Annotated in this window: 106 protein-coding genes, 1 pseudogene and 1 riboswitch (2 of these 108 only partly in view); of the genes and pseudogenes, 64 read left to right on the top strand and 43 right to left on the bottom strand. The window is 64.3% G+C overall.

Going from position 1 to position 112,947, the window contains the following annotated elements:
* The 3 genes in view from minC to minE are tightly spaced (at most 44 nt apart) and all read left to right on the top strand, a layout consistent with a single transcriptional unit that may run on beyond the window.
* Positions 1-251: the end of a septum site-determining protein MinC gene (gene minC / locus ACEN9T_RS25860; RefSeq protein ID WP_413707497.1), read on the top strand. The gene continues 529 nt to the left of window position 1, outside the view; only the last 251 of its 780 coding nucleotides appear in the window; its start codon lies off the left edge, out of view; its stop codon occupies positions 249-251.
* A gap of 44 nt (positions 252-295) precedes the next feature.
* On the top strand, positions 296-1,117 hold the full coding sequence (gene minD / locus ACEN9T_RS25855; RefSeq protein WP_012436754.1) for a septum site-determining protein MinD: 822 nt from the start codon (positions 296-298) through the stop codon (positions 1,115-1,117).
* A 14-nt stretch (positions 1,118-1,131) separates the two neighbouring features.
* Complete coding sequence (gene minE / locus ACEN9T_RS25850; RefSeq protein ID WP_024977189.1) at positions 1,132-1,386, top strand: cell division topological specificity factor MinE; 255 nt, start codon at positions 1,132-1,134, stop codon at positions 1,384-1,386.
* Positions 1,387-1,393: 7 nt separating this feature from the next.
* On the opposite strand, the gene ACEN9T_RS25845 is transcribed toward minE, so the two are convergent.
* Positions 1,394-2,626: a citrate synthase family protein gene (locus ACEN9T_RS25845; protein ID WP_413707496.1), complete on the bottom strand. Its 1,233-nt coding sequence runs from the start codon at positions 2,624-2,626 to the stop codon at positions 1,394-1,396.
* Positions 2,627-2,733: 107 nt separating this feature from the next.
* On the opposite strand from ACEN9T_RS25845, the gene ACEN9T_RS25840 reads away from it, so the two are divergent.
* Together ACEN9T_RS25840 and ACEN9T_RS25835 are read left to right on the top strand one after the other, a co-directional pair.
* Positions 2,734-4,167, top strand: coding sequence for a CoA transferase (locus ACEN9T_RS25840; protein ID WP_413707495.1), 1,434 nt, complete (start codon positions 2,734-2,736; stop codon positions 4,165-4,167).
* 60 nt (positions 4,168-4,227) lie between these two features.
* Entirely contained in the window at positions 4,228-5,085 is an 858-nt protein-coding gene (locus tag ACEN9T_RS25835; protein WP_413707494.1) for a 23S rRNA (adenine(2030)-N(6))-methyltransferase RlmJ, read from the top strand.
* Between the two features lie 27 nt (positions 5,086-5,112).
* Here the strand turns inward: ACEN9T_RS25835 and ACEN9T_RS25830 are convergent, their stop codons facing one another.
* Positions 5,113-6,339, bottom strand: coding sequence for an AVRPPHE avirulence protein (locus tag ACEN9T_RS25830; protein WP_413707493.1), 1,227 nt, complete (start codon positions 6,337-6,339; stop codon positions 5,113-5,115).
* 228 nt (positions 6,340-6,567) lie between these two features.
* Between ACEN9T_RS25830 and ppk2 the strand changes: the two genes are divergently transcribed.
* Positions 6,568-7,470: a polyphosphate kinase 2 gene (gene ppk2 / locus ACEN9T_RS25825; RefSeq protein WP_092976867.1), complete on the top strand. Its 903-nt coding sequence runs from the start codon at positions 6,568-6,570 to the stop codon at positions 7,468-7,470.
* 105 nt (positions 7,471-7,575) lie between these two features.
* On the opposite strand, the gene ACEN9T_RS25820 is transcribed toward ppk2, so the two are convergent.
* A complete protein-coding gene (locus ACEN9T_RS25820; RefSeq protein WP_413707492.1) occupies positions 7,576-7,863 on the bottom strand; it encodes an acylphosphatase in 288 nt (95 codons plus the stop codon).
* A gap of 280 nt (positions 7,864-8,143) precedes the next feature.
* On the opposite strand from ACEN9T_RS25820, the gene ACEN9T_RS25815 reads away from it, so the two are divergent.
* The 3 genes from ACEN9T_RS25815 (at position 8,144) to ACEN9T_RS25805 (ending at position 12,585) form a co-directional block, all read left to right on the top strand.
* Positions 8,144-9,928, top strand: a complete 1,785-nt coding sequence (locus ACEN9T_RS25815) for an ABC transporter permease (protein ID WP_092976861.1) — start codon at positions 8,144-8,146, stop codon at positions 9,926-9,928.
* Positions 9,929-10,079: 151 nt separating this feature from the next.
* Complete coding sequence (locus tag ACEN9T_RS25810) at positions 10,080-11,453, top strand: nitrate/sulfonate/bicarbonate ABC transporter ATP-binding protein (protein ID WP_092976858.1); 1,374 nt, start codon at positions 10,080-10,082, stop codon at positions 11,451-11,453.
* A gap of 193 nt (positions 11,454-11,646) precedes the next feature.
* Complete coding sequence (locus ACEN9T_RS25805; RefSeq protein ID WP_413707491.1) at positions 11,647-12,585, top strand: mannuronate-specific alginate lyase; 939 nt, start codon at positions 11,647-11,649, stop codon at positions 12,583-12,585.
* A 75-nt stretch (positions 12,586-12,660) separates the two neighbouring features.
* Here ACEN9T_RS25805 and ACEN9T_RS25800 read toward each other — a convergent pair whose 3' ends face one another.
* Positions 12,661-16,137 (bottom strand): autotransporter outer membrane beta-barrel domain-containing protein, encoded by a 3,477-nt coding sequence (locus ACEN9T_RS25800; RefSeq protein WP_413707490.1) that lies wholly within the window; start codon positions 16,135-16,137, stop codon positions 12,661-12,663.
* Between the two features lie 535 nt (positions 16,138-16,672).
* Here ACEN9T_RS25800 and ACEN9T_RS25795 point away from each other — a divergent pair.
* The 5 genes from ACEN9T_RS25795 (at position 16,673) to ACEN9T_RS25775 (ending at position 21,443) form a co-directional block, all read left to right on the top strand.
* Positions 16,673-17,683 carry a dienelactone hydrolase family protein gene (locus ACEN9T_RS25795; protein WP_413707489.1) on the top strand — a complete coding sequence of 337 codons (1,011 nt, stop codon included), beginning with the start codon at positions 16,673-16,675 and terminating at the stop codon, positions 17,681-17,683.
* 54 nt (positions 17,684-17,737) lie between these two features.
* Positions 17,738-18,700 (top strand): chromate resistance protein ChrB domain-containing protein, encoded by a 963-nt coding sequence (locus ACEN9T_RS25790; RefSeq protein WP_413708512.1) that lies wholly within the window; start codon positions 17,738-17,740, stop codon positions 18,698-18,700.
* Positions 18,701-18,726: 26 nt separating this feature from the next.
* Positions 18,727-19,899, top strand: coding sequence for a chromate transporter (locus ACEN9T_RS25785; protein WP_092976846.1), 1,173 nt, complete (start codon positions 18,727-18,729; stop codon positions 19,897-19,899).
* A gap of 178 nt (positions 19,900-20,077) precedes the next feature.
* A complete protein-coding gene (locus ACEN9T_RS25780; RefSeq protein ID WP_413707488.1) occupies positions 20,078-21,253 on the top strand; it encodes a DUF4382 domain-containing protein in 1,176 nt (391 codons plus the stop codon).
* A 40-nt stretch (positions 21,254-21,293) separates the two neighbouring features.
* Positions 21,294-21,443 (top strand): hypothetical protein, encoded by a 150-nt coding sequence (locus ACEN9T_RS25775; protein WP_037031851.1) that lies wholly within the window; start codon positions 21,294-21,296, stop codon positions 21,441-21,443.
* 74 nt (positions 21,444-21,517) lie between these two features.
* Here the strand turns inward: ACEN9T_RS25775 and ACEN9T_RS25770 are convergent, their stop codons facing one another.
* From ACEN9T_RS25770 to ACEN9T_RS25755, 4 genes are all read right to left on the bottom strand, one after another.
* Complete coding sequence (locus ACEN9T_RS25770) at positions 21,518-21,760, bottom strand: hypothetical protein (protein WP_024977175.1); 243 nt, start codon at positions 21,758-21,760, stop codon at positions 21,518-21,520.
* Between the two features lie 145 nt (positions 21,761-21,905).
* The gene (locus tag ACEN9T_RS25765; protein WP_413707487.1) at positions 21,906-22,211 is read right to left on the bottom strand and encodes a panthothenate synthetase; all 306 of its coding nucleotides are present in this window, start codon (positions 22,209-22,211) and stop codon (positions 21,906-21,908) included.
* A 175-nt stretch (positions 22,212-22,386) separates the two neighbouring features.
* Positions 22,387-23,211 carry a hypothetical protein gene (locus tag ACEN9T_RS25760; protein ID WP_413707486.1) on the bottom strand — a complete coding sequence of 275 codons (825 nt, stop codon included), beginning with the start codon at positions 23,209-23,211 and terminating at the stop codon, positions 22,387-22,389.
* Positions 23,212-23,238: 27 nt separating this feature from the next.
* Positions 23,239-24,231, bottom strand: a complete 993-nt coding sequence (locus tag ACEN9T_RS25755; RefSeq protein ID WP_413707485.1) for a lysozyme inhibitor LprI family protein — start codon at positions 24,229-24,231, stop codon at positions 23,239-23,241.
* Positions 24,232-24,401: 170 nt separating this feature from the next.
* Here ACEN9T_RS25755 and ACEN9T_RS25750 point away from each other — a divergent pair, with 170 nt between their 5' ends.
* The 8 genes from ACEN9T_RS25750 to ACEN9T_RS25715 all read left to right on the top strand — a co-directional run bounded on the left by ACEN9T_RS25750 (position 24,402) and on the right by ACEN9T_RS25715 (position 29,984).
* Positions 24,402-24,860, top strand: a complete 459-nt coding sequence (locus ACEN9T_RS25750; protein WP_413707484.1) for a lysozyme inhibitor LprI family protein — start codon at positions 24,402-24,404, stop codon at positions 24,858-24,860.
* A 465-nt stretch (positions 24,861-25,325) separates the two neighbouring features.
* Complete coding sequence (locus tag ACEN9T_RS25745; protein ID WP_045205251.1) at positions 25,326-25,649, top strand: ArsR/SmtB family transcription factor; 324 nt, start codon at positions 25,326-25,328, stop codon at positions 25,647-25,649.
* 12 nt (positions 25,650-25,661) lie between these two features.
* A complete protein-coding gene (locus ACEN9T_RS25740; RefSeq protein WP_092976830.1) occupies positions 25,662-26,150 on the top strand; it encodes an ArsI/CadI family heavy metal resistance metalloenzyme in 489 nt (162 codons plus the stop codon).
* Positions 26,151-26,165: 15 nt separating this feature from the next.
* Complete coding sequence (locus ACEN9T_RS25735) at positions 26,166-26,660, top strand: arsenate reductase ArsC (protein WP_413707483.1); 495 nt, start codon at positions 26,166-26,168, stop codon at positions 26,658-26,660.
* A gap of 15 nt (positions 26,661-26,675) precedes the next feature.
* Positions 26,676-27,749, top strand: coding sequence for an ACR3 family arsenite efflux transporter (gene arsB, locus ACEN9T_RS25730; protein ID WP_413707482.1), 1,074 nt, complete (start codon positions 26,676-26,678; stop codon positions 27,747-27,749).
* Positions 27,750-28,062: 313 nt separating this feature from the next.
* The gene (locus tag ACEN9T_RS25725) at positions 28,063-28,971 is read left to right on the top strand and encodes an alpha/beta fold hydrolase (protein WP_413707481.1); all 909 of its coding nucleotides are present in this window, start codon (positions 28,063-28,065) and stop codon (positions 28,969-28,971) included.
* Between the two features lie 126 nt (positions 28,972-29,097).
* Positions 29,098-29,361, top strand: a complete 264-nt coding sequence (locus tag ACEN9T_RS25720) for a hypothetical protein (RefSeq protein WP_354533750.1) — start codon at positions 29,098-29,100, stop codon at positions 29,359-29,361.
* Between the two features lie 38 nt (positions 29,362-29,399).
* Positions 29,400-29,984 carry a hypothetical protein gene (locus ACEN9T_RS25715; protein WP_413707480.1) on the top strand — a complete coding sequence of 195 codons (585 nt, stop codon included), beginning with the start codon at positions 29,400-29,402 and terminating at the stop codon, positions 29,982-29,984.
* Between the two features lie 446 nt (positions 29,985-30,430).
* Here the strand turns inward: ACEN9T_RS25715 and ACEN9T_RS25710 are convergent, their stop codons facing one another.
* A complete protein-coding gene (locus tag ACEN9T_RS25710; protein WP_413707479.1) occupies positions 30,431-30,805 on the bottom strand; it encodes a hypothetical protein in 375 nt (124 codons plus the stop codon).
* 718 nt (positions 30,806-31,523) lie between these two features.
* On the opposite strand from ACEN9T_RS25710, the gene ACEN9T_RS25705 reads away from it, so the two are divergent.
* The 3 genes from ACEN9T_RS25705 (at position 31,524) to ACEN9T_RS25695 (ending at position 33,375) form a co-directional block, all read left to right on the top strand.
* The gene (locus ACEN9T_RS25705) at positions 31,524-32,033 is read left to right on the top strand and encodes a hypothetical protein (protein ID WP_413707478.1); all 510 of its coding nucleotides are present in this window, start codon (positions 31,524-31,526) and stop codon (positions 32,031-32,033) included.
* A gap of 488 nt (positions 32,034-32,521) precedes the next feature.
* Positions 32,522-33,052: a hypothetical protein gene (locus ACEN9T_RS25700; RefSeq protein ID WP_413707477.1), complete on the top strand. Its 531-nt coding sequence runs from the start codon at positions 32,522-32,524 to the stop codon at positions 33,050-33,052.
* 47 nt (positions 33,053-33,099) lie between these two features.
* Positions 33,100-33,375 (top strand): hypothetical protein, encoded by a 276-nt coding sequence (locus ACEN9T_RS25695; protein WP_413707476.1) that lies wholly within the window; start codon positions 33,100-33,102, stop codon positions 33,373-33,375.
* Between the two features lie 150 nt (positions 33,376-33,525).
* Here the strand turns inward: ACEN9T_RS25695 and ACEN9T_RS25690 are convergent, their stop codons facing one another.
* Entirely contained in the window at positions 33,526-35,901 is a 2,376-nt protein-coding gene (locus ACEN9T_RS25690) for a hypothetical protein (RefSeq protein WP_413707475.1), read from the bottom strand.
* 361 nt (positions 35,902-36,262) lie between these two features.
* Here ACEN9T_RS25690 and ACEN9T_RS25685 point away from each other — a divergent pair, with 361 nt between their 5' ends.
* The 10 genes from ACEN9T_RS25685 to ACEN9T_RS25640 all read left to right on the top strand — a co-directional run bounded on the left by ACEN9T_RS25685 (position 36,263) and on the right by ACEN9T_RS25640 (position 49,444).
* Positions 36,263-37,060, top strand: coding sequence for a TorF family putative porin (locus ACEN9T_RS25685; protein WP_413707474.1), 798 nt, complete (start codon positions 36,263-36,265; stop codon positions 37,058-37,060).
* A 31-nt stretch (positions 37,061-37,091) separates the two neighbouring features.
* Complete coding sequence (locus ACEN9T_RS25680; protein ID WP_004628489.1) at positions 37,092-37,217, top strand: hypothetical protein; 126 nt, start codon at positions 37,092-37,094, stop codon at positions 37,215-37,217.
* On the top strand, positions 37,214-37,303 hold the full coding sequence (gene kdpF / locus ACEN9T_RS25675; RefSeq protein WP_004628487.1) for a K(+)-transporting ATPase subunit F: 90 nt from the start codon (positions 37,214-37,216) through the stop codon (positions 37,301-37,303). The genes ACEN9T_RS25680 and kdpF overlap by 4 nt, the downstream gene beginning before the upstream one ends.
* Before the next feature lie 19 nt (positions 37,304-37,322).
* Positions 37,323-39,095, top strand: a complete 1,773-nt coding sequence (kdpA, locus tag ACEN9T_RS25670) for a potassium-transporting ATPase subunit KdpA (protein WP_413707473.1) — start codon at positions 37,323-37,325, stop codon at positions 39,093-39,095.
* 40 nt (positions 39,096-39,135) lie between these two features.
* On the top strand, positions 39,136-41,352 hold the full coding sequence (gene kdpB / locus ACEN9T_RS25665) for a potassium-transporting ATPase subunit KdpB (protein WP_413707472.1): 2,217 nt from the start codon (positions 39,136-39,138) through the stop codon (positions 41,350-41,352).
* A 15-nt stretch (positions 41,353-41,367) separates the two neighbouring features.
* Complete coding sequence (kdpC, locus tag ACEN9T_RS25660) at positions 41,368-41,991, top strand: potassium-transporting ATPase subunit KdpC (RefSeq protein ID WP_413707471.1); 624 nt, start codon at positions 41,368-41,370, stop codon at positions 41,989-41,991.
* A gap of 639 nt (positions 41,992-42,630) precedes the next feature.
* A complete protein-coding gene (locus ACEN9T_RS25655) occupies positions 42,631-45,447 on the top strand; it encodes a DUF4118 domain-containing protein (RefSeq protein ID WP_413707470.1) in 2,817 nt (938 codons plus the stop codon).
* A gap of 132 nt (positions 45,448-45,579) precedes the next feature.
* Positions 45,580-46,386 carry a MetQ/NlpA family ABC transporter substrate-binding protein gene (locus ACEN9T_RS25650; protein ID WP_413707469.1) on the top strand — a complete coding sequence of 269 codons (807 nt, stop codon included), beginning with the start codon at positions 45,580-45,582 and terminating at the stop codon, positions 46,384-46,386.
* A gap of 943 nt (positions 46,387-47,329) precedes the next feature.
* Positions 47,330-48,544, top strand: coding sequence for an EAL domain-containing protein (locus ACEN9T_RS25645; protein ID WP_413708511.1), 1,215 nt, complete (start codon positions 47,330-47,332; stop codon positions 48,542-48,544).
* 252 nt (positions 48,545-48,796) lie between these two features.
* Positions 48,797-49,444, top strand: a complete 648-nt coding sequence (locus tag ACEN9T_RS25640) for a response regulator (protein WP_413707468.1) — start codon at positions 48,797-48,799, stop codon at positions 49,442-49,444.
* A 10-nt stretch (positions 49,445-49,454) separates the two neighbouring features.
* Here ACEN9T_RS25640 and ACEN9T_RS25635 read toward each other — a convergent pair whose 3' ends face one another.
* Positions 49,455-50,225, bottom strand: a complete 771-nt coding sequence (locus tag ACEN9T_RS25635; protein ID WP_413707467.1) for an aquaporin — start codon at positions 50,223-50,225, stop codon at positions 49,455-49,457.
* 140 nt (positions 50,226-50,365) lie between these two features.
* Entirely contained in the window at positions 50,366-51,832 is a 1,467-nt protein-coding gene (locus ACEN9T_RS25630; protein ID WP_413707466.1) for an MFS transporter, read from the bottom strand.
* A 125-nt stretch (positions 51,833-51,957) separates the two neighbouring features.
* Here ACEN9T_RS25630 and ACEN9T_RS25625 point away from each other — a divergent pair, with 125 nt between their 5' ends.
* Positions 51,958-52,797, top strand: coding sequence for a helix-turn-helix transcriptional regulator (locus ACEN9T_RS25625; protein WP_092973831.1), 840 nt, complete (start codon positions 51,958-51,960; stop codon positions 52,795-52,797).
* Positions 52,798-52,801: 4 nt separating this feature from the next.
* Here ACEN9T_RS25625 and ACEN9T_RS25620 read toward each other — a convergent pair whose 3' ends face one another.
* Both ACEN9T_RS25620 and ACEN9T_RS25615 read right to left on the bottom strand, forming a co-directional pair.
* Positions 52,802-53,401 carry a hydrolase gene (locus ACEN9T_RS25620; protein WP_413707465.1) on the bottom strand — a complete coding sequence of 200 codons (600 nt, stop codon included), beginning with the start codon at positions 53,399-53,401 and terminating at the stop codon, positions 52,802-52,804.
* Positions 53,402-53,424: 23 nt separating this feature from the next.
* Positions 53,425-53,859: a PaaI family thioesterase gene (locus ACEN9T_RS25615; protein ID WP_413707464.1), complete on the bottom strand. Its 435-nt coding sequence runs from the start codon at positions 53,857-53,859 to the stop codon at positions 53,425-53,427.
* Positions 53,860-54,150: 291 nt separating this feature from the next.
* Between ACEN9T_RS25615 and ACEN9T_RS25610 the strand changes: the two genes are divergently transcribed.
* Positions 54,151-55,278, top strand: a complete 1,128-nt coding sequence (locus ACEN9T_RS25610; protein WP_413707463.1) for a porin — start codon at positions 54,151-54,153, stop codon at positions 55,276-55,278.
* Positions 55,279-55,296: 18 nt separating this feature from the next.
* Here the strand turns inward: ACEN9T_RS25610 and ACEN9T_RS25605 are convergent, their stop codons facing one another.
* The gene (locus ACEN9T_RS25605; protein ID WP_413707462.1) at positions 55,297-56,346 is read right to left on the bottom strand and encodes an ABC transporter substrate-binding protein; all 1,050 of its coding nucleotides are present in this window, start codon (positions 56,344-56,346) and stop codon (positions 55,297-55,299) included.
* Between the two features lie 147 nt (positions 56,347-56,493).
* On the opposite strand from ACEN9T_RS25605, the gene ACEN9T_RS25600 reads away from it, so the two are divergent.
* Together ACEN9T_RS25600 and ACEN9T_RS25595 are read left to right on the top strand one after the other, a co-directional pair.
* The gene (locus ACEN9T_RS25600; protein ID WP_024977145.1) at positions 56,494-57,174 is read left to right on the top strand and encodes a response regulator; all 681 of its coding nucleotides are present in this window, start codon (positions 56,494-56,496) and stop codon (positions 57,172-57,174) included.
* Entirely contained in the window at positions 57,152-58,603 is a 1,452-nt protein-coding gene (locus ACEN9T_RS25595; protein ID WP_413707461.1) for a sensor histidine kinase, read from the top strand. The genes ACEN9T_RS25600 and ACEN9T_RS25595 overlap by 23 nt, the downstream gene beginning before the upstream one ends.
* A 30-nt stretch (positions 58,604-58,633) precedes the next feature.
* Here the strand turns inward: ACEN9T_RS25595 and ACEN9T_RS25590 are convergent, their stop codons facing one another.
* The 5 genes from ACEN9T_RS25590 to ACEN9T_RS25570 all read right to left on the bottom strand — a co-directional run bounded on the left by ACEN9T_RS25590 (position 58,634) and on the right by ACEN9T_RS25570 (position 63,097).
* Positions 58,634-60,295, bottom strand: a complete 1,662-nt coding sequence (locus ACEN9T_RS25590) for an S-layer protein (protein ID WP_413707460.1) — start codon at positions 60,293-60,295, stop codon at positions 58,634-58,636.
* 275 nt (positions 60,296-60,570) lie between these two features.
* On the bottom strand, positions 60,571-61,110 hold the full coding sequence (locus tag ACEN9T_RS25585) for a DUF4142 domain-containing protein (RefSeq protein ID WP_413707459.1): 540 nt from the start codon (positions 61,108-61,110) through the stop codon (positions 60,571-60,573).
* A 26-nt stretch (positions 61,111-61,136) separates the two neighbouring features.
* Positions 61,137-61,517 (bottom strand): DUF2795 domain-containing protein, encoded by a 381-nt coding sequence (locus tag ACEN9T_RS25580; RefSeq protein WP_413707458.1) that lies wholly within the window; start codon positions 61,515-61,517, stop codon positions 61,137-61,139.
* A gap of 451 nt (positions 61,518-61,968) precedes the next feature.
* A complete protein-coding gene (locus ACEN9T_RS25575; RefSeq protein ID WP_413707457.1) occupies positions 61,969-62,496 on the bottom strand; it encodes a BRO family protein in 528 nt (175 codons plus the stop codon).
* 121 nt (positions 62,497-62,617) lie between these two features.
* Positions 62,618-63,097, bottom strand: a complete 480-nt coding sequence (locus tag ACEN9T_RS25570; protein WP_092973856.1) for an RrF2 family transcriptional regulator — start codon at positions 63,095-63,097, stop codon at positions 62,618-62,620.
* Positions 63,098-63,327: 230 nt separating this feature from the next.
* Here ACEN9T_RS25570 and ACEN9T_RS25565 point away from each other — a divergent pair, with 230 nt between their 5' ends.
* The 5 genes from ACEN9T_RS25565 to ACEN9T_RS25545 all read left to right on the top strand — a co-directional run bounded on the left by ACEN9T_RS25565 (position 63,328) and on the right by ACEN9T_RS25545 (position 68,296).
* On the top strand, positions 63,328-64,533 hold the full coding sequence (locus tag ACEN9T_RS25565) for a globin domain-containing protein (protein ID WP_413707456.1): 1,206 nt from the start codon (positions 63,328-63,330) through the stop codon (positions 64,531-64,533).
* Between the two features lie 20 nt (positions 64,534-64,553).
* A complete protein-coding gene (locus tag ACEN9T_RS25560) occupies positions 64,554-65,768 on the top strand; it encodes an NnrS family protein (RefSeq protein WP_092973862.1) in 1,215 nt (404 codons plus the stop codon).
* A 74-nt stretch (positions 65,769-65,842) separates the two neighbouring features.
* Complete coding sequence (locus tag ACEN9T_RS25555; protein WP_413707455.1) at positions 65,843-67,300, top strand: PLP-dependent aminotransferase family protein; 1,458 nt, start codon at positions 65,843-65,845, stop codon at positions 67,298-67,300.
* Positions 67,301-67,378: 78 nt separating this feature from the next.
* Positions 67,379-67,816 (top strand): carboxymuconolactone decarboxylase family protein, encoded by a 438-nt coding sequence (locus ACEN9T_RS25550; RefSeq protein ID WP_027678753.1) that lies wholly within the window; start codon positions 67,379-67,381, stop codon positions 67,814-67,816.
* 48 nt (positions 67,817-67,864) lie between these two features.
* Complete coding sequence (locus ACEN9T_RS25545; RefSeq protein WP_045205217.1) at positions 67,865-68,296, top strand: hypothetical protein; 432 nt, start codon at positions 67,865-67,867, stop codon at positions 68,294-68,296.
* 4 nt (positions 68,297-68,300) lie between these two features.
* Here the strand turns inward: ACEN9T_RS25545 and ACEN9T_RS25540 are convergent, their stop codons facing one another.
* Entirely contained in the window at positions 68,301-69,602 is a 1,302-nt protein-coding gene (locus tag ACEN9T_RS25540) for an MFS transporter (protein ID WP_092973871.1), read from the bottom strand.
* Between the two features lie 172 nt (positions 69,603-69,774).
* Complete coding sequence (locus ACEN9T_RS25535; RefSeq protein WP_413707454.1) at positions 69,775-70,659, bottom strand: LysR family transcriptional regulator; 885 nt, start codon at positions 70,657-70,659, stop codon at positions 69,775-69,777.
* A 114-nt stretch (positions 70,660-70,773) separates the two neighbouring features.
* Here ACEN9T_RS25535 and argC point away from each other — a divergent pair, with 114 nt between their 5' ends.
* Entirely contained in the window at positions 70,774-71,706 is a 933-nt protein-coding gene (argC, locus tag ACEN9T_RS25530) for an N-acetyl-gamma-glutamyl-phosphate reductase (protein WP_413707453.1), read from the top strand.
* A gap of 165 nt (positions 71,707-71,871) precedes the next feature.
* Positions 71,872-72,708 carry a bifunctional allantoicase/(S)-ureidoglycine aminohydrolase gene (locus tag ACEN9T_RS25525; protein WP_413707452.1) on the top strand — a complete coding sequence of 279 codons (837 nt, stop codon included), beginning with the start codon at positions 71,872-71,874 and terminating at the stop codon, positions 72,706-72,708.
* Positions 72,709-72,793: 85 nt separating this feature from the next.
* On the opposite strand, the gene tam is transcribed toward ACEN9T_RS25525, so the two are convergent.
* Entirely contained in the window at positions 72,794-73,573 is a 780-nt protein-coding gene (gene tam, locus ACEN9T_RS25520; RefSeq protein WP_413707451.1) for a trans-aconitate 2-methyltransferase, read from the bottom strand.
* A 102-nt stretch (positions 73,574-73,675) separates the two neighbouring features.
* Between tam and ACEN9T_RS25515 the strand changes: the two genes are divergently transcribed.
* Positions 73,676-74,572, top strand: coding sequence for a LysR family transcriptional regulator (locus tag ACEN9T_RS25515; protein ID WP_413707450.1), 897 nt, complete (start codon positions 73,676-73,678; stop codon positions 74,570-74,572).
* Positions 74,573-74,633: 61 nt separating this feature from the next.
* Here the strand turns inward: ACEN9T_RS25515 and ACEN9T_RS25510 are convergent, their stop codons facing one another.
* Entirely contained in the window at positions 74,634-74,942 is a 309-nt protein-coding gene (locus ACEN9T_RS25510; protein WP_092974473.1) for a hypothetical protein, read from the bottom strand.
* A gap of 211 nt (positions 74,943-75,153) precedes the next feature.
* On the bottom strand, positions 75,154-76,275 hold the full coding sequence (locus tag ACEN9T_RS25505; protein ID WP_413707449.1) for a nickel/cobalt efflux protein RcnA: 1,122 nt from the start codon (positions 76,273-76,275) through the stop codon (positions 75,154-75,156).
* Between the two features lie 98 nt (positions 76,276-76,373).
* Here ACEN9T_RS25505 and ACEN9T_RS25500 point away from each other — a divergent pair, with 98 nt between their 5' ends.
* Together ACEN9T_RS25500 and ACEN9T_RS25495 are read left to right on the top strand one after the other, a co-directional pair.
* A complete protein-coding gene (locus ACEN9T_RS25500; RefSeq protein ID WP_092973887.1) occupies positions 76,374-76,646 on the top strand; it encodes a metal/formaldehyde-sensitive transcriptional repressor in 273 nt (90 codons plus the stop codon).
* 350 nt (positions 76,647-76,996) lie between these two features.
* Positions 76,997-77,860 (top strand): annotated as a pseudogene (locus tag ACEN9T_RS25495) (DMT family transporter).
* A 192-nt stretch (positions 77,861-78,052) separates the two neighbouring features.
* Here the strand turns inward: ACEN9T_RS25495 and ACEN9T_RS25490 are convergent.
* The 6 genes from ACEN9T_RS25490 to ACEN9T_RS25465 form a co-directional block, all read right to left on the bottom strand.
* Positions 78,053-78,841 carry a hypothetical protein gene (locus ACEN9T_RS25490; protein ID WP_092973893.1) on the bottom strand — a complete coding sequence of 263 codons (789 nt, stop codon included), beginning with the start codon at positions 78,839-78,841 and terminating at the stop codon, positions 78,053-78,055.
* A gap of 88 nt (positions 78,842-78,929) precedes the next feature.
* Positions 78,930-79,319, bottom strand: a complete 390-nt coding sequence (locus tag ACEN9T_RS25485) for a hypothetical protein (RefSeq protein ID WP_413707448.1) — start codon at positions 79,317-79,319, stop codon at positions 78,930-78,932.
* Between the two features lie 75 nt (positions 79,320-79,394).
* Positions 79,395-80,714: an NAD(P)/FAD-dependent oxidoreductase gene (locus tag ACEN9T_RS25480; protein ID WP_092973898.1), complete on the bottom strand. Its 1,320-nt coding sequence runs from the start codon at positions 80,712-80,714 to the stop codon at positions 79,395-79,397.
* Positions 80,711-81,472, bottom strand: a complete 762-nt coding sequence (locus ACEN9T_RS25475; protein ID WP_027678739.1) for an amino acid ABC transporter ATP-binding protein — start codon at positions 81,470-81,472, stop codon at positions 80,711-80,713. The genes ACEN9T_RS25480 and ACEN9T_RS25475 overlap by 4 nt, the downstream gene beginning before the upstream one ends.
* Positions 81,473-81,474: 2 nt before the next feature.
* Complete coding sequence (gene ehuD / locus ACEN9T_RS25470) at positions 81,475-82,146, bottom strand: ectoine/hydroxyectoine ABC transporter permease subunit EhuD (RefSeq protein ID WP_027678738.1); 672 nt, start codon at positions 82,144-82,146, stop codon at positions 81,475-81,477.
* 20 nt (positions 82,147-82,166) lie between these two features.
* The gene (locus tag ACEN9T_RS25465) at positions 82,167-82,931 is read right to left on the bottom strand and encodes an ABC transporter substrate-binding protein (RefSeq protein WP_413707447.1); all 765 of its coding nucleotides are present in this window, start codon (positions 82,929-82,931) and stop codon (positions 82,167-82,169) included.
* Between the two features lie 195 nt (positions 82,932-83,126).
* On the opposite strand from ACEN9T_RS25465, the gene ACEN9T_RS25460 reads away from it, so the two are divergent.
* Positions 83,127-83,924: an IclR family transcriptional regulator gene (locus ACEN9T_RS25460; protein WP_413707446.1), complete on the top strand. Its 798-nt coding sequence runs from the start codon at positions 83,127-83,129 to the stop codon at positions 83,922-83,924.
* Between the two features lie 42 nt (positions 83,925-83,966).
* Here ACEN9T_RS25460 and ACEN9T_RS25455 read toward each other — a convergent pair whose 3' ends face one another.
* A complete protein-coding gene (locus ACEN9T_RS25455; RefSeq protein WP_413707445.1) occupies positions 83,967-84,401 on the bottom strand; it encodes a universal stress protein in 435 nt (144 codons plus the stop codon).
* 184 nt (positions 84,402-84,585) lie between these two features.
* Between ACEN9T_RS25455 and ACEN9T_RS25450 the strand changes: the two genes are divergently transcribed.
* From ACEN9T_RS25450 to ACEN9T_RS25435, 4 genes are all read left to right on the top strand, one after another.
* A complete protein-coding gene (locus tag ACEN9T_RS25450; RefSeq protein ID WP_027678734.1) occupies positions 84,586-85,029 on the top strand; it encodes an acyl-CoA thioesterase in 444 nt (147 codons plus the stop codon).
* 110 nt (positions 85,030-85,139) lie between these two features.
* On the top strand, positions 85,140-85,361 hold the full coding sequence (locus ACEN9T_RS25445; RefSeq protein ID WP_027678733.1) for a hypothetical protein: 222 nt from the start codon (positions 85,140-85,142) through the stop codon (positions 85,359-85,361).
* Between the two features lie 454 nt (positions 85,362-85,815).
* A complete protein-coding gene (locus tag ACEN9T_RS25440) occupies positions 85,816-86,100 on the top strand; it encodes a hypothetical protein (protein ID WP_015856032.1) in 285 nt (94 codons plus the stop codon).
* Positions 86,101-86,217: 117 nt separating this feature from the next.
* A complete protein-coding gene (locus ACEN9T_RS25435) occupies positions 86,218-86,874 on the top strand; it encodes a VOC family protein (RefSeq protein WP_413707444.1) in 657 nt (218 codons plus the stop codon).
* 14 nt (positions 86,875-86,888) lie between these two features.
* Here the strand turns inward: ACEN9T_RS25435 and ACEN9T_RS25430 are convergent, their stop codons facing one another.
* Positions 86,889-87,773, bottom strand: coding sequence for a LysR family transcriptional regulator (locus ACEN9T_RS25430; protein ID WP_413707443.1), 885 nt, complete (start codon positions 87,771-87,773; stop codon positions 86,889-86,891).
* A 105-nt stretch (positions 87,774-87,878) separates the two neighbouring features.
* Between ACEN9T_RS25430 and ACEN9T_RS25425 the strand changes: the two genes are divergently transcribed.
* On the top strand, positions 87,879-88,487 hold the full coding sequence (locus ACEN9T_RS25425; RefSeq protein ID WP_413707442.1) for a LysE family translocator: 609 nt from the start codon (positions 87,879-87,881) through the stop codon (positions 88,485-88,487).
* Positions 88,488-88,513: 26 nt separating this feature from the next.
* On the opposite strand, the gene ACEN9T_RS25420 is transcribed toward ACEN9T_RS25425, so the two are convergent.
* A complete protein-coding gene (locus ACEN9T_RS25420) occupies positions 88,514-89,938 on the bottom strand; it encodes a coniferyl aldehyde dehydrogenase (RefSeq protein WP_413707441.1) in 1,425 nt (474 codons plus the stop codon).
* A 351-nt stretch (positions 89,939-90,289) separates the two neighbouring features.
* Here ACEN9T_RS25420 and ACEN9T_RS25415 point away from each other — a divergent pair, with 351 nt between their 5' ends.
* On the top strand, positions 90,290-92,020 hold the full coding sequence (locus ACEN9T_RS25415) for a GMC family oxidoreductase (protein WP_413707440.1): 1,731 nt from the start codon (positions 90,290-90,292) through the stop codon (positions 92,018-92,020).
* A gap of 303 nt (positions 92,021-92,323) precedes the next feature.
* Here the strand turns inward: ACEN9T_RS25415 and ACEN9T_RS25410 are convergent, their stop codons facing one another.
* From ACEN9T_RS25410 to ACEN9T_RS25375, 8 genes are all read right to left on the bottom strand, one after another.
* Positions 92,324-93,232, bottom strand: a complete 909-nt coding sequence (locus ACEN9T_RS25410; protein WP_413707439.1) for a transporter substrate-binding domain-containing protein — start codon at positions 93,230-93,232, stop codon at positions 92,324-92,326.
* 257 nt (positions 93,233-93,489) lie between these two features.
* Positions 93,490-94,377, bottom strand: a complete 888-nt coding sequence (locus tag ACEN9T_RS25405; protein WP_092973911.1) for an amino acid ABC transporter substrate-binding protein — start codon at positions 94,375-94,377, stop codon at positions 93,490-93,492.
* A 124-nt stretch (positions 94,378-94,501) separates the two neighbouring features.
* Positions 94,502-96,163 carry an acyl-CoA dehydrogenase family protein gene (locus ACEN9T_RS25400; RefSeq protein ID WP_092973914.1) on the bottom strand — a complete coding sequence of 554 codons (1,662 nt, stop codon included), beginning with the start codon at positions 96,161-96,163 and terminating at the stop codon, positions 94,502-94,504.
* 80 nt (positions 96,164-96,243) lie between these two features.
* Positions 96,244-96,753 (bottom strand): N-acetyltransferase family protein, encoded by a 510-nt coding sequence (locus ACEN9T_RS25395; RefSeq protein WP_413707438.1) that lies wholly within the window; start codon positions 96,751-96,753, stop codon positions 96,244-96,246.
* A gap of 5 nt (positions 96,754-96,758) precedes the next feature.
* On the bottom strand, positions 96,759-97,061 hold the full coding sequence (locus tag ACEN9T_RS25390) for a DUF6916 family protein (protein WP_092973919.1): 303 nt from the start codon (positions 97,059-97,061) through the stop codon (positions 96,759-96,761).
* Positions 97,062-97,138: 77 nt separating this feature from the next.
* A complete protein-coding gene (locus tag ACEN9T_RS25385) occupies positions 97,139-97,660 on the bottom strand; it encodes a phage tail protein (RefSeq protein ID WP_413707437.1) in 522 nt (173 codons plus the stop codon).
* A gap of 17 nt (positions 97,661-97,677) precedes the next feature.
* On the bottom strand, positions 97,678-98,214 hold the full coding sequence (locus ACEN9T_RS25380) for a phage tail protein (RefSeq protein ID WP_092973926.1): 537 nt from the start codon (positions 98,212-98,214) through the stop codon (positions 97,678-97,680).
* A 10-nt stretch (positions 98,215-98,224) separates the two neighbouring features.
* Positions 98,225-98,773, bottom strand: a complete 549-nt coding sequence (locus tag ACEN9T_RS25375; RefSeq protein WP_092973929.1) for a phage tail protein — start codon at positions 98,771-98,773, stop codon at positions 98,225-98,227.
* A 502-nt stretch (positions 98,774-99,275) separates the two neighbouring features.
* Between ACEN9T_RS25375 and ACEN9T_RS25370 the strand changes: the two genes are divergently transcribed.
* Positions 99,276-104,309 (top strand): putative Ig domain-containing protein, encoded by a 5,034-nt coding sequence (locus ACEN9T_RS25370; protein ID WP_413707436.1) that lies wholly within the window; start codon positions 99,276-99,278, stop codon positions 104,307-104,309.
* Positions 104,310-104,383: 74 nt separating this feature from the next.
* On the opposite strand, the gene ACEN9T_RS25365 is transcribed toward ACEN9T_RS25370, so the two are convergent.
* Positions 104,384-105,544, bottom strand: a complete 1,161-nt coding sequence (locus ACEN9T_RS25365) for an NAD(P)H-dependent flavin oxidoreductase (RefSeq protein ID WP_092973935.1) — start codon at positions 105,542-105,544, stop codon at positions 104,384-104,386.
* A gap of 215 nt (positions 105,545-105,759) precedes the next feature.
* Positions 105,760-105,861, top strand: a riboswitch (TPP riboswitch).
* Positions 105,862-105,960: 99 nt separating this feature from the next.
* Between ACEN9T_RS25365 and thiC the strand changes: the two genes are divergently transcribed.
* From thiC to ACEN9T_RS25330, 7 genes are all read left to right on the top strand, one after another.
* The gene (gene thiC, locus ACEN9T_RS25360) at positions 105,961-107,868 is read left to right on the top strand and encodes a phosphomethylpyrimidine synthase ThiC (RefSeq protein ID WP_092973938.1); all 1,908 of its coding nucleotides are present in this window, start codon (positions 105,961-105,963) and stop codon (positions 107,866-107,868) included.
* Between the two features lie 12 nt (positions 107,869-107,880).
* Positions 107,881-109,026: an FAD-dependent oxidoreductase gene (locus ACEN9T_RS25355; protein ID WP_413707435.1), complete on the top strand. Its 1,146-nt coding sequence runs from the start codon at positions 107,881-107,883 to the stop codon at positions 109,024-109,026.
* Entirely contained in the window at positions 109,023-109,238 is a 216-nt protein-coding gene (gene thiS / locus ACEN9T_RS25350) for a sulfur carrier protein ThiS (protein WP_413707434.1), read from the top strand. Before ACEN9T_RS25355 ends, thiS begins: the two co-directional genes overlap by 4 nt.
* Positions 109,239-109,247: 9 nt before the next feature.
* Positions 109,248-110,075 (top strand): thiazole synthase, encoded by an 828-nt coding sequence (locus ACEN9T_RS25345; RefSeq protein WP_413707433.1) that lies wholly within the window; start codon positions 109,248-109,250, stop codon positions 110,073-110,075.
* On the top strand, positions 110,072-111,226 hold the full coding sequence (locus ACEN9T_RS25340; protein WP_413707432.1) for a thiamine phosphate synthase: 1,155 nt from the start codon (positions 110,072-110,074) through the stop codon (positions 111,224-111,226). The genes ACEN9T_RS25345 and ACEN9T_RS25340 overlap by 4 nt, the downstream gene beginning before the upstream one ends.
* A gap of 125 nt (positions 111,227-111,351) precedes the next feature.
* Positions 111,352-111,831 carry a VOC family protein gene (locus tag ACEN9T_RS25335; protein WP_092973949.1) on the top strand — a complete coding sequence of 160 codons (480 nt, stop codon included), beginning with the start codon at positions 111,352-111,354 and terminating at the stop codon, positions 111,829-111,831.
* Between the two features lie 222 nt (positions 111,832-112,053).
* Positions 112,054-112,947, top strand: partial view of a DUF3274 domain-containing protein gene (locus ACEN9T_RS25330; RefSeq protein WP_413707431.1) — the 5' portion only. It continues 1,500 nt past the right edge of the window; 894 of the gene's 2,394 nt are visible here — the first part of the coding sequence; it begins with the start codon at positions 112,054-112,056; the stop codon falls past the right edge of the window.

Below are 112,947 nucleotides of genomic sequence, written 5' to 3'. Positions count from 1 at the left end.
GCGACGGCGCCGAGGTGATCGCCGAGGGCAACATTTACGTTTATGCCTCGCTGCGCGGTCGCGCGCTGGCGGGCGTGAAGGGCAACCTGGACGCGCGCATCTTCTGCACGTGCCTGGAGCCTCAACTAATTTCCATCGCCGGCATCTACCGCACCGGCGAAACCCCGTGGCCGGAGCCCTACGCCAGCAAGCCTGCGCAGGTCCGGCTCGCGGACAACACGCTGGTTTTCGAACCGTTGCGGATGAAGTGACGCACCCCGTGCGCCGAGCGATTTAACTTTTCGATATACGAGCCATGACCAAGATCATCGTAGTCACCTCCGGCAAGGGCGGCGTCGGCAAGACGACCACCAGTGCGGCGTTCTCTGCCGGCCTTGCGCTGCGCGGCCACAAGACCGCCGTCATCGACTTCGACGTCGGCCTGCGCAACCTCGACCTCATCATGGGCTGCGAGCGCCGCGTCGTGTATGACCTGATCAACGTGATCCACGGTGAGGCCAACCTGAACCAGGCCCTCATCAAGGACAAGAAGTGCGAAAACCTGTTCATCCTCCCCGCCTCGCAGACGCGCGACAAGGATGCGCTCACGCGTGAAGGCGTCGAGAAGGTGATCGAAGGCCTGAAGGAAATGGGCTTCGAATACATCGTCTGCGATTCGCCCGCCGGTATCGAATCGGGCGCGCTGATGGCGATGTACTTTGCCGATGAGGCCATCGTCGTGACGAACCCGGAAGTCTCTTCGGTGCGCGATTCGGATCGCATCCTGGGCATCCTGTCGTCCAAGTCGCGCCGCGCTGTTGAAGGCAAGGAGCCGATCAAGGAACACCTGCTGCTCACGCGCTACAACCCGAAGCGCGTGTCCGAAGGCGAGATGCTCTCGCTCACCGACATCCAGGAAATCCTGCGCATCAAGCTGATCGGCGTGATTCCGGAATCGGAGGCCGTGCTGCAGGCGTCCAACCAGGGCACGCCCGCCATCCACATCGAAGGCTCCGACGTGGCGAACGCCTACCACGACGTGATCGACCGCTTCCTGGGCAAAGAGAAGGAACTGCGCTACGTCGAATACAACAAGCCGGGCTTCCTGCAGCGCCTGTTCGGCGGCAGCGGTAAATAAGGAGACGCACATTCATGTCGATTCTGTCTTTCCTGCTGGGCGAGAAGAAGAAGACTGCGACCGTCGCCAAGGAACGTCTGCAGATCATCCTCGCCCATGAACGTACCGCCAGCGGTGCGCCTGCCGACTACCTGCCCGCGCTGCAACGCGAGCTGGTGGCCGTGATTTCGAAGTACGTGAAGATCGGCAACGACGACATCAAGGTCAACCTCGAGCGCCAGGACAACCTGGAAGTGCTTGAGGTGAAGATCGAGATTCCGCAGGCCTGATCGCGCCTTAGCGCACACGGATGATGCGGCCCGTCGGTGCGTCCGGCGCGGCCGGCATCGGCCCCACATAGGCGGCTCTCGGGCGAATCAACTGCCCCGCCGCGCGCTGCTCCAGCGCGTGGGCAATCCAGCCTGCCGTACGCCCCGCTGCAAACAGGCCAAAGCCAGAACCTTCCGGTAGCCCGAGCACACGCCGGGTGGCCACCAGCGCGAAATCCACCGATGGCCCATCGCCGGTCAGCCCGGCCACGGCATCCATCACGGTTTGCAGCCGCCTGCGTACCGCGCTTGCCTTCGGCAACTGCGCCAGGATTGCGTCGGCGCGCGGGTCGGCCTTGCGATACAGCGGGTGGCCAAAGCCCGGCAGCGTATCGCCGCGATCAAGCCGACGGCGCAGTGCCGTTGCCACGGAGCGCTCCCCTTCCAGCTCGCTCAGCAATGCCTCCACGCGCGCCGTGGTGCCGCCATGGCGGCCCCCGGTGAGCGCAGCCAGCCCTGCACTGACCACGGCGCCCAGGCTGGCGCCGGTTGATGCGACAACGCGCGCTGCAAAGCTTGAGGCATTGAGTTCGTGATCGGCGCAGAGCACCAATGCGACGCGGATGGCCTCTGCGGCGCGCGCATCAACGTTCCATGCCTGCTGGCATTGCAGATGCACGTGCGCAGCGTCGGGCTTGCGCCCGAGCATGGCGGCAAATACCACGCGCAGGAGTGTTCCGGCATCGCGCGCTGTGCGTGCGGAATCCTGGCGCCACGCGGCCTCGTCCAGGGCCGGCAAGGCAAGCGCGCACAGCGCCATGCAGCGTTGGCGGATGTCCGCGTCTGCCAACGACGTGAGCGCTGCGTACCAACTTTTCGGCAACACCGGCGCGGGCGCGTTGAAGGCCGCCGCCTCTTCGCATTGCCAGAGTTGCGCCGCAACGGCCTCCAGCGTGGCGCGTTCGGCCAATTCCACAGCAGGCGTGCCGCGATAGAACAACTGCCCGTGATCGATCAGCGTGATGGCCGATTCCATGACCGGCAGGCCCCAGTCCAGCGCGTGGCGCACCACCTGGCGCGGGCGCCGTCCGCCGGAACGCTGATCTGCCAGGCGTGCCACATCGGCTTCGCGGTAGCGGCTGCCGCGTCCATCGGGCGACGGGTACGCCGCCAGCAGCCCGCGGCTCACATAGGCGTACAGCGTTGGGCGCGAGATGTGCAGGCGCGCGGCGGCTTCGGCGGCATTGAGGTAGGTCGTCATCGGGCCGGTTGAGGTGGACGCCAATTGAGGTTGATCAGTCTAGTCAATGTTGACGCTATCGGCGGTGCGGGACTGTAATGGGCGCACTTTCCCCGCGGAGCCCCGCCATGCCGTCACCCATTGCTGATGTGGTTGATCCTTCCATGCAGACTGTCAGCTCCGCCGGCGCACTCAGCCAGTTGTGGAGCGTGCTCGGCCAGCCGGCCGACGCGCTGTCGCGCGCAACGTTGACGGGCGCCGAGCCGGCGCTGCCGTCGTCGTTTGCCGTGGGCACGCTCGCGCAAAGCACCATCGCTGCCGCTGCGCTTGCGGCGGCGCAGGTCGACACGTTGCGCAGCGGGCGGCAGCAGACCGTGTCGGTCGACATGCACCATGCCGCGCTGGAATTTCGCTCCGAGCGTTACTTCCGTCTCGATGGCCAGTTGCCGCCCGAACCGTGGGACAAGATTGCCGGGCTCTACCGCTGCGGCGATGGCCGCTGGGTGCGCCTGCACACGAACTTTCCGCATCACCGTGACGGCGTGCTGAAGTTGCTGGGCTGCGCGTATGACCGGGCGGCCGTGGCCGCTGCGCTGAAACAATGGAAGGCCGAAGCGTTTGAAGAAGCGGCGGCGCAGGCGGGCATGGTCGTGACCGCCGCGCGCACGTTTGAAGAGTGGGACGCACACCCCCAAGGCATTGCCGTGGCGCGGCAACCGCTGATGACGATCGAACGCATTGGCGATGCACCACCGCAGCCTCTGCCCGCGCATGCCGACGGCCGTCCGCTCTCGGGGGTGCGCGTGCTCGATCTCACGCGCGTGATTGCCGGCCCCGTCTGCGGCCGGACGCTGGCGGCGCATGGGGCCGATGTGCTGCTCGTCACAGCGCCGCATCTGCCCGCCGTTCCGCCGCTGGTGATCGACACCGGGCGCGGCAAGCGCTCCGCGCAGCTCGACTTGCGCGACGCGGCGGGTGCCGAGCAACTCTGCACGCTGCTGCGCGACGCCGACATCTTCGTGCAAGGGTATCGGCCCGGTGGCTTGGCGGCGTTGCAGTTTGGCCCCGAGCAGGTGGCAGCGCTGCGCCCGGGCATCGTCTACGTGAGCCTGTGTGCATACGGCTATGACGGCCCCTGGGCCAATCGACGAGGCTTTGACTCGCTTGTGCAGACCGCCAGCGGGTTCAACTGGGCGGAAGCACAGGCAGCCGGTGACGCCAAGCCGCACCCGCTACCCGCACAGGCGTTGGACCACGGCGCCGGTTACCTCATGGCCGCTGGCGCCATGACGGCGCTCGCACGCCGCATGACGGAGGGCGGCAGCTGGCACGTGCGTGTGTCGCTCGCGCAGACGGCGCATTGGCTGCGCAGCTTCGGCCGCATGGCCAATGGGTTCGATGCGGCCGACCCGCGCTATGAAGAGATCGGTGCGTATCTTGAAACGTCGCCCTCCGGCTTCGGCACGCTCACCGCGCTGCGCCACGCGGGGCAGCTCTCCGATACGCCGCCGCACTGGACGCTGCCCAGCGTGCCGCTGGGGACGCATCCCGCGCGGTGGTAGCATTCGCGCCTACCGTTTTCTCTGCCCGCGCCTGATACTCCGGGCGCACATGGCCCGCCGATGCTCAGTTACCGTCACGCCTTCCACGCCGGCAATCACGCCGATGTCCTCAAGCACGCCGTGCTTGTGCAGATGCTCGATTACCTCACGCAGAAGGACAAGCCGTTCTGGTACATCGACACGCACGCCGGCGCCGGCCTCTACGCGCTGGACCACGAATGGGCGCAGAAGAAGGCCGAATTCGATACCGGCATTGGCCCGCTGTGGCGCGCGGCCCAAGCCGGCGAAACACTGCCGCCCCTGCTCGACGCCTACCTCGACCAGGTGCGCGAGCTGAATCCCAACGGTGAACTGAGGCACTACCCGGGCTCGCCGTGGCTGGCGTGGCAGATGTTGCGCGACGCCGATCGCCTGCGCCTGTTCGAGCTGCACAGCTCCGAGATCAAGGTGCTGTCGAACAACTTTCGCGGCGCCGGGCGCAAGGTCATGCTGTACGACGGCGATGGCTTTGCCGGCATCAAGGCGATCCTGCCCCCGCCGCCGCGCCGCGCGCTGGTGCTGATCGATCCGTCGTTTGAAGACAAGCAGGATTACGCCCGCACCGTGCAATCGCTGCAGGACAGCCTGCAGCGCTTTGCGACCGGCATGTATGCGGTCTGGTATCCGCTCGTGCAGCGGCGCGAAGCCGCGCAATTTCCCTCGCGGCTGAAGCAGTTGCGCCCCAAGGATTGGCTGCACGTCACGCTCACCGTCAGGCACCCGGTCGAGGGTGGCCTGGGCTTGCACGGCAGCGGCATGTTCATCGTCAACCCGCCGTGGACGCTGAAGGCGCAATTGCAGGAAGCCATGCCCACGCTGGTGCGCCTGCTCGGCCAGGACGACGGCGCCAAGTTCATGCTGGAAGGCGAATCGAGCTGAGGCCGTTGCCTCATCTGGGCCATCCCCTCAAACGTCTTCAGGTGCGGTCTGTGCCGGATGCGATTCCAGCGGATAGCGGCGCAAATCCGCTGCCACGTGCGCAATGCGCCCAGCCGCCTGCGTTACCTCTCGTACACCACTGGCACCTAGGACCCGTGCCGTCTCGGTAGCGTGGATCTGCTGGCGCAGGGGCGCCATCCAGAGTTCGCCCATCTGCACCGGCTCGGTTGATTGCTGCGCTTCGCTTGCGAGCGGTGGCGCCAGCTTGGCCGGGTCGACGGGCCGGCTCATTTTTCTTGGCACACGTTCCGCGAACTCGGCGCAGATGACGGCTGTCGGGTCGCAGATCGCGTTGTCCGGGAACCGGAAATCGGGCCCCAGCTTCTTCATCTGGCGCTGCAGGTGCTCCTGGATGCGCGGTTCGTGCTCGACTTGCAGTCTGCGCATCGCTGCGTGGGCTTCGGCGCCGCTGGCCTTGTCGTAATGGTGTTCGATTGCGGTGCCCTGCTCGTCTGCCGAAAAGACGCCGTCTTCAGCAAAGATGGCCGGGCCTTTGCCCCATGCGTCCATGACGATGTCGTGCGTGCGATCCGAGGTTTCGCCATGCAGCTCGGCCCACACGTGGTCCACCGTTTTGCTGCTCACGGCGTGGACGCGCTCGCCGTCTTCCAGCTTGGCGGCGTGAAGAAACGCCGCCACGTTGGCATGGTCCCCGCAATTGCCGGCCTGCGCCGCCATCGCGCCAGCCGCGGCGCGGATGTCGGCTGGGTACTTGAACAGAGGGCCTTTCTTCCGGATACATGTGCCGGGCAGATACTTCCTCCCGATGCGCCGGCCAGCCGCGGTGCGGATCGTGCTTTGGCCGTTGCTGTCATTGATGTCGGCAGTCACATTGCCGCGGCCATGCGCGAGCGCCTGGCGGGTCTCCATGACGGTTTTATTTCCGCGCTTGAGCCGCTCGAGCGCCGGCCCCTCCACTGGGCGGCCATCGACCTGGCGCGCGTGTACATAACCGCCCAGTTGGCACTCGCCGTCGGACAACGCCTTGCGCGTATCTGGCACCAAGGCCTGAATCTCGACTTGCCGCTGGCGAATGCGTTGGGCGTCAAAGTTGGCCAGGCCCTGCAACGTTACCGGTGCGCGGCGTGGCGGATGTGACGCAGAGTCCGCCGGTTGGCCGGTTGAAGTGGAAGCGCGCTCCTCTGCCGGCGGCGGGCGGAAGCAGTTTAGGATCGATTGCAATGGACGCGGCATGGGCGGCTCCTGTGGCCCGCCAGATACGCGGCGGCGCAGGTAGATTACGGGCGCCGTGGCGGACGATGGCGCTGCCGGGCGAAAGCCTGGCGCGATAGGCGAAGCAACGCCATGTCACTCCCCTGCCACATGCTTGTGCTACCTAGTCGGGCTTAGACTTGCACTGCGCTGCCCATGCGCAGCGCCCCCTCTCGGCAATATCCGCAAGATCGGCAGGAGCAACACACCATGAGCGAACGTGACGCGGCCCGACAGGCGCGCCTGCAGGAAGACCTGCTCGACACGCTTGACGAAGAACTGGAGATGGAAATCGACGACCACCTGCTCGGTGGCGGCGAAGGCATCAGCGACGAAGCGCGCGAAACGCGACGCATGTACTTCCGCGAGCTGTTTCGTCTGCAAGGCGAACTCGTCAAGCTGCAGGACTGGGTGATCGAGACAGGCCACCGGCTGGTGGTGATCTTCGAAGGGCGCGATGCCGCCGGCAAGGGTGGCGCCATCAAGCGCATCACGCAACGACTGAACCCGCGCGTGTGCCGCGTGGCTGCGCTGCCCGCTCCCACCAATCGCGAACGTACGCAGTGGTACTTCCAGCGCTATGTGGCGCACCTGCCGGCCGCCGGCGAGATCGTCCTGTTCGATCGCAGTTGGTACAACCGCGCCGGCGTCGAACGCGTGATGGGTTTCTGCACCGACGAGGAATACGACGAGTTCTTCCGCTCCGTGCCCGAGTTCGAGAAGATGCTCGTGCGCTCAGGCATCCAGATCGTCAAGTACTGGTTCTCGGTGACGGACGAAGAGCAGGAAGTGCGGTTCCAGAGCCGTATCGACGATCCGCTCAAACAGTGGAAGCTGAGCCCGATGGACCTGGAAAGCCGCCGCCGCTGGGAAGCCTACACGCAGGCCAAGGAGGCGATGCTCGAGCGCTCGCACATTCCCGAATCGCCATGGTGGGTGGTGCTGGCGGACGACAAGAAGCGCGCGCGCCTGAATTGCATCGATCATCTGCTTGGCCAGGTGCCTTACCACCCGGTGCCGCATTCGCCGGTGTCGCTGCCGGAGCGGGTGCACCACGAGGAGTACATCCGCCACCCGGTGCCGGAAGACATGATCGTACCGAGCGTGTACTGATCAGCCTGCAGCGCCATCGGCGATAGAAAGAAGGGCGGCCTGCCTGGTCGCCCTTTTTGTTTCAATGCACGCCTTCAGTTGCGTGGAAGACCGCTGTGCCGAGAATTACACCGTCGGGCGGATCTCAAAACCATGGACGAGCACTTCATGCTCGCCCGTCACCACGTCCAGCTGCGTGACCTGGGCGCTGTCCGGCCCCTCCCACATCCATTCCCGCATGCTCAGCACATTGGCCTCGGGGCCGGCCAGGAATGCCTCGACCGCCCCGTCGCGGCGGTTGCGCACCCAGCCACGCAGACCCAGCAGGCGGGCGCGGTCGGCACACGCGGCGCGGTAACCAACGCCCTGCACGCGGCCTTGTACGGTAACGATCACTTGCGCAATGACGGACATGGCAGCCTCCGAGGCGAACCGGCAGGTGATGTGTTGGATAAAACATGACAAACCGGCGCTGTCGCATCTCTGTCACATTTCTGGAATGTGACGTCGTCAGACTGACAACCGCGCGGCGGGCTCTGACGTTACGCAAGGTAAACTAGGCGGCTTGCCGCCGGGTGCCAAGCAGCGCTTGCGCCGAGCACTGCGCTCAGCCCCGCACGCCATGTATTGCGCCTCGGCCCCTGGGCCTCGAGGCGCCCGAATTTCGTCCGCGGTTTCCGTCCCGGTATCCAAGATGCAGCAAAACGACAACGAAACCACCATCCGGGGCCGCTTCGGTACCACCTTTGGTACCAATCTGGGCGTCAACTTCGGCAATCTGCTGACGGCGCCGCCCAACCGGTTTGACCTGGCGCTGCTGCCCATCATTCTGGCGGCCATCGTGCTCGTGGCCTATGCCGCCAAGCAAATGAACGTGCCCTACACGCCTGGCGAACAGCTGGACGTGAGCCTCGACGTCATTGAACTGCCCTATTACCTGCTGCGCACCAGCATCCGCATGCTGCTGGCGCTGGGCGCGTCGCTGGCGTTCTCGTTTGCGTTTGCCGCCATCGCTTCCAAGAACCGCACGGCCGAGAAGGTGATGGTGCCGGCGCTGGACATCCTGCAATCGATTCCGGTGCTGGGTTTCCTGTCGATCACGGTCACGGGTTTCATTGCGCTGTTTCCGGGCAACCTGGTGGGCGTGGAATGCGCGGCCATCTTCGCCATCTTCACGTCGCAGGCGTGGAACATGGCGTTCTCGTTGTACCAATCGTTTCGCACCATCCCGACCGATCTGGAAGAGGCCGCCACGGTGTTCCGGCTGTCCAAGTGGCAGCGCTTCTGGCGCCTGGAAGTGCCGTTCGCCATGCCGGGCCTGCTGTGGAACATGATGATGTCGATGTCGGGCGGCTGGTTCTTCGTGGTGGCGTCGGAAGCCATCTCGGTGTCGGGCCACGACATCAAGCTGCCGGGCATCGGTTCGTACATCTCGCTGGCGATCCAGCAGCAGAACCTGCCGGCCATCGGTTGGGCCATCCTGGCCATGCTGATCGGCATCATCCTGTACGACCAGTTGCTGTTCCGCCCGCTGATTGCTTGGGCAGACCGCTTCCGCTTCGACACGATGTCGTCGGAACGCGAACCGCAATCGTGGCTGCTTGACCTGCTGCGCCGCTCTGAATGGGTCAAGGCGCTGCTTGAGCGCACCGCCGCACTGGCCGAGCGCACGCTGTCCTGGGGTGCCGAGCGCACGCGGCCAACCGCTGTCGGCGGCAACGGGTTCCTGCCGCGCTTCCCGTGGTCGCACCGCATCGCTGATGTCGTCATCATCCTGGCCGCGCTGGTGGCCGTGGCGCACGTGCTGCAATTCGTGCGCTCCGAGGTGGGCTGGGCCGAGGTCGGCCATGTCTTCTGGCTCGGCTTCCTGACCATGGTGCGTGTGATCCTGCTGATTGCCCTGGCCGCGCTGGTGTGGGTGCCGATCGGTATCCGCATCGGCTTGAACCCGAACGTGGCACGCATCGCCCAGCCGGTGGCGCAGTTCCTGGCGGCGTTCCCGGCCAACCTGATGTTCCCGCTGGCCGTGATGCTCATCGCGCGCTTCGCGCTCAACCCCGAAATCTGGTTGAGCCCGCTGATGATTTTCGGCACGCAGTGGTACATCCTCTTCAACGTGATTGCCGGTGCGTCGGCCATCCCGACCGAGCTGAAACTGGCCGCCCGCAACTTCGGCCTGCGCGGCTGGCTGCTGTGGAAGCGCTTCCTCATTCCCGCCGTGTTCCCCAACCTCCTGACGGGCCTGGTGACGGCCGCAGGCGGTTCGTGGAACGCCAGCATCGTCTCCGAATACGTGTCCTGGGGCGACCGCACGCTGGTGGCAACGGGCCTGGGCAGCTACATCGCCGAGATGACATCGAAGGGCGACTTCCCGCGCATTGCACTCGGGATTGCCGTGATGAGCCTGTTCGTGGTCGGCTTCAACCGGCTGCTGTGGAACCGCCTGTACGACATAGCCCAAGAGCGCACCCGCCTGTAAGAACATGCTCATGATCCCGCTGCGCACCCCGAACTTGACCCTGCGATGCTCGCCGTACTCATGTACGGCTGCGCGTCTCGGGCCAACCGCTGGGCGCTCGCTACGGATCTTGAGCACGTTCTAAGACGACCTTATTTTGCAGAGAACACACATGGTTACCACCAGCACCCATAGCCAGAGCGCTGAAAGCGTCATGGAGCTGCGCGGCGTCTCGAAGATCTTCCGCACCGCAGACCACACCGACCGCGCCGTGCTCGAAGGCGTGGACCTCAACCTGCGCCAGGGCGAGATCGTCGCCATGCTGGGCAAATCGGGCTCGGGCAAGTCGACGTTGCTGCGCATCATGGCGGGCCTGGTGCGCGCCGATCGCGGGCAGGTGCTGTTTCGCGGGCGTGAATACTCCGGCCCAGTGCAGGGCATCGCGATGGTGTTCCAGTCGTTTGCACTGTTTCCGTGGCTGACCGTGCAGCAGAACGTGGAGCTGGGTCTGGAGGCGCAAGGCGTGGCCAAGGCCGAGCGTGAAGAACGCGCTGAACAGGCCATCGACCTGATCGGCCTGTCGGGTTTCAACAGCGCCCTGCCCCGCGAACTCTCCGGCGGCATGCGCCAGCGTGTGGGCATTGCGCGCGCGCTCGTCACCGAGCCCGACCTGCTGCTGATGGACGAAGCGTTTTCAGCGCTCGACGTGCTGACCGGCGAGAACCTGCGCGACGAAATGCTCGACCTGTGGGAAGGCCGCCGCACCAACATCAAGAGCATCCTCATCGTCTCGCACAACATCGAAGAGGCGGTGATGATGGCGGATCGCATCGTCATCCTGTCGAGCGATCCGGGTCGCATTCGCGCCGAGGTGCGCGTGCCGTTCCCCCGCCCGCGCAATCGTGATTCGGCCGCCGTGCGCAACCTCATCGACGAGGTGTACGGCCTGATGACCTCGCCGGAGCGTGTGGGCGTGCATGTGGGCGTGGAGCCCGCCGCCGAGCAGCTTGCCTACCGCCTGCCCGATGCCGAAATCGGCCAGATGGAGGCCATTCTCGACCTGCTGGTCGAAGCACCGTTCAACGGCCGCGCCGACCTGCCGCATCTGGCAGAAGAAGCCGGCGTGACCGACGACGACCTGCTGCCCGCCTGCGAAGCGCTGGCCCTGCTGCAACTGGCCACCATCGAGCGCGGCGACATCATCGTCACCCCGTTCGGCAAGACCTACATGGAAACCGAACCACCCGAGCGCAAGGTGCTGTTCGGCCAGAAGCTGCTGGAGCGCGTGGCCCTGGCCGCGCACATCCGTGCGGAGCTAGACGCCAACGAAGACGGCGAGATCCGTGAAGAACATGTGCTGCGCGAACTGGAGGCGTACCTCAAGCCCGAAGAAGCCGAACGCGTGCTCAAGATCGGCATTGAATGGGGCCGCTACGGCGAGGTGTATGAGTACGTCTACAACACCGGCATGCTGACCCTGCCCCGTGAAGAGCGCGAGGAACGCGAAGAGCGGGAGGCGCAGGAGGGTGGGGATAACGCGGCGTAAGCGCACCTCGCTGCTGATGTCGGAAGAGCCGCTCGATGCGGCTCTTTTTCATAGTCGCTACCGTTTGTAACTCTCGTCAACGCTGCCGCGAACCACGCCGTTTTGCGTGTGCGGACATCGTATTCTCGCAAGCCCGCTCGCTCCAGCCTTCCCCTGCCAGCCGTCCTTTGCCGCCCCGCCCCCGGAGGTCGAAATGCGCCGTGCGTCCGTTCAAACGTTGTTAGCCATTTCGCTGGCCATTGGCGCCGGCTTCGGTGTGGTGCATGCAGCCCGCGCCTGCGAGATTCCTGCACCCGTCCGGACGATCGATCCGCCCGGCTTTTACGACGATGCAGCGGGCTACGCGCGCGACGTGAAACCGATGCGCAATTTCATCGGGCATCTCAACGCGTCAGCCGACAAAGGCGATTGGACCTGCGTACTCAGCCAGCTCCGAACCTGGGCCGATGCCGATGCGTTGATGGGCAAGATTTCCGGCTATCAGGGGTACTACGAGCGGTCATGGGCGGGAACGGATTTCGCCATGGTGCTGCTGCGCATGCCGAACGACATCCGCAAGCAGAACCAACCGCAGCTGGATGCCATCGCACCTTGGCTCGAACGCATTGCGATCGCCACCCGCAACGCTGAAGCGATCAACCATCTGCACAACAACCTGGTGTATTGGGCCGGACTCAACCTGATTGCCATCGGCACCGCGACGGGCAACAGCGACCTGATCAACTCCGGGCTGCTGCGCGTTCGCGAGGGCATCCGTGATATCGGCCCGGACGGGGCACTCGCACGTGAGGTCAAGCGAGGCAATCGTGCACTGCACTACCACACGTTCGCGCTGATTCCGCTGGTGTTCGCCGCAGAACTGGTGCAGCGACGCAATATCGATCTGTACCGGGAGAACGGCCATGCAATTGGCCGCTTGGCGAACCTCGTGATCGAGGCGGTGATGGATCCGGCGAGCTTCGAAAAGATCACGCCGATCAAGCAAGAGCTGTTTCCGTGGACCTTCCAGGATGAGCTGTGCTGGATGGAGCCTTACTACGCGCATGTGCGCGACCCGCGCCTGCCTGCCCTGATTGCACCGCGCCGCCCGTTTGCCGAATGGCGGCTCGGCGGCAGCGTCACGGCGGCATGAGGCGCAGTGCTGCCCGGCCACTGAATGGGCCGAGCAGCACCGCGCCATATGCGCGAGCCTGTTACGTGCGTTGCCTTACCAACCCCAGCGCACCCCAGCCTTGCCGTTCACCCCATGCAAGCGGCGGTCCGCGCTGACCTGGTAGCCGAGGCTGGCATAGAACACGCCGTTCTTCGCCACCTGCGCCGTGAGGCCGCCCGTCAGCTCCAGCGTCGTGCTCGGCAGTTGCGACGTGAACGGCACGAAGCCACCATCCGGCGACGACATCTGTGTGCCCGTCTCACCGCGGAACTCGTGCCACACATTCGCACGCACCCACGCGGTGTGCTGACGTTCCGGCGATTCACCCCAGCGCTTGCTCGCGCGCACGCCCAGGCGGCCGAGCATCGAGTTCACCGAGTTGAAGCGCACATCGGCAGCACCGTCGTTGGCATCGGCAAACGCGGCACGCTGATACACGAGCTGCGCTTGCGGCTCGACACGCCATTGCTGCGACAGCGCGATCGGGTAGCCCGCCTCGAGCGATGCGGCGTAACCGAGCGCATGCGTCTTCAGACCGTTCACGCCGTGCGGCGAGGCATCGGCGTCGTAGCGCGTGCCCTGCACCACGCCATCCAGATACCAGCCTGACGGACCGAAGTGCGTCCAATACAGGCCGACCGTGTTGGCGTTGACGGTGTCACGGCCGGCGTCTGCGCCATCGGCGTGCGTCACGTCTGCCGCGATGCGGCCGGTGGCGAAGTAACCGCCGGCATGGTCGTGGCTGCCGTCCTCGCGCTGGCGCTGGTAGACATCGGCACCGACCTGCACGCCGCCGAAGTCGTAGCTGAACGCCGGGCCTTGGTTACCGTAGATACCGTTGCCATCCGACATGCGGCTGCCCTTCTGCGCGATCACGCGTGCCCAGCCGGTGCGCAGCACGGGAGATGTGCCTGCCGGTGCGGTGGCCTGGTTGCTCTCTTCACCCACGCGTTCGTGCAGCGTATCGAGCAGCGCGCGGCCGTACAGCAAGGTCAGCGACGGAATGGCGGTGTAGAGAGAGACTTCCGGACGCAATGCCGCTTGTGTGGAGCCCGTGCCAGCGCCGCTGGTGCCCTCGGTTGCTGTCTGCAGAGTGCGCAGATACCAGCTGTCCGCACTGGCCGAGCCACCGCGTTGCAGCGTGTATTCGTACGGGCCGGCGACCACACGGTTGGCGAGTGCGAAGGCATTGGCCTGCGTGGACGCGCCATTGATCGCGCTGACGACTTCGATGCCATCACCCGTGGTTCGCGCACCGGCGCCGCCGGCATTGGTGACGCGCACCGCCGTATTGCCGCTTGCCGTGCCGCCCGAAATGACGAGCTTGTCTGTCGGCGAGTTGTCGGTGCCCAGCTTGGTGTTGATGGCCAGCACGCCGCCATTGCCGACGTAGTTGCCGTTGACCACCAGCTTGTTGCCGACGCCTGCGCCACCAACCTGCACCGTGCCGGCGTTATTCAGCGACCCGTTGATCGTCAGGCTGCCGCCGCCAGCGTTGGCAAACGCCGCCAGCGCATCGGCCACGGCCACCGTGCCGTTGTTCGTGACGGCGCCGTTCACGGTGCCGTAGCCGCCCAGCGTGGCGTTGGCCGCGATCTGGACAGTGTTGCCGCTGCCGCCCGCCATCGGCCGCAGGCTCTGCGGCGCATTGGCGGCCGACACGCCGAGCGCGGCACTGGCGTGTGTCGCGTCGCCGATGGCCAGCGCCCCGCTGGCGACCAACGTGTCGCCCCGGATCGCGTTGTTGGCGGTGAGCACGGTCGTGCCCGTGCCGGCCTGCGTGATACCACCCGTGCCGGATACGGTGCCGCCGAAGGTGAACACGTCCGATCGGTTGAACGTCAGTGTGCCGTTGTCCACCACATTGCCCAGGACCGAGCCCGACGTACCACCGTTACCGAGTTGCAACGTCCCCGCAGAGATGGTCGTGCCGCCCGAATAGGTGTGATCTGCCGTCAGTACCGTCGTGCCGGTGCCGCTCTGATTGACCGCGCCCGTGCCGGAGACCTGACCACCATACGTGTACGTATCGGATCGGTTGAAGGCCAGCGTGCCGTTGTTGGCCACGTCGCCCACGATGCTGCCCGACGTGCCGCCATTGCCGAGTTGCAGCGTACCGGTGGCGATGGTGGTGCCGCCCTGGTACGTGTTGTCGCCCGCCAGCACCAGCGAGCCGCTGCCGGCCTTGGTGAGCGCCCCCGCACCCGAAATGCCCTGGTTCACAGTCGACGTAAAGCCCTGGGTGTCAATCGTGCCGTTGGCATTGGTGATGCTGACGGCGCGCGTGGCGGCCACATCCACATTGCCCGTCAGTTGCAGCGTGCCGCCGTTGAACGTCAGGCCGCCCGTAGTGCCGCCCAATGCGCTGTCCGCACCGATGGCGAGCGTGCCTTGCGTGATGGTCGTGCCGCCGCTGTACGTATTGCCTGCACCGAGCGTGAGCGTGCCCGTGCCGGTTTTCTCCAGCGCACCTGCACCGACGATCTGGCCGGCATAGCTGCCATCCACGTCCTGCTGGAAGCGCACCAGGCCGTTGTTCGTCACGGCCTTCGTCACGCTCAGCGCGTCGCCTTGCAGCGTGCCCCCGGCGTCCACCTGCATCGAGCCGGTGTAGGTGCCGTTGTTGCCTTGCAGGATCAGCGTGCCTTGCTGCACCTCCGCATTGGTGACGCCCATGCTGGCGAGCGTCTTGGACAGCGTCCACGTGCCGCTGTCCTGCTTCTGCAGCGTCTGGAAGTTGGTGATGGTGCCCAGCGTCGCGCTGTCGGTGCCGTTGAGCGTGATGACGTTGGCACCGCCGCCGCCGTTGATGCTGCCGCTCACCGACGAGCCGGTATAGAAGTGCAAGGCATCATTGCCGCCCGCAAAGATCAGGTTGCCGATCACCTTGCCGCGGTTGGTGAAGTCGACTGACCCGTTGCCCGACGCGCCCATCACGTTGCCGTTGGCGACGTCCGTCTGGATCGTCCCCGTGGCGTTGTTGATGACCGTGTTGCCGCCGGAGGTGTTCTGGAACCAGATCGCCGCGCCGTGTGCCGATTTGATCAGGCCGTCATTGACGATGGTGTTACCCGTGCCTTCAGGGTTGACAGCCTCTCCGCTCAACTGTGTGCCGTTGGCCAGCACCTGCGCGCCTTGCTGCACCGTCAGCGTGCTGTTGTTGCGGAAGTCGATCGCATTGCCGCCCGTACCGTAAAAGCCGGAGTTCGACACGGCGTTCGCGCTGACCGTGCCGCCGGTTTGCACCGTGATGTTGGCGTTGTCGCGCAGGGCAATGGCGCTGGTGTCACCCACCGCCAGCGTGCTGCCGTTCTGCACTGTCACCGTGCGGTTGTCTTCTGCCGCCACGTTGCCGGTGCCGACGGTGGATGTGGTTGGGTTGGGTGCCGCCGTATCGCAGACGGTGGTCTGCCCGGTGGTGGTGCAGTCTGCATGCGCAAGCGCCCCAAACAAGGCGAATGGCGAAGCAACAAGCGCGATGGAGACAAACTGAAGCCGCCCGCGGCGGCGCTGGAACAATGGCGTAGACATACGTTTGCGTCCGCGCGCACGCGAAAAGAAGCCGCTACGTCTGTCCCCCCGGACAGACGTAGCGCGATTTGCGCAGACTTCCCCTTCTTATCTTTGATGGTTTGATGAAGTCCAACTTCCCCGGTGGGCCGATCATCTCGCTAAGGTTGTCTCTGAACCTGCCCCGTCTTTAGCGGTGCACATGCCAGACCAACTCATCGCTACGAGCATCAGCCCTGTCCGCGCGACTTGACCCACTGCGTCTATTTTTTAAAGTGTTGCGGACGGCGTGATTCTAGGAATGCCAATCAATAGCGATGTACAAAGAATGTAAAAATCAACGGTATTTGAGAATGTGTTCCTTCCCAACATCGAATGAGCCGCGTTTTATTTCCATTCAATAAAGAAAGAAGCGAAGAGCCTCTGCCAACCCAGGATTCCAGCGATGCCCCTTTCTCCGCTGTTGAAAGAACAAATGAGAAGCTGCGATGAATTGCGCGATGAAAAAGACGCCTCGTGTATGCGCGCGTGGCGGTGGAATGCAATCGGCGTGTTGATGCTTGGCATCTTCGTCATCGCGCTGATCTGTGCACCTGCATCAGCCCAGGAAATCGTCAACGATCTCTCTGCAAAACCAACTGGCCGGATTCACTTCAACAGCGCCACCCCCAAGAGCAAATGGGAGCTGGTGCATCGCAAGTTCGACAAGTCGCCCACGCCCATCTGGGGCACGTTGTATCTGCCCGAGAACCTGCAGGGCCGCGTGCCTGCGATGGTGATTTCGCATGGCTCGGCGGGGCCGCAGCCAAAGGACGTCGACCGGTGGGTGCGGCTGTTCAACCAGATGGGTATGGCCGCGTTCGTGGTGGATTCGTTTGGCCCACGCGGCATCACCAACACGATGGACAACCAGGCGCAGTTGAACCCCGCAGCCAATGACGCCGACGCGCTGTTCGCGCTCAAGCTGCTGAGCACCGATCCGCGCATCGACCCGAAGCGCATCGGGCAGATCGGTTTCTCGCGCGGCGGCGGTGTGGCACTGGACATGACGCTCGATGCGTTCCGCAAAGGTGTCATCGATGACGACACCCGGTTTGCAGCGCTCATCGGCTTCTACCCTGGGTGCTCTGCACTCTGGTGGGAAGTGCCGCCGCCACGGCTGGCAGGTGCCCCGCTGATGCTCGCGCTGGGCGAGAAAGACGACTACACGCCCGCGCAGCTCTGCCGCAATGCCGCCGAGATCATGCAGCGTGACGGGCAGGCCGTTGACGTGCACGTCTACCCCAGCGCGTATCACGACTTCGACAACACGCGTGCGTACTTCAAGTACTTCCCCGGAGCGACCACGGCGCGCGAGTGCCCGCAGACGATGATCGACGTACAGCACGATGCGTACTACCACCTGCAGACCGGCGAAAAGTACGCCAGCCTGCAGGCCATGGAGGCGGACTACAAGCGCTGCACCGTCCGGGGCGTATCCACTGGCGCCAACCTGGACCAGGCTCAGCGCGCGGAGGCCGACGTCAAAGCGTTCCTGACGAAAGCCATGGCTCTGCCGCCGCGCTGATGTAGGGACCTCTACAAGATTGCAGCGGATATGACGCACGCCTATGCTGCCGTCATGACCGCCTCCCCCGATTCCTGGCTGCTCCTGATCGTCAGCCTGCCCACTGCCCGAGCCACCGCGCGCATGCGTATCTGGCGCGCCATCAAGGCCATCGGCTGTGCGGCCTTGCGCGATGGCGTCTACCTGCTGCCTGGGCGCGCCGAACACGCGGCGCAGCTCAATGACCTGGCAGACGAGACATTGCAGGAAGACGGCCAGGCCTGGGTACTGCGCGTGCAGGCCAGCGACGCGGCGGAAGACGCGGCCTACCGCGCCCTGTTCGACCGCACGCCCGACTACGCTGACTGGCTGGCCGAGCTTTCTGAAGCGCGCAAGACGCTCCCCGACTTGCCCGCCTCCGAGCGCAACCGGCTGCTGCGCCGCCATGCCCGCGCCTACGAGGCCATCCGCAAGATCGATTTCTTCTCTAACGAAGCGACCTTGCGCGCCGATGCGCAATGGCGCGACTTTGCTGCGGCGGCCGAAGCCACGCAATCGGCGGGCGAGCCGCGCGCTGCTTCTGGCGGCATTCCCCGTCGTGATCCAACCCAATACCAGGGGCGCCTGTGGGCAACACGCCGGCATTTGTGGGTGGACCGCGTTGCCAGCGCGTGGCTCATCCAGCGCTTCATCGATCCGCACGCGCGGTTCCTGTGGCTCGACAGCCCGGCGGATTGCCCTGCCGATGCGCTCGGCTTCGATTTTGATGGCGCAGCGTTCACGCATGTTGGCGAGCGCGTTTCGTTTGAGGTGCTCATCGCCAGCTTTGGGCTCGATGAAGACGCCGGGCTCGCGCGGCTGGGCGCCATGGTGCATGCGCTCGACGTGGGCGGCGCGGCCACGCCTGAAGCCGGCGGGTTCGAAGCCATCCTTGCGGGCGCCCGCAAGCGGCTGGCGGACGACGATGCCTTGCTCGCGGAGATCGGCATCGTGCTCGATTCGTTGTATGTGCATTTTTCCGGCAGCCGGAAAACATGATCGCAGTCACCCATCGCAGGTAGCTTATGAACATTGCCCTAGAACGCCCAGCCTACACGCTGCGCCAACTGGTGTTGTACTTCCTCCGGCTTGGCGCACTGGGCTTTGGCGGCCCGGTGGCGCTGGCCGGCTACATGCGCCGCGACCTCGTTGAAGCGCGCCACTGGATCACCGAAGCCGACTACAAGGAAGGCCTTGCGCTTGCCCAGCTCGCGCCGGGGCCGCTCGCTGCGCAACTGGCCATCTACCTCGGCTACGTGCACTACCGCATCGTCGGCGCCACGCTGGTCGGCATGGCCTTCGTGCTGCCCTCGTTCCTGATGGTGGTGGCGCTGGGCTGGGCCTATGTGCGCTTTGGCGGGCTGACGTGGATGCAATCGGTGTTCTATGGCGTGGGCGCGGCAGTGATCGGCATCATCGCCATCAGCGCGCACAAGCTCACCACCAAGAGCGTCGGCAAAGACAAGCTGCTGTGGGCTATCTACCTGTTGCTGGCGGCGGTGACCGTCGTTACGGAGTCCGAGGTGGCGTGGCTGTTTCTGGCGGCCGGCGTGCTGGTGTGGTTCTGGCGCGCGCCGCCCAAGTGGCTGCGCCAGGGCCGCATGAACGCGGTTGCCGTCACACCCGTGGCAGCGGCCAGCGGTTTGCTCGGCACGATCGATTGGCCCTTGCTTGCGCAGCTTGGCGCGTTCTTCGCCAAGGCGGGGGCGTTCGTATTCGGTTCGGGGCTCGCCATCGTGCCGTTCCTCTACGGCGGCGTGGTCACGGGGCACCACTGGCTCAACGAAAAGCAGTTCGTCGACGCGGTGGCCGTGGCGATGATCACGCCCGGCCCGGTCGTCATCACCGTCGGCTTTATCGGCTACCTGGTGGCGGGCCTGCCCGGCGCGTGCGTGGCCGCGCTTGGCACGTTTCTGCCGTGCTACCTGTTCACCATTCTGCCGGCGCCGTACTTCAAGAAGTACGGCAAGCTGCCTGCCATCCTGGCCTTTGTCGATGGCGTAACAGCAGCAGCCGTGGGTGCCATTACCGGCGCGGTAATCGTCCTGGCCAAGCGCTCGATCGTCGATGTGCCGACGGCGCTCTTGGCCGTGGCCACAGTGTTGCTGCTGGTGAAGTTCAAGAAGCTGCCCGAGCCGGTGATCGTGGCGGGGGCAGCGTTGCTTGGCTTGGGACTGTATCCGCTGCTGCATCGCTGACACACGATCGGCGGTGCCCTGCCGCGCGCCGCAATATCTTCGGCGCACCGCAAGCGTTTGCAACCCAAATGGGTGAGACCACACTCACCCCTGCGGCGTTACGATTGGTTTCAAATCGACCAAAGTGCCTGCCATGGCCAGGACTATGCTTCGGGCACCCCCACCCGAGGAGATAACCATGAAAACAACTTATCGGAACATCCTGCTTGCATTGCCTCTGCCGTTCCTCATCGCTGCATGCGGCGGCGGGGATGGCGGTACAGATGCCGGCACGGGCACGCTCCATGTCTCGATGACGGACGCACCGTCCTGCGGCTTTGATCACGTCTACGTCACGGTCAACAAGGTGCGCGTGCACGCCAGCGCGTCGGCCGCCGACACCGACGCCGGCTGGACCGACATCGCGTTGGCCACACCGCAGAAGGTCGATCTGCTCTCGCTCACCAACGGCGTGCTGACTGATCTCGGTACGGCGCCGCTGCCCGCCGGGCAATATCAACAACTGCGCCTGGTGCTGTCTCCCAATCAGGGCAACACGCTGGCCAATTCCGTGGTGGTCACAGGCTCGTCGACCGAGCAGGCGCTGGCCACTCCCAGCGCCGCGCAGAGCGGCTACAAGATCATCCAGCCCTTCACGGTGCAGGCCAACACGCTGGTCGATCTGGTGCTGGATTTCAATGCCTGTAAATCCATCGTGCAACAGGGCAATGGCGGCTACAGCCTCAAGCCTGTCGTCACGGCAACGCCCACGGTCGTGAGCGGCTCGATTACCGGCTACGTGCCCGCCGCACAGGCCGGTGCCACGGTCTATGCCGAGCAGAACGGTCAGGTCATCCGCGGCACGGTGGCGGACTCCACGGGCAAGTTCGTCCTGTCTCCGCTGGTGCAGAGCAGCACCAATGGTGCATATGACGTGGTGATCGTAGACAACGCGCTGCCGACCGGCCACGCCACGGGCATCATCCGCACCGTACCTGTCACGGCCAGCACCACAACCACGGTTTCCACCACCGGTGCGCCGATCACGCTGCCGGCCTCCACCACCAATACCGCCTCCGGCACGGCCACTGCATCAGCGCAGGCCACGCTGCGTGCCCTGCAGACGGTGAGCTCGGTGTCATACGAGATCACCTCGGCCAATGCCAACCTCGATACCGGCGCGTACTCGCTGGCGTTGCCTGCAGCCGCGCCGCTGGTCGGCACGTACAGTGCGACGCTGCCGATTACGCTGTCGGCGGTGTCGGCATCGGCGGGCCAGTATTCGGTCCAGGCCACCAGTGCATCGGGCACCACGCTGAGCAATCCGGTCAACGTTTCGGCCGGCAACCAGACCGGCATCAACTTCAGTTTCTAACCAGGGAAAAAAGGGGCGGAGCCCGCCCCCTCACAACACAATGAAGAACATCATCCTCATCCTGTCTTTGGGCGCATCGCTGCTGGGCGGTTGCGTCTATCTGCCCGACGATGGCCCCGTCATGCGCCCACAAGGCGGCCCGGGCAACGGCTTCTGCCCGCCGGGACAGGCGAAGAAGGGCAATTGCTGAGCCGTTGACTCAGCGCTCGCGCAACAAAAAAGCCGGTCTGCGTGACCGGCTTTTTCTTTGCTGCGTTGCGGCGCTTACTTGCCCTTGCCCGCGCGCTTGTGCTGCGTGGATTTGCCATGTTGATGCGCACGGTCTGCCGCACGCGCCTTGCCTTTATCGCGGTCCATGCTGTCCGGGCCGTTGGTATTGGACATGCCGTGGCTGCTCATATGTGCAGCAGAGCCGCCACCGGCGTTCCCGCCCTTGGCCTGCGCCGACAGCGAAACGGTGCACAGCGCGGCCATTGCGGCTGCCACCATCCATTGTGCTCGGGTCATCTGTTTCCTCCTTCTCGTTTTTGGTTCCACCGATTGTAGGGACGCGCAGATGAGAACGTGCATTTGAGTGCAACCAAACGTAACGGCAACCGCAGGTGCACCGCACAAGGGGATGGGCGGGGGATGAGCGCCGCGAGGCGTCACCTCACTTCCACTTGGCGCCGATCTCCGCCAACCCCGCTTTCTGCAGATCCTCCGCACTCATCACGATGCGGAACTCACAGTCTGCGTTGAACAGCAGAAACCATGGCTCCGCCAGTGCGGGAATGTGCGAAGCCGATTCCACGTTGACGATGAGCACCGCACCGCGATGGCCGTTCTGCTCGGTGAAGTACACGGCCTCGGGCTTGCTCTCGGCCATCACGCGCGGAATCAGCTCGGCGATGGAACCGTCGCGCACGTAGGTGTTGAAGGGTTCGTGCGGAATCCGCACGTTGACGAGCATGCGCATGATTTGCCTCCTGGGTGATGGCCAGGGCAAGCGCCGCGACAAAGCCGCCACGGTCATGCATGGCCGAACACCGTAGGTATAGGACGGGCGCCGCGTTTGCGTTATCAGCCGTTGGCTAGGCGAGATGGCGTAGACGCCAGGATGAGGGCGGAGCGATCCCGCCCACGTTTGCCTATCAATCCAACAGCATCAGCGCCTTCGGCACAACGTATTGCTTACCGTCATACGCAAGCCGGTACGTTGTGCGCTGCGGCTTGACGTCGTGCGTCTGGCATTCGCCGGCCTTGTCGACCGTGTTGGTGGATGCGGACTTGGTTTCCGACACGGCGATATCGGCGTACCCGTTGTGGGTGTCCGATGCCATGTTCAGCGTGCGCTTGGTTTGCTCGAACGCGCCGGCGCAGTTGGTATCCCATTCACCGCCGCCGCTCTCCACGACAACGCCGTTCAGCACCGGCTTCAATTGATTGCCCTGGACGGTGTAGAGCCATAGATCGGTTTCGTTGAACGGATTGGGCCGCGAGTCGCCCTCTTTGACGATGCGCACCCCGAATGCCCTCTGCCCAGGCGCGAGCACGTAGCGCGCGGTATCGAACGTGACGGACCGGATGCGCACCGCATCGTCCGACATACGCGCTGGCAGGCGCAGACGTTGCCGGATGCTGCCGTTGCCGGTGTCGAGCACGAACAATTCAAGGTCGCCTTCATTGGTGCCCGCGTCTGCGTCTTCCTGCTGCATGAGCGGCACGGCCATGAGCGTGAGTTCCGGGTGCGCGGGCCACGTGCGGCACACCACCGCATGCGGGCTGAACGCCTCCGATAATTGGATGCGCGCGTCGCCGACCTTGTAACCACGGTCTGCACGTTTTGCGGCGGGGTAAGCCCGCTTGATTGCACTTTCCACCTGGGCGGTACAGGCGTCTTCAGCAGCGTGGAGAGTTTGCGCGGCAAGCAGCAGACCAGCAGCGCACAGCAGGGGGGTCAGGCGGGCGTGTTTCATGTCTGTTGATGTTGTTGGTGAGCGTGTTCACTTCGGCATCGGCTCGTAATGCACCTTGCTGCGCCATTTGCCATTGACGAGCGTTTCCACGGTGACTTTCATCTTGTCGCCGCCGCCCTGCGCGTCATCAATGCGGCGTTCAACGGCGACGGGTACATCGTGTTCGACGGCGTACGTCGTGTGCTCGTGATAGCAGCAACCGCTCTTCGCCCACGTGCGCAGACGCTTGTTCTTGGTATCCACTTCAAAGAACCCGAGCGTTTCCAGAATGAGCCCCGTCATCTCACTGTTGCGCACAAAGCGCTGCGCCTGCGCATTGAACAGATAGACGTCATAGCTGGGGCCACCGTAACTGCCCTCGTTGCCGGTCTGGATGCCGAAGTCTTCCTGGCCGTCGAAGTTGAAATCGCCAACGTTGATCACGCCCTGGTCGTCATAAAGCCGCGTCGAGTTGACGAGCGGTCCCTTCTTCCCCTTGGGCAGCGTGACAAACACCTTCGGCAGGTTGATGACCTGACGCACGGCGCGCTGGCCCTTGTCATGAATGACCAACTGGGCAGGCCCTTCGCAGGTGGTGTCCTCGTTGCTGCTTTCCGCCGGGCACGCTTCGAGCATGCGCAGCACGAAGTCGTGCTGCTTGGCGATCGCCTTCAGGGGGAACACCGGGCCATCCACGCGCTCGCCCGGATCGGGAAACGCGGGTTGCGATTTCACCTCGTCAATGCGCGTGCGGTACGCCTCCCTCAACGCTGCCACGTCGATCTGGCCCGACGGCGCACGCTGCTTCAGCCATTCGCGTTGCTCGGCCTTCAACGCATCGGTGTCGGCGCCGTGCTTTTTCAACGCAGCGCGGTACACATCGGCCAGTTGGCTATCCAAGGCGGAGAGCTGTGCGTCATTGCAGATGGCGTGCTCGATGGGGCTGCGCGCGGCGGCGCAATCAAAACTGGCTGCATGCGCAGCCGTGGGCAACAGAGCGATGGCAAAGGCGATGGCGGCGCTGCCGCGATATGGCGTCATTGGATCAATCCTGGAAAGCCGAGATGAGCGTGTGCGCGATTGTGCTGGGGAATTGGCCCGTGTGGTGTGCCTTCTCCGCACATGGCCGCTTTCATCCCGCGCCCCGTGCGGCACGGCAAGACTTTTCCTACCATGGCAACCACCCGGCTGTGAAAACCACGAGGTACGCAATGGTCCTTCCGATGCACATCAATCAGCCCCGCCCGACACGCCGTTCCGCCAACCAGGCAATGCGCCGCGCCGTGCGCGCGTTATCACTTGCGGCGCTGCTGCTGCCCTTGGCCGCATGGGCGGCCGACCCCGTCGACGACGCGCTCCAGCAATGCCTGAAAAGCCCGCGAGGCAGCACGACGGCCGGTATGACCGAGTGCACGCACACCGCCTACCAGGCGTACGACCGCCAGATGAACACGCTGTATCAAGCGGTCATGAGCAAGACGGACCCCGCCTCCCGCCAAGCCATCCGCAACGCCCAACGTGCATGGCTGGCCTATCGAAACGCACAGCGGACGGCCGACAACGCACCGTGGCGCGCAGACAGCGGCTCAATGGCGAGCCCCGATATCGAAGGGCTGAACGTGGAGGCAATCCGCGCGCGCATTGCCGAGCTGGAGTATTACCCGCACTAGTCGGGCTGCAAGAACGCCGCTGTGGATAACTCCCCCTCCCCCTGTGAATAACTCCAGGGACAAGCGTGTTGGTTCTCCGGGGTCAGTGGGCAGACAGCACGGGAACAACTTCCCACCGGGTCGACAGGGTCAGACACGATCCCCCGGACTCATCCACGCAACAGCACACACTGTCCGATGAGTTGTCCGTTCTACAAGTCTTTGATGTAAAAGCGCTTTTGGTGCTTATCCACAGGACTTATCCACCGTTATCTACTACTACTATCTGTATACATAAAGAAGTAAACCTATAAACCCTCTGTCGGGCATCGAGCCCGTGGCTGGGTTGTGGGCAAAGCGGCATGCAGGTGCAGGCCATTGGCGATGCACCCCGGCAACAACGTCAAGTGCTCCCCCGGTTGTTCCCCGACGTCGCCCGTCGATTGGAGCCTTGCTGCAGTCCAATATTTCTAATATATTGGAAATATGGAAGAAAACGACGCTATCCGATCCCTCGCCGCGCTGGCCCATGGCATTCGCCTGCAAGTGTTCCGCATGCTGGTGGTTGCGGGGCCAACAGGTCTGACGCCAGGCGCGATTGCCGAACAGCTCGACGTGCCGGGCGCCACGCTGTCGTTCCACCTCAAGGAACTGACAGCCGCGCGCCTGGTGACGCAGGAGCGCGACGGCCGCAACCTGATCTACCGCGCGGCCTATGACCACATGAACGCCCTGCTGGGCTTCCTGACCGCCAACTGCTGCCAGGGCGAAGCCTGCCTGGAACCAAACGCCACCGCCTGCAAGTGCTGAAGGAGCATCCCCATGAAACGATTTCACGTCCATGTCCACGTTGACGACCTGAGCAAGAGCATCGCCTTCTACTCCAAGCTGTTTGCAGCCGAGCCGACGCGTGTGGAGACCGACTACGCCAAGTGGATGCTGGATGACCCGCGCATCAACTTCGCCATCTCGACGCGTGGCAGCGCCGCGGGCGTGGACCATCTTGGCTTCCAAGTCGATGACGCTGCCGAGCTGGCCGAGCTGAAAGCCCGCGCCGAAGCTGCAGACATGGCCCTATTGGACGAAGGCGAAACCACCTGCTGCTATGCCCGCAGCGACAAGCACTGGATTACCGACCCGCAGGGCATCGCGTGGGAGCACTTCCATTCGCTGGGCAACATCCCGGTGTTCAGCGAAGACAAGAAGGAAGAAGCCGCGACGGAAAGTTCTGCCTGCTGCGCACCGCGTGCCCCGAAAGGTAAGCCGATCGGTATCGCAGTGAAATCCGACGGCGGCTCATCCTGCTGCTGACAGCGAATCGAACCCATGACCACCAACGTCCTCATCCTCTGCACCCACAATTCCGCACGCAGCGTGCTGAGCGAAGGCATGCTCAACCACTGGGCCAAACAACTCGGCAAAGACGTGCGCGCCTACAGCGCCGGCAGCGCACCGAGCGGCCGCCTCAACCCGTTTGCACTCGAAGCCCTCACCAACGCAGGCATCGATACCACCGGCTACCGCAGCAAGAGCTGGGACGAGTTTGTTGCAGACGGCGCCCCGCAGATGAGCATCGTTATTACCGTGTGCGACAGCGCCGCAGCCGAGACCTGCCCGTACTGGCCCGGCAGTCCCGTGAAGGTGCATTGGGGCTATGCCGACCCATCCAACGCGCCGGGCGGTGACGAAGGCAAGCGCCAGGCCTTTGAGCTGACACGCCAGGCCATCGGCTACCGCATGCTGCAACTGCTGGCCCTGCCGCTGGACACGCTTAGCAACGCCGAGCTTCAGGCCGCGCTTGAACGCATTTCGCAAAACTGATCTGAAGCCTGTCCAATGACTGCATCCAACGTAGCGCCACCAGCACAGGCCGCCGCACAGCCCGCCATCAATTTCTTCGAGCGCTACCTGACCGTCTGGGTGGCGCTCTGCATCGTTGCCGGCATCGTGCTCGGCCAGGTGCTGCCAGGCCTGTTCCAGCAGATCGGCCGGATGGAATACGCACAGGTCAACCTGCCGGTCGGGTTGTTGATCTGGGTGATGATCATCCCGATGCTGGTCAAGGTGGACTTTGGTGCGTTGCATGAGGTGCGTCAGCACGTCAAAGGTATTGGCGTCACGCTTGTCGTGAACTGGCTCGTCAAGCCGTTCTCGATGGCGCTTCTCGGCTGGCTTTTCATCCGCCACCTGTTTGCGCCGATGCTGCCGGCAGACCAGATCGACAGCTACATCGCGGGCCTGATCCTGCTGGCCGCAGCGCCGTGCACAGCGATGGTGTTCGTGTGGAGCCGGCTGACGGGCGGCGATCCGCTGTTCACGCTGTCGCAGGTCGCGTTGAACGACAGCATCATGGTCATCGCATTCGCGCCATTGGTTGGTCTGCTGCTGGGCATGTCCGCCATCACGGTGCCGTGGGCGACGCTGCTGACTTCGGTCGCCCTCTACATCGTCATCCCTGTGATCCTCGCGCAGATCTGGCGCAAGATGCTGCTCGCGAAAGGCCAATCGGCGTTCGATGCCGCAATGGCGAAGATCGGCCCGTGGTCAATCGCTGCACTGTTGGCGACGCTGGTGTTGCTGTTCGCATTCCAGGGCGAAGCGATCCTGAAACAGCCGCTGGTCATCGCCCTGCTGGCGGTACCGATCCTGATTCAGGTGTTCTTCAACTCGGCGCTTGCGTACTGGCTTAACCGGGCCGTTGGCGAGAAACACAATATCGCGTGCCCCTCCGCCCTGATTGGCGCATCGAACTTCTTCGAGCTGGCCGTTGCGGCGGCGATCAGCCTGTTTGGTTTCCATTCCGGTGCAGCGCTGGCCACCGTCGTCGGCGTGCTGATCGAAGTGCCGGTCATGCTGCTGGTCGTGCGCATTGTTAACCGGACGAAGGGCTGGTACGAGTGCCGTAGCTAGCAGTACACGTTTCGATCTAGCTCAGCGCCCTCCTGGTCGTTCGCGGCGAACCGCCAAAGTTCGCAATGCCGCGAGCGGCCCCCCCTCCCCCATTGAATCGTCTGGCGAGCGGTCACAGCAGCCCTAACGCCTGAGGCGCTAGCGCACGCCGCCCCCCTCTCCTTCACGCTTGCGCCGCGCCGGGCGCGTACTACTCTTTACGAGGCCTGCGTGGCGCGCTGTTATCTGGCGCGTACGGCCCGTACCCCAACGACCCGCTAAGCGGGCCGGTCCCCTCGGCCCCCGCCAGCCGCACCCCCCGGAGAGAACAGCCATGCGAAAACTGTTTGCAGCCGTCGCGCTCATGCTTGCCATGACGCCCTTTGCGCAAGCGCAGGTAAAGCCCTATCCGCCGGGCTTCCGGCACCAGAACATCCAGACCGACGGGGCGACGCTGTTTGTGCGCGTGGGCGGCAGCGGCCCGGCCGTGGTGTTGCTGCACGGCTTTGGCGACACGGGCGACATGTGGGCGCCCCTGGCGGCCGAGCTGGCACGCACGCATACCGTGGTGGTGCCGGATCTGCGCGGCATGGGGTTGTCTTCGCACCCCGAAGGCGGCTATGACAAGCGCACCCAGGCGGGTGACATTCGCGCGGTGCTCACCAAGCTGAACATCGACCAGGCCGATGTGGTCGGCCACGACATCGGCACCATGGTGGCGTTTGCCTATGCGGCGCGTTATCCGGACAAGACCACGCGGCTGGTCGTGATGGATGCGCCCGTGCCCGGTGTGCCGCCGTGGGAGCAGATCGTCCGCTCGCCCAAGCTCTGGCACTTCTCGTTCGGCGGCCCCGATGCCGAGCGGCTCGTCAAAGGCCGCGAGCGCATTTACCTCGACCGCTTCTGGAATGAGTTTGCCGGCGACCCTTCCAAGATCGACGAAGCCACGCGCGTCCACTACGCCCGCCTCTACGCCAAGGCGGGCGCCATGCATTCAGCGTTTGCGCAGTTCCTGTCGATCCCGCAAGACGCGGAGGACAACCAGAAAGCCATCGCCACCAAGCTGCCCATGCCGGTGCTCGCCATCGGCGGCGCAAAGTCCTTCGGCGAGAACGAGGCCATCGTCATGCGCAACGCCGCCTCCAACGTGCAAGAGCTGGTGATTCCGGATGCGGGGCATTGGTTGATGGAGGAGCAGACGCAGGCTACGGTGGGTGCGATCGTTAAATTCCTGGCGCAGTAGCCTCGGTCTTCTGCATTTTCGTCCTTGGTGTCTCACGCATCTCAACGAAAGGAGTCTCCAATGCAGCCAGTCGTCCGAGTTTCAATTCTCCGGTGTCCGCCGGACAAGTTTGCCGAGATGCGGCAGATGATGAACGACCTCGAAGCCGTGCTCCGGCCGGGTATCGAAGCGATGCGCGGGCTGGTCGCGTTTTATGTGGGCGAGGACGAGGCGACATCGTCGCTGTCGAATGTGAGCCTGTGGACCGACCTCGATGCGGCCAAGCAACTGGATACGTTTCGGCCGATGCTGGATTCGGCCAAGCCCTTTCTCGACAAGGGCGGCACGTTTGAACGGCCGATCATGAATTACCTGCCGATGTGGGAGTTGAAGCCGGTGGGGAAGGTTTGAGGGTTTGCAAATAGATTCCCCTCCAAACACCGCACACCATGGACTCCGTTTATGAAATGGCCCGGAAGCGCAATGTTTCGATTGCGCGCTTGCAAGCACTTGAAGTCGCGACGATTTCTGTCGATTGCGCCAAGCCTGTCGACGTCGGGTTCTATGCAAAGGAGAAGATGCGCTTCGTGAACCCGCTGTCATGGCTTCCGAAAGCTGAGATCCGCCCCGGCCTTTTTGCGTATGGCAAACAAGCGCCCAACGTTGCTCACGCGGTTGCCGCAGACAGTGACCTATGCGCTGCGCTGAATGTCCTTTTGACACGCTACGCGTTCGCCGTCGAATGGTGCGATGCGTCCCTGCACGCCCGCGTGAACACCTGGGCCGGGACGATCGACGGAGATTCCACAGGCGGTGAGCGCTTCTTGTCCAACCTTGAAACCGCCGCCAGACACCTTGGCGATATCGCGCAAGGACGCAGCCAGGTCGAAGCCAACTTGGCGACGCGAGCCTTCGGCCCGACGTGGTTCCGCAATCGCGCCATGGTTGGTGGATTACTGACAGGCTTTCTAGGTGCCTTCCTGCTTTTGTTCGCGATCGTTGGGTTGAGTGCACTCCGGCGGATGGTGCATTGAAGGCGCGCGGATCGCCGCAACCCCTGTTCAACCCATCTGTGCCCACATGAACATCACATTGAAGTTGGCTGGTTGCCTCGTCCTCCTGACCGCGTGTTCGCACGCAAGCGCGCTTACACCCCCGCGCCTCCCTTCGGAAGTCAGAGCGTTCATTGAGGAACGGAAAATCTGTGACCACTTTCGTGGAGAACCAGCCGAGGGCGACAGCCCGGAGCAGGTAGAGCGAAGAGAATTCCTGATCGACAGCTGGGACATCTACTGCGCTGGCACTGACAAGCGCCTTGCGGCGTTGAAGCGGCGGTATAAGGCCAACCCAACAGTCATGAGGCGGCTCAACGAGTTTGAAGAACACGTTGAGTGATGGGGTGGTCTTGGCCATGGTGGTGAGGGAAGCGACGACATGGCCATGGCATTCCCGCCCGTCACGGGAATGCATCAATCCATTGTTATTGGCCGTAGCCCCGCCGCTCTACGGCGGCTAACACGTCCCACGTTTGCGGATCGACTTCGCGTCCCCCGAGCGACATCGATACGTAAGCATCAATCGCATCCACAAAGCCTTTGATGAACGCTGGCGGGAATGCGTGTGCAGAGAGGTGTTGAAGCTGCTCACGCAGCATGCCCGGCCGGCACTGGCCGTGTGTGCACATGGCGGTGCGAGTCCGCTTGAGATACGCCTGCGCTGCGATGGCGCCGTTCAGGTAGGTGCGGTTTTTGGTGAGCCTGCCTGTGTCGGAGGACGTGGGCGTCGGACAAGGTGGTGCTGTTGGTGGGGATGGATACGACGCGATTCTCCGCGCCGTCTGTTCACTGCTAGACATAAGGACCTCTCGGAGATGGTGAAAGGCCCGACTTTCGTCGCTAAACGAGGGAGGCGGGCCCGACGATGGGGTTAGCGATCCGGCTCTCCGAGAAAACCGGTAGACCCGAAGGTCTCCCCACCCGGCCCGCCATAGAAAGCGCGCGAGTGTGCCGAGGCCTGCCGCGTGTGACGGCGGCCTCTTCGGAGAGTTACGGATCGCTAAACCCGTGCTGCCGTTGGTGCGGCAGCGGGGGAATTATAGCGATGGGGGGTACGCACCGGATTCTGATTTTCGTACGTCGACCTCTAAGCTCTGGCCGTCGAGCAAAAAGCCCCACACGCCGAGCTCGGAGCTCGGGCAGCCGAGCAAAAAGCCTCACACGTCGAGCTCCGAGCTCGGGCAGCCGAGCAAAAAGCCCCACACGTCGAGCTCGGAGCTCGGGCAGCCGAGCAAAAAACCTCACACGTCGAGCTCGGAGCTCGGACGGCCGAGCAAAAAGCCTCACGCGTCGAGCTCCGAGCTCGGGCAGCCGAGCAAAAAGCCTCACGCGCCGAGCTTCGAGCTCGGGCAGTCGAGAAACCCTCTCGATGTGTCGAGTTGTGAAGGCCGCATCAGATCATTCTGATTCTTCGCCCAAAACCCCCTCCTGGCATTGCGGACCAGCGCCGCAGCGGCCAATCTCCCGCCCTCGTGCCCTTGATGGCACGGCACAGCCAATTGATTTACGAGGAGTGAAATGCCGCAGAACTTGATTTCGTATCAGCTCACCTCGGCCGATCTGGCCGCTGTGGACGGCGCGCTGAAGACACTGGAAGACCGGCTTGCCAGCCTGATCGACCTCACCCCGGTTCAGCGCAGAACGCTGGTGAAGATGGGCGACAAGTCCGAAGCCTTCGCGCGCAAGGCCGTGGAGGTGCTGAACAACAACCCCAACGTGCTGCCCGGCAATTTCGACCTCGCCGAACTGCGTCGCGATCTCGCGGGCTTCGATCAGCTACGCAGTCGCCTCATGCGCGTGGCACGCATTCACGAACGCATGGCGGATTCGCACTTGGCGCTGGGCAGCGATGTGATGAGCGCCACGTTGGAGGGCTATGCGTTCCTCAAGGTGGCGGGCCAAGGCGAAGGGTTGGATGCGGCGCGGAAGGCGCTGGCGGTGCGGTTTAGTCGTGGAGCAAAGCGAAAAGACGACGAGCCCGACAGCAGTGGGGAAAGATCGCCGGATGAGGTGCGACGGGCGGAATAATCGTAGACGTGGCTGGATGATGCGGAGGGGTTTGGTACGAGACGGACGTGAAGAAAGCCTGTTGAATTGGCATAACACATCTTCCAATAAATACGACACAAATCTCAATCCTTAAACTACGCCTTAAGTCCTAGCATTCTCGGAAATATCTTGTGAGAGATATTTCCGATGAACTGAATGCGAGAAAACTATGTGGGACAGTAATGCAGCCGCCAATCATGTTCGACAGCATGCGCAAAGCCAAAGCGGTGGGAATTGTGCAAAGTATGTCCGAAAGGCGATTGAAGCAGGCGGAATCAGTGTGACGCCAACACAATCGGCAAAGGACTATGGGTTCTCGTTACGTCAGGCCGGATTTATCGAACTGGAAGACGCTTCGTCGCCTCGTCGGGGTGACGTGATCGTGATCCAACCCATCCCCGGGCACCCTCACGGCCATATGGCGATGTTTGACGGATCACAGTGGATATCCGACTTTGTTCAGAACAATGGTTTTTATCCCGGGCAAGCGTATCGAACGCAACAGCCACCGTACAAGCTATATCGACACCATTGAGGCAAGTATGAGAAAAGCACTCTCAATTTGGTTTGCCACTTTTCTGATGGCATTCTCGTGCGCTCCCTATGCCGACGCTGCGACATCTCCTGGTCTGCAAGCGAAACAGTTCTATGTCTGGTACATCAACAAGCAGGTGAACCAAGTATTTCCCCTTCTAGATCGTGAGATCGGTCGCTACGTTGATGCATCCACGATTGAGAGCCTGCGAAGAGACTACACGCTAGGCCAACTTCCTGGCGGTGTGGACTACTTCATGAAGGTGCAGGATTACGACGAACGTGATTGGCTCGCGCATATCAGGCTAGGTAAGCCGCTCACGTTCGGCGATGCTGTTGTCGTGCCTGTGATTTTTGGCTCGCGTAGCGAGGTCACCGTTCTCGTGTTTTTCACGAAGCGACGTGACGGTTGGAAGATCATCAAGGTCGATGACATGCTGCCTTATTCATCGCCAGGTAACTGACAAAGGGAGCCGCTTCGCGCGGCTCTTTTTGATTCAGGAGCGACGTCATGACCCGAGACCATTTCACTTACCGAACGACGTGGTCCTCTGAAGATGGGGAACATGTTGGCCTCTGCGCAGAATTTCCATCGCTCTCGTGGCTCGCCGCCACGACGGAAGGTGCGCTTGCCGGTATTCGTAAGGTTGTTGCCGAAGCGGTGTGCGACATGGAAGCGAATGGCGAGAAGGTTCCGGAACCAATTGCTGGCGCTTCATGCCGCGATGATCGCGATCTTGCTTGCCCTAACCTTCTCTCTCCTAGGGGCGACGAGCTTCCTTTGTAGGCGAATACCCCCACATCACTGTCCATCCGGGACCTTTCCGACATTCGCTGCCGTCCGGCGCGTGCTGGCGACGCGTCCAACTGGAAACCCACTCTCGTACGATCTTGCTTGCCTTGTACTTATGTTCTGGGGCGTTTCGTGTTCGATCCATTACTCCCTTTCTGATTCCGTCGTGCCTAGATCGAGGGGCTTTGGATTCAAAAATACGTCAACTGTCGTACGCGCGAGATCTGCCGCCGACGAGCCATATGACTTCACTGCAAAGAACTTCTTCGTTCGCTCGTAGAGGTGATAGGGCTCTAGCTCTCTATCTGTCAGCATGATGACGCGGCATTGATACTGCCCATTTAGCGTTTTGGCGAGTTCGGTCTCATTAGGAGTAAACGGACAGAGCTTGGCTAGCAGAATGAAGACTTCGAATCGGTCTTTCGGGAAGGCGTCCGCGACTGCGCGAAGGTTCTCGATATCCGCTCTGTTGATAGTCCCCCCGTCGCCATCGGGATCGGTCGCATACCCTCGATCCTTGCATTCGCCAATGATCACTGTCGTGCGCTCAGGATATTCACGCGGTACGATCCACGCGAAATCGACCTCGCACGGATTTCTCAACTGCCCGTTCTTTGGCTTGAGATCGAGCGAGACAGAGTACGAACTGCGCCCTGGTAGTCGATCAATGTTTGCGTCCAATTGCTGAAGAGTGAGGACAACCGGTACGGCTCCTTGGGCATTCCGTTCAGTTCCTAGCAGACCGGACCGGCGGTAAGACCAGTCACCTTCCATCAGTTGGACCGTGGAGGGAAAGGTTTCTCCGCACATTTGACAGGGGACGCTTTGCCGTAGATCGTCGACCGGGAACCAACTACGCAATTGGCACCGCGGGCAGAGCAGATCTGCGCCCATCCGGAAGAGCCCTTGATTCACGAGATATGAGAAGACAAGTGAGGGCGTCAGCTTCTCCCCGGGAGCTCTTGGTTCTAAAAACAGGTCCTGGTGATCGCTAAACGTTGCCTCGGGATTGTCGGGATCACGACCGCCGATAAGCTGAAGAGCGCCCTTCCTCATGAAGGACGCGAGGGGGCCGTGCATTTTGAGGAGTCTGCGTGCACCGGGGATCTTGAAGACCCGGGCGCCTTGGAGCCCTCCCAGTTGCGCGATCAACTGACGTGCGATGAGCCCGCTTGAGCTAACGCTGGCGTCGAAGCCTGCGAGTTCGAAAACTCGCTTGAACAATTCTGACGTTGATAGGGCATAAACAAAGGTATCAGTGTCGCTTGACCTAATGACTATTCCAATGCGGCCTGATTCCACTCGCAGGTGGCTATAGTGTAGGTGTATGGCTCTTGCAAAGAACTCATTCAGTTCAGGAATATATGGGAGGTCGAAGGTGTGGCCATCGTGCCCATGTAGCCCTCCTATAAAGCTCACCGATGCAACAAGGAGTTGAGAAAAAAGCCAGGCGTCCGTCGCATAAGGCCGATTGCTCAATCCAAAAGACAGCTTTGGCTTTTTCCCATCATCATTGAGCACCCCAAGTGAGGCACTTTCGCCTAGGTGCATTAGAGGTGCAACAAGAGCATTACCTCCCCATCTATGTCGATCAATAGAGCAAGCGATGCAAGGTTCTGTGCCAATCAATGCTCGTAACTCTTCTAACCGATCATGTCCAGCATCATCTCGGCTGCGCCACCAGATCGCATAGCTATGCTCATCTGGAAAACGTCGACCAGATGTCAGCTCGCTAACATTCTTTTTCCATCGAGGAATATCCTCGGTGTATCGATCGACATGATCGCGATCTACAAATAGCGCACTGACATCACACGCGCGCAAGTTCCAAAAGGTCACAAGATCGTCGAGATCCGCGGCTCTACCGATAAAGAAACCAGGCCAGCTCCACTGTGTCCGCATGCTGTAGTGTGCCTTTAGGCCATGGCGCGACAGATACGCGATGGTGGGGTGTTCTAGCCCCTCGCACAGGACGGTGTTACCGGTGCTTACCGCTACTTCGGTAGCATCAAGCGACTCCTTGAACATTGATTCATAGTCGATACCGACATCTTCCGTCCTTGGGTAGGCCCCGAAGTGCATCAAAAAGATATCAGCAAGCGGGTCCGTATCCTCCCATCGATAGATGCACGCCCCCGCCTGCTTAACGTGGCTCCACTCCGGAGTTTCGAATCGACTTGAGATGGCATTTTGGATATCCAGTGCTTGTACCTGAGCATCTCGATCTTCGCCGAAAAATAAACTGTCGGGAATAAATGGAGACATAAGGTACTTGAAGCGACTGGCAAAGGCCTGAACCTCCTCGCTAGTTCCAACGGGCCTGATCATGTCAGGACGGAATGCCTCGACAATCGCTAAGGCCTCTTCAACATGGTCAACTACAACAATAGGATTGAAGCGCCCACCCCACAGAGCATGATTAATTCGAATTGCTTCTCGGAATGCTTGAAAATCCCCGGCCTTGATAGCCCAGCAGATTCGAAGTGGTCGATAGACTATGCTGACGCGAACAGTTTCCACGTATGACTCCCCTGTGCTGCGCATTTTCTGATGAGCGTGCTGTTAATACGTGACGGTATCAGAAATGGTCACTGAGAATGTCGACCTAAATCTTTGTGATTAGGTGGCGGTGTCAACTAGATTACCCCTGGTGTTTAGCGTCCCGCTCGAGTTGTACTGCCCCACCCCAACGGTGTATTCATTTTTACACCCCGTTTACACCCCTCCCCCCCAACCTTTACCCCGTTTTTACCCCCCTTTCCCTACTGTTGCACTGCGCGCAGGCCCTGTGACGGGAGCCTGCCTGCACGCCGCATCCGGCCCCAGTTGACGCGCACCTGCGCCGGGCCGTGCGGCACCCAAAACAACAAGGGAAAGGTCCATGCAAGCCAAGGTTTCTTTGCACGCCACCGTCATCGGTGGCGTTGTCTTCTGTGCCGCAGCACTGTCGAGCGCGGCCGCTTTTGCGCAGTCCACTGACGCTGCGCCGGCACCCGCCGCAGCACCTGCCAGCCCGTTGACGGCCAACGTCACGCTGGCCAGCCAGTACCGCTATCGCGGTCTCATGCAGACCAACAACAAGCCCGCCATCCAGGGCGGTGTGGATTACGCGCTGCCCAACGGCTTCTATGTGGGCAACTGGAACTCGTCGATCAGCTGGCTGGGGGATTCCAACCCCAACGTGTCCGCCCCCATCGAGATGGATTTCTACGGCGGCTACAAGACCGAGCTGATGAAGGACGTGCCCATTGATGTGGGCGTGCTGCAGTACTACTACCCGGGCAGCTACCCAAGCGGCTACACCCGCCCGCACACCACCGAGGGTTATGCACAGATCGGCTACGGGCCGGTCTCGTTCAAGTACTCGCACGCGTTTTCCAACCTGTTCGGTTTTGCGGATAGCCACCACAGCCAGTACTTCGATCTGTCGGGCAACTTCGACACCGGTTTCTGGGGCCTCACGCTGAACCTGCACGTGGGCTACCAGCAGGTGCCGCATCAGGTGGTGCGCACGTCGTATGCCGACTGGAAGGTGGGCGTGACGAAAGACTTCGGCAGCGGTTGGACGGCATCGCTTGCGTACATCGACACCAACGCTGCGCGCGCCGCCTACACCAACACGCGCGGCAACTACATGGGCAAGGCCACCGCGCTGCTGGCGGTGACCAAGACGTTCTGACCACACGACCTGAAGGAAAAGGGGAGCGCATATGGACCTCGTTTATCTCGCCGGCCTTGCAGTGCTGGCCCTGGCAGTGGGCGGCTTGCTCGCCCTCTCCGGCCGGCTTGCCACCAAAGACCAACCCACCACGCACGCAATGGAGAAACAGCAATGACATGGCTGTATGTGTTGTCCGGGGCCATTACGGTGGTTCTGCTCGTCTACTTGTTCGTGGCCCTGCTGTGGCCCGAACGCTTCTAACAACACTGCGAGGCACACCATGAATGCGTTCCTCCTCCAGCTGGCGATCTATCTGGTCGTGCTGCTGGTTCTGGCCAAACCGCTGGGCGCGTATATGACCGGCGTGTTCGGCGACAAGCCATCGCGCACCCATTGGCTCGGCCCCGTCGAGCGGTTGTTCTATCGCGTGGCCGGCGTCAACCCGCAGGCCGAGATGGGCTGGAAGCGCTATGCGCTGGCCGTTATCGTCGTCAACGTGCTGGGCGCGCTGGCGGTGTATGCGCTGCAGCGCGCGCAGCAGTGGCTGCCGCTGAACCCGCAGGGCTTTGGCGCGATCACGCCCGATTCGTCGTTCAACACGGCCATCAGCTTTGTGAGCAATACCAACTGGCAAGGCTATTCGGGCGAAAGCACGATGAGCTATCTCACGCAGATGCTCGGCCTGGCAGTGCAGAACTTCCTGTCTGCCGCCACTGGCATTGCGGTGGTGATTGCGCTTATCCGCGGCTTTGCACGCCACTCGGCCAACACCATCGGCAACTTCTGGGTCGACTTCACGCGTGCCACGGTCTACGTGCTGCTGCCGCTGTCGATTCTGGTGTCGGTGTTCTTCGTGAGCCAGGGCGTGATCCAGAACTTCGATGGCTACAAGGAGGTGACCACCGTCACCGCCACCACGTACGACAACCCGAAGATGGACGCCAGCGGCCAGCCGCTCAAGGACGCACAAGGCAACCCCGTCACCGAGAAAGCCACCACGCAAACGCAGACCCTGCCGATGGGCCCGGTGGCGTCGCAAGAGGCGATCAAGATGATCGGTACCAACGGCGGCGGCTTCTTCAACGCCAACTCCGCACACCCCTACGAGAACCCCAACGCGCTGACCAACTTCGTGCAGATGCTGGCGATCTTCATCATCCCCGCGGCGCTGTGCTTTACGTTTGGCGGCATGGTGGGTGACGGTCGCCAGGGCTGGGCGGTGCTGGCCGCGATGACGGTGCTGTTCGTGGCGCTGGCGACGTTCCTTGCATGGGCTGAACTGCATGCCAACCCGATGCTCGCCAACCTCGGCATCGATCAGGCCGTGGGCAACATGGAAGGCAAGGAAACGCGCTTTGGCATCGTGGCTTCGTCGCTGTTTGCCACGATCACCACGGCGGCGTCGTGCGGTGCAGTCAATGCCATGCATGACTCGCTGACCGCGCTGGGCGGCTTCGTGCCGATGTTCCTGATGCAGCTGGGCGAAGTGGTGTTTGGCGGTGTGGGCTCGGGCCTGTACGGCATGCTGGTGTACGCCATCCTGGCTGTGTTCATTGCCGGTTTGATGATCGGCCGCACGCCGGAATACCTCGGCAAGAAGATCGAGGTGTTCGAGATGAAGATGACCTCCATCGCCATCCTCGTCACGCCGCTGCTGGTGCTGGTGGGCACGGCTATCGCCGTGGTGGTCACGCAGGGCAAGGCCGGCATCTTCAACCCCGGCACGCACGGCTTCTCTGAAGTGCTGTACGCCTTCTCATCGGCGGCCAACAACAACGGCAGCGCGTTCGCGGGCCTGTCTGCCAACACGCCGTTCTACAACATCGCGCTGGGCATTGCGATGTGGCTGGGCCGCTTCTGGATCATCGTGCCGGTGCTGGCGATGGCAGGCACGTTTGCCGCCAAGAAGCGCCTGCCCGTGACGGCCGGCACGCTGCCCACGCATGGGCCGCTGTTTGTGGTGCTGCTGATCGGCTCGGTGCTGCTGGTGGGCGCGCTCACGTACATCCCGGCCCTTGCACTCGGCCCCATCGCAGAGCATCTCGCCCGCTAAGCGCACGGCGAGTCGTCTACCCCATATCAACAGGTGCCTTATGGCTATCCGTTATCCCGAATCCGAACCGGCTGTGCGTACGGTCAAGCACAAGCTTGAGCCCAGCGCCGGTGCCGCCAACTCCGCCGCCGCAGAGCCGCAGGCGCGCAGCATGCACACCACGCTATCTGCCAAGGATGTGCGCAAGCTGTCGATGTTCTCGTCGGCGCTGGTCAAGCCCGCCATTGTCGACAGCTTCCGCAAGCTGTCGCCGCGCGCGCAGGCCAAGAACCCGGTGATGTTTGTCGTCTACGTCGGCAGCATCCTCACCACCATCCTGTGGGTGATGGCGCTGCGCGGCCAGGCGGAAGCGCCGGCGGGCTTCATCCTCGCTGTATCAGTGTGGTTGTGGTTCACGGTGCTGTTTGCCAACTTTGCCGAGGCGCTGGCCGAGGGCCGCAGCAAGCAGCAGGCCGCGTCGCTGCGCGGCATCAAGACCACGGTGCAGGCCAAGGTGCTCGCGGATGCAGGCCGCCGTGACCGTGTGGAAGCACGCGCCGCCACCGCGCTGCGCCGTGGCGACATCGTGCTGATCGAAGCTGGCGACATGGTGCCCGGCGACGGCGAGGTGATCGAAGGCGTGGCCTCGGTGGACGAAAGCGCCATCACGGGCGAATCGGCTCCGGTCATCCGCGAGTCGGGCGGGGATTTCTCGTCCGTGACGGGCGGCACGCGCGTGCTGTCGGACTGGATCATTGTGCGCATCACCGCCAACCCCGGCGAGAGCTTCCTTGATCGCATGATCTCGATGGTCGAAGGCGCCAAGCGCCAGAAGACGCCCAACGAGTTGGCCCTGACGATCCTGCTGGTGAGCCTGACCATCATCCTGATGCTGGCGACCGTCACGCTGCTGCCGTACTCGATCTTCTCGGTGGACGCGATGAAAGCGGGTTCGCCCATCACGATTACCGTGCTCGTGGCGCTGCTGGTGTGTCTGATCCCGACCACCATCGGCGGGTTGCTGTCTGCGATTGGTGTGGCCGGCATGAGCCGCATGATGCAGGCCAACGTGATCGCCACCTCCGGCCGCGCCGTGGAGGCGGCTGGTGATGTGGATGTGCTGCTGCTCGACAAGACCGGCACGATCACGCACGGCAACCGTCAGGCTTCGCGCTTCATTCCTGCACCGGGCGTAACGGCCAAGCAGTTGGCCGAGGCAGCATGGCTGTCGTCGCTGGCCGATGAAACGCCGGAAGGCCGCAGCATTGTCACGCTCGCACGCAACCTGGGCGAGGCGTCCATCGATGAAGCCGCGTTGGCGAAGACGCAGCCCGTGTACGTTGCGTTCTCTGCGCAAACACGCATGAGCGGCATCAACGTCTCGTATGCAGGCGACGCCCGTCAGATCCGCAAGGGCGCGGCCGATGCGATTCGCACGCATGTGACGCTGCTGGCCGGCAAGTTTCCCGATGCCGTGTCGACGGCTGTGGATGACGTGGCACGCGCGGGCGGTACGCCGCTGGTGGTGTCCGACAACGACCGCGTGCTCGGCGTGGTGGAGCTGAAAGACATCGTGAAGGCCGGCATCCGCGAGCGCTTTGCCGAGCTGCGCCAGATGGGCATCAAGACGGTGATGATCACCGGCGACAACCGCCTGACCGCCGCCTCCATCGCCGCAGAAGCGGGCGTTGACGACTTCATTGCCGAAGCCACGCCGGAGACCAAGCTGGCACTCATCCGCGAACAGCAGGCGCAGGGCCGCCTCGTTGCCATGACCGGTGATGGCACCAACGATGCCCCCGCGCTGGCGCAGGCCGACGTGGCCGTCGCCATGAACAGCGGCACGCAGGCCGCCAAGGAGGCCGGCAACATGGTCGACCTGGATTCCAGCCCGACCAAGCTGATCCAGATTGTCGAGATCGGCAAGCAGATGCTGATGACGCGCGGCTCGCTCACCACGTTCTCGATCGCCAATGACGTGGCGAAGTACTTCGCCATCATCCCGGCCGCGTTTGCGACCACGTATCCGCAGCTTGCCGCGCTGAACGTGATGCACCTGGCAACGCCCGCATCGGCCGTGATGAGCGCAGTGATTTTCAACGCGCTGATCATCGTGTTCCTGATTCCGCTGGCGCTCAAGGGCGTGAAGTACCGCGCGCTGGGGGCGGCTGCGCTGCTGCGCCGGAACCTCTTGGTCTACGGCCTGGGCGGCCTGCTGCTGCCCTTCCCGGGCATCAAGATCATCGACATGTTCCTGGCCGCAATGGGCTGGGTTTAAGGAAGGAGTGCATTCATGGCAACCACAACTCAAGCGCGTCAACCTGTTCAGGCCGATGTGCCGCAACAAGGTGGGCTGCTGCGTGCGGCGCTGGCGGTCTTCATTGGGCTGTCGCTCATTACCGGGGTGCTGTATCCGGTGGTGGTGACGGGTATTGGCAAGGCGCTGTTTCCGGCGCAGGCCGGGGGCTCGATTATCGAGCGCGGCGGCAAGGCTGTTGGGTCTTCGTTGATCGGGCAGAACTTTGACACGCCGGAGTATTTCTGGGGGCGCATCTCGGCGACTGCGCCGAACCCCTATAACGCGCAGGCTTCGGGTGGTTCCAACTTGGGGCCGAGCAACCCGGCGTTGACGGAGGCGGCCAAGGCACGCGTTGCGGCGCTCAAGGAAGCGGACCCGACGAACAGCGTGCCGATTCCTGCTGATCTTGTGACGGCTTCTGCGAGCGGGCTGGACCCGGAGATTAGTCCTGCTGCTGCGGCGTACCAGGTTGAGCGTGTTGCGCGTGCGCGGCATCTCTCGGCTGACCTGGTGAAGAAGGCTGTGGCTGAGAACACCAAGGGGCCGATTCTTGGGGTGTTTGGGGAGGCTACGGTGAATGTGTTGGAGTTGAATTTGGCGTTGGATGATTTGAAGTGAGGTTTGTGGACCACTGGTTTGTGTGTTGGTGGTCCATCCCCCTTTCGTTCCCTGCCGGGACCGACTCACTTTTCTTTGTCTTGCCAAAGAAAAGTAAGCAAAAGAAAGGCGCGCCCGAGATGGCGACCCCCCCTTGGATTTGTGTCGCGGGGAGGGAGGGGAGGCAAACTCGCTGCGCTCAGACAGCCTCCCCTCTTTTTCCTCCCCGCAACAAAAATCCAAGGCGCCATCTAGGGCAGGAACGTCAACGGCCAAAACGGTGGTTTGCGTGGTCTGTCGGAGTTTCGTTTGTTGCGGTGTGCTGCTTCGCTTCGCTCGCACTCCACTGGTTCGCTCGCTTTGCTTCGCGTCTTGTCGCTTACGCTCTACTGCGTTTGTTCTGCGATGGTGTGGCCGTACCCTGCCCTAGATGGCGCCTTGAATTTCCGTAAGCGGGCGGAAACAAGACGGGAAACTGTTTGAGCGCAGCGAGTTTTTCCCGTCTCCGCCCGGTTATGGAAATTCAAGGAATCTTTCGCCATCTCGGGCGCGCCTTTCTTTGCTTACTTTCTTTGGCAAGACAAAGAAAGTGAGTCAGCCCCGGCAGGGGATGAAACAAGGGATGCACCACAAGAACAAAAAGCACCCAAAATACAAACCATGCCAGCCGACCAGCGCCCGAACCCCGACCAACTCCTAGCCGAACTCCAATCCGGCCAAGAGCAGTCCGCCCGCGGCAAACTCCGCATCTACTTCGGCGCCTCGGCCGGCGTAGGCAAGACCTACGCGATGCTGGCAGCAGCAAAGGCCGCCCGCGCAACGGGCATCGACGCCATCATTGGCCTGGTCGAAACTCACGGCCGCGCCGAAACCGCCGCGCTGGTCGCCGACCTCGAACACCTCCCCACCCGCCAGATCGAATACAAGGGCCGCACGCTGCCCGAGTTCGACCTCGATGCTGCGCTGGCGCGAAAGCCCGCGCTCATCCTTGTCGACGAACTTGCGCACTCGAACGTGGCGGGGTCGCGCCACCCAAAACGCTGGCAGGACATTGAAGACCTGCTTGCCGCCGGCATCGACGTCTGGACCACCGTCAACGTCCAGCATCTCGACAGCCTGAACGAGGCGGTGGGCAGCATCACCGGCATCCGCGTGTGGGAAACCGTGCCCGATGCGGTGTTCGATGCCGCAAACGAAGTCATCCTCGTCGACCTGCCCGCCGATGAACTGCTGCGCCGACTGGCCGAGGGCAAGGTCTACATGCCCGAGCAGGCGCAGCATGCGGCGCGCAATTTCTTCCGCAAGGGCAACCTCATCGCCCTGCGCGAACTCGCCCTGCGCCGCACCGCCGACCGCGTGGACGACGACGTGCAGGCCTACCGCCGCGCGCGCCGCATTGAAAACGTCTGGCGCACGCGCGAGACCGTCGTCGCCTGCCTGGACCCGCAGGGCGATGGCGAACAGGTGATCCGCAGCGCTGCGCGCCTGGCCGCGCAGCTGGAATGCGACTGGCATGCCGTGGCCGTGGTGATGCCGCATCTGCGTGCGGCCGATGCGCGCGCCGAACGCCTGCACGCCCTGCTCAAGCTGGCCGAAGACGCAGGCGCGCGCGTGGAAACGCTGGCCGGCACCAATGCCGTCGAGGCCATCACCGGTTATATCCGCCGCCACAACATCACCAAGGCCGTGATCGGTCGGCCGCCCGAGAAGCGCTGGCGATCGGCGCGGGCCATCGTGGTTGCGCTGCGGCTGGCGATCGGGCTGGAGCGTCGGTTGCCCAGCGGCGACTTTGCCGAGGCGCTGGCGCGGCATTGTCCTGAGGTTGACGTGATTCGCGCCGCGGCGGACCCGGCCCATATCCAGCTCACGCCGCGCGCAGCAGAGGTCGGCCGTGCTGATGTGCGCAGCGAAGCCCAGCGCGCGGCCGATGCGCAGGCCGGTTGGCTCAAGCCGGCTTACGTGGCCGCGTGCGTGTACGTTGGGATTGCGACGGCGCTCTCCAGCCTCGTGCGGCCGGTGTTCGATCTGGCCAACATCGTCATGCTGTTCCTGGCCGCCGTGGTGGCGGTGGCGATGCGCCATGGCCGGGGGCCGGCCGCGCTGGCGTCGGTGCTGTCGGTGGCGCTGTTCGATTTCTTTTTCGTGCCGCCACGTTATTCCTTTGCCGTGAGCGACGTGCAGTACCTGCTGACCTTTGCGGTGATGCTGGCTGTGGGCATGCTGGTGGGCCAGTTGACGGCGGGCCTGCGTGAACAGGCCGAGGTGGCGGTGCAGCGCGAGGCCGCCGCCCATGCGTTGTATGAGGCCGCGCGTGAATTGTCCGCCGCGCTCACGCTGGATCAGATCGTCAGCATCGGTGGGCGCTTCGTCAACGCGACCTTTGGCGGGCGCTGCGCGTTCTTCTTCGTCGGGCTTGATGGGCGGCTTGGTGCGCCACAGGTCGCCAAGCCGGAGGGCAGCACCGATGCACCATCCGGCATGCCGAACCTCGATCGCGTGCTGGCCGATTGGACGTACCAGCACGGCCAGCCTGCCGGCACAGGTACGCACACGCTGCCGTCGGGCTCGGTGCTGTATCTGCCGCTGAAAGCGCCGATGGCCATTCGCGGTGTGCTGGCCGTGGAGCCCGAAACCTTCCACGTGCTCGCGCAGCCCGACAACCGGCGCCAGATCGATGCCTGCGCCACGCTCATCGCCATTGCCATTGAGCGCGTGCATTACGTGGAAGTCGCCCGCGACGCCTTGGTTCGCATGGAATCGGAGCGGCTGCGCAATTCACTGCTGGCCGCCGTGTCGCACGATTTGCGCACACCGCTCACCGGCCTGGTGGGGATGGCCGAGACGCTGCTGCGTGCGCAGCCGCCCCTGCCTGCGCTGCAGGCCGAGGCCGCCACCGCCATCGGCCAGCAGGCGCAGCGCATGCGCACGATGGTCACCAACCTGCTCGATATGGCGCGCCTGCAGAACCAGGACGTCAAGTTGCGGCTGGAGTGGCAATCGATGGAAGAGCTTGTTGGCGCGGCGCTCCAGGCGATTCCGCTGCCCGATCATCGTGTGGTTGTGGATAACCTCGCGGCCTTGCCGCTCATCTGCTGCGACGGGCCGCTGATGGAGCGCGTGCTGTCGAACCTGCTGGAGAACGCGGGCAAGTTTGCGCCGGCCGGCACCGAGGTGCGCATCTCCGGCGAGATCATCCACGAAGACGCGCGCGGCGATGAACTGCGCCTGCGTGTGCGCGACCACGGCCCCGGCGTGCCTGCGGGCTCGGTGCAGACCATCTTCGAGAAGTTCACGCGCGGTGAGAAGGAGTCGGCCACCACCGGCGTCGGCCTGGGTCTGGCCGTGTGTGAGGGCATCGTGAGCGCGCATCACGGCCGTATCTGGGTGGAGGCGCCGGCCGATGGCGGCGCGTGCTTCGTCGTCGCCCTGCCCGCCGCCGAGCCCCCGCCCATGGAAGACGGCGAGCCCATCGCCTAGCTGCACCGTTGTTGGGCATATGGACATGCCGAAAAAGTCGTTCTGTCGTGAGCGCATGCGTGACACGATTGCGTCACACCGCCCGCTACCCGCGGGCGATTTCATTCACGACAAGATCCACGAGGTTTCTCCATGTCTCTGTTCTCCCGCCTTGCGCGCGTGGCCGTACCGGCCCTCGCCTTTGCCGTTGCCACTGCCGCCAGCGCCGACACCAAGCAGATCAAGCTTGGCACCATGAGCGGCCCCGACGCGCAAATCTGGGAAGTCGTGCAAAAGGTCGCCAAGAAGGACGGCCTGGACGTCAAGGTCATCGAGTTCAACGACTACGCCCAGCCCAACCCCGCCCTCGATTCGGGCGACCTGGACGCCAACGGCTTCCAGCACCAGCCCTTCCTCGACAGCCAGATCCAGGCGCGCCATTACAAGATCGTCAACGTAGGCCTGACCTACGTGGCGCCGATGGGCTTCTACTCGAAGAAGATCAAGTCGCTGGCGCAGCTCAAGGAAGGCGCCAAGGTCGGTATCCAGAACGATCCGTCCAATGGCAACCGTGCGCTGCTTTTGCTGCAGAAGGCGGGCGTGATCAAGCTCAAGGCGGGCGCCGGCACGAACGGCAACAATGCGACACCGCGTGACGTGGTGGAGAACCCGAAGAAGATCAAGCTGATCGAGCTGGACTCGGCGCAACTGCCGCGCTCGCTGGATGATCTGGACGCCGCCTCCATCAACACCGACTACGCGGTCAAGAACGGCCTGACGCCGGCCAAGGACGCCATCGCACTGGAAGATCGCCAGGGGCCGTACGCCAACCTGATTGCCGTGCGCGAAAAAGACAAGAACCAGCCGTGGGTGAAGACGCTGGTGCGCGCCTACCAATCGGAAGACGTGCGCAAGTTCATCGACACGCAGTTCAAGGGCGCGATCCTGCCGGCGTTTTAAGCAGCGGGGGCTAAGTCAGCGGTTACTTTCTTGGTTGGGCCCGAGAGTGAAGCATGGCGTGCCGGGAGCCAGACTAGCTTTTGAGCGCACCACATTGTTTTGCTGCGCTGCGTCATCGTGTGACAAGTGCAATCGTTTTCGTCACCCGTGGCGCCTTGGCAACGCTTGTAGCCTCTCGTTACATTAAGTAGTTCTACGTTATTGCAACGCAACAAACGATTCGCTATAGTAGGAACTGTCTCCTCCACCCTCCTTGGTGGATTGTGGCCCGAGCACCTGGTGCTCGGGCTTTTTTCTTTGGCGCGCGGCTTTTGTTGTTCTTCCGGCCGCCTTGCATCTCGGCCAGTTCCGGCTACCCTGAATTCTCAATTTTTCTGCGTGTTTTCCGCTGCGGCGTTGCCTCATAGCAACGAGCGCAAATTATTCAAGCGTGCGCTTCGAGCCACCCTTCGAACACCGACACGCATGTCGGCGGAAAAGAGTCAAAGCGTTGTTTGAATCACGTTAACGCTGCGAATGTGCGCGCAACCCGCCGCTTTGTGTCGCTAACATCGCGAAATATCGTCAGTTTTTGTCCTACAAGCCTTTCGGCCAACCCCGGACAGTCTGACTGCATCCCCTCCACTAAACTTCACCTTGCTCTCTCTTTAGAGAGCACTCCCCCCCTTTTGAGCCCGCCCCTGTTGCGGGCTTCATTTTTTTCGGGCACGATTTCTTCCATCCCGACGCTGTCGACACCGGCGTCGGAAGCTCAAAAGGTTAGGGGAATCTCTCAAGGCCCGCGCAGTTGAAAAGCTGCGCGGGCTTTGTTTTTTCCGGCGCCGCACGCTGACTCCACCTGACAAGGCCCCCGGCCGGTGCTTCAATGGCGGCTGACGGTGGCGTCACTCAGCGCAAACGGGATGCGCCTCGCCCCAATACCGACAACAACAAGGACTGGCCGATGGAAGGTTTCGCGCAACTCGCCGTGCTGGTGGTGGACGACCATCCCGTGCAACGGGCGGCCGCCCGGCAACTGCTCCATACGCTGGGCGTGCAGCAGATCCTGACCGCCTGCGACGGCCGCGAGGCGCTCTACCTCCTCCAGCTCTGCCACGTCGATCTCGTGCTGTGCGACATCGACATGCCCGGCATGAACGGCCCCGAGCTGATGGAGCAGATGCACTTGCGCGGCGGCCGCGTCTTTCCGCGACAGGCGCCCGTGTGGGCGTGGGTCAGCGCGCTGGATGCGCCGATTGTCGAGTCGCACGTCAGCCTGGCCGACGCGATCGGTTTGACGCGCACGCACGGCGTGCAAAAGCCGCTGCGCCCAGCGCACGTGTTGCCGCTGCTGGAAGAGGCCGCCGAGCGGGAGCGGGACGGGGCACCGGCTGCAGCCGCTGGCTTGCCTCAGTTTTCCGACGACGAACTTGTCGCGCTCATTCAGGAAACGCCTGAACAGATCGAGGTCGTATTCCAACCCCAGCACGATCTGGCCACCAACCAGATTGCTGGCGCCGAGGCGCTCTGCCGCTGGATGCATCCGGTGCATGGGCGAGTGTCGCCCGCGGCGTTCGTGCCGCGCCTGGAGGCGCTCGGGTTGGCTGATGGCCTGTTCTTCCATGTGCTGGAGCATTGCGTGCGCGTGCAGCACGCGCTGGCCGCGCATGCGTATCCCGTTTCGATCGGTGTGAATGCGTCTGCGCAGACGCTGAGCCGGGCCGGCACCATCGAGCGCATCGAAGCCATCGTGCGCGAGGCCCGCATTGCGCCGGCGGCCATCGCCATCGAGTTGACGGAAGATTCGCCGGTGCACGATGCCACGCAGCTCACCATCGCACTCAACCGCCTGCGCCTGCTGGGTCATCCCCTGGCCATCGATGATTTTGGTGTGGGTATTGCCACGCTCAAGCTCCTGGCCGACCTGCCCTTCACCATCCTGAAGATCGATCGCTCGTTTACCGCCGCGGTAGACCAGACCAGCCAGCGCGGCGTGATCTGCCGCACGATGATCGAGCTGGCGCGCACGCTGCATCTCGAGTGCATTGCCGAAGGCGTGGAAACCGAAACGCAGCGCCAGACGTTGCGCGCGCTGGGCTGCGCGACCGGGCAGGGCTATCTGTGGGCGGCCCCGCTGTCTGTCACCGCGTTTCTTGCGCACGTGCAGGCGGCAGCGTAAGCGCGAATAAGCGCGAATACCGCTGGGCCATTCAGTTTTTCTCAACCCAGATAGAAGCAGCTTCTGCCCCGAAAGGTTACACGGAGCCAAAGTCAGAAAAGTCTGATCCCGCGCGGCATATCTGATGAGTAAGGTACCGGCTCCTTTCAGCGGTGCTCCTGACTCCCATGACGGCCCCGATCTCTTCCACCCTGCTGCTCGCCACGCTGGACACCTCATCGCCGGCGATGCACCTGACCTGACGGCGTGCGCATGTGCGATGTCCTCTCGATCGTGATGGCAGACGATCATCCGGTGATTCTTATGGGGCTGGCGGCGGTCATTGCGCAGTTTCCACAGCAGCAGGTCGTGGCACAGGCACACGACGGGCGCGAGCTGATGCAGGTGCTTACGCAAATCGACTGCAACGTCATCGTGACCGACTACAACCTTGGTGGCGAACCTGCCTTCGATGGCATGCAGTTGCTGGCGCGTTTGCGCAAGCAGCATCAGAAGCGCGCCATCGTCGTCTGCACGATGGTCCGCAACCCGGCCCTCTTGCGCGCCATGCGGCAGGTCGGCGTGGCAGGCATCGTCAGCAAGAGCGATGACTTTGTTCATGTCGGGCATGCCGTCATGGCGGCCGCACGCGGCGTGCGGTATGACAGCCCGCGCATCCTGGAAGAGACGGGCCTCGGTTCCAATGAACGAAATGTCTGCGAGCGGCTGAGCGAGCGCGAGCGCGAAGTCCTGCGCCTGTATGCCGGTGGCACGGCCGTGTCCGACATAGCGCTCATGCTCGGTTCGAGCGTGAAGACAGTCAGCACGCAAAAGGCCGTGGCGCTGCGCAAGCTTGGCCTGGCGCGCGAGATCGATCTCTTTCAGTACGCCCGCGCCCGCGGGCTGACGGCGCTCCGCTGAGCGCCCACCCTCAGCTTGGCTGGCGGTGCATCGGCACGGCTTGTGCCGGTGCGATGGGAGCGTTGGATGCCTGCGCGGGTGTGGCTTCCACGCCCATCAGCCAACTGAACAACGGCGTTGCCAGCAGCGCGCCGGCGAGTTGCGCCAGCATGTAGCCCGGGACGTCGCCGGGGCGGATGCCGGAGGGGCCGTCGGTCAGTGCGCAGGCAAAGGCCAACGCCGGGTTGGCCAGCGATGACGACGACGTGAACCAGTACCCCGCCGCAATATAAGCAGCTACCACCAGCGGCAATTGTTTCGGCGCATGACGCCCGCATGCGATGCCCACGCCGACCAGCCCGAACGTTGCCAGAGCTTCGCTCCACCACAGTGCGGGGCCCGTGGCGGCATGCGTGCCCGGCGCCCACGCCGCCATGCCGAACATGACGTGCGCAGCGGCCACACCCAGCGTGGCGCCCACGGCCTGTGCAGCCAGATAGGCCAGCGCTTCATGCCCACGCAGACCGCCCCGCAGCAACGTCGACAGCGTCACCGCCGGGTTCAGGTGCGCACCTGACACCGGCGCGAACACCGTCAGCAGCGCCAGCAGGCCGGCGCCACCGGCCAGCGATTGCGCCAGCAGCGTCCACGTGGCATCGCCACCGGAGAGACGGCTTGCGTGGATACCGGTGCCGATCACCACCGCAATCAGCAGAGCCGTACCGAGCCCCTCCGCGACGATGCGGCGCGCCAGGGATGGTGCAGCGGACGTGGTCGAAGCCGCGGCGCGAAGGTGGGACACAGTGGCCATATCGAAAGAAGAGGAACGATGCCAAGCGCATCGCGCGGGAGTTTGGAACCTCCGTCGGGGCCGATCAATGCACACGGGCGCGCTTGTGTCGCGCGCCCGAGTATCGAATGGTGCGATTGATGCGGGGCGGCTCAGGCCGGGCTTGCCGCGCCAGCCGCGGCCAGTTGCCGCTGCTGTGCACCCAGCCGCGCAAAGCCGACGGCCGCTGCACCGAGCGCTGCCAGCATGGCGACGCACCCTGCCATCGTGCCGTGCGCCATGCCGTTGGCGCCGCCGACAGCGGAAAAGGTGAAATACAGCCCGCCGATACAGGCGACGCCCAATGCGCCCGCCAATTGCTGCGCGGTAATCAGCAACCCCGCTGCTGCGCCTGCCTGCGTACGTGCCACGCCCGTCAGCACCAAGCCGATCAGCGGGACGACGACCAGCCCCTGGCCCGCCCCGTACAGCGCCACGGCAATGCCGACGCGCATCATGCTCGGCGTGGCGGGGTGCGCCCACTCCGTCCCGAAACCCGACAGCAGCACCAGCAGGCCCAGCGCCATCAGGCCGAGGCCTGCCAGCAGGGCGCGAACGCCATAGCGCCGCACCAAGGCATTCGCCACCCGTGACGTGATCAAAAACGTGATGGCCAGCGGCAGGATGGCGACTCCCATGCGCACCGCGGAAAGCTGCCGCCCGTTCTGCAGATACAGCGTCAGCACCAGGAAGAACGCCATCATCCCAATGTAGTGCAGCGCAGACGCCGTCAGGCCCGTCATGAAGGCGCGATGCTGCAGCAAGGTGGGCGGCAGCAGCGGCGTACCGCCAGCGCGGTCGACCCGGGCTTCAAGCTGTTGGAACGTGGCCATGCCGAGCACGCCCACAACAAGCAGTGCCAGGGTCCACACCGGCCAGTGCAGTTCGCGACCGAACAGCAGCGGCACCAGCACAGCCGCCACGCTCACGGCCATCCACGCCACGCCGGCTGTATCGAGATGCACCTTCGCTGCGTTGGCGCTCGGGTGCGGAATCCAGCGCCAGCCCAGCAGCGCGGCCGTCAGCCCGACCGGCACGTTGATCAGGAAGGCCGCGCGCCAGCCCAGCCCCGCGATGTCCGCGCTGGTGAGTGCGCCGCCCACCAGCAGCCCGGCCGCGCCGCCGGTGCCCATCACCAGACCGAAGATCGATAGCGCGCGGTCACGCTCGGCGCCGGCAAAGAGCGCCTGCACGCTCGCCAGCACTTGCGGCACCATCATCGCGGCCGACAAGCCCTGCGCGAACCGCCATGCAATGAGCGCCGCCGCGCTGCCCGCCAGCCCGCAACCGGCCGAGGTGGCGGTAAACGCGACCAGGCCCAGCAGGAACACGCGCCGGCGCCCGAACAGATCACCCAGGCGGCCACCCGTGATGAGCAGAATTGCGTAGCCAAGCTGGTACACCGCCAGCACCGCCTCCAGTTGCGCGGGCGTGGCGTGCAGGCTTGTGCGGATGCTCGGGATCGCCACATTCGCAATGAACGCGTCGACGATGAACATGAATTGCGCCGTCACCATCACACCGAAGGCGAGCCAGCGGCGAGGTTCCGATACTGAGGAAGCAGAGGAAATGTGAGTCACGATCGGCTCCGGAAAGAGGGATGAACGCAGCGTAGGTGCGCGAGCCGATTCGATGCAGAGCTAGGATTAACCTAGGATTGGGTTGTCCCTCCCACCGTCACGCGCTGTCGTGTGTAATGCCCCTCATGGACGATTTCACCGCCGACCTTGCTCCCTTCCCTGCCACGCCCCGCAACGAGCTGGGCGAGTTCCTGCGCAGCCGCCGCAGCCACCTGCGCCCGCAGGACGTAGGGCTGCCGGAGGGCAGTGGGCGCCGCCGCACCGCCGGCCTGCGCCGGGAAGAAGTCGCACAGCTCGCCAACATCAGCATCGACTGGTATGTGCGCATCGAGCAGGGGCGCGACGTGCGGCCTTCCGTGGCGACCATCGAGGCGATCGGGCGCGCGCTGAAGCTGTCTTCGGATGAACGCGCGCACATGCGCGGCCTGGCGCGTGCGGAATCGGTCCTTACGGGGGCGGCGGCGACCGGGCGTTCGGCGGCCGAAGCGGTGCCCGATGTCTTGCGTCGGGCCGTTGCGGGCATGGTCTTGCCCGCCCACGTGCGCAGCTACCGCACCGAACTGCTGTGCTGGAACGAGGCGACCTCGCAGCTCTTCATGGATTTCGGCACGATGCCGCCGGAAGACCGCAACTCCCTCGTCTACATGTTCTTGTACGGGAATGCGCGCGAGCGCTTTGTCGAGTGGGAGAACGAGGCGCGGCGCATGCTGGCGAAGTTTCGCGCGGTGTACGACCCGCACGCAGATGACCCGGTGCTCGTGGCGCTGGTCGACCGGCTGCGCACGAGCAGCCGCGAGTTCGATACCTGGTGGCGGCAGCACGAGGTGCGCGCCCAGCGCGCGGAGCACAAGCTGATCCGCACGCCCGCCGGCAAGGTCGTCCGTTACGACTACATCGGCCTGCCGGTGATGGAAGACCCGCGCCTGCGCATGGTGCTGTACGTGCCGGTCGAGGACGGCGCCTGAACGTTCAGGGCGTCAGCGCCGCCAGGATAGTGCCGGTATCGCGCACGCGGCCCAGTCGCGGGAACACGTTCTCCACCGATGAGCGATGCATGGCCGCGTCGTTCGAACTCATCGCATCTTCGGCCAGCACCAGCGCGTAGCCGTGCTCCCACGCCGCACGCGCGGTCGATTCCACGCCTACATGCGTCGAGATGCCGCCCAGCACGATGGTGGTGATGCCGCGGCGGCGCAATTGCAGATCGAGTTCGGTGCCGTAGAACGCGCCCCACTGGCGCTTGGTGATCTGGATGTCGGTAGGCGCCACTTCCAGCTCGGCGGGTTGTTCCCACCATTGCGGCGGCAGGCCGCCCGGCTGTGTGGGCGCGGGGCGGTCGACGGGCTGGCGCGGCGCATCGGCGTAATCCGGCGCCCACCCCACGCGCACCAGCACCACGGGCGCACCCAGCTCCCGAAAGCGCTTCGCGAGCTGGGCGGACGCGCCCAATACCTGCTCGGCCGAGTGCGGCCCCTGGGCAAACGGCAGGATGCCGCGTTGCAGGTCGATCAGCACCAGCGCGGTGGTTTTCGCAGACAAGGCGGACAGGGTTTGCAGCGGTTCAGACATCAGTTGCTCCAGATGAATCGGTGTTACGGACGGCGGATGACACACGTTGCCGTGGCATGCGCCAGCAATGTGCCGTCCTGCGTTTTGAGCGTGCCCTCCGACACACCGATCGTGCGCGAGACATGCAGCACGCGTCCAACGGCCACCAGCGGCGTATCCACCGGCACTGCCTTCACCATCTTCACGTTCAAATCGACCGTGCCGTAGCCGACGCCGGCTTCGAGCATCGAATGCACGGCGCAGCCCGTCACGGAGTCGAGCACCGTCGCCGCAAAGCCGCCATGCACGCCGCCCAGCGGATTGAGGTGGCGTTTGTCGGCCTGGGCGGTGAAGTGCACGGTGCCAGCTTCGATGAGGTCCATCGTCATCGGGATGGTCTCGCTGATGGACGCGCGCGGCAGATTGCCGTGCGACATGGCCTGCAGCAATTGCAGGCCGGTCATTTGGGACGGATGCATGGAGGAGCCTGGTGGCGTTGAGGTGAGGTGACTCGACACTCTACCGCGAGCCCGATTGCCGGGGCTGCAATGCGTTGCATTGGACGGCGCAACAACCTCTGCCTCCGCACGCGTCCCAATGCGGGTAGACCCTAGCGTTGCGCGCGCACCGACGCGAAAGGCTCCAGAAAGGTGCCCCCTTCTACGCTCGCCCAGCGATTGCATCGGGCGGTCTGACCCACTTGCCCTTGCGCGTTTCCCGAAGCCGGCATCACGACCGGACACCATCACCCACAAAGGAAGGAGACTTCAATGTCCCGCATCAAGTTTGCCCTTGCGGCAACTGCAGCCGCTGCGGCCACGCTGGCCGCCGGCGCCGCTCATGCCCAGTCGAACGTGACGCTCTACGGCCTGATCGACACCACCATCAGCACCGTCAACAACACCAATGCTTCCGGCGCGCGCACCACCGGCTTCCAGATTCCCTGGTTTTCGGGCAGCCGCTGGGGCCTGACCGGCAAGGAAGACCTGGGCGGCGGCACGTCGGCCATCTTCCGCCTGGAATCGGAGTTCGAGACGCCCACGGGCAACATGGACACGCCGGGCGTGCTGTTCAACCGCGACGCCTGGGTGGGCCTGTCGAGCGAATCGCTGGGCAAGCTGACCTTCGGCCGCCAGAACGCGATTGCGCGCGATATCTCTGCCATCTACGGCGATCCGTACACCAGTGACAAAGTCGGTCTGGAAGAAGGCGGGTACACCAACACCAACAACTTCAAGCAGCTGATTTTCTACGCAGGCAGCGCCACCGGCACGCGCATGAACAACGGCGTGGTGTGGAAGAAGATGTGGGGCGGCCGCTTCCTGACGGCCCTGGGCTATCAGTTTGGCGAAGTGCCGGGCCAGTTCACGCAAGGCACCACCGAATCGCTCGCCCTGGGCTACAACGGCGACAACTTCCACCTGGCGGGCTTCGCGCAACAGGCCAAGGTGGGCGGCTTCATGGACCGTTCGTACTCAGTGGGCGGCAACGTGATCCTGGGTATGTTCCGCGTCAATGCAGGCTACTTCCACTACACCGGCGAGCAACCCGCCGCGATCGGCAACCGCAGCGACAACGCGTACACCGTGTCGCTGAAGGTGGCTCCGCAAGGCGCCTTCGACTATGAAATCGGCTACCAGATCATGAAGGCGAACAACGCTGCCTTCAGCGCAGATGGCAACACGCTCAACGCGTATGCCAGCGTGGTCGGCGCGACGGCTTCGGGCAGCGGCCGCAAGAACACGCTGTACGGCTCGGTGTTCTACCACGTGTCCAAGCGCACGGAGTTCTACGTGGCGGCTGACTACATGAAGCTGAAGGATCAGTACATCGTGGGCGGCACCAACGGCCACAACAGCCAGACGGAGTTCGGCGTCGGTATGCGCACGCGCTTCTAAGCGCCTGTTTGGCTTGAGCTAGCGGCGCTCGCGCACCTGATCGACAAACTTGTTGGTGTAGGTGCGCGAGAGGTCGATGTGCTTGTCGCGCGCGTTGGCACTGCTGGCGGCGAGGACGCGCAGGACGGTGGGTGGGCCGTCGTCCGGCATGCGTCCGTCGGTGCTGAAAGTGGGCAACGCGGCGGCAAGCGCTTTTGTGTACAGCTCGGGATGATCCCGCCGGAATTCAGGCGGCATGCGTCCGGCAATGTCTTCGGCGCCGTGCGTGTGCATGTAACGCAGGGTGCGCACGAATGCGCGGGCCAGTTTGGCGGCGACGTCCGGATGCGCTTCCAGCCATTCGGTCTGCAAGTACAGACACGCTGCCGGATACGAACCGCCCAGCGCGGCACGCGTGCTTTCCAGCGTGCGCAAGTCGAGCAGCACGCGCGCTTCACCGCTGTGGACGAGGCGCGAGACCGTCGGGTCGGTGGTCATGCCGGCATCAATGCGGCCGCTGCGCAGCGCGGTGACGAAGCTGCGTTCGGCGCCGACTGGCAGCATGGTGTAGTCGCCGGCCGACAGCCCCTGCTGTGCCATCAGGTAACGGGTGAGAAAGCTGGTGGATGCGCCCAGGCCCGTCACGCCCAGCGTGCGGCCGCGCAGATCATGCATCGATTGCACCGTCGCCGGCAACCGTGTCGACACGACTTCCGCTTCGCCCGGCACTTGGCTGAATACGACAATGGCGCGCACTTCCTTGCCCTTGGCCTGCAGGTCGATGGTGTGGTCGTAGAAGCCGACCACGCCTTGCGCAAAGCCGGTGAGCAGCTCGCTCTCCGCATCGACACCGGCGGGCTGCGAGAGCAGTTCCACGTCGAGCCCTTCGTCATGGAAATAGCCCAGGCGCTGCGCTAGCGTAGCGGGCAGGTAGATCATCTTGGCGGTGCCGCTGACCATGAGCGTCAGGCGCGCAGGGTCTTGCGCAAGGGCATGTGAACCTGCCACTGCCAGAAGGGCAGCGAGCCACGGCGTGATCCAGCCCCGGACGCCGCGTGCGCGGGCGCTCCTGCAGGTAAAAACACCCATTGAGTTGTCTCCGGCTCTTTTGTAGATATCAGTATCGCGCGGTCCGGATCTGTTGAGTGATGCCTCCGGCGCGCGTAGGCAGCCGCCACCATTCTAGGAAGCGGCAACCCACAAATCGCTTTCATTTTTCGGACGCGCTGTTTTCGCATGAAGCTGCTCCTGATCGAAGACAACGCCCCGCTGGCGCACTGGCTCTCCGAAGCCCTGCGCCGCGCCCATTTCACCGTGGATCACGCCACCGATGGCGAATCCGCCGACACACTGTTGCTTACGCAACACTACGATGTGGTGCTGCTTGACCTGCAATTGCCTACCTTGTCAGGGCAAGGTGTATTGCAACGTTTGCGCGGGCGGCGCAACCCGGTGCCGGTGCTGATCCTCACGGCAAGCGGCGGGATCGACGACAAGGTTGCCTGCCTGGGTGCCGGCGCCGATGACTACCTCGTCAAGCCGTTCGAGATTCGCGAGTTGATCGCGCGCATCCAGGTGCTGGTGCGGCGCAGCGCGCCAGACCAATCCGTCGAACTGCAATGCGGCGACCTGACGTACCACACCGGCAGCCGCACCTTCAATCTGGCCGGCCAGCCTCTGGTGCTGCCGGCACGTGAGCACACCGTGCTTGAAATCCTCATGCTCAAGCTTGGGCGCACGGTGTCCAAACCGGCGCTGGTGAACGGCGTGTTCGGGATGGACGACGAAGCCAGCCCCGAGGCCATCGAGATCTACATCCACCGCCTGCGCAAGAAGCTGGAGCATTCCGCTGCCACCATCGTCACGCTGCGCGGCCTCGGTTACCTGCTGCGCGATGCCTCCGCCGCGCAGTCCTGACCAAGCGCCAGCGCAGTCCGCCCCAGCGCGGGCGCGCAGCCTGCGTGCGCGGCTGGTGTTGTGGCTGGCACTACCGCTGGTCGTCTATGTGGCGGCCGATGGCTGGCTTGACCTGGCGGCCGCACGCCATAACGCCGATCTCGTGCACTTCCATGCGCTCGACACCGCCGCACAGATGATCAGCGGCCAGATCGAATGGGACGAAGGCCGCCTGCGCGTGTCGGTGCCGCCGGCCGCGCTGGCCGTGTTTGCCGCGCCGGAAACTCCGGTGCGCGATCAGGTGGCGTACCAGGTCAGCACCGAGCATGGCCGCCTGCTGGCCGGGCGGCTCGATTTCGGCACGCGCCCCGCGTTTGACGCAGCGGGCCTGGCCGATGCCGGCACCTACACCGATACCGTGGAAGGCCAGCCCGTGCATGTGGCCGCCGTAGTGCGCACCATGTACGACGCGGGCCGTACCGAGCGCGTCGTCACGCGCGTCGCGCAAACCATGAACGGTCGTGACGCAATGGTCCGCCAGCTGTGGTGGCCCGCCACCGTGCGCCAGCTCGCGCTGGTGGGGCTGGCGCTGGCGATGATTCTCATCGGCCTGACGCTGGAGCTGCGGCCGATCTTGCGGCTGGCCGGCAATGTGTCGGCACGCGCGCCTACTGACCTCGCGCCGCTTGACCCGAATGGCTTGCAGCACGAGCTGCAGCCGATTGCCGGGGCGTTCAACCAATACCTGCAGCGCATTGCCGATAACGCGATCACGCAGAAGCGTTTCATTGCCGACGCTGCGCACCAGATGCGCACGCCGCTCGCGATTCTCGATACGCAGATGCAGGTGGCGGCGCAAACCAACGCAGATGCAGCGCTGCACGAAGTCCTGAAGGCCGCGCGAACCAGCACACGCAACCTGGCGGATCTCATCAACGACTTGCTGCTGCTGTCTCAGGCCGAAGCATCGGCTGCGACGAGCGAGGCGGTCGACCTCTCGCAGGTGGCGCGTACCGTGCTGGAAGACCTTGCATTGCTGGCCGATGGCCGTCGGATCGATCTGGGCATCGAGCCTGCCGAGCACCCCGTGTGGACGTCAGGCAACCGCACGCTGATCGCTGCCCTGCTGTTCAACCTGGTCGACAACGCCGTGCGTTACACGCAGGAAGGCGGCCATGTGACGGTGCAGGTGTCGGCGGACTACGGATGGGCCATGTTGACCGTGACCGATAACGGCCCTGGCATTCCGCCCGAGGCGTACACACGCGTGTTCGAGCGCTTCACGCGTCTGGAAGGCACGCAGACCCAGGGCAGTGGCCTGGGTCTGGCGATCGTGCGTCAGATCGTGGATCGCATGGGCGGCCAGATTGCGCTGGCGCCCGGGCCGGGCGGCGCGGGGCTCGCGGTGACGGTTTGGCTGCGGCGGACGAGTGCGCCCGCCGCCGCGTGAGTCACCGCCGCTGCCTTACTGCCTCGGCACTCACTGCACCGATACAAACACCGGGTTCGAGTAGAACCACAGATCGTTGTAGTTGCGATCGTTGATGGCGTTGAAGCGCGCAGCGTTTTCTGTCACCACGGTCTTCTGGTCGGGCAGCGGGTTGCCGTTGCTGGTCTCGCCCGACACATTCATGCCGAGGTTGGTGCCGCGCAGGCGGAAGTATTGATTCTTGGCCGCTGTGTAGGTGTACGTGATGCTGTTGTAGCCGTCGGCGTCGACCTTCCAGTCTGCCTTCGTGAACGTGGCGATGACCTTGGTGGAGTCATTGGTGTCCTTGGCATAGGCCGGCGTGCCCGATGCGGCCTTGCCCGTCACGTCACCCGCAATCAGGTCAACGTGATCCACCACCGGACGCATGTTGACCTTGAAGCCGCTGCCTAGCGGGTACTCATAGTTGTTGTGGTCCGGGCTCTTGAAGCGGATGGTGATCGTCACCTTGTCGCCTGCCTTGGCCGTGAGCGTGCCGCCCATGTCGGCTGACGTGGCCGAGGTACCCGCACTGAAGTCCAGCGCGTTGATGAGGTCGCCAAACACGGCGAACGATTTGCCCGAGCGCATGGCCGCCAGCAGCGTCTTCAGGTCGGGGGTGGTGCCGGGCAGCCAGATGTAGGTCTTGGCGTATTCGCCGGGGTAATAGCCGCTGCTGAACTGCTGCGTGGCGTCCACTTCAAAGTGGTGGTCGGAATCGGCAAAGTTCCAGACGCGGCGGCCCTCACCGAGCAGCGCATCCCAGATACCGCCGACTTGCGCGACCACGTAATCGACGCCGCCGTAGGTGCGGTTCTTCAGGTTGGCATCGGTGTAGGCGCTGGTATAGCCGCCGCGGTCGGGCTCCATCTGGTTGCCGACCATGCCTTCGATGCCGAACATGATGTCGGGCGCGGTGTCGTTGAACTCGCGGAAGTCCGCCACCGTGTACTTGCCCGGGTTGCGCGACGGGTGATTGATCAGGCCGTAGCTGGTGTTCGGATAATTCGTCTTGAGCCACTTGAAGGCGTTGACCACATCGGTATGCGTGGTGCCGGCGCGCGGGCCTTCCTGCTGCCACGCGGTCACATCGTTCGGGTCGAACAGCGATGCGGACTGCTGCGTGAAGAAGTACTCGAACTTGTTCAGGCCCTTGGCCGACGTCTGCAGCTTGTCGGTGCCGTCAAAGATGCCGACGTTCAGGTGGTCGTGCGTCGGCATGTCCCACTCGGCAGCCGAGAAGATCAGCTTGCCGGCGTACTTGCCTGTTGCCTGCGCCTGCGCAATGGCCGGCATTTCGTACTTGGCGATCCCGGCAGACGCGGCAATGGAGCCGCCCGTGAGCGTGGCGCCCGTGGCGTCGCGCGGTGAGGGGCGCAGGTGGTTCGATACGGCCATCCAGTCGAGGCTATTGAGGTCGAACGCGTGGTCGAGCACCGTGGACAGCGGCGTGACGGCATCGACGGACTCGGCCGTGTGCACGTGCAGGTCGCCGGTCGTCCACATGCCTTGCGGCTTGGCTGGCTGGGGCGGTGTGGTGGGCGTGGTCGGTGCCGGCGAGGTACCTGCCGTGCTCGTGGGCGCGGGGTCGTCACTGCCGCCGCAGGCGTATAGGCCGAGGGTCATGCACGCCGGCACCGCAATCGCGAGCAGCGTTTTCTTGGTCGAAAGCATTGTGGTTTCCTGTCGATTCATGAGGTCGGGCAAACGCCTCCGGCCACCCATGCGTGTAGGCGGCTCATGCACGACTAAAACGTTTGCGCGGCCGAATCTTGGCGGCAAACCATGAAAATTTAGTGACGAAGCGATATGAAAACAGGAAGGGACAGGGCCCGAAGCGAATTCGTTGGGCACGCAAACGGGGCGCAAAGAAAACGGCCCCAAAAAGGGGCCGCGTTCATCGCGATTTCTCTCGGCGCCAGGGCGGGGGCTTGGGGCGCAGCGCGGAATTATTTCATCGCGGGCTTCAACTGCTCCGCCATCTGCAGATGCTCGCGCAGCGCTGGCAGGTTATGTGAAAAGAACGCCTTGATGTCGGGGTCCTTCGCGTCCTTCGACGCCTTGTCGAACAGCGAGACCGCCTCCTTGTGCGCCTTCACGCCCACCTCATCCGCGTAGGCCTTGTCGAATTTCGCACCTTCCAGTGCACTGAGCTTGTCGACCTTGGCGCGCTCGTCGGTGGGTAGGCTGTCCGGCACCGTAATGCCTTTTTTACCGGCCAGCGCCTTGAGTTCATCGCCAACGGTGGTGTGGTCCTTCACCATCCGTTGTGCAAAGGCGCGTACGTCGGAATTGCTTGCGCGCGTGATGGCAACCTGGCTGGCCTGCACTTCGAGCATCCCGGCCGCCGCCGCCTTGGTGACGAAGGTGGTATCGGACTTGTCCGCCGCCGCCCGCGCTATCCCGAGCGCCCCGCCAAAGCCCAGCGCGCCTGCCACCAACAACGCGGCCACGCGGCGCGCGCCAATCTGCTGTGTCGATCTGTTCATGAGTCGTCCTCCTGCGCGGGTGCGCATCACATTTCGTGGCCGATGGCCTTGGAAACGGCGGCCGGCGTGTCGTACTCGTCGTCGGGCATGTCGCGCAGCGTCTTGAGCGTGCTGTCGTCTGCACCGTTGGCCTGCGCGGTCTTCACCAGCTCCTGCTTCCTCGCGGGGTAGGACGCGCCCTTCAGGGCCTTTTGAATGCCGATCGGAGAATGCGTTGCGTGTTCACGCCCGCTGCCGCCCGGTGCGCCGCGCTCGTGCGACTTGGCACCCGCACGTTCAGACGACTTGCCTGCGCTGCCGTGGCTGGCGTGCCCGCCACGCTCCTTGTCAGATGCGCTGCTGCGCGTGCTTTGGGACGTCGATTTCGAGTGCGACGCGTGATTGCTCTTGTCGCGAGTCGGTTTCATGACACCTCCGCTGGTCAGTTGACTGGGCCGTCACCGGAAATGGCGCGGCCCGCAACCGTTCTGCAGCAGCGAACATGCCTGCAGTGCGGCGGGACGGGACGAAGGGGCCCACGCAGCGACCGAGTTACGTCGGCTCGACATCGTTCTTCAGTGCTTCCTGTTCCTTCTCGATCTGCTTGATGCTCTTGGCCGGCGTGGGCAACTTCTCGGGCATGGTGCCGCCAATCTCGGCAATGGTCTGGCGTACTTTGGCGCCAACTTCGCGGTGTGTGTCTCGTTGGCGTGGCGCTTGCCGCGCACGTTGTCGCGGCGCAGCTTGTCTTCCGGTTGGGTCGCGCGGAACAGGTTGGCGGCCAATTCTGTGCTGCCCATGTGGTCCAGAATCTTCTGGCTCTTCTTGAGGCGCTTTGTTGCGTGGATGTCCCTGGCGCCCAAGCCACCGTAGAGCCCCTTATAGCCTTGGTCCTGGAAGATGGCGTAGTCCAGAGTGGATTCCACGCCGGCTTTCCTGGCAGCGCTCGTCAGTGTCTTGTTGTGCTCGGCAAGCTCGCCGCGCAGCATGAGGCGGCGCGCATCTTCGTTGGGCTGACCAAGGCGGGCTTCGTCCACCAACTCTTGGCGGCGTGTCTGCACAGCAGAGTACGTTTGCCCCATTGGCGATGACCGGTTTTGACGGGTCGCCGTTCTGGACGAGGAGGTAGCAGGCGTAGCGGCTGAGCCGGTGGTCGGTCACCCGACGTTCCGCGCCGGAGCCGAGTTCGACCAATTTAACGGTCTCGTAAAAATGGTCCGCAACCTTCTGGCCGGAGCGCTGACACGCCAGTTTGGCTTTCTCGATCAGTCGGGCGAAGTTATGCCAATGCGGATAGTCCAACAGCGGTGCCAGCTCGCGTGCGAACCAGAATTCAGACCCATCGTCGTCCAGCAGCTTGATCCCTTCGAATGTTTGGTGGTGGTTGTGGGCAGGTACGCCAGCCATGTTGCTCCCAGATACTGAAAGTTTGCGGAGCAAACAATCTAGGAGCCGTCGGGGAAAGGCGCTGTCAAACGTGGTCAATTGCTCCGGATGCGGGGCGCGCTACGGCAGCTGGGACAGGTGCTTAAGCTTCAACGCCTTTGCGTCTGGCCGCACGCGGCATCGGCAGCGGCGCCTCCCCCAGCGCCCGGTTCACCGCATTCGGCTTGTCCACCAGATCCTGCAGCGTGTAGCCATCAAGCACCTCAAAGTACGCCCGCAGCGCCGCGTGCAGCACGCCGCGCAAGCCACACACGCGCGTGATGACGCAGTGGTTATCGTCGCCGTGGAAGCACTCGACCATGCGGAAGTCGGGCTCGGTGGCGCGCACCACATCGCCGAGGTTGATTTCGCCCGCAGGGCGGCCAAGCGTGATGCCGCCGGCGCGCCCCCGCACGGTGTGCAGGAAGCCGTCCTGCCCAAGCTGCTGGACGATCTTGATGAGGTGGTTTTTGGGAATGTCGAAGGCATCCGCAATGCGCTGGATCGTGACGAGTTCGTCCGGGTGCACGGCCACGTAGATCAGCGTGCGCAGGGCGTAGTCGGTGTAGTCGGTCAGTCGCATGGCGGGCGTGCGGGTTTGCCGCAGGTAAAAACATTCATGAGAGGCACATCTTATCGGGAAGTTGCCCACAAGATGCGCCGGTTTGCCGCAGGTCAATTTGTTGCATCACAAATATATGTTTAATAGAATCCGATGCAAGCGGTTGCCTGAGCACCAGGCCATCCAAAACAGAGCGTGACGGCGCCCCCCGTCTTATTTGTTGCATATTTCACGCATATTTGGAGTCCAGCATGCTGTCCGACAAGTCCAAGCCTTACATCGATGCCAGCGTTCCAGTGCTGCGCGAGCACGGCTTGACCATCACCGAGACCTTCTATCGCAACATGTTCGCCAGCCACCCCGAGCTGACCAACGTGTTCAACATGGGCAACCAGGCCAATGGCTCGCAGCAGCAGTCGCTGGCCTCGGCGGTGTTTGCGTACGCCGCCAACCATGGCAACAACGCTGCGCTGGCGCCCGTGGTCAACCGCATCGTGCACAAGCATGCCGCTGTGGGCATCAAGCCGAGTCACTACCCGATCGTGGCGCGCCACCTGCTGGGTGCGATTGCCGAAGTGCTGGGCGATGCCGCCACGCCCGACCTGCTTGCCGCCTGGGACGAAGCCTATTGGCTGCTCGCGGCCGAGCTGATTGCGGCTGAAGCACGCCTGTACCAGCACACCGGCAGCGGCCCAGACCACCGTCAGCCGGTGCGTATTGTGGAACGCCGTCAGCAGGCCGAAGACGTCGTCTCGCTCACGCTCGCGGCCGTGGGCGATGCGCCGTTGGCCGATTTCCTGCCGGGTCAATACATCTCGGTGCAAGTGGAGCTGGCGCCGGGTGCGCAACAGCAGCGTCAGTACAGCCTGTCGGACGCGCCGAATGGCCGCACGTGGCGCATCTCGGTCAAGCGCGATGCGGGTGATGCCAACCGCCCTGCGGGCACCGTGTCGAGCTGGCTGCACGCCAACGCGCGCGAAGGCGACGTGCTGCTGGTCAGCCAACCGTACGGCGACTTCGTGCCGCAACTGGCGACCGACAACCCGATCGTGCTGATGTCGGCCGGTGTTGGCATCACGCCCATGATCTCGGCGCTCAACACGCTCGCACAGCAGAACAGCGCGCGCAAGATCGTTTTCAGCCACGCCAGTCGCGCGGCCTCGCATGTTGCCCACGCGGATGATCTGGAGCGTGCCGCACAAGCGCTGCCGGCGTTCGAGGCGCACGTGTTCCTGGAGTCCGGCGAAGACGCGGAGTTCGCACAGCGCCCGGCCCAGCCCGGCCGCATGACGGTCGACACGTTCGTGCGCGACCACGGGACGGAAGCGGACTTCTATCTCTGCGGCCCGCTGCCGTTCATGCAGGCGCAGCGCGCGGCGCTGCTCGCCAGCGGCGTGCCGTCGGAGCGCATCCACCGCGAAGTGTTCGGCCCCGATCTGCTGGACGACATCCTCTGACCTGAACCACGGAAATCACCATGCCCCGCCAAGCCCCGTTGCTCACCATCGGCAAGCCCGACCCGGCAAGCCGCATGCCTTACACGGGGCGGGCCGTCTTCGCGCTCGGCTTCCGACCTTTTTACCTGCTTGCAGCCGCCTTTGCCGCCTTGGGCATGGCGTTGTGGGCAGCGTTGCTGCTGGGGGTGCTGCCGTCGACGCAGGGCCCCGCCACCATGGCACCGCTGTTCTGGCATGCGCACGAGATGGTGTTCGGCTTTGCGGCAGCGGTGGTGGTCGGTTTCCTTTTCACAGCGGGCAAAAACTGGACGGGCCTGCAGACGCCACAAGGCGCGCAGCTCGCCGCGCTGGCTGCGCTGTGGCTGGCGGCGCGTGTGCTGATGTGGACGGGTCCCGTGCCTCTGGCCGTGGCGGCGGATGTGGCTTTCCTGCCGGCGTGCGGCGTGGCGTTCCTGCGCGTCCTGCGGCGCGCAAAAAGCGCACGCAACTACGGCCTGGCGATCGCTCTGCTGGTGCTCGGTGCCATCAACGCGGCGTTCCATGCGGCGCTGGCTTGGGACGCGCCGCTGGCTGCATTGCGCTGCCTCGATGCGGCCGCTGGGCTGGTCTGCCTGTTCGTCACGGTGATCGGCGGGCGCGTCATCCCGATGTTCACGTCCAACGCCGTCCCGGGCGTGCACGTGCGCCGCGTAGTGTGGGCCGAGCGCGCTATCGTGCCGGCGACTGCGCTCGCCGTCGCCATGTTGGCGACGCCGCTTCAAGGCACCGTCCCAGCCATCGTGTTTGTGGCGGCAGCAGTCGTGCAGGCCGTCCGCTGGGCCGGCTGGGACACGCGCCGCACGCTGCGCACGCCCATCGTCTCCATCTTGCATGTGGCGTATGCCTTTCTGCCCATCGGCTTTGCCATGTTGGCCGCCGCAGCGCTCGGCTGGGGCGATCGTTCCACCGCGCTGCACGCGCTCACGGCGGGGGCCATTGGCGGCGCAATCATCGCCATGATCACGCGCACCGCGCTGGGCCACACCGGCCGAATGCTGCGCACAGGCCGGGCAGAGAATTTCGCCTACGCCGCCGTCGCGCTGGCTGGACTTGTGCGGGTGGCTGGCCCCGCCTTGCTGCCGCGCGAGATGTGGATCGGCGGGGCGAGCGTGCTGTGGGTGGCGGCGTTCGTGGCGTACCTGTGGCGCTACACGCCATGGCTGATGGCGCCGCGCGCTGACGGCCGGGAAGGCTGAGCTTCACCCTGCCCTGCCTGCCCCCGGGGCGGCTTCCGTAGAATGGCGCAGCCCCTTTGCACACTGCGCCCACGATGGATGTCCATTTGACGATCCACGGCCGGCATGACCTTGCCGGCCAACTCTATCGACAACTCCGCACCGCCATCCTTGATGGCCGGCTCGTGCCGGGCGAGCGTCTGCCCTCCACGCGCGACCTGGCGCTGCAGATTGGTGTGTCGCGCAAGACCACGCTCGACGTATTCGAGCGCCTCATTGCCGAGGGCTATCTGCGCACGCGCGCCGGTTCGGGCACCTTCGTCGCTGAAGCCACCGAAGGATTGCGTGCGCGCACGCCGACGGCCTCGCCCGCGGCGCAACTGGCGTCACCTGCGCCGGTGGCTCGCACCTTCGACACGCCGTGGAACAACATGCCCGCGGTGCTCCCTCAGCCGCGCGCGAACATCGTCCACGATTTTGTTGGGGGTGTGACCGAGAAGCGCCTGTTTCCCTTCGACGTGTGGCGCCGCTGTGTTGCGCACGCGTTGCGCCAACAGGCGCGCGGGCGCGGCGGTTATCACGACCCGGCGGGCGATCAGGCGCTGCGGCTGGCCATCTCGCGCTACCTCGCATTCAGCCGCGCGGTGGTGTGTGCCTGGGCCGATATTGTCGTCACGCATGGCGCGCAGCAGGCCATCGACCTGATTGCGCGCGTGCTGGTGCGCCCGGGCGACACCGTGGCCATCGAAGATCCGGGCTACCCGCCCGCGCGCATTGCGCTGCAGGCCCTCGGTGCCAACGTCGTGCCGGTACCGGTCGATGCCGAAGGCCTCGTCGTCGATGCGCTGCCGAAGCACGCGAAGCTCGTCTACGTAACGCCGTCGCACCAGTTTCCATTGGGCATGCCGATGAGCCTGGCGCGCCGAGCGCAACTGCTCGACTGGGCGCAGCGTCATGACGCGCTCATCATCGAGGACGATTACGACAGCGAATTCCGCTTCGACGGCCGTCCGATGGAATCGCTCAAAAGCCTGGACACCGCCGGTTGCGTGGCTTACGTCGGTACGTTTTCGAAGACGATCTTTCCGGAATTGCGCATCGGCTACGTGGTGCCGCCGGCTTCGCTGGTTGCGCCGCTGCGGCACGCCAAGCAGGTGGCCGACTGGCACAGTGAATCGCTCATGCAGGCGGCGCTGGGTAAGTTCATGCTCGACGGCGATTTCGCCAAGTACCTGCGCCGCATGCACAAGGAATACGCAGCGCGCCGGGATGCGCTGCTGCGGCATCTGCGTGGCCCGCTGGCGCCGTGGCTGGCGCCCGTGCCGTCGGCGGCGGGCATTCACATGGCGGCGCAGGTGCACGCGCCGTTGCCCGAAGCCGAGCTGGTGAAGCTGGCGGAAAGCGTGGGCGTCGGGCTGTACGGCACCGCCAGGATGTATGTGGCGCAGCCGCCGCAGCCCGGGTTGCTGGTCGGCTACGGCCATGTGAACGTTGCGGAGATCGACGCGGGACTCGGCAAGCTGGCGGCAGCGCTGGCCACAGTGGCTACCTGATATTCGCTGGGATTGGCGATTTCAAGGTGCCACTACGGCACCTAGACTGGCTCCAGTTCTCAAGCACAGGAGCCTCTCATGGAACCCCGCCTCGACTTCTATCAAAGCAATCCCGCCGCCATCCAGGCGGTCATGGGCCTCGAAAAAGCGCTGGGCAAAAGCACGCTGGAAAAACCGCTGACTGAACTCGTGCGTCTGCGCGCCTCGCAAATCAACGGCTGCGCGTATTGCGTCGACCTGCACACCGCCGATGCCCGCAAGGGCGGCGAAGACGACCGCCGCCTCGCCACCGTGTCGGTCTGGCATGAAACGCCCTTCTTCACCGACCGCGAACGCGCCGCGCTGGCCTGGACGGAAGCCGTCACCCTCGTCGCAGAAACGCGCGTGCCCGACGACGTCTGGCAGGCCGTGCGCGCGCAGTTCTCCGATGCCGAGCTGGTCGACCTGACGCTGCTGGTGAGCACCATCAACACGTGGAACCGCCTGGCCATCAGCTTTCGCAAGCTGCCCGCCTGAGCGCCGCATATACTGCCTCGCACGGCGCGCGCCGCACACGGAGGCCACATGCTGCACAACGTCCGCACCCTAAGCGTGAATGTCGAGCGTCACTTCGATGACGTGGCCATGTTCCTTGCCGAGCCGCTGAACTTCCCGATCTGGGCAACCGGCCTGTCGGAAGGGCTGGCGCCCGGTACGCAGGGTTCGGGCGCGGCACCCGACGAGTGGATCGCCAAGGCCGCACCCAACAGCGACGAAGGCAGCGTGTTCATCCGCTTCAGCCCGCCTAACGAGTTTGGCATTGCTGACCACTGGGTCCGCCTGCCGGACGGATCGATCGTCTACGTGCCGCTGCGCGTGGTGCGCAACGGCGCGGGCACGACCGTCTCGCTCACGCTGTTTCAGCAACCGAACATGGACGACGCACAATTCGACGCCGATGCCGAATGGGTGCAGCGTGACCTGGTGAAGCTGAAGATGGTGCTGGAAGCTGAATAACCGCTCAGGCCTTCTCCGCCTGCGGGGCTTGCGGCGCCGTTTGCGGACCGGATGCGCCGGCGGAGGCAGGGGATGCCGCCAGCGACGGATCGCCTTGCGCATCCGAGCCCTTCACCTGGCTCACCCAGAACACGCAGAACAGCCCCGCCGCCACGGCCAGCCAGCCGTTGAGGCCGTAGCCTTCGATGCGGCCGCCGGCGCCGCCAGACAGCAGCAGACCGCCCAGCCACGCACCCACGCCGGTCCCCACCGACATCACCGCGCTGTTGGCCGACAGGAATGCACCGCGCACCTGCGGGGCGGGTACCGTCGTCATCAGCGCTTGCATCGGCACCATGCGGCTGGAGAGGATCACCATGAAGAAGGGGAAGAACAGCAGCATGCCGATGTAGGGCCAGTCAGGCAGATGCGTCATCACCAGCACCGGGATGAACGCCAGCAGCGCGGCGCCCACGAACACGCGGCGGCGGCCGTAACGGTCGGCCAGCTTGCCCACGGCACGCGAGCTGAAGAACGACGCCGCGCCGCCTGCCACATACAGCCATGACAGGCTTTCGGGCGACACCCCGTGGTTGGCCACCAGCACCGGCGAGATGAACGGAATCACCATCATGTGCGAGCCCATCATCACGAAGGTCAGCACAAAGGCGCGCAGGTGGCGCGGGTTGGTGAGCAACCGCCACAGGCCGGAAAGCACTTCGCCCAGCGTCTGGCTCCGGTTGCCTGCCAGATGTTCGGCCAGCGGCGGAATGGTCTGCCGTGCGCCCAGCCAGATCAGCACCGTGAGCGCCGTCAGCAGGAAGAACGGCGCCGACCAGCCGAAGTGCGCGCCAATGGCAATGCCCACGGGCACGCCCGCCATGGCCGCCAGCGCAAACGACGACATCACCACACCAGTGGCGGCGCCGCGCCGCGCGGGCGGCACCACGTCTGACAGCACGGCCATGATGATCGACCCGAGCACGCCGCCCGTGACGCCCGCAAATGCGCGGGCAAACAGCAGCATGCCGTAGCTGCCCGACAGCGCACAGGCGAGGTTGGCCAGCGTGAAGAGGCCGTAGACGGTCAGCAGCAGGCGGCGGCGGTCAAAGCGGTCGACATAGGTGGCGGCCAGCAGGCCGGAAGCACCCGAGCACAGCGAATACACCGACACCGCCGTGGCGAACGCCGCCGGACCGATGCCAAACGTATGCATGATCTGCGGACCAAGCGGCATCATCACCATGAAATCCATGATGACGGTGAACTGCGTGAGCGCGAGCAGCCAGAGCAGCCGGCGCTCGCGCGAGGAATCAAGTAAGGGCATGAGGGCGAGCGAAGAAAGGGAGGAGGCGGCGCGTGCAGGCTGGAGCCGGAATCGGCCGGCCGGCGCACCGAGTTGTGTCAGAAAACATATCTTACGATAGTTGTCGCGACACAAGAAGTCAAACTTCAAGCGGGATTTTCCGCCTCGTCACGGTTTCGAGGCGAGCAATGGGCTATTTCGCCCGGAGCATCCAAAGCACGTCAAGCACGTGCTGGGTCGATCGCTCTACGTGGCCGGCCCGGTGCGCGATACCAAGCTCGCGCCACAAGGCGGGCCGGAGCGGCCGCATGGTGATACGTGCATCCGACGGCGCGGCCGATGCCTCATGCGGCAGCAGCGTGGCGCCATAACCGGCCGCGACCAGGCTCTTGATGGCGTCGTTGTAGTTGAGCTGGATGCGCGGCACGGGATGATGGCCGCCCGCCGCGAACCATTCGGTCGTCTGGCGCGAGAGTCGTGTGGTGGCGTCGTTCAGGATCAGCGGTTGCGCGGAGAGCCACGCGGGCGTGATGCGCGCCGGGCTCGTCCAGTGCGCCGGCAGGAACGCCATGACGGGGTCGCGCCGCCACGGTTTGATGGCGAGGCCGGCCACCTGCGATTGCGGCAGCGCCACCAGGCCAATATCGAGCGCGCCATCGGCCAGACCCGCCAGCGTTTCGTGCGAAGTGAGCACTGCCACCTGCACGTCGATGCCGGGGTGGTCTTGCCGCAGCACGTCCAGCGCCTGCGGCAGCAGATGCGCGATGGCGCCGGTGGAAGCGCCCAGCCGGACGCGCCCGCTCAGGCCCTGCACGTGCCGCTGGATGTCGTCCAGCGCCTGCTCGGCATCGGCGAGCAGCTTGCGCGCGCGTTCCACCATCACCTCGCCGATGGCGGTGGGCTGCACCTGCCCTCGCTTGCGAGAGAGCAGTTGCGCGCCCACGCGATCCTCCAGCTCGGCAATGTGCAGGCTGACGGTGGGCGCCGCCAGATGCAGCGCGCGCGCCGCGTCGGCAAACGAACCGCGCTGGGCAACTTCCACAAGCGTGCGCAGGCGGTCCAGGCTGATTTCTCGCATGATTCAGAAAAGCTGAATGTGATGGTTGGGAAATTCAACTTTTCATATTCTAGGTCGCGCTTGAAGATGGGGTTCGCATTCACCGCCCTCTTTCTTCTATTGGAGCGTCCCGCCATGTCCACTCCCCTCGTCTTCATTGATGGCGACCAAGGCACCACCGGCCTGCAGATTCACGAGCGCCTGCGCGGCCGCGTTGAGCGACAAGACCTGAAACTGCTGACGCTTCCCGCCGACGCGCGCAAAGATGCGCAACGCCGAGCCGAGGCCATCAACACCTGCGATATCGCCATCCTGTGCCTGCCCGATGCGGCTGCGCGCGACGCGGTCTCGGCCGTCGTCAACCCAAGCGTGCGCGTGATCGACGCCAGCTCCGCGCACCGCACCACGCCGGGCTGGGTGTACGGCTTTCCGGAGATGAGCGAAGGGCAGGCCCAACGTGTTGCCGTAGCGTCGCGCGTGACCAACCCGGGCTGCTATCCCACTGGCGCCATCGGGCTGCTGCGCCCGCTCGTGCAGGCGGGCCTCGTGCCAGCGGATTACCCGATCAGCATTCATGCCGTGTCCGGCTATTCGGGTGGTGGCCGCGCTGCAGTCGAAACCTACGAGGGGCCCGATGCAGCAAACGCATTGCCGTTCCAGGTCTACGGGCTGGGCCTGGCCCACAAGCACACGCCCGAGATCCAGTTGCATGCGGGGCTCACGCAGCGGCCAATGTTCATCCCGGCCTACGGCGCATATCGCCAGGGCATCGTGTTGACGGTGCCGCTGGAACTGCGCCTGCTCAACGCCGGGATCGACGCGGCCGCGCTGCACGCCTGCCTGACCGACTACTACGCGGGCGCGCAGCATGTGGAAGTGATGCCGCTGCAGGCGCCGTCCGCCCTGCCGCATCTCGATCCGCAGGCGCTCAACGGCACCAACGACATGCGGCTGGGCGTGTTCGCCAACGAGCACGGTCAGGTCCTGCTCACAGCGGTGTTTGACAACCTCGGCAAGGGCGCCTCAGGCGCGGCGGTACAGAACCTGGACCTGATGCTGGCGCGCTGATCTGCGCGTTGCAGGTCCGGCGGGTAGTGGCAAATCGAATGGAAGTCATCGCAACATTTAATTGGGCGATTGTGAGCGACTTCGCTATCGTCAACGCCGCTCGTGTACGAACTGCCCGATGCTGTTTGTGCCCGGGGCCGGACCAACCCATTGCCTGAATGCAATATGTCTAAGACCACGTATTACGCGCCGCATGGCGGCCATCCGCCGCAGACGGATCTGCTGACCGATCGCGCGATGTTCACCGAGGCGTACGCGGTGATCCCCAAGGGGGTGATGCGCGACATCGTCACGAGCTGGCTGCCGTTCTGGACCAACACGCGCCTGTGGGTAATCGCCCGCCCGCTCTCGGGTTTTGCCGAGACCTTCTCACAGTACATCGTCGAAGTGAACCCGGGCGGCGGCAGCGACAAGCCCGAGCAAGACAAGAACGCCGAAGCCGTGCTGTTCGTCGTGGAAGGCGAAGCCGAGCTGACGCTGCAGGGCAAGAAGCACACGCTCACGCCAGGCGGCTACGCGTTCATTCCGCCGGGCGTCGACTGGACGCTGCACAACGTCAGCGATGCCGCGGTGCGCTTCCACTGGATCCGCAAGCATTACCAGGTCGTCGAGGGCATTCCCCTGCCGGAAGCCTTCGTCACCAACGAACAGGACGTCGAGCCGATCCCGATGCCGGGCACCAACGGCGCGTGGGTGACGACGCGCTTTGTCGACATGAGCGACATGCGCCACGACATGCACGTGAACATCGTGACGTTCGAGCCGGGCGGTGTGATTCCGTTTGCCGAAACCCACGTGATGGAACACGGCCTGTACGTGCTGGAAGGCAAGGCCGTCTATCGCCTCAATCAGGACTGGGTCGAAGTGGAAGCCGGCGACTTCATGTGGCTGCGCGCGTTCTGCCCGCAGGCCTGCTATTCGGGTGGTCCTGGCCGCTTCCGTTACCTGCTGTACAAGGACGTGAACCGTCACATGAACCTGACCCTGAACCCGTCGCGTTGAGCGCCGCAGGTGTCAGATAAAAGCCCGCCGGTGGTCTACCGTCGGGCTTTTTTCATGGCCGGCGTTTCCGCTTCTGCGATTGCACCTACTTGCGCGTCGCCACGATGAACAGGCGAGGAAACGGTAGTAGCACCGTGCCATCGTCGAGTGCCGGATAGGCCTGCGCAATCATGTCGCGATAGCGCGTGAGGAATACGGGGCGCTCGTCCTCGCTCAGCGCTGCGAGGAAGGGCCGTAGCGCGCTGCCCTTGAACCATTCGACCACCGCATCGGCGCCGCCTTGGAGCGGATGCATGTACGTGGTGCGCCACACGTCGACGCGCGCGCACAGCGGCGAGAGCAGCGCGTAATAGCGGCGCGCATCGAAGCGCTCCGTGCGCTCTACACCCTTGAGCTTGCCGGCCCACGGCCCCGCAGCGGCCACTTCGCGCATCAAGCGGTGCGCCGGTTCGTCAAGGTTGTCCGGCATCTGCACGGCCAAGTGGCCACCCGCCGCCAGCTTGCCGATGAGCTTCGGAAACAGCGTTTCATGCGCCGGCAGCCATTGCAGCACCGCATTGGCGAGGATCAGGTCATACGCGCCGGGCTCATCCCACGCAGCAATGTCAGCGACATCGAAGCGCACCTCGGGCAGGCGCTTGCGTGCGGCTTGGATCATGTCGGACGAGGCGTCGGTGCCGCGAACGGCCGCGGCGGGCGCACGCGCCATCAGCGCTTCGGTCGAGTTGCCCGGCCCGCAGCCGATGTCGATGGCGACATGGATGGGCGTGGGAGGCACTGCGGCCAGCAGGTCCCGGACGGGTCGCGTGCGCTCGTCCTCAAACTGCACGTACTGCTTTGCGTACCAATCGTGGGGGGTCGTCACGATGCGCTCCTTGTCGTGGTTTGCGTGCGGGATGCGCAAAGTGTCCGGTTTCCCGATCGATCAGTAAAATGAATTCGATTTCCGGATTGATTCACAACGCTGATGAAAATCGATACGCTGGGCGTGCAGGCATTTGTGGCGATTGCGGAGTGCGGCAGCTTTACGCAAGCCGCTGACACGCTGCACGTGACGCAGACTGCGATCACGCAACGCCTGCGCAAGCTGGAGGCGTTTCTGGGCGTCGCGCTGGTGGAGCGCACCACGCGCCGGACCGAGCTGACGGAAATCGGTGAACGCTTCCTGCCACAGGCGCGGCGTCTGCTCAACGAACTGTCCGATGCGCTCACGGAGATTCGCGAGACCGGCCTGAGCCAGCGCGGCGACATCACGATCGCGTGCGTGCCGACGGTGGGTGTGCAATATCTGCCGCGCATCTTGCGCGCGTTCTCAGAGCACCGCCCGCACGATCGCGTGAAGATTCTCGACCATGCATCGGCGTCTGTGCTGCAAGCGGTGCTGCGGCGTGAGGCCGAGTTCGGCATCAGCATTGCGGGCGACCAGCATCCGGAATTGGTGAGCGTGCCGCTGACGAGCGATCCGTATGTCCTTGTCTGCCGCGACGATCATCCGCTGGCCAAGCGCCGCCGCATCCGATGGCAAGCCTTGCAGCCCTACCCGCTCATCTTCGCCGGCGAGGTCAGCGGCAACCGCAGCCTGCTCGACGGCGCGCTCAAGGCGAGCGGCGTCACGCTGCATTCGTTCTACGAGGTGCAGCGCAGTTCAACGGCGCTCGGGCTGGTGGCGGAAGGGCTGGGCGCGGCGGTGGTGCCGCGTCTTGCGCTTCAGAAGAATGCGTATCCGATGATCCGCACGGTGGAACTGGTCGAACCGGAAGTGTCGCGCACGCTGGTGCTCGTCACGCGCAAGGCGGCACAGCTGTCACCTGCGGCGCGTGCGCTATACGAACGGATCGTCGAGGGGGCAACACCGTCGGCGTGATGCCAGCACAGAGGGGGGGGCCGTGTCTCACAGCGGCCCCTCTCATGCCATACGCAGCCATTCACGCGCTTGCGCCATCCGTGGTGCTGGGGTAGCGCGTATCGCCGCGCCATGCGAGCACATCATGTGCGCTGGATTGCCGATCCGCGCCCTGCGCATACGGATCGAAGCGATCGTACTTCCACGACAGATAGCCATAGGTATCGGCCTGGCGGTCAGCTCCCTGCGTGAACGGGTCCGTCTTGTCGACGGCGCCTTGCGTGTACGGATCGTACTTGGCCTGCGCGGCCGAAGCCGGTTGGGCGATGAACAGCGCTGCGGAAGCGGAAAGCGTGGCAAGCAAGGCCAGGGTAATGCGGCGGGTATGCATGGTGAACTCCTCGAGCAGTGAACGTGCCGCCGGAGGCGGCATCCCATCGGATCGCCGGCGGAGCGTGGCCGCCCGGATCCCACAGGTTGGTCGCAGTGCGCATGCAAACCTGACACTGCATCGGCGAAAAAAATTGCCGCACCAGCCTGTACCTGCAGATACGCAGCCCGTGCGGCAATGGATGCAGCCCTTGCGAAAAATGCGGACGTTGCTACGGCAGTTGCATCAAGCCGTGCACGCCCTGCCACCCCACGTAGAGCCCCACGAGGGCAATCAACACGCCAGAGAAGTACGGCGCCCTGCGTGCGAATTCACCAAAGCCGCCCCAGCGCCTGGAGACGTGTTTCACACTCAGCGCCGCTAGCGCGCCAGACGCCACCAGCGTGAGCGCCAGCCCGATGCTGAAGCACAGCACGAGCGCCGCGCCCAAAGTGATCTTCTTGAGTTGCAGGCACAACAGCAGCACGGTGATCGACGCCGGGCACGGAATCAGCCCGCCGGTGAGCCCGAACACGATGATCTGGCCCGTGGTCACTTCACGGTTGGCGAAGCGGCGGCGGATGTCGTTGGCGTGCGCGCGTTCGTGGGCGTCCTGGTATTCGGCAGGTGGCACATCGAGCCCGCCATGGTTGTGCTCGTGATCATGCTCGGTGAACGTGACGTCATAGTCATGCCGATGGTGTTCGGGCCCGAGCGACAGGCGCGCCACAAACGCGTGCGGCTCCGGAATGGATTGCTCCGATTCCAGAAAGCCGTCGCGCTGGATGAAGCGGAAGGTTTGCAGGCTGCCGTCGGGCCGCTCGGTCACAACCTGCACCTGCTCGGCCGGCCACGCGTTGCCGCGCGTGCCTTCGCGCGTCAGCCGAAAGTGCGGCGGCACGCCGTCTTCGAAAATCGCCAATTGCACGACGCCATGGCCGGTGTCGATGCGCTGAACCTCGTCATGGCCATGATCGTGATCATGGTGATGATGATCGTGATCGTGCGCCGCGTGGGTACTGCGCCAGGTGCGCCACATCATCCACGCTGCCACGGCCACGATCAGCACGGCAGACACCACCTGAAAATACGGTTCGGTGGTTTCGGCGTTCCAGTTGCGGCCGAAGTACAGGCCCGCCATGGCCACCGCCCACACCACCGCCGTGTGCGACACGGTGGCCGACAGCCCCAGCAAGACCGCCTGCGTGAGCGTGCCGCGGATCGCCACGATAAACGCCGCCATCATCGTCTTGGAATGCCCGGGCTCCAGACCATGAAGCGCCCCTAGCAGGATCGCACTGGGAACGAACAGCCAGGCGTTGCCTTGCTGCAGCAGGGTGGTGAAGGCGGTCATGGATGGCAGTCGATCAATTTGGGTAGGCGAAATATACTCCCCCCTAGTATAGTGATGCTACCCTCCCGCGTCATTTACACCACCTCGATACCCGACCCATGGCCCATACCATCCGCGACAAAGCCAAGCTGCTGGCGCGCGTACGGCGTATCCAGGGGCAAGCCGCTGCGCTGGAAAAACAACTCGCCGAAGAGGGCGATTGCACGGCCATCCTGCAGCAGATTGCGGCCATTCGCGGCGCGGTCAATGGGCTGATGGCGGCGGTCATCGAGGGCCACCTGACGGATCACGTGGTGAAGGAGCCTGCCGAGGCGCAGCGCCAGGAAGATCTCGACGCGGTGATGCAAGTGATCAAGTCGTACCTGAAGTAGCGCGTCACCCTTGCGCCATGCGCGCGATGCCGATACGCTGCTCGAACGCCATCGGCCAATTCTGATTCTTCGAATCTTCGTCTTCATGTCCCGACTTCACGCCACCCTCCTCGCCGCCGGCCATCGCGCCTGCGTGGATGACGTGTGCGTGCAGCCTGGGCCCTTCCCTCCTCCTGTCGTGTCTTGGGGCTACGACGCGATCGGCGCACAGCCGCCGCCGCCTCCGCCCGCTCTCGGCTGATTCTCAGCCGCTTCGTTTCCGGTTGACCTGAACCAGGCTCGGGCACACGCCCGAGGCAGGCGCTCGCCTGCGCGCCGGAACCCGACATTCTTTTCGACAGGTGAGTGGTATGCGTTCCATGCAAGCCGCGCTGGCAGGGTCCGGCGCGACGGTTCTATTCGTGCTGCTGTGGAGCAGCGGCGCAATCTTTGCGGAGATCGGGGTGCAGCATGTCCCGGCGTTCGCGTTTCTGGTTGGGCGCTTTGCGCTCGCGTCTTTGGTGCTGGCAGGGCTCGGGTTTCGGCGGGGGCAATGGTGGCCGGCGCGGGGATCAAGGCTGAAGGTGGCCGCCACCGGCGCATTGCTGACCGGCGGCTATTCGATCTGTTATCTGCTCGCGCTGGACGGCGGCCTCACGCCCGGGTTGCTGGCCACAGTGCTTGGCGTGTAGCCGCTGCTCACGCTGCTGGCGACCGAGCGCACGTGGTCTGTTCGGCGGATGGCGGGACTGATGCTCGCGCTGGGCGGCCTATCGCTCGTGGTAGGCGGGGCCGATGCGCGGCAGGTGCCGATGGCCGGTCTCGGCTATGCGCTGGCCGCGCTTTTTTGCATGACGGTTGGCGCCATTGGCCAGAAGCGGCTGAACCAGTCGCCCATTGATACGCTGCCGCTGCAGAACGCAGTGAGCCTTGTGCTGTGTGTGGGGTTTGCATTGGCGCTGCCCGCGCAAACACTGACCTTCACGCCCAGCCTGCCCGGCATCGCCGCCTTGTTGTGGATGGGCGTGGTGATGTCGGTGGGTGCGCAGTTGCTGTTCTACCGGCTCATGCAGCGCGGCAACCTCGTCAACGTGACAAGCCTGTTCTACCTCGTGCCGGTGGTCACGGCGCTGCTGGATGATCTTGTGCTGGGGCATCGCCTTGCGCCCGTTGCAATGTCGGGGATGGCGATGATTCTGCTGGGGTTGGCGGTGGCGTTTCGGGCGCGGCGGTAGACCGGTCGCCCCGTTGCCGAGCGCGCGATAAAACGGGGCGAGCACGCGCGCGCTCCTCGGTGGGGATGCCGGGGCTAGAGTCCTGCGCGGCAATCGATACAACGTGCGCGTCATGGGCGACCGGCAGGCCAATGCGTCCGCCGCACGGTCGTCTTCAACGAGGAGCACTCGCATGCAGTGTCTGGTGAACCGTCAGGCAGATTGCAGCGCGCCACGCCGCGCCTGCCAACTCGTAATGGCGATGGTGATGAGCAGGATCGCCAGCAGCACGGCCGATGCGCCGGCCGTGCCGAGATTCAGCCCGCCCGCGCTGACGGGTTTGGTCAGCAAATCGCCGCCCGTGGCACCCAGGGGCCGGGTTAGCACAAAGGCCATCCAGAACAGCGCCACGCGCGAAATGCCGGTCAGATAATACGCCGCTGCAATCAGCGCAATCGCTGCGGCAATGAGCAGCGCGCCGCCCGCAAAACCGAGCCCTGACGAATCGGCCAGGAAGTCGCCCAGCGCCGTGCCCAGCGTGTTGGACACGAGGATGGCGCACCAGTAGAGCAATTCCTGCCCGCTGCTGCGTACATGCGTGACCGACAACGATTTCTGCGTCAGCTTCCAGTAGATGAGCACTGCGCACAGCAAGCTGGCGAGGATGGCCGCGCCGGTGGCATAGCCCAGGCCCAGCGTGCGGTCCATGAAATCCGACAGCGTGGTGCCCGCCGTGCTGGTGGCAAGGATCACCGCCCAGTACAGCAGCGGGTGATACGTCTTGCTGCGCAGTTGCGCGCCCAGCGTGACGAGAAAGACGCCGATCAGCAGCACCGAGCTGGCGGCATAGCCGATCTTGAGCGTCATCGAGAGCAGATCGCCCGCGGTTTCCCCCAGCGTGGTGGCGCTGATCTTCATGATCCAGAACGCCAGGGTGATTTCGGGCAATTTGCTGCGCGAGGCGGCGGGCTCGCGCGTATGCGCATGTGTGGAGAGGGTCATGCGAATTCTCCAGAGAGGCGGAGGGAGATTCCGCACCAGTCTGCCGAGGCAGACTTAGATGACCCATAGCCGCCCGGTGGCCGATGCCTTACTGCGCCAGCCGCCGCAACTTCCATTCCCCGCTTGGCTGCTTGCACAGCCATGCCGTCCACTGTTCCTTGCTGCTGCCGCGTGCCAGCTCGCTCTGCAAGCGGCGGCACGATTGCCCTGCGTCGGTCTTGGATTCCAGCGGTGTGATGGTCGCGTCGACGGCGGGCTGCTTGCCTGTGGCTGGCGAAGTCCATTGCGCAGGCGTGTTGTCGGCGGTGCTCTTCAGCACATCGCCGATGGCCTTGGTGAACGACTTCAACTCCGTCGGGCTCATCGAGCCGATGATGGTGCTGGCCAGCACGTTGCGGAAATAGGCAAACGAAGGCGTGGCTGCAGCAAACAGTGCGGCGCCCGCGAAGGCGAGCGCAAGACGGCGGCGATGCGACATGGATCCCCCAGGATGTGACGAAAAGGAGCCTTCATCCTAGACCATGCCGCCCCGGCCTGTGGTGCCGCTGCCCGCTCAGCCGCCCAGCTTGTCGAGCAGGCTGTACCACGCCACGCCCGCCGCAATGTAGAAGCGCTGCAACCCATGCAGCGGAATCGGCGTGATGGGCGATACGGGATACGGAAACGCCTCTCCACTGCCCGCAAGCCGCGCGGCGATGTGCTGGCCGAGGCTGGTGCACAGCGCGATGCCGCGCCCGTTGCAGCCCAACGCCATCGTGATGCCAGGCGCGGGCTCGTGGATGTGCGGCATGAAATCGCGCGTGATGGCGATGCGGCCGGCCCAGCGGTATTCGTATTCCAGCGGGCCGAGTTGCGGAAAGAGCAGCTCCAGTGAGCGTTCAAGGTGTGCAAAATCCTGCGCGTCGCGCGGCTCGGAAAAGAAGCCGCGTCCACCCATCAGCAGGCGCCCGGCTGCGTCTTTGCGGAAATACAGCAGCAGCCGTTGCGATGTGGAAGCCGTCTCACCGCGCGCCAGGATGGCTTGTGCATCCGCCGTCTTGAGCGGCTTGGTCGCAACGATAAAGCTGTTGGCAGAAAGCACCGTCTGCGCCAGGCCCGGCCACAGCGGGCCGGTGTAGCCATTGGTGGCGATCACCACGCGCTGGGCTCGCACCACGGCACCGGTGCTGGAGGCAGCGATCCACTGCGCGCCCTGCCGCTCCAGCGCCGTTACGGCGGTCTGCCCGTGCACGGCGGCGCCCGCTTGCTGTGCGGCGCGCACCAAACCGCGCGCGTACGCCATCGGCTGAATGCCGCCCGCGCGGCCGTCGAGCCACGCGCCCGCAAACGCCTCAGTGCCGACCCGGCGCGCGACGGCGGCGCGGTCCAGCATTTCCACCGGCACGCCGCGCTTTTCCCACTGCCTTGCGCGCGCATGCAGCGCCGGCACGGCCTTGTCCGAATAGGAAAGCTGCAGCCACCCGGCACGCACGGGCTGGCAGTCGATGTGGTGCCGGTCGATCAGATCGAACACTAAATCGGCGGAGCGCGAGACGGCGTCGATCAACGGTTCGGCACGCGCGGCACCGAACAGGCTCACCAGTTCATCGGGGTCATGCTTGAGTGTCGGATTGACCTGCCCGCCGTTGCGCCCGGAGGCGCCCCAGCCCGGATCGTTGGCCTCCAGCACCGTGACCTGCGTGCCGCGCTCGGCCAGATGCAGCGCGGTAGAAAGCCCCGTGTATCCACCGCCGACGACGAGCACATCGGTGGTGATCGATTCCATCAACGCAGGCGTGGGCGGCGCGGCCGGCGCCGTGGCGGCCCACAGCGACGGCGGCAGCGGCTCGCCGCCCAAAGCGCCCGGGGCGATATCGAGGTGCGGCTGCGTCATGGCACGAGGTCTCCGGCGCGAGCATCGGCGGGTTTGTGCAGCACGCGGCGCAGAAAGTCTTGCGTGCGCGGCTGACGCGGGGCGCCGAGCACTTGCGCGGCTGGGCCTTCTTCGACGATGGCGCCGCTGTGCAAAAAGCACACGCGGTCGGCCACCTCGCGGGCAAAACCCATCTCGTGCGTGACGACGATCATCGTCATGCCCTCGCGAGCGAGTGCGCGCATCACCTCCAGCACATCGCCGACAAGTTCGGGGTCGAGCGCAGACGTGGGTTCGTCGAACAGCATCGCCTCGGGCTCCATCGCCAGCGCGCGGGCAATCGCCACGCGCTGCTGCTGGCCACCGGAGAGCTGCGCCGGATAAGCCTGCGCCTTGGCGGCGAGGCCCACTTTCTCCAGCAGCGCCATCGCCTTGGCGCGCGCGGCTTCGGGGCGTTCGCCCTTGACGTAGACGGGGCCTTCCATCACGTTTTCGAGCACGCTGCGATGCGGGAACAGGTTGAAACGCTGGAACACCATGCCCATGCGGCTGCGCAGCGTGTGGATGGTTTTGCTGTGTTGATCGACGCGTTCGCCAAAAGCGCGGATCTCGCCGCCGTCATACGACTCCAGCCCGTTGATGCAGCGCAGGACGGTCGACTTGCCCGAGCCGGATGGGCCGATCAGGCAGACGACTTCGCCCTTGTCCACATGCAGGCTCACGCCGCGCAGCACGTGGTGCTCGCCAAAGTGCTTTTGCAGATCACGGATCTCGATCATGCTCATCGTTTGGCCCTCCCTGCGCCCAAGCGGTGTTCAAGCTTGCGCAGGCCGAACACCAGCGGCAGGCTCATCACCAGATACAGCAGCGCCACCAGCGTGTAGACCGTCATGTTCTGGAACGTGGACGAAGCGATGAGCTGCCCCGCACGCGTCATTTCCGCCACCGTGATGGTGGACACCAGCGACGAATCCTTGAGCATCATCACCAGCGTGTTGCCGTATGGCGGCAGCGCAATGCGAAACGCCTGCGGCAGGATCACGCGCCGCATGATCAGCGTGCCGCGCATGCCCATGGCCTGCGCGGCTTCACGCTGGCCGGGGTCCACGGCTTCGATGCCGGCGCGGAAGTTCTCGGCCTGATACGCGGAATACGCAATGCCCAGCCCGATCACGCCCGCCTGAAACGCGGTGAGCTGAATGCCGATGTCCGGCAGCACGAAGTAGATGTAGAAGAGCTGCACGATGATCGGCAGCCCGCGAATGATGTTGACGATGGTCGCCCCGGCCGCAGATACGGCCTTGATGGGCGACAACCGCATCAGCGCGAGCCCCAGCCCGATCACGCTGCTGAGCAGGAACGACAGCACGGTCACCTCCACCGTGACCACCGCCCCTTTCAGCAGGATCGGCAGGAAGTCCTGCGCGTTCTCAAGAAACGTTGCAACACTCATGGCGCATCACCGGTCTGAAATCAGATGCCCCACTTCTTCACGATGGCTTCCAGCGTGCCGTCCGCCTTGATCTTGGCGATGGCCTTGTTGAGGCGGTTGAGCGTTTCGGTATCGCCCTTGCGCACCACCAGGCACACATCGCCCACGTTGGCGGGTTTGTAGCCGGCAGCAAGCTTCACGCCCTGGAAGGCGTTCTGGCGGATCTGGTACGCGATGATCGGCTGGTCGCCCAGGCCGGCCTTGATGCGGCCCAGCGCCAGGTCACGCGTCATGTCGGCCACCGAGTCGTAGCTACGCACTTCCTTGAAGATGCCCTTCTTGTTGAGCATGTCGAGGAACACCGTGCCGACCTGCGCGCCGACCACCTCGCCTTTCAGATCATCGAGCGTGGCGTAGTTCTTGGCGTCGTCAGCCTTGACGATCAGGCCCTCGCCGTACGAGTAGACCGGGTCGGAAAAATCCACCACCTGCGCGCGCGCCGGCGTCTTGAGCATCGCCGCCGAGATGATGTCGATCTTGTTCGACGTGAGCGACGGAATGAGCGCCGAGAACACCGTCTGCTGCACGTTCACGTTGAAGCCGCCCGCCTTGCCCACGGCCGTGACGGTGTCGACCATCATCCCCTGGATGGAATTCGTCTTCACGTCCAGAAACGTGAACGGCACGCCCGTGGCCGTGGCCCCCACGTTGTAGGTGGCGGGCGCGCCCTGCGCCCAGGCAAACGATGCAGTGCCGAGCATGCACAACGCCAGTGCAGCGCGACGGAAGGTGGTGACAACAGACATGGCAATCCTCCAGGCAACGGAAAAAAGACGCACCCCGAACGCGCATGCACGGGGAATGGCTCAACGTAATGCAATGGTTGTGCCAATATTCGAACGTAACGAATCGATTATTAACTATGGAAAACCACTAATCGACGTATGCGAATCGATATGCGATTCTTTGCCCATTGATTTGCCACTGAGCCGCCACTTGTCATGACCGACGCTGCTGAATCTGCTGATGCGCCCGACCTGCTGTTCAACCAGTCGCTGGAAAAAGGGCTGGCCGTGCTGGGCGCCTTCAACGCGCAGCGCCGCACCATGACGATTGCCGACGTGGCCACCGCTGCCGGCATCAACAAAAGCTCGGCGCAGCGGATGGTCTACACGCTCGAGCAGCTCGGCTACCTGCGCAAGCATCCGCAGACGCGTCGCTACCAGCTCACCCCCGCAGTGATGAAGATCGGCTTCAACTACCTGGCCGCCGACACGCTCATCGACGTGGCCAATCCGTTCCTGGCCGAACTCACCAAGATGACCACCGAAACCTCGTGCCTGACCGAGCCCGATCAGGACGAGATGGTGTACGTCGCCCGCTTTGTGAGTGCGCACTTTGTGCCGGTGCACATGCCCATTGGCAGCCGCATCCCGATGTATTGCACCGCGTCGGGCCGTGCTTACCTGAGCGCCCTGCCGATGCCGGAAGCGCAAGCCATCGTCGAGGCGTCGCAGCGCGTGGCGCACACCATGCACACGCGCACCGACGTGGCCGACATCATGGAAACGCTGCGCCTGGCGCGCCAGCGCGGCTACGCCACCAACTGCGAAGAACTGTTCCTCGGGGACATGACCATCGCCGCGCCCATCGTCAGTAGCAACGGGCGGCCGCTGGGGGCAATCCACCTTGTTGCGCCCACCGGGCGGTGGACGGCGGAAGAGATGGAAACAAAGTTGGGCCCCGCGCTGCTGCAATGCGCGCGGGCGATCAGCACGTCGGTGCGGGCACTGGGATAGCGCGGCGCGCGGCGGAGTTGAGCAGCGCGCCGCCCGCCACCTTCAAGCCTTGGGCGCCTTCACCAGCAGCACCGGGCATTCGGCATGCGCGAGCACCCGCCCTGCCACCGAGCCCATCAGCGCCTCGACGAACACGCCGCGCCCGTGCGAGCCCATGACGATGGCCGCGGCCCCCGCACTTTGCGCGTGGTGCACGATGCGCTCTGGTGGAAAACCGACCAGTGCGTGCTGCTCGAACGGCACGCCGGCCGCACCCAGGATCGCGCAGACTGAAGCCATCGCGCCGGTGCTTTCCTCCGCGTACCACGCGTCAACTTCTGCCTTACCGACGAGCGATTTGATGTCGCCAGACAGGTCCGGCATGCAATGCACCACGTGCACCGTCACATCGCTGCCGAAGAGGGTCTTGTCGGCAATGCACCGCGCTGCCGCATCGGAATAGGCCGATCCGTCCGTTGCCAGTAACAGGGTTTTCATGTGGCCTCCTTGCCATGTCTGCGGTCGCGCAGCGTGCGCGGCCGGCGTCTGCTTCCAACGTAAGCGCTGCTGAAAGCCACGCGTTGATACGAGTCAACGTAAGCGCTGTGGTGCGGTCACCCGGTCAGCGTTTGCACAGGAAGGCAGGCAGAATGCGCAGGTTAACCCAGATTTCGCGCCCCACATGACGACCACACCATCCCTTTCCGATTTCCCGCTGCACTCGACCGACAAGCTCCGCTACGGCGACACCGACCGCCAGGGCCACATCAACAACGCCGTCTTCGCCACGTACCTGGAGACAGGCCGCGTGGAAATGCTCTTCACGCCCGACAACCCGCTGGCCGCGCCCGGTTGCGAGTTCGTCATCGCGCAACTCGTGCTCGACTTCCGCAGCGAGATTCTCTGGCCCGGCTCCGTGCAGATCGGTACGCGTGTGGCGAGCGTCGGGCGCAGCTCGGTCAAGTTGGAGCAGGCCATCTTCCAGAACGGCCGCTGCGCCGCCACATCGCAATCGGTAATCGTGCAGATCGACGTTGCCACGCGCCAATCGAGCCCGATTACTGATAGCGCCCGTCAGCGCCTTGCCGCGCTCACCGCCACCCCTGCCGGCGCAGAAGCAGAGTGATGCGCGCTGTACGCAAACGTCCGTCCGCGGAAAATTTTTTAACTTTGCTTGCACTTGCGCCCCTAGCCGGTGGGAAGATGGCTCTCCCGTTCAATCACGCGGAGGTGACCATGGGACTGTTGGATGAAGTGGGCAAGATCGCCGGCGCCGTCGCCGCCGTTGAAGCCGCCGAGAAAGTCGATCCGGATGCCGGCCTGCTGACCAAGGCGGTTGCCGCCGTCGCCGGTTTCAAGGGCGCTGGCGCGCTGGAAGAGATGCTGGAAAAGAAGGACGAAGCCAAGGCTGAAGGCGCCGAGGCAGCCCCGGAAGATGGGGCCGCGCCGCAGGCTTGAATTGCTTGCAGGCTCAAAAGGATTTGGGGGACCCCGCCGGTTGGCGGGGTTTTTGTTTTTTGGTGCCGTGCGTTCGAGGCGAGTCCTTGCCGCCATATGGGCACATATAATCCCCACCGTCACTGCCTTCGCGGTGACCGGGTTTCGCAGCCCATTTTCCCTCCAGACGGACAGCCGCTTCCGAGCGGCGTTTTCATGTCCGGTGCTTGCGCACGCCTATGCTTTCTGCGGCGGGCCGGGCAGGGAGACCTTCGGGTCTGCCGGCGAGCTGGAGTGGGCCGGTCTGCGAACCCTGTCGTCAGGCCCGCCACCCTCGTTCGCAGCGAGGGCCGGGTCTCCTTCAATCCACTCCAGGAGGCCACATGGCTACCGCACTCAGCGGGCATCGCCCCGCGTCTTACCCTTCCCCACCGCCTTGGCGCTGCAGGCTTCCCGCACAACCGGGAGGTGCCGCATGTCGCTGACCAAAAACCGCCTCTACCTGGATGGCGCCGTCTCGGCACGCGCATTTCTGTGCCGCACGCACAGCGTCATGCGCGACCCTGGGCATTGCCGGCCCGGCAGGCTGCGCGAGCAGCTCACGTACTTTTCGGAACACGCGTATCCGCCGGCATTCGTGAAAGGCTTTATCGATGCCATCGACGCGTATCTGTCGATGTCGCTCGGGGGGAGCGACGTGGATCCGCACACGTGGGAGGTGTTGGCCGCCATTGAGCGCCGGCGGGTTTCCGCCGCATAAGAACAGTTGGACCCATCCCCGAGACGGGCGGGGATGCCGACACCACGCCGCAACATCGTGGAATGCGCTGTGGCATGCTGGGCCCTCACATTTGAGGCGGATACAGCGGGAGCCATCTTGAAGCTCGATCACATTGCCTTCGTCGCGCAATCACTTGAACAGGCGCAGGCCTATGCCGCGCAGCGGTTTGGCGTGGCGCTGCCCGCAGGCGGCAAGCATCCCTTGATGGGCACGCACAACCTCGTCACGCAGATTGCGCCCGGCGTCTTTCTGGAGTTCATCGCCATCGACCCGGAGGCGGCGGCGCCCAACAGGACGCGCTGGTTTGCGCTCGACCGCCTGACGCGGGAAGGCACATTGGAAGAGGCGCCCCGGTTGTTCGGCTGGGTCGCGAGCGTTCCGGATCTGGCGCGCAACGTAAGCGAATCACCGCAGCACGAATTGCTGGAAGTGACGCGTGGCGATTTGCGATGGCACTTCTTTCACCGCAGCGACGGTGAAGCGGAAGCGGGCGGTTGCTGGCCCGCACTCATCGACTGGGCAGGCGGCCAAAGCCCGGTCGACCGGATGCAGGAGGTTGGGCTGCGCCTGAACCAATTCCAACTCGCGCATCCGGGGATGCCGGCCATCCGCGCAAAGCTTCATGGGCTGGGGTGGAATGCTTCCGAGCCGGAGAACCAACACGTCGAACTGACCGACTCGGCACGGCCGGCATTGACGCTCGTGCTCGATACGCCGAAAGGGCGGGTGCAGATCGAAGGCGGCGGCCTGTAACCGCCGGCCACGGGTCAGGCGGCGCGCCGCTCCGCTACACGCTGCCGCGTCGAGAACCCGTCGCGCACGCACTGCGCCAACGCCAGCGCCGCCGCACTCGCGCCTTGCGCAGGCAACAGCAGGCTGATCGCAAACATCGGCAGTTCCGGGAGGCCGGCTTCGGGCCCGAGAATGTCCAAGTCCGCCGGCACCGTCGGCGTCAGCCATGCCGTGACGGCCAGCCCGGTGCGCACCGTGGCGGTGGTCGCTTCAATGTTGCCGCTCTCGAACACCGTGCGCCATTCGATGCCGTGCTCGCCCAGCGCTTTGAGCACACGGGCCCGGAAGGCGCAGCTCTCGTCCACCATCGATAGCGGCAGTGGTCGTTTCGCATGCACATTGCCGCCGCGCGGGCCGACCCACACCAGACGTTCCACGCACAGGCATTCACCCGTCGCTTCATCCACCGGCGCTTCGACTACGGCGACGTCCAGCTCGCCGCGCGCAATGCTCTGCGCCAGCTCGGGCGACGTCCCGCACACGATGGTCAATTCCACCGATGGCCACGCTTCGGTAAACGCCTTGAAGATTGGCGGGAAAACGGTGCCGACCAGGTCGTAAGGCACGCCCAGGCGCACCGGGCCCTGCAGCGGACGCGCGGCCATGTCGGCCCAGATCTCGTCGTTGAGGGCGAGCAGGCGCTTGGCACGGCCGAGGAAGCGTTCACCCGCGTGGGTGAGTTCCAGCCGCCGGCCGTCGCGCTCGAACAGGCGGCATTCGAACGCGTCTTCAAGCCGCTTGATCTGCTGGCTGATGGCGCCCTGCGTGAGGTGCAGCGCGTTGGCGGCCACCGTCATGCTGGCGTTTTCCGCCACGGCAATGAAGGTGCGCACGAGGGTGATGTCGAGGTTCTTGGCCATCGAGGAATTCTAGATGCTAATGGATTGCATCAAAAACCTTCGATTTGCTAATGGTTTTGCGCGCTCTACAGTGGGCCATCCGTCACCAACCGAAGAGTGCCGCCCATGGCCGTCGAAGCGTTTTCCTCCATCGCGCCGCTGGTGTTGTTTGCCGTGGTGTCTACCGTGTCGCCGGGCGGGGCCACGACGCTGGCGACAGCCTCGGGGTCGCAATTTGGGTTTCGGCGCTCAATTCCGCTCATGGTGGGCATTGCCGTCGGGCTGGCTTCGTTGGCAGCGGGTGCGGCAGCGGGCTTGGCCGGGTTGCTGATGGCTGCGCCGGGGCTGCTGCTGGTAATGAAGGCGGCGGGTTCAGCCTATCTGCTGTGGCTGGCGTGGAAAGTAGCGCGCAGCGGTCCGCCCAATCTCAATGCCGCCGCCACGGTGCCGACCACGCTGCTGGGTGGTGCCTGCCTGCTGTGGCTGAACCCCAAGGGCTGGGCGATGGCGCTGGGCGCGGCGGCTTCGTTTGCAATGCTGGCGAGTGGCCCGCTGCAACTGGCGGCGCTGCTGGGCGCGACCTTTGGGTTGGCTGCGCTGGCGTCGCTGTCGCTGTGGTGCGCGGCCGGGATCGTGCTGGCGCGGCTGTTGAAGACGCCGCGCCAGTGGCGTGTGCTCAATGCGGTGCTGGGCGTGCTGCTGGCCGTCTCGATCGTGCCGATGTGGCAGCCGTGATTGGGTGGTGATTGGGTGCCGGTCGATCAGCGCACCAAGAGCTTCATCATCGTCTCGAACGTCTTGCCGTACGGCGCACGGAACAGGCCCAGACCGTTGATGGCCGATTGCCGGAACACCGGCTTCATCTTCGAGAACCGCTCGAACCCGTGGATGCCGTGGTACGCGCCCATGCCGCTGGCGCCCACGCCGCCAAAGGGCAGGTCGTCTTGCGCTACGTGCAGCAGCGTCTCGTTGATGCACACGCCGCCGGCAATGGTGCCGGCCATCACGCGGTCGACCGTGGCGCCGTTGCGCTCGAACAGGTATAGCGCGAGCGGCCGTGGGCGGGCGTTGATGTAGTCCAGCGCTTCGTCCAGCGTGCGATACGGCACCAGCGGCAGCAGCGGGCCGAAGATTTCTTCCTGCATCACGCGCATTGCCTCGGTGCCGCCCGTGATGAGCGCAGGCGGGAACTGGCGCGTGCCTTCGTCGGGCACGGCGTTGGTGAGCGGCAGCACCTGCGCGCCCTGCTCGCGAGCCTCGTCGGCCAGGCTGGCCATGCGCTGGAAGTGGCGTGGGCTGATGAGCGTCGTGTAATCCCGGTTGCGCGCCATGTCGGGGTACATCTTGTCGACCAGCTTGCGTGCCGCATCGATAAAACGCTGCTCGGCGCCGGCGGGCAGCAATACGTAGTCGGGCGCCACGCAGGTCTGCCCTGCATTGAGTAGCTTGCCGACCAGCGTGCGCTCCACCGCGCGATTGAAATCCGCATCCGGCCCGATGATCGTGGGTGATTTGCCGCCCAGCTCCAGCGTGACCGGCGTGAGGTTGTCGGCCGCGGCGCGCATGACGTGGTGGCCGACGTTGGTGGAGCCTGTGAACAACAGGTGATCGAACGGCAGCCGCGAGAAGGCCTCGGCCACCGCCGCATCGCCATTGATGACGCGGACTTCATCGGCGGCAAAACTGCGCTCGACCAGGTCGGCAAACAGGGCGGAAAAGCGCGGCGTGTATTCCGAGAGCTTGACCATTGCGCGGTTGCCCGCCGCCAGCGCAGACACCAGCGGCCCGATGGTCAGATAGATCGGGTAATTCCAGGGCACGACGATGCCCGCCACCCCCAGCGGTTGCGGAATCAGCCGCGAGCTGGCGGGCCGGAACCACAGGCTCACGCCGCGCCGCTGCACGCGCATCCAGCGCTTGCCGTGCGATAGCGCGTGCTTGATGCCGTCCACGCTCGGAAAGATCTCCAGCAGGTCAGTCTCTTGCCGCGAGCGGTTGCCGAAGTCTGCGCTGACGGCCTGGGCGATGGCGTCGCGGTTGTCCATGACGAGGCGTTTGAGGCGCATCAGACGGTCGCGGCGCACAGGCCAGGCAGGCAGCATGTCGGCCTGATGGGCAGCGCGCATGGCCTCAAAGGTCTGCTGCATGCGAAGCAGGTGCGGGGCAGGCAGATCGGCAGGTTGCATGGGGGGCTCCTGGCAAGGTGGGCGGATCGGTGCAATTGCAAAGCAGTATGGTCGCCAGCCGCCATTGCGACGGCCTGATACGGCCCAGCCGTGTGCGGCATGCCCGGCCTGCGTGGGCGCACGCAACCGTGTGCCAGCGTGGAATTGCTGCGCCGCAATATCCCGCCGTTGGCGTCGGTTTAAGGGTTTGGGGGCTGCCTCCCGTCGCCTTGTTGCATGACATCGAACGATGCCTCTAATGCGGGTAAGCCCGGTCGTTTGAAACAACCCGGCACGCCTAGGATGTGAGTTCGTGACCGGCAATAAGCCGGCGGCATCGCTCGCCCATTAGAAAACCATCCGGAGACACCCATGGCCACCGAATCGCAGACATCCGCGCTCACCTTTGACTACGTCATCGTCGGCGCAGGCTCAGCCGGTTGCGCGCTTGCCAGCCGGCTGACCGAAGACCCAGACGTGACCGTCGCGCTGCTGGAAGCTGGGCCGCACGATCATCATCTTTCCGTCTGGGTGCCGGCCGGATGCGCGGCGTCGCTGCCGTTCAAGAACAAGCGCAACTATGGGTTCCAGACCGTGCCGCAAGCGGGGCTGGGCGGCCGCCAGGGTTATCAGCCGCGTGGGCGGGGCCTGGGCGGCAGTTCGTCGCTCAACGCGATGATCTACATCCGCGGCACGCCGAGCGACTACAACCACTGGGCGGCGCTCGGCTGCACCGGCTGGAGCTGGAGCGACGTGCTGCCCTACTTCAAGCGTTCCGAAGGCAACGAGCGTTTTGCCGGCCGCGATGACGACGCGCTGCACGGCGGCACCGGCCCGCTGCACGTGAGCGACCTGCGCACCGGCAACCCCATCGCACAACGCTTTGTCGAGGCCGGCGTGGCCGCAGGCTACCGGCGCAACAACGATTTCAACGGCCCCGAGCAGGAGGGCGTCGGCCCGTACCAGGTCACGCAATACAACGGCGAGCGCTGGAACGCCGCGCGCGCCTACCTGCATGGCGGCGACAAGGCCGACGCCACGTTCAGCCGCAATCGCCGCCAGCTGACGGTGATGCCCGACACGCAGGCGCTGCGCATCGTCTTTGAAGGCAAGCGCGCGGCGGGTGTGGTGGTGGAGCGTGCGGGCCGCACGGAAACCCTGCGCGCGCGCCGCGAGGTGATCGTCTCATCGGGCGCATTCGGCTCGCCGCAGTTGCTCATGGCTTCAGGCGTGGGCCCGGCGGAGCATCTGCGCTCGCTCGGCATTCCGGTCGTGCACGACCTGCCCGGCGTCGGCCAGAACCTGCAGGACCACCTCGACATCATCCTGCACAAGAAAGTCTTCAACCTTGATCTGATCGGCTATTCCGCGCGCGGCAGCGCCCACATGCTGGGCGAGATCCTGCGCTACCGGCGCGAGCGTCGCGGCATGCTGGCGACCAACTTTGCCGAAGCCGGCGGCTTCATCAAGAGCCGGCCCGATCTGGCCGATCCCGATCTGCAACTGCACTTCGTGGTCGCCATGGCCGACAACCACAACCGCACGTTCAACTACGGCCACGGCTATTCGTGCCACGTGTGCGTGCTGCGCCCGAAGAGCCGCGGCGAAGTGCGCCTGGCCTCCGCCGACACGCGCGAGGCCCCGCTGATCGACCCGCGTTTCCTGTCCGACCCCGACGACATGAACGGCATGCTTGCCGGCTTCCGCGCCGTGAAGAGCATCTTCGCGCAGCGTCCGTTGGCTGACCTTGGCGGGCGTGAGCTGTATTCCGGAAATATCCGCGGCGATGGCTCCGACGACGAAGCCGTCCGCGCCCTCATCCGCCAGCACGCCGACACCATCTATCACCCCGTCGGCACCTGCAAGATGGGCAGCGCCGACGACGCAATGGCGGTGGTCGACCCGGAACTGCGCGTGCGCGGCCTGACAGGCCTGCGCGTGATCGACGGCTCCGTCATGCCGACGCTCATCGGCGGCAACACCAACGCCCCGATCATCATGATTGCCGAGCGCGCCGCCGACCTGATGCGCCAGGGCGGACGCCCGACGTTAAATGTGGTGAGCGGCATCCCCGCGCAAGCAGCACCGGCCGAGGTGCACTGAAAACAGCGAGGGCGACGAACCGCAGCGCCGCCCTCCGCATACCAACGGTGTGGCCGTTGGAGCCCTAGATGGCGCCTTGAATTTCTGTGAGCGGGCGGAAAAAGGAAGGAGGCCTGTCTGAGCGCAGCGAGTTTGCCTCCTTCCCCGCACGGTCACAGAAATTCAAGGAGAAGTCGCCATCTCGGGCGCGCCTTTCTTTGCTTACTTTCTTTGGCAAGACAAAGAAAGTGAGTCAGCCCCGGCAGGGGATGAAACCAGGGATGCCCCAACAACATCAACGAGCACTCCGAAGCAAATCAGACATCAGTTCCCGGCACTATCCGTAGGCGTATTAAACGAATCCCGCAGCAAATAACTCATCGGCACCTCCAGATTCACCCCATTCGGCGGAATCGGCTGCTGAAACCACTTCTTGTACAGCTTCGGCACCTCGCCATCGACAATCAGCCGCGTCATCGACTGGTCGATCAGCTTCTTGAACTCCGGGTCTTGCTTGCTAAGCATGATCGCGTACGACGACACGAGCTGCGTCTTGCCCGTCAGGCGGTAATCGGCCGGGTTCTTGGCCGTGGCGCGCATGCCCGAGAGCAGGATGTCGTCACCGGCAAACGCATTGGCGCGGCCATCGGCCAGCATCGCAAACGCGCTGCGCAGGTCGTTGGCATCCACCACCTGCATCGTCATGCCCGTCTCGTTGAGCTTGCGTGCGAGATCGGCATTGCTCGATCCGCGCGCGGCCACCACCGTCTTACCGTTCAGGTCTTCCCATTGCTGGATCGGCGAGCCAGCCTTCACCAGCATGCGGCCCTTGGTGATGTAGTGCGGGATCGTGAAGGCGACTTTCTCACGGCGCTCGCGCGAGTTGTTGGTCGAGCCGCATTCCAGATCGGCCTTGCCCGAGGCGACCACGTCCATGCGTGTGGCGGCTGTCACCGGCACGTACTGCACCTTCAGGTCGGGGCGCTTGAGCGAGGTCTTGATCGAATCGATCAGGCGGGAGCAGATGTCGATCGTGTAGCCGACCGGCTTGGTGCCATCAAGGTACGAGAACGGAATCGAGTCTTCCCGATACGCCACGTGCACCGTGCCCGAATCGCGGATGCGATCGAGCGTCGGGGTGGCGGCAACGGCGGTGGACGGGAAGACAGCGGTGGAAACAGCAGTGGGAACGGCAAGCGCGGCCAGCAGCCACGTGCGCGCAGCGAACGGCATCGTCAAAGGTCCTAGGAGAGTTTCGGGCTTCTAATGGCCAGCCGACCGCATCGGGGCCCTATCGATGCGGCCGTGCGCGCAATCGATTGCCGGGCGACATCCGCCCGGCTGCGCAGCATTGGCTGGGGCGCGTCGTCACTCCCCCCGGGAATGCCAAAACGTGAAGCAATGTCACGCGCCGCCATGGGCGCGCATTATGCGCTGAATGCGGGTATACCCTCAAGCACCTTCTCGGTGCGTGGTCGATCAGCGTTGCACTAATCCGCCACCTTGTCGGTCGGGAACTTGAACGAGTCGCGCAGCAGGAAGCTCATCGGGATCTCCAGCTTCACGCCATTGGGCGGAATGGGTTGCTGGAACCACTTTTTGTAGAGCTTTTCCGCCTCGCCATCGAGGATCGTGCGTGACATGGCCAGGTCGATCACCTTCTTGAACTCGGCGTCGTCTTTGCCGAGCATGATCGCGTACGGCGCCACCGCCAGGTTGCTGCCGACGACCGCGTAGTCCGCCGGGTTTGGCGACGTCGCCCGGAAGCCATAGAGCAGCACATCATCCATCGCAAACGCATCGGCTTTGCCGGCCGCCACCATGCCGAAGGCTTCGGCGTGGTCGCGGGCCTCTACCACGTTGACCCTGAGCACGCGCGCATCGGCCATCGCGCGGATCTGCCCGCCGTTCGTGCTGCCGCGCGTGGACACCACCGTCTTGTTGTTGAGATCTTCCCAGCGGTGGATGCCCGAACTGGTCTTCACCAGCATGCGGCTGCTGGCAATGTAATGCGGAATAGTGAACGCTACCTTCTCGCGGCGCTCGCGCGTGTTGTTGGTCGATCCGCATTCGAGATCTGCGCGGCCCTCGGTGATGGCGCCGATGCGCGTGGCTGGCGTCACGGGCACGTATTGCACCTTCAGGTCGGGCCGCTTGACCGCCACCTTGACCGCCTCGACCAGCCTCGCGCAGAGGTCGATCGAATATCCCACCGGCTTGCCGCCATCGACATAGGAGAACGGTACGGAGTTCTCGCGATACGCCAGCCGGACAGTGCCGGTATCGCGGATGCGGTCAAGCACGGGGGATGCAGCCAACGCCTGGAAAGCGCACAACGCCAGGCCGGCCGCGAGCAATACGCGGGTCGGATGCGGCACGGGATGTCTCCTGTCTGGTTATTTTTCTGGTGCCGGCGCGCTCGCGCGGCTCCCCCACCCTAGGCGATGTGATCTTTCATCCCGCTTTCACGCCGGCCGCCCCGTGTTTCTCTTCACAGAGTCTTCATACAGGCCATGCGCGCTGCAGCACTGCACCCAGCTCCTGAGCATGTCCGTCGAGCGTGCCAAACACGCGGCCATGCTGATGATGGAAGCGGCTGGCGATGAAGCGTTCGGCGTCGTCGGGGTGGGCATGGGCCAGCATCAGGGCGGCCTGGGCCGTGAGTGCCAGCCCCTGCGCGATGCGGCGCGCGGAGGTTTCCTGGATGTCGCCCGGCTGATGCAGCATCGCCTGCAGCGCGGCCAGTTCCGCGCGCACGGCACGGTGGCCCTGTGCGCGCTCGCCAATGTCGTGCATCAGGCGCAGTGCGTCGTCCGGCGTGCGGGCGATGGCGCGCAGCACGTCCAGGCACATCACGTTGCCCGAGCCCTCCCAGATGGAATTGACCGGCGCTTCGCGGTACAGGCGCGCCATCGGGCCTTCTTCCACGTAGCCGTTGCCGCCCCAGACTTCCATGGCCTCGCCGGTCGCCTCAATGGCGCGCTTGCAGACCCAGAACTTGGCGGCGGGCGTGACGATGCGCTTCCACGCCGCGGCCAGCGGATCGACATCTGCGCGCTCGAACGCGCTGCCCAGTTCCATCATCAGCAAGGTCGCGGCTTGCGATTCCAGGGCCAGATCGGCCAGCACGTTGCGCATGAGCGGTTGGTCCACCAGCAGGCGGCCGAAGGCCATGCGATGCCGCGCGTGGTGCAGCGCCTGCATCAGCGCGTGGCGCAGGATGGCCGCGCTGCCGATTACGCAATCCAGCCGCGTGTGCGTGGCCATCTCGATGATGGTTGGAATACCGCGCCCTTCCTCGCCAATGAGGATGCCCTCTGCGCCGCGGAACTCCACTTCGCAGCTGGCGTTGGAACGGTTGCCGAGCTTGTCTTTCAGGCGCTGGATCTGGATTGGGTTCTTGCCGCCGTCGTCACGAAAGCGCGGTACGAAGAAGCACGACAGCGGCCCGTCTTCCGCGCCCATGCGTGCCACCACAAGATGCGCATCGCACATCGGCGCAGAGAAGAACCACTTGTGTCCGGTGATCGCGTATGTGGCGCCGCGGCCCTCGCCGCGCAACGGCGTTGCCACCGTGGTGTTGCTGCGCACATCGGAGCCGCCCTGCTTTTCGGTCATGCCCATGCCGACGAGGATGGCGGTCTTCTGGCGCCACGGCAGATCGCGTGCGTCGTGTTCGCGGGCGTAGAGACGGGGGCCCAGCTCGGCAAACAGCGCCGTCTCTTTTTGTAGAACGGGGATGCTCGCGAACGTCATCGTCGCCGGGCACAGCGTGCCGGATTCGATCTGCGCCTGCATGAAGTAACCGGCGGTGCGCGCGGCCCATGCACCGGCGCGCGGCTCGGCGAAGGGCAGCGCCTGCAGCCCCTGGCTGCGCATCAGCCCGAGCAGCGCATGCCACGCGGGGTCGAAGCGGATGGCGTCGATGCGCTCGCCGGTGCGGCTGTGGGTGTGGAGTTCGGGGTGATAGGTGTTGGCCTCCGCGGCCCACCGCAGCGTCTCGGGGGCGCCCAGCTGATCACCGAAGGCTTGCAGCGCGCTGGCGTTCCAGCCGCCGCCCAGACGTTCGAGTGCGTTTTGCAACGTGGTGTCGGACGTGAAGGGGTTGAAGCCGGTCAGGTCCGGGACCTGGTTGAAGACGCGGTGGGTGGCCTCGGTGGGCATGGGGGGTCTCCTGGCGTGGTGCTTTTGGTTGTGTGGGCCATGGTAGACCACCGGCGGTGGGGGTGGGTGGAGGGGGATTTCTATACGGGTTCCGCTTGGATGGCGGCCCCATCCCACTCGAGAAACAGATACACGCCCTTGTCCTCCACCAGCCGAAACCCCATCCGCTGATACAAGCGCTGAGCGGGGTTGAAGCGTTCCACATGAATCTGCACGCGTTTTCCTGAAGCGCGGGCCTGCGCAAATACAGCAGCAAGCACCGCGCTGCCGATCCCCGAACCGCACCGCGCCGGCACCAGCGAGATATCGATGATCAGCAGTGCGCCTTCCCGATGCTGTAGGTAGATCCGCCCGGCGGGTATGCCGTCCTGCTCGATCACGAAGAACTCTGCATCGGGATAGGCAAAGTACGCGCGTTGCTGCGCATCGAACTGCATCCGGACGAACTGCGCTTTCTGTTCATCGGTCCAGCCGGTCGCCTGCAGTTCGGCTTCGCGGGTGGTGCCATAGAGGTGCCGCAGGAAAGGCTGATCGGCTTCGGTCAGGGGGCGCAGCGCGGTGCCCGCGCGTTCGATCGGAAAGATCGGCATGGCGCTCAGCCGATGTTGAAGCAGGCTTGGTAGCAAAAGCCCTCCGCGGTGCGGGCGATCGGCACGAGGAACACCGGCTGTTCGGGTAGCGTGGCGTGCTGCAGGAAGTACGTCCCCTGCTGCAGCATGAACGACGCATCGCTTGCGAAGAACAATGAGAACACGCGCTGGCCTGGACGAGGGGCCGGCTCGGCCGTCACCTTGTCGAGGTTCAGCGTGAATTGTGGGTCGTGGGCTCCGCCTGGAGCCTGCAGCACGGAAAAGGCGGTGCCGACATGCGGCTGGAACAACTCTGCGGAAATCGTCATGGGCGGCAGATCGGATGCGGAAATTGGGCGATGGACTGGCACAGCATGCGTCGCCAGTCCATCGCAACGGCAGCGGCTTACGGGTGTTGCGGCCAAGCGCCTTGCAGGGCGATGCAATAGTTCATGACCAGGAACGGCTGCATGTTCTCGTGCGGCTGGCTGTCCCCGGAAGTGCCGACCGCCTGCGGTGCCAGCGAAGTCATCGTCGGCGCTGGTGAGGCATCTGTGTTGATGAACGACTGGTTGAGCGTCACCTGAAAGCGGGCCGGCAGGCGGCCAGCTGCTGTCGTCGACGCTGCACGACTGTTGTCACCGTATGCAGTGTGCGAGTGCGATGGCATCTCGGTATCCGCCAGCGAGACGGTGGACGAGCCCTGTGGATCGTTGAGCACGCCGCTCACAGGGCCCATGACCGCCCGCGCACGGAGGTCGGGTAAGCCGAAGGTTGTTGAACCGTTGCCTCCATAGTTGGTGCCAAGGATGGAGAACAGTGTCGTGTTCTGAGAGATCGGCATGATCGCCCCATCGCAGGCGGCCCAGTCCACCGGCGCAAAATTGAACCCGAAGATACGGATTTCCCCGACGAATTGATCGGACATTGGTTTCCCCTTTCGACTCAGCCTTGCGACGGGTAGATGCCCGCGGTGGCGATGATGTAGTTGATGGAGGCCGTCGGCATTTGATTGGTATGCGCCTGATTGCTGCCGGTCTGCCCGATCGTCTGGGGGGCCAGCGCGGCCTTGCCCGGCGAATTTGCCGTGCCGGCGTCGTAGAAGCCCTGCGCGTTCGATACGGTTGCCAGCAGTACGCTCGGGCCGGGCGTAATAGTCGTGGCGGCCGCGCTGGTGCAGTTGATGGCGTGGTTGTGCCCCGGAATCTGATTGATCGTCAACGTCACGCCGTCGACGCCGAACTGCTCTCCGATCAGGCGGTTAGTCAGCCCTGGGCCCTGCCCTTGTCCCACGGGAAGCTTCCCCTGCAGGTCTGGCAAGCCGAAGGTGCTCTGGCCATCGCCACCGTAAGTGGTGCCAAGCAGAGTGAAAAGGGTCTCATTCTCTGATATGCCAATGATCTGGCCTTGACAAAGCAGCCAGCCCACCGGGGCATAGTTGCCTGCGAACAGGCGGATTTCGCCAACGTATGGTTCTGCCATGAGTGATCTCCTAGCCGCGTGACGGGTACACGCCGGTCAGCGCGATGATGTAGTTCAGCACCAGCGATGGCTGCATGTTTTCGTGCGGCTGGTTGCCGCCGCTGGAGCCGCAGGCTTCGTTCGACAGCGGCGTCAACGTGCCGGGTGCGCCGTAAAGAGGGGTGCCTGCACTTGGGGGCCCCGGATTCGCCGGGTTGTAAATGTTGCTGGTGGCTAGGAGATGGTTCTGCGTGATGCCTGTCGTCGGCAATGTGGCGGGCGTCGTCGATGCATTGAATGGGTGGCTGTGCGCCGGCACTTGTGTGGTCGACAGCGTGACGGTCTCGGCGCCACCTACCTCGCCCTGCACGTAGTCCTGGAGGTCGCGGTGCAGCGGCGTGCGGCCGCGCAGGTCCGGCAACGCGAAGTTGGTCGTGCCATTGCCGCCATACTGGGTGCCCAGCAGCGAAAACAGCGCGGTGTTCGTCTGGATGGACAGCAGTGCGCCATTGCACAAGGCCCATCCTTTTGGTGGAAAAGGAAATCCACAGAGGCGAATCTCGCCCAGGTATTGATCCACGACCCCTCCTCGTAATGTGGCATCGCCACGATCTTGAATTCTTCGCTTCGAAGCAGAAAATCTTCTATTAATGGTTTCTGCGTCTCAATTTGATTGCCAGTCTGGTCATGGCGTATCACTAAACATAATGGACGGGATTTTCGCGTTGTCCGTATGAAAATCCAGTGTCAAGGCAGCAGAGCGTGCCAAAAGCGACACATCATGCCAATTCATCCGAAAGTTGGTATTGACGACACGGGACACCTTTCATAGCATCGCGTCGGGATCATTGCGCCTGCTCATTTTAAAAGAAACAAAGGGGCATTGATCTGTCGGGGGGTATTTGTGAGGGTTAACGCTTAATCATTGCATGGTTAGACGCTATGCAATGGATTGTAAGTGTTCAAATCTGCGCGCTATTTCCCCTCATTACCGGGGAGTGCCCGATGGGGATCAGGCACTGAATTTCCCATTACGCCACAAAGAGAAAAGCCCGCGACAGAGCGGGCGGAACGAGGGAGAAATGCGCGTGCTGACACAAAGCAGCCCGTATGGCCGGCGTGGGGTCGCCGGATGGTCAATGTTCCGGTGCCTGGAGGCGCAGGGGCGGAAATGGATGCGCCGGGGCCTACTGGCCTTGCTGGCGATCTGGTTGACCGTGTTGTCGCAGGGGGCGCTCGCGAACATCTCATGCTCCGTCTCGTTTTCGATGCAGCAAAACACGACGAAAACCTACTCGCTGACGGCTGGTGAAAATGCCGCATGTGACCCGCTTAACGTAGGGATAGCGTTCGACACCTTCGGGGACCAAAACTTCGACAACACCTCGGGCGCCGTCACTACACCAACCACGCAAGGCGGTACCTTCTATATTTTCGCCAATGTTCCCGGCGGCAGCGGTGCCCAGAACGGTTTCGTCTACACGCCCCCGAACCCCTCCTTCAGCGGCACGGATACCGCGACGTTCTATGTGACAGATAACAATGGCAACTGGACGCCTACCGGCTCGTTGACCATTACCGTGATCCCTACTGCGCCGACGGTGACGAGCATTGCGCCGAACTCAGGGACCACCGCCGGCGGCACCTCCGTCGCCATCATCGGCACCAATTTCACCAGCGCCACTGCGGTCAAGTTTGGCGCGACCAACGCCACCAGCTACACCGTCAACAGCGCAACGTCGATCACAGCCACCTCGCCCGCAGGGGCGGCCGGGACGGTTGACATCACCGTAACCAACGCTAACGGAACCAGCCCGACCAACGCGTCCGACCAATACACCTTTGTAGCGCCTCCTGTTGCGAACGCGGTCAGCACCACCGTTGCACACGGCAGCACAAGCAACCCCGTCACGCTGAACATTACCGGCGGCGCGCCGACCGGCGTGGCCGTCGCAACGCAGGCAGCGCACGGCACAGCCACCGCGTCGGGCACGTCGATCACCTATACGCCCAGCGCGTCCTACTCAGGCCCGGACTCATTCACGTACACCGCGACCAACGCGGGTGGCACGTCTGCGCCCGCCACCGTGACTGTCACCGTGTCGAATCCGACCGTCACGTATGGGCCGTCCTCGCCTGCAGCCGGCACGGTGGATACGGCTTATAGCCAAACGCTGGCTTCCGCCAGCGGCGGTACGGCGCCTTATACCTACACGATTGCGTCGGGCGCGCTGCCCGCCGGCATCTCGCTGGCCAGCGACGGCACGCTGTCGGGCACGCCCACGGCGGGCGGTACGTTCAACTTCACCGTCACGGCCACCGACAGCAGCACAGGCACCGGTCCGTTCACGGCGACCAGCGGCACGCTCACGCTGACTGTCGCTGCACCGACGATCACGCTCTCGCCGTCCGCGCTGACCAATGCCACCGTTGCCACGGCATATAGCCAGACGATAACGGCCAGCGGCGGTACGGCGGCCTACACCTACGCCGTCACTTCCGGAGCGTTGCCGGCTGGCCTCACGCTCAGTTCTGGCGGCGCGCTGTCGGGGACGCCCACGGCAGGCGGCACGTTCAACTTCACCGTGACCGCCACCGATAGCAGTACCGGCAGCGGCCCGTATACAGGCAGCCGCGCCTATACGCTGGTCGTCAATGCGCCCACGTTGGCGATCACACCGGCATCGGGCAGTCTCAGCGCTTCGGCCGGCGTGGCCTACAGCCAGACCTTCACAGGCAGTGGCGGCCTGGCGCCATACACGTATAGCCTTGCCGTCAATAGCGGCACGATGCCGACCGGTCTCTCGTTCAACACCGGTACCGGCGTGTTGTCCGGTACGCCCACCACCACGGGCGTGGTGAATTTCACGGTGACTACCACGGACCACGCAACCGGCACGGGGCCGTACAGCACGTCTGGCACCTACACGCTGACCACCTCGGCGCCCACCATTACTGTGTCGCCCACCACACTGAGCGCGGCAACCGTCGGCGCCGCCTACAGCCAGACTGCCACGGCCAGCGGGGGTGCCGCGCCTTATAGCTACGCACTGACTGCGGGTGCGCTGCCAGCGGGCCTGAGCTTGAACGGCAGCACCGGGGCGATCACCGGCACGCCCACGGCGGGCGGCACCTTCAACTTCACCGTCACGGCCACCGACGCCAACAGCTATACCGGCTCCCGTGCGTACACCCTGACGGTGAGCGCTGCCACCGTCACGGTGAGCCCGAGCACGCTGCCGGGCGCTACCGTCGCTACGGCTTACAGCCAGACCATCTTGGCCAGCGGCGGCACAGGTTCCTACACGTATGCCGTCACGGCGGGTTCGCTCCCGGCGGGGCTTACGCTGTCCAGTAACGGCACGCTGTCGGGTACACCCACGTCCGGTGGTGCGTTCAACTTCACCGTCACCGCGACTGACAGCAGCACCGGAACCGGTCCCTACACCGGAAGCCGCGCCTACTCGCTGACGATTGGGTCGCCCACCTTGACCATCACACCGGCCTCGGGTTCTCTCGGCGGTGTCGCAGGCACGGCGTACAGCCGCAACTTCACGGCAAGTGGTGGTACGAGCCCGTACACCTATGGCCTTGTAGTCAACAGCGGCACCATGCCCGCGGGCCTGACCTGGAACGGCGCCACCGGCACGCTGGCAGGTACCCCAACCACGGCCGGCACGGTCAGCTTTACCGTCACCGCGACCGACAGTTCGACGGGGACGGGTGCCCCATTTGCGGTCGGCGGGGTCTATACGCTCATCATCGCCGCGCCTAGCGTGACGGTATCGCCGGCCACGCTGCCCAACCCGGCGATTGCATCGGCGTACAGCCAAACCATCTCGGCAGCCAATGGCACCGCACCGTACACCTACGCTGTGACGGCGGGTGCGTTGCCGGCAGGCCTGAGCTTGAACACCACCACCGGCGTCCTCTCGGGCACGCCTACCGCAGGCGGAACGTTCAACTTCACCATCACGGCGACGGATGCCAATAGCTTCACGGCCAGCCGTGCCTACAGCGTCACCATCGGTGCGCCCACGGTCACGGTGAGTCCTGCGGCCGCTAACCCGGCCCAGATCACCACGGCCTACAGCCAGACCTTCAGTGCGGCCGGCGGCACCGCGCCTTACACGTACGCCGTGTCCACAGGTACGTTGCCAGCGGGCCTCAGCCTGAACGCCAGCACAGGCGTTCTGTCGGGCACGCCCACTACGCTGGGCAGCAGTACGTTCACTGTGAAGGCCACTGACAGCAGCACAGGCACCGGCGCCCCGTACAACGGGACACGCAGCTACACGATCGCGGTGGGCCAGGTGATCGGCACCGCGCCGGCAATCACGGCCACCACCATGTCGACGGCGCCGATCACGCTGCATGCAACGGCCAATGCAACGGGCGGTCCGTTCTCGTCCATTGCGATTGTCAGTCCGCCTGCCAGCGGCACCGCCGTCGTCAACGGTCTGGACATCGTTTACACCCCGACCCCGACCACCTCCGGCGCCGTCAACTTCACCTATGCGCTGATCAACACGGCCGGCACATCTGCGCCGATTCCGGTGACGGTCAACGTGAATGCGGTGCCCATTGCCGTAGCGCAGAAACAGGCCACCACGTCGTCGGGCCAGGCGGTGAGCGTGGACTTGACCGAAGGCGCCACGGGTGGCCCCTTCACGGCGGCGACGCTGGTGTCGGTAGTGCCGGCCAACGCCGGCACGGCCACGATTGTGCAGAAGGCTGTGCAGACGCCGGCGGGCGTGAGGAGTCCGGCTGCGGCGGCATCGACCTATGTGATGAACTTCACGCCGTCGGGCACCTACAGCGGCCAGGCCGTGCTGACGTACACGCTGTCCAACGCGTTTGCCACCTCGGCGCCGGCCACGGTGCAGGTGAGCGTGGCGCCGCGCAAGGACCCCTCGGCCGACCCGGATGTGGCAGGTCTGATCAACGCGCAAGTGCAGGCCGCGCGCCGCTTTGCCACCACGCAGATCGACAACTACAACCGTCGTCTGGAAGCGCTGCATGGCACGGGCCGGGCACCGTCAGGCAACGGTCTGACAGTCGCCATGCCGGGCCAGCGCGTGGACATGCAGGCGCGTTGCCAGGATGTGGTCGGCATTTCCGCGCACGATGCCTGCATGCGCGGTGAGGGCCAAGGCGTGCGGCCGTTCGCACGGGGCAAGCGCAATACCGATGCGGCCAGCGGCAACACCGACAAGTCGAACGCAGATGCCGGTCCCGACCTGCCCGGTGCCGACGCAGCCGGCGTGGGCCCGGACAACACCGATCCGAATCTCGCGTTCTGGAGCGCCGGTACGCTGGACTTTGGTTTCGCCAACGCGGGCACGCAACGATCCGGTTTCCGCTTCACCACAGGCGGCGTGACGGCGGGCGCCGATTACCGCGTGTCCGATCAGCTCTCGATCGGCGGTGGCTTCGGCTACGGGCGTGACTCCACCGACATCGGCAACGCGGGCACCAAGAGCACGGGCGACAGCTATAGCCTTGCGCTCTACGGCAGCTATCGCCCGCTGCCTTCGTTGTTCGTCGATGGCGTGGCCGGCTTCGGCACGCTCAGTTTCGACTCGCGCCGCTGGGTGACGGACTCCAACGACTTTGCCACCGGCAAGCGCAACGGCAAGCAAGTGTTCGCCTCCGTGTCGGCCGGCTATGAGCATCGCGATCGCACCTGGCTGATCTCGCCTTACGGGCGCCTGGCGGTCTCGCAATCGACGCTGGATCAGTTCACGGAATCGGGCGCCGGCATCAATGCGCTGACGTATTTCGACCAGACGGTGACGACGGTATCCGGCACGCTCGGCCTGCGTGCGGAATACACGCAGAAGACCAAGTGGGGCACGTTCCTGCCGTTCGCACGGGTGGAGTACCAGCACGACTTCAATGGACAGAGCAATGCGGGGTTGGCGTATGCCGATCTGGCATCGGCGGGCCCTGCTTACTACGTGCCGGGTACGCCGTTTGGGCGCGATCGCATGCAGATCGGGTTGGGAACGAAGTTCCGCACCGGGCCGCTCACGTTTGGGTTGGACTACAGCGTGATGGCTGGGATGGGCGGTTTGCAGCAGGGGATTCGGTTGACGTTTGCTGCACCGTTCTGAAGCAACAAGCGGTAAGCGCCCAACAAAAAGCCAGCCTTCGGGCTGGCTTTTTTTTCGGGCGCGATCTCAGCGCATCAGGTTGCCGTCGAGGATTCCGCCGGCTTTTCCCCAGTCAACAAGTAATGCATCAGTTCCCGCACCGGCCGAATCGCCTCCCCAAACGGCAACTTCCCAGCCCCGCGGAAAAATAGCCCGCGCTCCACATCTCCCCGCAGCGCCTGCGCAAGCTTCAGGTCAATGCAGAACTGCCCCACCTTCCCAATCCCATCCCGCAGCCCGCACGTCTGCAAACAATCGAACCCTTGCAGGCAATCCCGCACCTTGGCTTTCGCCTGCAGCGCGCTTTCGCGCGACAGATAACGCGACAACCACGGCGTCATCACCGCCCGCGCCGGCAACCCGGCCACGCTGACGAACTCGCCGATATCGCCTTGCTCCGCGCCCGTCAGCACCCGCTTGAAGCGCACGTGCGCATCGCCCTCTTCTGTCACCGCAAATGCAGTGCCGAGCTGCACCGCAGCGGCGCCCTTGTCGAGCCAATGCTTCACCTTGGCATGCGAATCGATGCCACCTGCAAGGATGATCGGAATCTGTTCCGCAGCCAGCCCCAGCTTGATGAACAGTTCACGGCATTCGTCCAGCACCCGCGCGAACGAAAAGCGTTCGTCGCGCAGGTCTTCGATGCGGGCTGCGCCCAGGTGGCCGCCGGCGTGCGTCGGATGCTCGATCACCACCGCATCCGGCAAGCGCGACTTCTTCATCCACCGCTTGAGCACCACGCCCACGCCGCGCGAGTCGGAAAGGATCGGGATCAGCGCGACCCTCGGGTGCTCGGCGGTCATCTCGGGCAGATCGAGCGGAAGCCCCGCGCCCATGACGATGGCATCGGCGCCGCTCTCGCACGCCTGACGCACCAGCGCGGGGTGCGATTCCACCGCCTTCATCACGTTCACGGCGATCATGCCGTTGCCCTGGCTGCCTTCACGCGCGGCGCGGATCTCGCGGTCCAGCGCGACGAGGTTGGCGGCGTTGATGGCGTCCTTGTCGTGCGATTTCTCGGTGGCGGCAACAAGGTCTGCGTGGTGATGCCGCAAGTCGATGCTGGCGATGGTGCCGACGCCGCCTTCGCGCGCCACGGCGCCGGCCAGCCGGTGCGCCGAAATACCCACGCCCATCCCGCCCTGCACGATGGGTACGAGGCTGCGCCCCGCGAGTGTGAACCGACGTTCCAGCATGACAACTCCCAGCGGCCGTGCCGCAATGCAATAGAAAAGGGACTGAGCGTCGCATAGGTGAAACGCAGCGGGGTTGCGCAAGATCAAGGCGAGCCCCGCCGGTGCGCGCCGCCGCACATTGCGCGGCGGTTTGGACTGAAATGACCCGTCGACCGTCAACTCACTGGTTTTCGTGCTGGCAACGCCGACGGCCCTGTGCTTAAATTCAGCCTCGTTGGATGAAACAGGGGTGCCGTACGGATGGGCCGTGCGGCTGAGAGAGTCCCTTCGCACCCGATCCGGTTCGTACCGGCGTGGGAAGTTTCAGAACACCGCGTAGTCTCTGGCAGCCCACCCCTCAGTTCTTCGGGTCACGCCACCTCTCCCGGTTTCGTCCACTGCCTGCTCCACCAGGCCACAGAATCTAGGACGAGACCATGCCCCAAGCCAAAAACGCCCCCGCCGCATCGTTCGACTCGCTGCAGTCCGAGCTCGACCAGAAGTTCGCCTATCCGGCCTCCAGCAAGACCTACATCGTCGGCAGCCGCGCGGACATCCGCGTGCCGATGCGCACCATCAAGCAGACCGCCACGCGCACCGACAAGGGCGAGATGCTGAACCCGCCGGTGCCGGTATACGACACCTCGGGCCCGTACTCCGATCCGGACGTGCACATTGATCTGAAGGCGGGCCTCGCCCCGCTGCGCGCCAAGTGGATCGACGAGCGCGGCGATACGGAAATCCTCTCGGGCCTGTCGTCCGAATACGGCCGCACGCGTGCCAACGACCCGGCCACGGCCCACCTGCGCTTTGCACAACTGACGAACCCGCGCCGCGCCAAGGCCGGCGCCAACGTAAGCCAGATGCACTATGCGCGTCGCGGCATCATCACGCCGGAAATGGAGTACGTCGCGCTGCGCGAATCGCTGAACCTGCAGGCGCTGCAAGACAAGCCCGAGTACCGCCAACTGCTTAAGCAGCATCCGGGCTTCTCCTACGGCGCCAACCTGCCGCAGCGTCCGGAAGACATCACGCCGGAATTCGTGCGTGCGGAAATCGCTGCAGGCCGCGCGATCATCCCCGCCAACATCAACCACACCGAGCTGGAGCCGATGGCCATCGGCCGCAACTTCCGCGTGAAGATCAACGGCAACCTCGGCAACTCGGCAGTGACGTCGTCGCTGGCCGAGGAAGTGGAAAAGATGGTGTGGGCGATCCGCTGGGGCGCCGACACGATCATGGACTTGTCCACCGGCAAGCACATTCACGAGACGCGCGAATGGATCCTGCGCAACTCGCCGGTGCCTATCGGCACGGTGCCCATCTACCAGGCGCTGGACAAGACCGGCGGCGTGGCTGAAGACCTGACGTGGGAGATGTTCCGCGACACGCTGATCGAACAGGCCGAGCAAGGCGTGGACTACTTCACCATCCACGCGGGCGTGCTGCTGCGCTACGTGCCGCTGACGGCCGACCGCATCACGGGCATCGTTTCGCGCGGTGGTTCGATCATGGCCAAGTGGTGCCTGGCGCATCACAAGGAAAACTTCCTGTACACGCACTTCGACGAGATCTGCGAAATCATGAAGGCGTACGACGTGTCGTTCAGCCTGGGCGATGGTCTGCGCCCGGGTTGCATTGCCGACTCGAACGACGCCGCGCAATTTGGCGAGCTGCACACGCTGGGCGAACTCACCAAGAAGGCGTGGGAGCACGACGTGCAGGTCATGATCGAGGGCCCGGGCCACGTGCCGCTGCAACGCGTGCAGGCCAACATGGACGAAGAGCTGAAGCACTGCTTCGAAGCCCCGTTCTACACGCTGGGCCCGCTGGTGACCGACATCGCCCCGGGCTACGACCACATCACCAGCGGCATCGGCGCAGCCAACATCGGCTGGTACGGTACGGCCATGCTCTGCTACGTCACGCCCAAGGAGCACCTGGGCCTGCCGGACAAGGAAGACGTGCGCGAAGGCATCATCACCTACAAGATCGCTGCGCACGCGGCTGACCTTGCCAAGGGCTGGCCGGGCGCGCAGCTGCGTGACAACGCGCTGTCCAAGGCACGCTTCGAATTCCGCTGGGAAGACCAGTTCAACCTCGGCCTCGACCCGGAAAAGGCGCGTGCCTTCCACGATGAAACGCTGCCGGCCGAGGGCGCCAAGATCGCGCACTTCTGTTCGATGTGCGGTCCGAAGTTCTGCTCGATGAAGATCACGCAGGAAGTGCGCGACTACGCGGCAACGCTCGACGCCAACGCCACAGCCGCAGCAGTTAACCCAACTGCGGGCATGGAAGAAAAGTCGATCGAGTTCCGCAAGAGCGGCAGCAAGATCTACAGCTAACCAACCGGTGCAATGCCAACCTCGACTTCATTCGACGTAACGATCCTCGGTGGCGGCCTCGCTGGCCGCCTGTGTGCCTGGCAGCTCGCGCAAACGGGGGTACCCCCCGCGCGCATTGCCGTGGTGGAGCGCGGCCCGCGCGACGGTAGCGGTGCCGCGGCGTATGTTGCTGCCGCCATGCTGGCACCGCTGGCCGAAGCCGCCGTGGCGGATCGTTTTGTTGTGGATTTGGGGTTGGCAAGCCTGGCGCTGTGGCGCGATTGGTTGCCCAAGCTGCGCACGCCGGTCTTCTTCCAAGAGGCCGGCACGCTGGTGGTCTGGCATGCGGCAGACCGTGGAGAGGCATCGCTGTTTGCCAACCACGTGCGCAATGCCGCGCCGCCTGAGCGCGTGGCCGCCGATCTGCGAGCCGTGGACGCGGCCGGCATTGCCCAGCTCGAGCCGCTTCTCGCGCAGCGCTTCACGCAAGGTCTGTATCTGGCGGGCGAAGGCCAACTGGACCCGCGTGGCGTGTTGGATGCGCTGGCGACCGAGCTTGAAGCGCTGGGCGTGCAACTGCGCTGGAACACGGAAGTTGCTGATCCGAGCCCCGACGCGCTGGCCGCTGCAGGGCTTGGCGCGCGCCTCGTGCTCGATTGCCGTGGCCTGGGTGCCAAGCCGCAATGGCCGCGCTTGCGTGGCCTGCGCGGCGAGGTGGCGCGCATCCATGCGCCCGACGTGTCGCTCACGCGGCCGGTGCGCATGCTGCATCCGCGCTATCCGCTGTACATCGCGCCCAAGCCGGGCAATGTCTACGTGATTGGCGCGACCGAGCTTGAATCCGACGACATGTCGCCGGCAAGCGTGCGTTCCACGCTGGAGCTGCTGTCTGCGGCCTACGCCGTGCACCCCGCGTTTGGCGAGGCACGCGTGCTCGAGCTGAACACGCAGTGCCGGCCGACGCTCCCGGACCACCGTCCGGCCATCCGCTGGGATGGCGCTGGCACGCTGTCGGTCAATGGCCTGTACCGGCACGGCTACATGATCGCGCCCGCCGTCACCCGAGCCGCGGTGGCAGCGGCGTGCGACGTGCTGGACGGCTGTGCCTTCGATACGGACGACTGCGAATGGCCTGCGCTGTTCGCTGGCGCCGTATCCCCCGAACCTGTTTTGTCATGACGCTGAACGTCACCCTCAACGATCTGTTGCTTGCGCTGCCTGCGGGCAGCACGCTGGCTGATGCCATTGGTGCCGCCGCGCCGCAACTGCAGATCGCGCCGCCGTTTGCCGCATCGGTGAACGGCGACTTTGTGCCCAAGGCGCGCCATGCGCAGCATGCGCTCAACACGGGCGACCGCATTGCACTCGTGCAGCCTGTCGTGGGCGGCTAGGAGTCTTTGATGACCACTACGAATCTTTCCGCCGTGGCGGACCCGCTGCGCCTGTACGACGAAACCTTCGCCTCGCGCCTGCTGCTCGGCACGGCGCGTTATCCGTCGCCGCAAGCGCTGGAAGACGCGGTGCGCGTGTCCAACCCGGCCATGCTCACAGTCGCGCTGCGCCGCCAGAGCGCCGGCTCGCCCGAAGGCGGCGCCGGCTTCTGGAAGATGCTGCGCGCGCTCGGCGTGCCCGTGCTGCCGAACACCGCTGGCTGCTATTCCGCCGACGAGGCTTACACGCTCGCGCAGATGTCGCGCGAAGTGTTCGAGACCGACTGGATCAAGCTCGAAGTCATCGGTGATGACTACACGCTGCAGCCCGATACGCTCGCCCTGCCCGCCGCCGCCGAACGCCTCATCCGCGATGGCTTCAAGGTGCTGCCGTATTGCACCGAAGATCTCGTGCTGTGCCGCCGCCTGCTCGACGTCGGCTGCCAGGCGCTGATGCCCTGGGCCGCGCCCATCGGCACAGGCCGCGGGCCCACCAACCCGTACGGCCTGCGCCTGCTGCGCGAGCGCTTGCCCAACGTGCCGCTCATCGTCGATGCCGGCCTGGGTGTTCCGTCACACGCCACGCAAGTCATGGAGTGGGGCTACGACGCCGTGCTGCTGAACACCGCTGTCGCGCAAGCGGGCGACCCGGTGGCGATGGCGCAGGCGTTTGCGATGGCCACGCAGGCCGGCCGTCTCGCGCGCCTGTCTGGCCCGATGCCCGAGCGTGACGTTGCGCAGGCGAGCACGCCCGTTGTTGGCTTGCCGTTCTGGCATGCGGAAGAGAAGCAGGCATGAGTGCATCCGCCTTGCGTTTTTCCGCCGCGTGGCCGGAAGCGGCTGCATTGGCCGCACAGATCGTCGATCGCCATGTGGAAGCGTTTGGTCGCGCGCCGCACGCCTGGAGCGTGACCGACCGCGCCGATGAAGCCACCAGCCCCGCCACCGTTCTGCTGACGACGAATACGGCTCAAGCCGAACGCGCTCGCTCTGCTGGCGCCGCTGTTGTGCTGACGGCAGTGGAAGGCGATCAACGCATCGACACAGTGCACGACCGCCTAGGTACTTACCGCTTCACGTCTGCGGCACAAGGCGATGCATTCGATGCGCACTTTGCCGCCATCTTCGGCGCGGCACTCGCGCTGGCGTTCGAGCCGCGCGATGCGCTGTGCGTGGCGCGCGCATGGATCGCCGAAGGCAATGCCGACGCGCTCGCTTGGCCGACGCGCTTCGACGCCCTGCCCCGCGTGCTCGAACCGGCATTGCCGTGCCCGACCGCAGCGGACCTCGCCTTTGCGCCGTGCCCGACGCAACTCGGCATCTACGCTGTCGTGCCGGATGCGGACTGGGTCGAGCGCCTCGTCGCGCTCAAGGTGCCGACGGTGCAATTACGCTTCAAGTCGGACGACGCGCAAGCCGTGGTCGACCAGGTGCGCCGCGCAGAAGCCGCCGCACGCGGCAGCGCCACGCGCCTGTTCATCAACGACCATTGGCAAGTCTCGCTGGATGTTCACGCCGAGGTGCCCAACAGTGGCATCTACGGCATCCACCTCGGCCAGGAAGACATCGACGATGCTGACCTGGAAGCCATTCGTTCCGCAGGTCTGCGCCTTGGCATCAGCACGCACGGCTTTGCCGAGATGCTCCGCGTCGCACCGTTGAACCCGAGCTACCTTGCGCTGGGTGCCGTGTTTGCCACGCCCACCAAGACCATGCCCACCGTGCCGCAGGGCCTCGGCCGCTTGTTCGCCTACGCCGCTGCCATGCGCACGCGCGTGCCGGCCCCGCCACTGGTGGCCATCGGCGGCATCGATCTGGCAGCGATGCCGCGTGTGCTGGAATCCGGCGTGGGCTCTGTGGCGGTGGTGCGTGCCATCACCCAGGCGGCCGATGTGCCGGCTGCGGTGGACGCACTGCAAGCGACGTTCGCGGCGCACGTGCGCGCGTAAGCATCGCGCGCTGCACGCAAGCGCGCTTGTGCCGCGCACCCGGGTTTTCGCTGACCTATCCTGTTCGTGCGCCGCTGCGGTCGTTGCCGCAGCGGTTTTCGAAAACACGCTGCAGGAGACAAGACATGGCGGTCCAGCCCATCCCCGAGGGTTACCACAGCGTCACCCCGTACCTGAGCATCAAAGGCGCCGCGCGCGCCATCGACTTCTACAAGCAGGCCTTCGGCGCTACAGAAATCATGCGCATGAACGGCCCCAACGGCACCATCGCGCACGCCGAAATCCGCATCGGGAATTCACCGATCATGCTGGCCGATGAATTCCCCAACATGGCCTGCGCCAGCCCCGAGACGCTGCAGAGTACGTCGGTCGGGATGATGATCTATGTGCCCAACGTCGACGCTGTGTTTGCCAATGCCCTGAAGGCCGGCGGCACGGAAGTCCGCCCGGTGGTGGACCAGTTCTACGGCGACCGCTCCGGCACGCTGAAGGACCCGTTTGGCCACGTGTGGACGGTCTCAACTCATGTGGAAGACGTGGCGCCCGATGAGATGGCCAAGCGCATGGAGAAGTGGACGAAGGAGCAGGCGGCGGCATCGGCCTGAATATCGGTGTGGCAAAGAAAAAAGCGCGGACGAGAGCCGCGCTTTTTTTCTCCTGCGTTCTCGACTAATTACCGCGTTGGACATATCCCGTCGTTGTTCATTGCGGGCAGGCCTCGGAGGCGATGAAGTCAAAGAGTGTTGAGTCTCGTCGATTTCGTGCGCGACGCTCCGACACTGGTGGATCTGTGTGCGTTTGCATCTTCCACCCTGAGGTCCTGCACGATGACTATCCCTGAACAGGCTCTGCCCGAAACTACCGTTACCGCCCGCCGTCGCTCCTTCTACGGCATCAAGGCCGAAGCTCTCACCGTGCCCGGCAGCCCGTGCCTGAAAGTTGTTTATCCCGCTCCATTACCCGGTGTCATCATCTTCGTGCATGGCGTCAACTCCACCGGCGAATGGTTTGATGCCGCAGAGGAAGGCCTTTGCAAGGGGCTCAATACCCGCCTGCAGCGCAATGACGAACAGGTCGCCCACCCAAAGGAGAGCGGCAAGCTGCGCCCCATGCGCTACACGCCCGAGCTGACGGAAGACGGCTATATATCAGACGACCTCAAAGCAAACACCTTCATTGAACCGGGCAGCGGCACCAGCCCCGTCATCCGCTTCCGCTGGGGCTACAAAGCCGGCAGTGAAGACGTGGTCCAGGAAGACGGCACCATCCGCAACGAGCTTGCCAGTGTGGGTGGCAATATTCTGCTCGACGAGAAAAACGCCTGGGGCGGCGGCCCGTTCGTCAATGGTGCCTCCGCCCTGCCGGATCTGTTCGGCAAAGGCACCGACAGCGAAGTGTTGGGCGGTCTGTTTGAACTCCAGCACCTGCAAACCAGCGATCGCCAGATCTACAGCGCGCCCACGCGCCACTACCAGGCCTTTGCCGCTTGGCGGCTGGCCAAGCTTATCTCCCGCATCCGAGAACTGCACCGCGACATTTTTGAACGCGATTGCCCCATCACCGTCGTCTGCCACAGCCAAGGCAACATGGTGGGCTTGGCCTCTGCCTACTTCGGCGCCAACCACCCCGAGTTCCAATCATTGGGCGTAGCCGACACCTACATCCTCGCCAACCCGCCCTACAGCCTGCGCGGGAGCCGCCTGGATAACTTCAGCCAATTC

Source organism: Ralstonia sp. Ralssp110, assembly GCF_047325135.1.
In the GTDB taxonomy this organism is placed as follows: domain Bacteria; phylum Pseudomonadota; class Gammaproteobacteria; order Burkholderiales; family Burkholderiaceae; genus Ralstonia; species Ralstonia mojiangensis.
The sequence above is the reverse complement of the archived record's forward strand: the minus strand, read 5'-3'. Positions and strand labels throughout refer to the sequence as shown.

Coding starts and splice junctions, on each gene's coding strand:
- ehuD (WP_027678738.1), bottom strand. CDS start 82,146: ATGAGTGTTGCAACGTTTCTTGAGAACGCGCAGGACTTCCTGCCGATC.
- ACEN9T_RS25515 (WP_413707450.1), top strand. CDS start 73,676: ATGAAAATCGATACGCTGGGCGTGCAGGCATTTGTGGCGATTGCGGAG.
- ACEN9T_RS25335 (WP_092973949.1), top strand. CDS start 111,352: ATGGCGGTCCAGCCCATCCCCGAGGGTTACCACAGCGTCACCCCGTAC.
- ACEN9T_RS25545 (WP_045205217.1), top strand. CDS start 67,865: ATGCTGCACAACGTCCGCACCCTAAGCGTGAATGTCGAGCGTCACTTC.
- ACEN9T_RS25440 (WP_015856032.1), top strand. CDS start 85,816: ATGTCGCTGACCAAAAACCGCCTCTACCTGGATGGCGCCGTCTCGGCA.
- ACEN9T_RS25680 (WP_004628489.1), top strand. CDS start 37,092: ATGGACCTCGTTTATCTCGCCGGCCTTGCAGTGCTGGCCCTGGCAGTG.
- ACEN9T_RS25620 (WP_413707465.1), bottom strand. CDS start 53,401: ATGTCTGAACCGCTGCAAACCCTGTCCGCCTTGTCTGCGAAAACCACC.
- kdpA (WP_413707473.1), top strand. CDS start 37,323: ATGAATGCGTTCCTCCTCCAGCTGGCGATCTATCTGGTCGTGCTGCTG.
- ACEN9T_RS25420 (WP_413707441.1), bottom strand. CDS start 89,938: ATGCAACCTGCCGATCTGCCTGCCCCGCACCTGCTTCGCATGCAGCAG.
- ACEN9T_RS25345 (WP_413707433.1), top strand. CDS start 109,248: ATGACCACTACGAATCTTTCCGCCGTGGCGGACCCGCTGCGCCTGTAC.
- ACEN9T_RS25820 (WP_413707492.1), bottom strand. CDS start 7,863: ATGTCCGTCATTGCGCAAGTGATCGTTACCGTACAAGGCCGCGTGCAG.
- ACEN9T_RS25580 (WP_413707458.1), bottom strand. CDS start 61,517: ATGAAACCGACTCGCGACAAGAGCAATCACGCGTCGCACTCGAAATCG.
- minD (WP_012436754.1), top strand. CDS start 296: ATGACCAAGATCATCGTAGTCACCTCCGGCAAGGGCGGCGTCGGCAAG.
- ACEN9T_RS25650 (WP_413707469.1), top strand. CDS start 45,580: ATGTCTCTGTTCTCCCGCCTTGCGCGCGTGGCCGTACCGGCCCTCGCC.
- ACEN9T_RS25385 (WP_413707437.1), bottom strand. CDS start 97,660: ATGTCCGATCAATTCGTCGGGGAAATCCGTATCTTCGGGTTCAATTTT.
- ACEN9T_RS25845 (WP_413707496.1), bottom strand. CDS start 2,626: ATGACGACCTACCTCAATGCCGCCGAAGCCGCCGCGCGCCTGCACATC.
- ACEN9T_RS25500 (WP_092973887.1), top strand. CDS start 76,374: ATGGCCCATACCATCCGCGACAAAGCCAAGCTGCTGGCGCGCGTACGG.
- ACEN9T_RS25410 (WP_413707439.1), bottom strand. CDS start 93,232: ATGCCGTTCGCTGCGCGCACGTGGCTGCTGGCCGCGCTTGCCGTTCCC.
- ACEN9T_RS25560 (WP_092973862.1), top strand. CDS start 64,554: ATGCCCCGCCAAGCCCCGTTGCTCACCATCGGCAAGCCCGACCCGGCA.
- ACEN9T_RS25555 (WP_413707455.1), top strand. CDS start 65,843: ATGGATGTCCATTTGACGATCCACGGCCGGCATGACCTTGCCGGCCAA.
- ACEN9T_RS25775 (WP_037031851.1), top strand. CDS start 21,294: ATGAAGAACATCATCCTCATCCTGTCTTTGGGCGCATCGCTGCTGGGC.
- ACEN9T_RS25815 (WP_092976861.1), top strand. CDS start 8,144: ATGCAGCAAAACGACAACGAAACCACCATCCGGGGCCGCTTCGGTACC.
- ACEN9T_RS25755 (WP_413707485.1), bottom strand. CDS start 24,231: ATGACGCCATATCGCGGCAGCGCCGCCATCGCCTTTGCCATCGCTCTG.
- ACEN9T_RS25705 (WP_413707478.1), top strand. CDS start 31,524: ATGCCGCAGAACTTGATTTCGTATCAGCTCACCTCGGCCGATCTGGCC.
- ACEN9T_RS25625 (WP_092973831.1), top strand. CDS start 51,958: ATGGACGATTTCACCGCCGACCTTGCTCCCTTCCCTGCCACGCCCCGC.
- ACEN9T_RS25430 (WP_413707443.1), bottom strand. CDS start 87,773: ATGGCCAAGAACCTCGACATCACCCTCGTGCGCACCTTCATTGCCGTG.
- ACEN9T_RS25645 (WP_413708511.1), top strand. CDS start 47,330: ATGGAAGGTTTCGCGCAACTCGCCGTGCTGGTGGTGGACGACCATCCC.
- ACEN9T_RS25605 (WP_413707462.1), bottom strand. CDS start 56,346: ATGGGTGTTTTTACCTGCAGGAGCGCCCGCGCACGCGGCGTCCGGGGC.
- ACEN9T_RS25710 (WP_413707479.1), bottom strand. CDS start 30,805: ATGTCTAGCAGTGAACAGACGGCGCGGAGAATCGCGTCGTATCCATCC.
- ACEN9T_RS25740 (WP_092976830.1), top strand. CDS start 25,662: ATGAAACGATTTCACGTCCATGTCCACGTTGACGACCTGAGCAAGAGC.
- ACEN9T_RS25505 (WP_413707449.1), bottom strand. CDS start 76,275: ATGACCGCCTTCACCACCCTGCTGCAGCAAGGCAACGCCTGGCTGTTC.
- minE (WP_024977189.1), top strand. CDS start 1,132: ATGTCGATTCTGTCTTTCCTGCTGGGCGAGAAGAAGAAGACTGCGACC.
- ACEN9T_RS25830 (WP_413707493.1), bottom strand. CDS start 6,339: ATGCCGCGTCCATTGCAATCGATCCTAAACTGCTTCCGCCCGCCGCCG.
- ACEN9T_RS25810 (WP_092976858.1), top strand. CDS start 10,080: ATGGTTACCACCAGCACCCATAGCCAGAGCGCTGAAAGCGTCATGGAG.
- ACEN9T_RS25595 (WP_413707461.1), top strand. CDS start 57,152: ATGCCTCCGCCGCGCAGTCCTGACCAAGCGCCAGCGCAGTCCGCCCCA.
- ACEN9T_RS25390 (WP_092973919.1), bottom strand. CDS start 97,061: ATGACGATTTCCGCAGAGTTGTTCCAGCCGCATGTCGGCACCGCCTTT.
- ACEN9T_RS25525 (WP_413707452.1), top strand. CDS start 71,872: ATGTCTAAGACCACGTATTACGCGCCGCATGGCGGCCATCCGCCGCAG.
- ACEN9T_RS25450 (WP_027678734.1), top strand. CDS start 84,586: ATGACGACCACACCATCCCTTTCCGATTTCCCGCTGCACTCGACCGAC.
- ACEN9T_RS25485 (WP_413707448.1), bottom strand. CDS start 79,319: ATGTCGCATCGCCGCCGTCTTGCGCTCGCCTTCGCGGGCGCCGCACTG.
- ACEN9T_RS25615 (WP_413707464.1), bottom strand. CDS start 53,859: ATGCATCCGTCCCAAATGACCGGCCTGCAATTGCTGCAGGCCATGTCG.
- ACEN9T_RS25510 (WP_092974473.1), bottom strand. CDS start 74,942: ATGCATACCCGCCGCATTACCCTGGCCTTGCTTGCCACGCTTTCCGCT.
- ACEN9T_RS25640 (WP_413707468.1), top strand. CDS start 48,797: ATGTGCGATGTCCTCTCGATCGTGATGGCAGACGATCATCCGGTGATT.
- ACEN9T_RS25700 (WP_413707477.1), top strand. CDS start 32,522: ATGGTTTTTATCCCGGGCAAGCGTATCGAACGCAACAGCCACCGTACA.
- ACEN9T_RS25770 (WP_024977175.1), bottom strand. CDS start 21,760: ATGACCCGAGCACAATGGATGGTGGCAGCCGCAATGGCCGCGCTGTGC.
- argC (WP_413707453.1), top strand. CDS start 70,774: ATGTCCACTCCCCTCGTCTTCATTGATGGCGACCAAGGCACCACCGGC.
- ACEN9T_RS25590 (WP_413707460.1), bottom strand. CDS start 60,295: ATGCTTTCGACCAAGAAAACGCTGCTCGCGATTGCGGTGCCGGCGTGC.
- ACEN9T_RS25695 (WP_413707476.1), top strand. CDS start 33,100: ATGACCCGAGACCATTTCACTTACCGAACGACGTGGTCCTCTGAAGAT.
- ACEN9T_RS25610 (WP_413707463.1), top strand. CDS start 54,151: ATGTCCCGCATCAAGTTTGCCCTTGCGGCAACTGCAGCCGCTGCGGCC.
- ACEN9T_RS25750 (WP_413707484.1), top strand. CDS start 24,402: ATGGTCCTTCCGATGCACATCAATCAGCCCCGCCCGACACGCCGTTCC.
- ACEN9T_RS25780 (WP_413707488.1), top strand. CDS start 20,078: ATGAAAACAACTTATCGGAACATCCTGCTTGCATTGCCTCTGCCGTTC.
- ACEN9T_RS25490 (WP_092973893.1), bottom strand. CDS start 78,841: ATGACCCTCTCCACACATGCGCATACGCGCGAGCCCGCCGCCTCGCGC.
- ACEN9T_RS25400 (WP_092973914.1), bottom strand. CDS start 96,163: ATGCCCACCGAGGCCACCCACCGCGTCTTCAACCAGGTCCCGGACCTG.
- ACEN9T_RS25425 (WP_413707442.1), top strand. CDS start 87,879: ATGGCCGTCGAAGCGTTTTCCTCCATCGCGCCGCTGGTGTTGTTTGCC.
- ACEN9T_RS25795 (WP_413707489.1), top strand. CDS start 16,673: ATGCTTGGCATCTTCGTCATCGCGCTGATCTGTGCACCTGCATCAGCC.
- ACEN9T_RS25575 (WP_413707457.1), bottom strand. CDS start 62,496: ATGGCTGGCGTACCTGCCCACAACCACCACCAAACATTCGAAGGGATC.
- ACEN9T_RS25840 (WP_413707495.1), top strand. CDS start 2,734: ATGCCGTCACCCATTGCTGATGTGGTTGATCCTTCCATGCAGACTGTC.
- ACEN9T_RS25720 (WP_354533750.1), top strand. CDS start 29,098: ATGATGAACGACCTCGAAGCCGTGCTCCGGCCGGGTATCGAAGCGATG.
- ACEN9T_RS25395 (WP_413707438.1), bottom strand. CDS start 96,753: ATGCCGATCTTTCCGATCGAACGCGCGGGCACCGCGCTGCGCCCCCTG.
- ACEN9T_RS25455 (WP_413707445.1), bottom strand. CDS start 84,401: ATGAAAACCCTGTTACTGGCAACGGACGGATCGGCCTATTCCGATGCG.
- kdpC (WP_413707471.1), top strand. CDS start 41,368: ATGGCAACCACAACTCAAGCGCGTCAACCTGTTCAGGCCGATGTGCCG.
- kdpB (WP_413707472.1), top strand. CDS start 39,136: ATGGCTATCCGTTATCCCGAATCCGAACCGGCTGTGCGTACGGTCAAG.
- ACEN9T_RS25805 (WP_413707491.1), top strand. CDS start 11,647: ATGCGCCGTGCGTCCGTTCAAACGTTGTTAGCCATTTCGCTGGCCATT.
- ACEN9T_RS25355 (WP_413707435.1), top strand. CDS start 107,881: ATGCCAACCTCGACTTCATTCGACGTAACGATCCTCGGTGGCGGCCTC.
- ACEN9T_RS25460 (WP_413707446.1), top strand. CDS start 83,127: ATGACCGACGCTGCTGAATCTGCTGATGCGCCCGACCTGCTGTTCAAC.
- thiC (WP_092973938.1), top strand. CDS start 105,961: ATGCCCCAAGCCAAAAACGCCCCCGCCGCATCGTTCGACTCGCTGCAG.
- ACEN9T_RS25735 (WP_413707483.1), top strand. CDS start 26,166: ATGACCACCAACGTCCTCATCCTCTGCACCCACAATTCCGCACGCAGC.
- ACEN9T_RS25685 (WP_413707474.1), top strand. CDS start 36,263: ATGCAAGCCAAGGTTTCTTTGCACGCCACCGTCATCGGTGGCGTTGTC.
- ACEN9T_RS25380 (WP_092973926.1), bottom strand. CDS start 98,214: ATGGCAGAACCATACGTTGGCGAAATCCGCCTGTTCGCAGGCAACTAT.
- ACEN9T_RS25540 (WP_092973871.1), bottom strand. CDS start 69,602: ATGCCCTTACTTGATTCCTCGCGCGAGCGCCGGCTGCTCTGGCTGCTC.
- ACEN9T_RS25340 (WP_413707432.1), top strand. CDS start 110,072: ATGAGTGCATCCGCCTTGCGTTTTTCCGCCGCGTGGCCGGAAGCGGCT.
- ACEN9T_RS25550 (WP_027678753.1), top strand. CDS start 67,379: ATGGAACCCCGCCTCGACTTCTATCAAAGCAATCCCGCCGCCATCCAG.
- ppk2 (WP_092976867.1), top strand. CDS start 6,568: ATGAGCGAACGTGACGCGGCCCGACAGGCGCGCCTGCAGGAAGACCTG.
- thiS (WP_413707434.1), top strand. CDS start 109,023: ATGACGCTGAACGTCACCCTCAACGATCTGTTGCTTGCGCTGCCTGCG.
- ACEN9T_RS25785 (WP_092976846.1), top strand. CDS start 18,727: ATGAACATTGCCCTAGAACGCCCAGCCTACACGCTGCGCCAACTGGTG.
- ACEN9T_RS25415 (WP_413707440.1), top strand. CDS start 90,290: ATGGCCACCGAATCGCAGACATCCGCGCTCACCTTTGACTACGTCATC.
- ACEN9T_RS25585 (WP_413707459.1), bottom strand. CDS start 61,110: ATGAACAGATCGACACAGCAGATTGGCGCGCGCCGCGTGGCCGCGTTG.
- ACEN9T_RS25565 (WP_413707456.1), top strand. CDS start 63,328: ATGCTGTCCGACAAGTCCAAGCCTTACATCGATGCCAGCGTTCCAGTG.
- kdpF (WP_004628487.1), top strand. CDS start 37,214: ATGACATGGCTGTATGTGTTGTCCGGGGCCATTACGGTGGTTCTGCTC.
- ACEN9T_RS25570 (WP_092973856.1), bottom strand. CDS start 63,097: ATGCGACTGACCGACTACACCGACTACGCCCTGCGCACGCTGATCTAC.
- ACEN9T_RS25715 (WP_413707480.1), top strand. CDS start 29,400: ATGGACTCCGTTTATGAAATGGCCCGGAAGCGCAATGTTTCGATTGCG.
- arsB (WP_413707482.1), top strand. CDS start 26,676: ATGACTGCATCCAACGTAGCGCCACCAGCACAGGCCGCCGCACAGCCC.
- ACEN9T_RS25475 (WP_027678739.1), bottom strand. CDS start 81,472: ATGATCGAGATCCGTGATCTGCAAAAGCACTTTGGCGAGCACCACGTG.
- ACEN9T_RS25760 (WP_413707486.1), bottom strand. CDS start 23,211: ATGAAACACGCCCGCCTGACCCCCCTGCTGTGCGCTGCTGGTCTGCTG.
- ACEN9T_RS25465 (WP_413707447.1), bottom strand. CDS start 82,931: ATGTCTGTTGTCACCACCTTCCGTCGCGCTGCACTGGCGTTGTGCATG.
- ACEN9T_RS25365 (WP_092973935.1), bottom strand. CDS start 105,544: ATGCTGGAACGTCGGTTCACACTCGCGGGGCGCAGCCTCGTACCCATC.
- ACEN9T_RS25600 (WP_024977145.1), top strand. CDS start 56,494: ATGAAGCTGCTCCTGATCGAAGACAACGCCCCGCTGGCGCACTGGCTC.
- ACEN9T_RS25745 (WP_045205251.1), top strand. CDS start 25,326: ATGGAAGAAAACGACGCTATCCGATCCCTCGCCGCGCTGGCCCATGGC.
- ACEN9T_RS25765 (WP_413707487.1), bottom strand. CDS start 22,211: ATGCGCATGCTCGTCAACGTGCGGATTCCGCACGAACCCTTCAACACC.
- ACEN9T_RS25445 (WP_027678733.1), top strand. CDS start 85,140: ATGGGACTGTTGGATGAAGTGGGCAAGATCGCCGGCGCCGTCGCCGCC.
- ACEN9T_RS25800 (WP_413707490.1), bottom strand. CDS start 16,137: ATGTCTACGCCATTGTTCCAGCGCCGCCGCGGGCGGCTTCAGTTTGTC.
- ACEN9T_RS25535 (WP_413707454.1), bottom strand. CDS start 70,659: ATGCGAGAAATCAGCCTGGACCGCCTGCGCACGCTTGTGGAAGTTGCC.
- ACEN9T_RS25835 (WP_413707494.1), top strand. CDS start 4,228: ATGCTCAGTTACCGTCACGCCTTCCACGCCGGCAATCACGCCGATGTC.
- ACEN9T_RS25370 (WP_413707436.1), top strand. CDS start 99,276: ATGCGCGTGCTGACACAAAGCAGCCCGTATGGCCGGCGTGGGGTCGCC.
- ACEN9T_RS25480 (WP_092973898.1), bottom strand. CDS start 80,714: ATGACGCAGCCGCACCTCGATATCGCCCCGGGCGCTTTGGGCGGCGAG.
- ACEN9T_RS25790 (WP_413708512.1), top strand. CDS start 17,738: ATGACCGCCTCCCCCGATTCCTGGCTGCTCCTGATCGTCAGCCTGCCC.
- ACEN9T_RS25725 (WP_413707481.1), top strand. CDS start 28,063: ATGCGAAAACTGTTTGCAGCCGTCGCGCTCATGCTTGCCATGACGCCC.
- ACEN9T_RS25655 (WP_413707470.1), top strand. CDS start 42,631: ATGCCAGCCGACCAGCGCCCGAACCCCGACCAACTCCTAGCCGAACTC.